Origin of the sequence: Shewanella scandinavica (assembly GCF_031932065.1) — a bacterium.
GTDB lineage: Bacteria > Pseudomonadota > Gammaproteobacteria > Enterobacterales > Shewanellaceae > Shewanella > Shewanella baltica.
This window is the reverse complement of the sequence record NZ_JAUOES010000008.1, coordinates 115344-219138: the sequence shown is the minus strand read 5'-3', so window position 1 is coordinate 219138 and position 103795 is coordinate 115344. Positions and strand designations below refer to the sequence as shown.

Annotated in this window: 108 protein-coding genes, 6 tRNA genes and 1 pseudogene (1 of these 115 running past the window's edge); 72 read left to right on the top strand and 43 right to left on the bottom strand. The window is 46.0% G+C overall.

Features of this window, described 5'->3' with window-relative positions:
• From Q4Q50_RS09565 to Q4Q50_RS09555, 3 genes are all read left to right on the top strand, one after another.
• On the top strand, positions 1-242 hold a 242-nt coding region (locus tag Q4Q50_RS09565; RefSeq protein ID WP_311899156.1), incomplete at its 5' end, for a hypothetical protein.
• A gap of 21 nt (positions 243-263) precedes the next feature.
• Positions 264-848 (top strand): hypothetical protein, encoded by a 585-nt coding sequence (locus Q4Q50_RS09560; protein WP_126491902.1) that lies wholly within the window; start codon positions 264-266, stop codon positions 846-848.
• A 315-nt stretch (positions 849-1163) separates the two neighbouring features.
• Positions 1164-1583, top strand: a complete 420-nt coding sequence (locus Q4Q50_RS09555; protein WP_311899155.1) for a Fic/DOC family protein — start codon at positions 1164-1166, stop codon at positions 1581-1583.
• A 3-nt stretch (positions 1584-1586) separates the two neighbouring features.
• Here the strand turns inward: Q4Q50_RS09555 and Q4Q50_RS09550 are convergent, their stop codons facing one another.
• Together Q4Q50_RS09550 and Q4Q50_RS09545 are read right to left on the bottom strand one after the other, a co-directional pair.
• Entirely contained in the window at positions 1587-1742 is a 156-nt protein-coding gene (locus Q4Q50_RS09550; protein ID WP_173913200.1) for a hypothetical protein, read from the bottom strand.
• 206 nt (positions 1743-1948) lie between these two features.
• Positions 1949-3559, bottom strand: coding sequence for an ABC-F family ATPase (locus tag Q4Q50_RS09545; protein ID WP_106650538.1), 1611 nt, complete (start codon positions 3557-3559; stop codon positions 1949-1951).
• 535 nt (positions 3560-4094) lie between these two features.
• Between Q4Q50_RS09545 and Q4Q50_RS09540 the strand changes: the two genes are divergently transcribed.
• The gene (locus Q4Q50_RS09540; protein ID WP_311899154.1) at positions 4095-4691 is read left to right on the top strand and encodes a VF530 family protein; all 597 of its coding nucleotides are present in this window, start codon (positions 4095-4097) and stop codon (positions 4689-4691) included.
• A gap of 289 nt (positions 4692-4980) precedes the next feature.
• Here the strand turns inward: Q4Q50_RS09540 and Q4Q50_RS09535 are convergent, their stop codons facing one another.
• Positions 4981-7053 (bottom strand): phytase, encoded by a 2073-nt coding sequence (locus tag Q4Q50_RS09535; protein WP_311899153.1) that lies wholly within the window; start codon positions 7051-7053, stop codon positions 4981-4983.
• Positions 7054-7204: 151 nt separating this feature from the next.
• Complete coding sequence (locus Q4Q50_RS09530; protein ID WP_311899152.1) at positions 7205-9958, bottom strand: TonB-dependent receptor; 2754 nt, start codon at positions 9956-9958, stop codon at positions 7205-7207.
• A gap of 606 nt (positions 9959-10564) precedes the next feature.
• On the opposite strand from Q4Q50_RS09530, the gene Q4Q50_RS09525 reads away from it, so the two are divergent.
• The 8 genes from Q4Q50_RS09525 to Q4Q50_RS09490 all read left to right on the top strand — a co-directional run bounded on the left by Q4Q50_RS09525 (position 10565) and on the right by Q4Q50_RS09490 (position 19591).
• Positions 10565-11527, top strand: a complete 963-nt coding sequence (locus Q4Q50_RS09525; RefSeq protein ID WP_311899151.1) for a GGDEF domain-containing protein — start codon at positions 10565-10567, stop codon at positions 11525-11527.
• On the top strand, positions 11528-12595 hold the full coding sequence (locus Q4Q50_RS09520) for an AraC family transcriptional regulator ligand-binding domain-containing protein (protein ID WP_311899150.1): 1068 nt from the start codon (positions 11528-11530) through the stop codon (positions 12593-12595).
• Between the two features lie 552 nt (positions 12596-13147).
• On the top strand, positions 13148-14116 hold the full coding sequence (locus Q4Q50_RS09515) for a helix-turn-helix transcriptional regulator (RefSeq protein WP_311899149.1): 969 nt from the start codon (positions 13148-13150) through the stop codon (positions 14114-14116).
• The gene (locus Q4Q50_RS09510; protein WP_063882944.1) at positions 14113-15321 is read left to right on the top strand and encodes an EAL domain-containing response regulator; all 1209 of its coding nucleotides are present in this window, start codon (positions 14113-14115) and stop codon (positions 15319-15321) included. Before Q4Q50_RS09515 ends, Q4Q50_RS09510 begins: the two co-directional genes overlap by 4 nt.
• Entirely contained in the window at positions 15311-15622 is a 312-nt protein-coding gene (locus Q4Q50_RS09505) for a hypothetical protein (protein WP_063882945.1), read from the top strand. The genes Q4Q50_RS09510 and Q4Q50_RS09505 overlap by 11 nt, the downstream gene beginning before the upstream one ends.
• Positions 15612-17531 (top strand): hybrid sensor histidine kinase/response regulator, encoded by a 1920-nt coding sequence (locus tag Q4Q50_RS09500; RefSeq protein ID WP_311899148.1) that lies wholly within the window; start codon positions 15612-15614, stop codon positions 17529-17531. Before Q4Q50_RS09505 ends, Q4Q50_RS09500 begins: the two co-directional genes overlap by 11 nt.
• Before the next feature lie 187 nt (positions 17532-17718).
• Positions 17719-18759, top strand: a complete 1041-nt coding sequence (locus Q4Q50_RS09495; RefSeq protein WP_311899147.1) for a sensor domain-containing diguanylate cyclase — start codon at positions 17719-17721, stop codon at positions 18757-18759.
• 43 nt (positions 18760-18802) lie between these two features.
• Positions 18803-19591 carry a CLCA_X family protein gene (locus Q4Q50_RS09490; RefSeq protein WP_311899146.1) on the top strand — a complete coding sequence of 263 codons (789 nt, stop codon included), beginning with the start codon at positions 18803-18805 and terminating at the stop codon, positions 19589-19591.
• Positions 19592-19671: 80 nt separating this feature from the next.
• On the opposite strand, the pseudogene Q4Q50_RS09485 reads toward Q4Q50_RS09490, so the two are convergent.
• From Q4Q50_RS09485 to Q4Q50_RS09470, 4 genes and pseudogenes are all read right to left on the bottom strand, one after another.
• A pseudogene (locus tag Q4Q50_RS09485) lies at positions 19672-20620 on the bottom strand (hypothetical protein).
• 220 nt (positions 20621-20840) lie between these two features.
• Positions 20841-20917: transfer RNA gene (locus tag Q4Q50_RS09480), tRNA-Val, on the bottom strand.
• 38 nt (positions 20918-20955) lie between these two features.
• Positions 20956-21032 (bottom strand) — tRNA-Val (locus Q4Q50_RS09475).
• 254 nt (positions 21033-21286) lie between these two features.
• On the bottom strand, positions 21287-22666 hold the full coding sequence (locus tag Q4Q50_RS09470) for an MATE family efflux transporter (protein WP_311899144.1): 1380 nt from the start codon (positions 22664-22666) through the stop codon (positions 21287-21289).
• Positions 22667-22699: 33 nt separating this feature from the next.
• On the opposite strand from Q4Q50_RS09470, the gene Q4Q50_RS09465 reads away from it, so the two are divergent.
• Positions 22700-23323, top strand: coding sequence for a riboflavin synthase subunit alpha (locus tag Q4Q50_RS09465; protein WP_311899143.1), 624 nt, complete (start codon positions 22700-22702; stop codon positions 23321-23323).
• A 34-nt stretch (positions 23324-23357) separates the two neighbouring features.
• Here the strand turns inward: Q4Q50_RS09465 and Q4Q50_RS09460 are convergent, their stop codons facing one another.
• Together Q4Q50_RS09460 and Q4Q50_RS09455 are read right to left on the bottom strand one after the other, a co-directional pair.
• Positions 23358-23558: a CPXCG motif-containing cysteine-rich protein gene (locus tag Q4Q50_RS09460; RefSeq protein WP_311899142.1), complete on the bottom strand. Its 201-nt coding sequence runs from the start codon at positions 23556-23558 to the stop codon at positions 23358-23360.
• A 314-nt stretch (positions 23559-23872) separates the two neighbouring features.
• On the bottom strand, positions 23873-24106 hold the full coding sequence (locus Q4Q50_RS09455; protein WP_311899141.1) for a hypothetical protein: 234 nt from the start codon (positions 24104-24106) through the stop codon (positions 23873-23875).
• Between the two features lie 291 nt (positions 24107-24397).
• On the opposite strand from Q4Q50_RS09455, the gene thrS reads away from it, so the two are divergent.
• The 4 genes from thrS to rplT all read left to right on the top strand — a co-directional run bounded on the left by thrS (position 24398) and on the right by rplT (position 27524).
• Positions 24398-26326, top strand: coding sequence for a threonine--tRNA ligase (thrS, locus tag Q4Q50_RS09450; RefSeq protein ID WP_011846833.1), 1929 nt, complete (start codon positions 24398-24400; stop codon positions 26324-26326).
• Positions 26327-26329: 3 nt separating this feature from the next.
• Positions 26330-26872, top strand: a complete 543-nt coding sequence (gene infC / locus Q4Q50_RS09445; protein ID WP_012089240.1) for a translation initiation factor IF-3 — start codon at positions 26330-26332, stop codon at positions 26870-26872.
• An 84-nt stretch (positions 26873-26956) separates the two neighbouring features.
• The gene (rpmI, locus tag Q4Q50_RS09440) at positions 26957-27151 is read left to right on the top strand and encodes a 50S ribosomal protein L35 (protein WP_106650517.1); all 195 of its coding nucleotides are present in this window, start codon (positions 26957-26959) and stop codon (positions 27149-27151) included.
• A 16-nt stretch (positions 27152-27167) separates the two neighbouring features.
• The gene (rplT, locus tag Q4Q50_RS09435; protein WP_006081652.1) at positions 27168-27524 is read left to right on the top strand and encodes a 50S ribosomal protein L20; all 357 of its coding nucleotides are present in this window, start codon (positions 27168-27170) and stop codon (positions 27522-27524) included.
• Between the two features lie 117 nt (positions 27525-27641).
• Here the strand turns inward: rplT and trxB are convergent, their stop codons facing one another.
• Both trxB and ald read right to left on the bottom strand, forming a co-directional pair.
• Positions 27642-28595, bottom strand: coding sequence for a thioredoxin-disulfide reductase (gene trxB / locus Q4Q50_RS09430; protein WP_106650516.1), 954 nt, complete (start codon positions 28593-28595; stop codon positions 27642-27644).
• Positions 28596-28937: 342 nt separating this feature from the next.
• Positions 28938-30053 carry an alanine dehydrogenase gene (gene ald / locus Q4Q50_RS09425; RefSeq protein ID WP_006087493.1) on the bottom strand — a complete coding sequence of 372 codons (1116 nt, stop codon included), beginning with the start codon at positions 30051-30053 and terminating at the stop codon, positions 28938-28940.
• A gap of 179 nt (positions 30054-30232) precedes the next feature.
• Between ald and lrp the strand changes: the two genes are divergently transcribed.
• The 7 genes from lrp to Q4Q50_RS09390 all read left to right on the top strand — a co-directional run bounded on the left by lrp (position 30233) and on the right by Q4Q50_RS09390 (position 37674).
• Positions 30233-30739, top strand: a complete 507-nt coding sequence (gene lrp / locus Q4Q50_RS09420) for a leucine-responsive transcriptional regulator Lrp (RefSeq protein ID WP_006081649.1) — start codon at positions 30233-30235, stop codon at positions 30737-30739.
• 344 nt (positions 30740-31083) lie between these two features.
• Entirely contained in the window at positions 31084-33837 is a 2754-nt protein-coding gene (locus Q4Q50_RS09415) for a DNA translocase FtsK (RefSeq protein WP_311899140.1), read from the top strand.
• Between the two features lie 56 nt (positions 33838-33893).
• On the top strand, positions 33894-34520 hold the full coding sequence (gene lolA, locus Q4Q50_RS09410; RefSeq protein WP_011846837.1) for an outer membrane lipoprotein periplasmic chaperone LolA: 627 nt from the start codon (positions 33894-33896) through the stop codon (positions 34518-34520).
• An 8-nt stretch (positions 34521-34528) separates the two neighbouring features.
• Positions 34529-35860 (top strand): replication-associated recombination protein A, encoded by a 1332-nt coding sequence (locus Q4Q50_RS09405; protein WP_107947538.1) that lies wholly within the window; start codon positions 34529-34531, stop codon positions 35858-35860.
• A complete protein-coding gene (crcB, locus tag Q4Q50_RS09400; protein ID WP_006081645.1) occupies positions 35853-36227 on the top strand; it encodes a fluoride efflux transporter CrcB in 375 nt (124 codons plus the stop codon). Before Q4Q50_RS09405 ends, crcB begins: the two co-directional genes overlap by 8 nt.
• Before the next feature lie 18 nt (positions 36228-36245).
• Positions 36246-37532 (top strand): serine--tRNA ligase, encoded by a 1287-nt coding sequence (gene serS / locus Q4Q50_RS09395; RefSeq protein WP_311899139.1) that lies wholly within the window; start codon positions 36246-36248, stop codon positions 37530-37532.
• A gap of 19 nt (positions 37533-37551) precedes the next feature.
• Complete coding sequence (locus tag Q4Q50_RS09390; RefSeq protein ID WP_006081643.1) at positions 37552-37674, top strand: hypothetical protein; 123 nt, start codon at positions 37552-37554, stop codon at positions 37672-37674.
• A 144-nt stretch (positions 37675-37818) separates the two neighbouring features.
• Here the strand turns inward: Q4Q50_RS09390 and Q4Q50_RS09385 are convergent, their stop codons facing one another.
• From Q4Q50_RS09385 to punR, 6 genes are all read right to left on the bottom strand, one after another.
• Complete coding sequence (locus Q4Q50_RS09385; RefSeq protein WP_311899138.1) at positions 37819-38157, bottom strand: TusE/DsrC/DsvC family sulfur relay protein; 339 nt, start codon at positions 38155-38157, stop codon at positions 37819-37821.
• Positions 38151-38432 (bottom strand): sulfurtransferase complex subunit TusB, encoded by a 282-nt coding sequence (gene tusB / locus Q4Q50_RS09380; protein ID WP_106650510.1) that lies wholly within the window; start codon positions 38430-38432, stop codon positions 38151-38153. The genes Q4Q50_RS09385 and tusB overlap by 7 nt, the downstream gene beginning before the upstream one ends.
• Positions 38432-38788, bottom strand: a complete 357-nt coding sequence (gene tusC, locus Q4Q50_RS09375; protein ID WP_311899137.1) for a sulfurtransferase complex subunit TusC — start codon at positions 38786-38788, stop codon at positions 38432-38434. Before tusC ends, tusB begins: the two co-directional genes overlap by 1 nt.
• Positions 38789-38802: 14 nt before the next feature.
• Complete coding sequence (gene tusD / locus Q4Q50_RS09370; protein ID WP_311899136.1) at positions 38803-39192, bottom strand: sulfurtransferase complex subunit TusD; 390 nt, start codon at positions 39190-39192, stop codon at positions 38803-38805.
• A gap of 69 nt (positions 39193-39261) precedes the next feature.
• Entirely contained in the window at positions 39262-39921 is a 660-nt protein-coding gene (locus Q4Q50_RS09365) for a Bax inhibitor-1/YccA family protein (protein ID WP_220592966.1), read from the bottom strand.
• A gap of 398 nt (positions 39922-40319) precedes the next feature.
• On the bottom strand, positions 40320-41222 hold the full coding sequence (gene punR / locus Q4Q50_RS09360; RefSeq protein WP_011846842.1) for a DNA-binding transcriptional activator PunR: 903 nt from the start codon (positions 41220-41222) through the stop codon (positions 40320-40322).
• A gap of 115 nt (positions 41223-41337) precedes the next feature.
• Between punR and punC the strand changes: the two genes are divergently transcribed.
• Together punC and Q4Q50_RS09350 are read left to right on the top strand one after the other, a co-directional pair.
• Positions 41338-42609: a purine nucleoside transporter PunC gene (gene punC / locus Q4Q50_RS09355; protein ID WP_063882977.1), complete on the top strand. Its 1272-nt coding sequence runs from the start codon at positions 41338-41340 to the stop codon at positions 42607-42609.
• An 80-nt stretch (positions 42610-42689) separates the two neighbouring features.
• A tRNA-Ser gene (locus tag Q4Q50_RS09350) sits at positions 42690-42780 on the top strand.
• Between the two features lie 197 nt (positions 42781-42977).
• Here the strand turns inward: Q4Q50_RS09350 and Q4Q50_RS09345 are convergent.
• The 3 genes from Q4Q50_RS09345 to Q4Q50_RS09335 all read right to left on the bottom strand — a co-directional run bounded on the left by Q4Q50_RS09345 (position 42978) and on the right by Q4Q50_RS09335 (position 45389).
• Complete coding sequence (locus Q4Q50_RS09345; protein ID WP_311899135.1) at positions 42978-43541, bottom strand: hypothetical protein; 564 nt, start codon at positions 43539-43541, stop codon at positions 42978-42980.
• A complete protein-coding gene (locus Q4Q50_RS09340; RefSeq protein ID WP_311899134.1) occupies positions 43538-44470 on the bottom strand; it encodes an MATE family efflux transporter in 933 nt (310 codons plus the stop codon). The genes Q4Q50_RS09345 and Q4Q50_RS09340 overlap by 4 nt, the downstream gene beginning before the upstream one ends.
• 631 nt (positions 44471-45101) lie before the next feature.
• A complete protein-coding gene (locus tag Q4Q50_RS09335; protein ID WP_259516397.1) occupies positions 45102-45389 on the bottom strand; it encodes a helix-turn-helix domain-containing protein in 288 nt (95 codons plus the stop codon).
• Positions 45390-45580: 191 nt separating this feature from the next.
• On the opposite strand from Q4Q50_RS09335, the gene Q4Q50_RS09330 reads away from it, so the two are divergent.
• The 21 genes from Q4Q50_RS09330 to Q4Q50_RS09230 all read left to right on the top strand — a co-directional run bounded on the left by Q4Q50_RS09330 (position 45581) and on the right by Q4Q50_RS09230 (position 56936).
• Positions 45581-45736, top strand: coding sequence for a hypothetical protein (locus tag Q4Q50_RS09330; protein ID WP_259564002.1), 156 nt, complete (start codon positions 45581-45583; stop codon positions 45734-45736).
• Entirely contained in the window at positions 45733-45951 is a 219-nt protein-coding gene (locus Q4Q50_RS09325) for a hypothetical protein (protein ID WP_259483911.1), read from the top strand. Before Q4Q50_RS09330 ends, Q4Q50_RS09325 begins: the two co-directional genes overlap by 4 nt.
• Before the next feature lie 217 nt (positions 45952-46168).
• Positions 46169-46402 carry a hypothetical protein gene (locus Q4Q50_RS09320; protein ID WP_198783435.1) on the top strand — a complete coding sequence of 78 codons (234 nt, stop codon included), beginning with the start codon at positions 46169-46171 and terminating at the stop codon, positions 46400-46402.
• A complete protein-coding gene (locus Q4Q50_RS09315; protein WP_311899133.1) occupies positions 46402-46581 on the top strand; it encodes a hypothetical protein in 180 nt (59 codons plus the stop codon). The genes Q4Q50_RS09320 and Q4Q50_RS09315 overlap by 1 nt, the downstream gene beginning before the upstream one ends.
• Positions 46571-48424 carry a rolling circle replication-associated protein gene (locus Q4Q50_RS09310; RefSeq protein WP_311899132.1) on the top strand — a complete coding sequence of 618 codons (1854 nt, stop codon included), beginning with the start codon at positions 46571-46573 and terminating at the stop codon, positions 48422-48424. The genes Q4Q50_RS09315 and Q4Q50_RS09310 overlap by 11 nt, the downstream gene beginning before the upstream one ends.
• Positions 48403-48615 (top strand): hypothetical protein, encoded by a 213-nt coding sequence (locus Q4Q50_RS09305; protein WP_311899131.1) that lies wholly within the window; start codon positions 48403-48405, stop codon positions 48613-48615. The genes Q4Q50_RS09310 and Q4Q50_RS09305 overlap by 22 nt, the downstream gene beginning before the upstream one ends.
• A 249-nt stretch (positions 48616-48864) precedes the next feature.
• Positions 48865-49065: a hypothetical protein gene (locus tag Q4Q50_RS09300; protein WP_311899130.1), complete on the top strand. Its 201-nt coding sequence runs from the start codon at positions 48865-48867 to the stop codon at positions 49063-49065.
• A gap of 19 nt (positions 49066-49084) precedes the next feature.
• Entirely contained in the window at positions 49085-49486 is a 402-nt protein-coding gene (locus Q4Q50_RS09295) for a hypothetical protein (RefSeq protein ID WP_259516393.1), read from the top strand.
• An 8-nt stretch (positions 49487-49494) separates the two neighbouring features.
• Positions 49495-50007 (top strand): hypothetical protein, encoded by a 513-nt coding sequence (locus tag Q4Q50_RS09290; RefSeq protein WP_311899129.1) that lies wholly within the window; start codon positions 49495-49497, stop codon positions 50005-50007.
• Positions 49988-50689: an ATP-binding protein gene (locus Q4Q50_RS09285; protein WP_259516414.1), complete on the top strand. Its 702-nt coding sequence runs from the start codon at positions 49988-49990 to the stop codon at positions 50687-50689. The genes Q4Q50_RS09290 and Q4Q50_RS09285 overlap by 20 nt, the downstream gene beginning before the upstream one ends.
• 238 nt (positions 50690-50927) lie before the next feature.
• A complete protein-coding gene (locus Q4Q50_RS09280) occupies positions 50928-51728 on the top strand; it encodes a major capsid protein P2 (RefSeq protein WP_311899128.1) in 801 nt (266 codons plus the stop codon).
• Positions 51729-51737: 9 nt separating this feature from the next.
• Positions 51738-52118 carry a hypothetical protein gene (locus tag Q4Q50_RS09275; protein WP_311899127.1) on the top strand — a complete coding sequence of 127 codons (381 nt, stop codon included), beginning with the start codon at positions 51738-51740 and terminating at the stop codon, positions 52116-52118.
• A 100-nt stretch (positions 52119-52218) separates the two neighbouring features.
• Positions 52219-52407, top strand: coding sequence for a hypothetical protein (locus Q4Q50_RS09270; protein ID WP_259516399.1), 189 nt, complete (start codon positions 52219-52221; stop codon positions 52405-52407).
• Complete coding sequence (locus Q4Q50_RS09265) at positions 52350-52745, top strand: hypothetical protein (protein WP_311899126.1); 396 nt, start codon at positions 52350-52352, stop codon at positions 52743-52745. The genes Q4Q50_RS09270 and Q4Q50_RS09265 overlap by 58 nt, the downstream gene beginning before the upstream one ends.
• The gene (locus Q4Q50_RS09260; RefSeq protein WP_311899125.1) at positions 52745-53788 is read left to right on the top strand and encodes a hypothetical protein; all 1044 of its coding nucleotides are present in this window, start codon (positions 52745-52747) and stop codon (positions 53786-53788) included. Before Q4Q50_RS09265 ends, Q4Q50_RS09260 begins: the two co-directional genes overlap by 1 nt.
• Positions 53788-55332 carry a WD40/YVTN/BNR-like repeat-containing protein gene (locus Q4Q50_RS09255; protein WP_311899124.1) on the top strand — a complete coding sequence of 515 codons (1545 nt, stop codon included), beginning with the start codon at positions 53788-53790 and terminating at the stop codon, positions 55330-55332. The genes Q4Q50_RS09260 and Q4Q50_RS09255 overlap by 1 nt, the downstream gene beginning before the upstream one ends.
• Positions 55332-56033, top strand: coding sequence for a hypothetical protein (locus tag Q4Q50_RS09250; RefSeq protein ID WP_311899123.1), 702 nt, complete (start codon positions 55332-55334; stop codon positions 56031-56033). The genes Q4Q50_RS09255 and Q4Q50_RS09250 overlap by 1 nt, the downstream gene beginning before the upstream one ends.
• Positions 55987-56382 carry a hypothetical protein gene (locus Q4Q50_RS09245; RefSeq protein WP_311899122.1) on the top strand — a complete coding sequence of 132 codons (396 nt, stop codon included), beginning with the start codon at positions 55987-55989 and terminating at the stop codon, positions 56380-56382. Before Q4Q50_RS09250 ends, Q4Q50_RS09245 begins: the two co-directional genes overlap by 47 nt.
• Positions 56383-56391: 9 nt before the next feature.
• A complete protein-coding gene (locus Q4Q50_RS09240; RefSeq protein WP_311899121.1) occupies positions 56392-56616 on the top strand; it encodes a hypothetical protein in 225 nt (74 codons plus the stop codon).
• Positions 56617-56619: 3 nt separating this feature from the next.
• Positions 56620-56787: a hypothetical protein gene (locus tag Q4Q50_RS09235; RefSeq protein WP_155730120.1), complete on the top strand. Its 168-nt coding sequence runs from the start codon at positions 56620-56622 to the stop codon at positions 56785-56787.
• Between the two features lie 2 nt (positions 56788-56789).
• Complete coding sequence (locus tag Q4Q50_RS09230; protein ID WP_311899120.1) at positions 56790-56936, top strand: hypothetical protein; 147 nt, start codon at positions 56790-56792, stop codon at positions 56934-56936.
• Positions 56937-56996: 60 nt separating this feature from the next.
• Here the strand turns inward: Q4Q50_RS09230 and Q4Q50_RS09225 are convergent, their stop codons facing one another.
• The 3 genes from Q4Q50_RS09225 to Q4Q50_RS09215 form a co-directional block, all read right to left on the bottom strand.
• Positions 56997-57527 carry a hypothetical protein gene (locus Q4Q50_RS09225; protein ID WP_259528686.1) on the bottom strand — a complete coding sequence of 177 codons (531 nt, stop codon included), beginning with the start codon at positions 57525-57527 and terminating at the stop codon, positions 56997-56999.
• A 470-nt stretch (positions 57528-57997) separates the two neighbouring features.
• On the bottom strand, positions 57998-59293 hold the full coding sequence (locus Q4Q50_RS09220) for a tyrosine-type recombinase/integrase (RefSeq protein ID WP_311899119.1): 1296 nt from the start codon (positions 59291-59293) through the stop codon (positions 57998-58000).
• A 61-nt stretch (positions 59294-59354) separates the two neighbouring features.
• Complete coding sequence (locus Q4Q50_RS09215; protein WP_106650466.1) at positions 59355-59573, bottom strand: hypothetical protein; 219 nt, start codon at positions 59571-59573, stop codon at positions 59355-59357.
• A gap of 179 nt (positions 59574-59752) precedes the next feature.
• Between Q4Q50_RS09215 and Q4Q50_RS09210 the strand changes: the two genes are divergently transcribed.
• Positions 59753-61324 carry a DUF3369 domain-containing protein gene (locus Q4Q50_RS09210; protein WP_311899118.1) on the top strand — a complete coding sequence of 524 codons (1572 nt, stop codon included), beginning with the start codon at positions 59753-59755 and terminating at the stop codon, positions 61322-61324.
• Positions 61325-61390: 66 nt separating this feature from the next.
• Here the strand turns inward: Q4Q50_RS09210 and Q4Q50_RS09205 are convergent, their stop codons facing one another.
• Positions 61391-61876, bottom strand: a complete 486-nt coding sequence (locus tag Q4Q50_RS09205; protein ID WP_311899117.1) for a hypothetical protein — start codon at positions 61874-61876, stop codon at positions 61391-61393.
• Between the two features lie 225 nt (positions 61877-62101).
• Between Q4Q50_RS09205 and ccoN the strand changes: the two genes are divergently transcribed.
• The 11 genes from ccoN to ttcA all read left to right on the top strand — a co-directional run bounded on the left by ccoN (position 62102) and on the right by ttcA (position 72364).
• Positions 62102-63538, top strand: coding sequence for a cytochrome-c oxidase, cbb3-type subunit I (ccoN, locus tag Q4Q50_RS09200; RefSeq protein ID WP_006081607.1), 1437 nt, complete (start codon positions 62102-62104; stop codon positions 63536-63538).
• Positions 63539-63551: 13 nt separating this feature from the next.
• Positions 63552-64178 carry a cytochrome-c oxidase, cbb3-type subunit II gene (gene ccoO / locus Q4Q50_RS09195; RefSeq protein ID WP_006087156.1) on the top strand — a complete coding sequence of 209 codons (627 nt, stop codon included), beginning with the start codon at positions 63552-63554 and terminating at the stop codon, positions 64176-64178.
• 11 nt (positions 64179-64189) lie between these two features.
• On the top strand, positions 64190-64366 hold the full coding sequence (locus Q4Q50_RS09190; protein ID WP_006081605.1) for a CcoQ/FixQ family Cbb3-type cytochrome c oxidase assembly chaperone: 177 nt from the start codon (positions 64190-64192) through the stop codon (positions 64364-64366).
• Positions 64366-65334, top strand: a complete 969-nt coding sequence (gene ccoP, locus Q4Q50_RS09185; RefSeq protein WP_006087157.1) for a cytochrome-c oxidase, cbb3-type subunit III — start codon at positions 64366-64368, stop codon at positions 65332-65334. Before Q4Q50_RS09190 ends, ccoP begins: the two co-directional genes overlap by 1 nt.
• A 110-nt stretch (positions 65335-65444) precedes the next feature.
• Positions 65445-65924: a FixH family protein gene (locus Q4Q50_RS09180; protein WP_311899116.1), complete on the top strand. Its 480-nt coding sequence runs from the start codon at positions 65445-65447 to the stop codon at positions 65922-65924.
• Positions 65925-65960: 36 nt separating this feature from the next.
• Positions 65961-68360: a heavy metal translocating P-type ATPase gene (locus tag Q4Q50_RS09175; protein ID WP_311899115.1), complete on the top strand. Its 2400-nt coding sequence runs from the start codon at positions 65961-65963 to the stop codon at positions 68358-68360.
• Positions 68361-68398: 38 nt separating this feature from the next.
• Positions 68399-68614, top strand: coding sequence for a cbb3-type cytochrome oxidase assembly protein CcoS (ccoS, locus tag Q4Q50_RS09170; protein WP_071939826.1), 216 nt, complete (start codon positions 68399-68401; stop codon positions 68612-68614).
• Positions 68615-68625: 11 nt separating this feature from the next.
• Positions 68626-69318 (top strand): sulfite exporter TauE/SafE family protein, encoded by a 693-nt coding sequence (locus tag Q4Q50_RS09165; RefSeq protein ID WP_311899158.1) that lies wholly within the window; start codon positions 68626-68628, stop codon positions 69316-69318.
• A 55-nt stretch (positions 69319-69373) separates the two neighbouring features.
• Positions 69374-70126, top strand: coding sequence for an electron transport transcriptional regulator EtrA (gene etrA, locus Q4Q50_RS09160; RefSeq protein WP_006081599.1), 753 nt, complete (start codon positions 69374-69376; stop codon positions 70124-70126).
• 258 nt (positions 70127-70384) lie between these two features.
• A complete protein-coding gene (gene uspE / locus Q4Q50_RS09155; protein WP_006081598.1) occupies positions 70385-71317 on the top strand; it encodes a universal stress protein UspE in 933 nt (310 codons plus the stop codon).
• Between the two features lie 78 nt (positions 71318-71395).
• Complete coding sequence (gene ttcA, locus Q4Q50_RS09150) at positions 71396-72364, top strand: tRNA 2-thiocytidine(32) synthetase TtcA (RefSeq protein WP_311899114.1); 969 nt, start codon at positions 71396-71398, stop codon at positions 72362-72364.
• A gap of 184 nt (positions 72365-72548) precedes the next feature.
• Here ttcA and Q4Q50_RS09145 read toward each other — a convergent pair whose 3' ends face one another.
• Together Q4Q50_RS09145 and Q4Q50_RS09140 are read right to left on the bottom strand one after the other, a co-directional pair.
• On the bottom strand, positions 72549-73172 hold the full coding sequence (locus Q4Q50_RS09145; RefSeq protein WP_311899113.1) for a DUF2987 domain-containing protein: 624 nt from the start codon (positions 73170-73172) through the stop codon (positions 72549-72551).
• Entirely contained in the window at positions 73165-73977 is an 813-nt protein-coding gene (locus Q4Q50_RS09140) for a glucosaminidase domain-containing protein (RefSeq protein ID WP_311899112.1), read from the bottom strand. The genes Q4Q50_RS09145 and Q4Q50_RS09140 overlap by 8 nt, the downstream gene beginning before the upstream one ends.
• Positions 73978-74317: 340 nt before the next feature.
• On the opposite strand from Q4Q50_RS09140, the gene Q4Q50_RS09135 reads away from it, so the two are divergent.
• Positions 74318-75256, top strand: a complete 939-nt coding sequence (locus Q4Q50_RS09135; protein WP_311899111.1) for a YvcK family protein — start codon at positions 74318-74320, stop codon at positions 75254-75256.
• A gap of 111 nt (positions 75257-75367) precedes the next feature.
• Here the strand turns inward: Q4Q50_RS09135 and Q4Q50_RS09130 are convergent, their stop codons facing one another.
• The 5 genes from Q4Q50_RS09130 to Q4Q50_RS09110 form a co-directional block, all read right to left on the bottom strand.
• The gene (locus tag Q4Q50_RS09130; RefSeq protein ID WP_311899110.1) at positions 75368-76561 is read right to left on the bottom strand and encodes an amino acid aminotransferase; all 1194 of its coding nucleotides are present in this window, start codon (positions 76559-76561) and stop codon (positions 75368-75370) included.
• Between the two features lie 417 nt (positions 76562-76978).
• Positions 76979-77065 (bottom strand) — tRNA-Leu (locus tag Q4Q50_RS09125).
• 49 nt (positions 77066-77114) lie between these two features.
• Positions 77115-77188, bottom strand: a tRNA-Cys gene (locus Q4Q50_RS09120).
• A gap of 23 nt (positions 77189-77211) precedes the next feature.
• Positions 77212-77287 (bottom strand) — tRNA-Gly (locus tag Q4Q50_RS09115).
• A gap of 383 nt (positions 77288-77670) precedes the next feature.
• Positions 77671-79104: a glyceraldehyde-3-phosphate dehydrogenase gene (locus tag Q4Q50_RS09110; protein ID WP_011839899.1), complete on the bottom strand. Its 1434-nt coding sequence runs from the start codon at positions 79102-79104 to the stop codon at positions 77671-77673.
• 203 nt (positions 79105-79307) lie between these two features.
• On the opposite strand from Q4Q50_RS09110, the gene Q4Q50_RS09105 reads away from it, so the two are divergent.
• A complete protein-coding gene (locus tag Q4Q50_RS09105; RefSeq protein ID WP_107947498.1) occupies positions 79308-80207 on the top strand; it encodes a DUF2989 domain-containing protein in 900 nt (299 codons plus the stop codon).
• A gap of 201 nt (positions 80208-80408) precedes the next feature.
• Positions 80409-81419 (top strand): type I glyceraldehyde-3-phosphate dehydrogenase, encoded by a 1011-nt coding sequence (gene gap / locus Q4Q50_RS09100; RefSeq protein ID WP_006081590.1) that lies wholly within the window; start codon positions 80409-80411, stop codon positions 81417-81419.
• Positions 81420-81566: 147 nt separating this feature from the next.
• Here gap and nadA read toward each other — a convergent pair whose 3' ends face one another.
• The 5 genes from nadA to astE form a co-directional block, all read right to left on the bottom strand.
• Complete coding sequence (gene nadA, locus Q4Q50_RS09095) at positions 81567-82649, bottom strand: quinolinate synthase NadA (protein ID WP_259509860.1); 1083 nt, start codon at positions 82647-82649, stop codon at positions 81567-81569.
• 132 nt (positions 82650-82781) lie between these two features.
• On the bottom strand, positions 82782-84404 hold the full coding sequence (locus Q4Q50_RS09090) for a dihydrolipoyllysine-residue acetyltransferase (protein WP_311899109.1): 1623 nt from the start codon (positions 84402-84404) through the stop codon (positions 82782-82784).
• Positions 84405-84413: 9 nt separating this feature from the next.
• Positions 84414-85391, bottom strand: coding sequence for an alpha-ketoacid dehydrogenase subunit beta (locus tag Q4Q50_RS09085; RefSeq protein WP_006081587.1), 978 nt, complete (start codon positions 85389-85391; stop codon positions 84414-84416).
• A gap of 3 nt (positions 85392-85394) precedes the next feature.
• Complete coding sequence (locus tag Q4Q50_RS09080) at positions 85395-86573, bottom strand: thiamine pyrophosphate-dependent dehydrogenase E1 component subunit alpha (RefSeq protein ID WP_006081586.1); 1179 nt, start codon at positions 86571-86573, stop codon at positions 85395-85397.
• A 162-nt stretch (positions 86574-86735) separates the two neighbouring features.
• Complete coding sequence (gene astE, locus Q4Q50_RS09075) at positions 86736-87770, bottom strand: succinylglutamate desuccinylase (RefSeq protein WP_311899108.1); 1035 nt, start codon at positions 87768-87770, stop codon at positions 86736-86738.
• A 342-nt stretch (positions 87771-88112) separates the two neighbouring features.
• Between astE and msrA the strand changes: the two genes are divergently transcribed.
• A complete protein-coding gene (gene msrA, locus Q4Q50_RS09070) occupies positions 88113-88592 on the top strand; it encodes a peptide-methionine (S)-S-oxide reductase MsrA (RefSeq protein ID WP_012587710.1) in 480 nt (159 codons plus the stop codon).
• 113 nt (positions 88593-88705) lie between these two features.
• On the opposite strand, the gene pgm is transcribed toward msrA, so the two are convergent.
• Positions 88706-90358: a phosphoglucomutase (alpha-D-glucose-1,6-bisphosphate-dependent) gene (gene pgm, locus Q4Q50_RS09065; RefSeq protein ID WP_311899107.1), complete on the bottom strand. Its 1653-nt coding sequence runs from the start codon at positions 90356-90358 to the stop codon at positions 88706-88708.
• Between the two features lie 73 nt (positions 90359-90431).
• Positions 90432-90974 (bottom strand): replication initiation negative regulator SeqA, encoded by a 543-nt coding sequence (gene seqA / locus Q4Q50_RS09060; protein WP_006087176.1) that lies wholly within the window; start codon positions 90972-90974, stop codon positions 90432-90434.
• A 297-nt stretch (positions 90975-91271) separates the two neighbouring features.
• Between seqA and Q4Q50_RS09055 the strand changes: the two genes are divergently transcribed.
• From Q4Q50_RS09055 to efp, 6 genes are all read left to right on the top strand, one after another.
• Positions 91272-92048: an alpha/beta fold hydrolase gene (locus Q4Q50_RS09055; RefSeq protein ID WP_311899106.1), complete on the top strand. Its 777-nt coding sequence runs from the start codon at positions 91272-91274 to the stop codon at positions 92046-92048.
• Positions 92049-92149: 101 nt separating this feature from the next.
• The gene (locus Q4Q50_RS09050) at positions 92150-92371 is read left to right on the top strand and encodes a DUF2788 domain-containing protein (protein WP_006081578.1); all 222 of its coding nucleotides are present in this window, start codon (positions 92150-92152) and stop codon (positions 92369-92371) included.
• A gap of 10 nt (positions 92372-92381) precedes the next feature.
• Positions 92382-92654 carry a LexA regulated protein gene (ybfE, locus tag Q4Q50_RS09045; protein WP_006081577.1) on the top strand — a complete coding sequence of 91 codons (273 nt, stop codon included), beginning with the start codon at positions 92382-92384 and terminating at the stop codon, positions 92652-92654.
• Between the two features lie 54 nt (positions 92655-92708).
• Positions 92709-93236 (top strand): flavodoxin FldA, encoded by a 528-nt coding sequence (gene fldA / locus Q4Q50_RS09040; protein WP_006081576.1) that lies wholly within the window; start codon positions 92709-92711, stop codon positions 93234-93236.
• A 112-nt stretch (positions 93237-93348) separates the two neighbouring features.
• Positions 93349-94530 carry an elongation factor P maturation arginine rhamnosyltransferase EarP gene (gene earP / locus Q4Q50_RS09035; protein ID WP_311899105.1) on the top strand — a complete coding sequence of 394 codons (1182 nt, stop codon included), beginning with the start codon at positions 93349-93351 and terminating at the stop codon, positions 94528-94530.
• A 45-nt stretch (positions 94531-94575) separates the two neighbouring features.
• Positions 94576-95136: an elongation factor P gene (gene efp / locus Q4Q50_RS09030; protein WP_006081573.1), complete on the top strand. Its 561-nt coding sequence runs from the start codon at positions 94576-94578 to the stop codon at positions 95134-95136.
• 157 nt (positions 95137-95293) lie between these two features.
• On the opposite strand, the gene Q4Q50_RS09025 is transcribed toward efp, so the two are convergent.
• Both Q4Q50_RS09025 and Q4Q50_RS09020 read right to left on the bottom strand, forming a co-directional pair.
• Positions 95294-96628 (bottom strand): glutamine synthetase family protein, encoded by a 1335-nt coding sequence (locus Q4Q50_RS09025; protein ID WP_311899104.1) that lies wholly within the window; start codon positions 96626-96628, stop codon positions 95294-95296.
• 311 nt (positions 96629-96939) lie between these two features.
• Entirely contained in the window at positions 96940-98322 is a 1383-nt protein-coding gene (locus Q4Q50_RS09020) for a Na+/H+ antiporter NhaC family protein (protein ID WP_006081571.1), read from the bottom strand.
• 774 nt (positions 98323-99096) lie between these two features.
• On the opposite strand from Q4Q50_RS09020, the gene Q4Q50_RS09015 reads away from it, so the two are divergent.
• The 3 genes from Q4Q50_RS09015 to Q4Q50_RS09005 all read left to right on the top strand — a co-directional run bounded on the left by Q4Q50_RS09015 (position 99097) and on the right by Q4Q50_RS09005 (position 102522).
• A complete protein-coding gene (locus Q4Q50_RS09015) occupies positions 99097-100311 on the top strand; it encodes a pyridoxal phosphate-dependent aminotransferase (protein WP_006087180.1) in 1215 nt (404 codons plus the stop codon).
• A gap of 248 nt (positions 100312-100559) precedes the next feature.
• Positions 100560-101147 carry a 5'-deoxynucleotidase gene (gene yfbR / locus Q4Q50_RS09010; RefSeq protein WP_311899103.1) on the top strand — a complete coding sequence of 196 codons (588 nt, stop codon included), beginning with the start codon at positions 100560-100562 and terminating at the stop codon, positions 101145-101147.
• A gap of 25 nt (positions 101148-101172) precedes the next feature.
• Complete coding sequence (locus Q4Q50_RS09005; protein ID WP_311899102.1) at positions 101173-102522, top strand: anti-phage deoxyguanosine triphosphatase; 1350 nt, start codon at positions 101173-101175, stop codon at positions 102520-102522.
• Between the two features lie 185 nt (positions 102523-102707).
• Here the strand turns inward: Q4Q50_RS09005 and Q4Q50_RS09000 are convergent, their stop codons facing one another.
• A complete protein-coding gene (locus tag Q4Q50_RS09000) occupies positions 102708-103349 on the bottom strand; it encodes a bifunctional 4-hydroxy-2-oxoglutarate aldolase/2-dehydro-3-deoxy-phosphogluconate aldolase (RefSeq protein WP_006081567.1) in 642 nt (213 codons plus the stop codon).
• A 20-nt stretch (positions 103350-103369) separates the two neighbouring features.
• Positions 103370-103795: the end of a phosphogluconate dehydratase gene (gene edd / locus Q4Q50_RS08995; protein WP_012587716.1), read on the bottom strand. Its footprint extends 1401 nt past the window's final position; only the last 426 of its 1827 coding nucleotides appear in the window; its start codon lies beyond the right edge, outside the window — the gene reads right to left on this strand; its stop codon occupies positions 103370-103372.

Here is a 103795-nt window from a genome sequence, read left to right as displayed (position 1 = left end):
ATATGCAGCAGATGAAGCAGTCCCGCGATGAAGTGATCGCATCTTATCTTTCATTTTCAAAAGCGGCTGCCAAGTGCAAAGCACTCACCTTAGTGTCGCAGGTGATAGATGGGGATACGGCCGTCCTTGAATATGCACAAAAAGATCTTTGTGGTAATGCATCGGAGGCGAATGAAAAACAAAGAATTAGTATGATAAATGAAGGTGGTTGGAAAATTGATGAGCTCCAAATTAGTCTCTAAATCACTTGGAATGTCGTATCAATGACAGGATTTTATGAGTTTTTTAGCCTGCCAAACGGAGTTGAGGTTACTTGTCCCCATTGTGCTGGCTGCGCCATTTTTACCTTTGCCCATGTTTTTCGTTTAGAGAAAAAAGATGTGCATTTATTTGAGGGTCGGCAGTTTGAGATCAAGCAGTTTAATCAAAGATTTGCCCATAAATGGCCTGGTGTGCTGTTTTTCCCTCCGCTATTGGATGCTTCTTGGCAGGAAAAATTGCCAGAAAAATACCAAGGTACTTCGACTTGGGAACATAGGGCGAACAGTGCTTTTACAGATGGTACAGATCTTGGTCTTATTTGTTGTTATCAGTGTATGGCAAAACAGAAACATCGACTTGAATGGCCCAATGACGCATTTTATTCCCTTGAGTTTAAAGGTCATTCACTTTGGGCATTTAATAAACAGATGATGCTTCAGATCCGTGATTACATTCAGGCTAAAGATCGCAATGCGGTATTCGAGTCAGAGCCGATAGTCATTCGACATTTGCCGACAATTTTTAAACTGGCTAAAAATCGCGAGATATTGGTTAAAAAAATTAATAAGCTAATTTATAGCCCATAGTTTCTACATACCAATTTCAAAGACTTGTGTGGTCAATCTCATCGAGTAGTTGTGTTAAGTTGTCTGTGACTCGGATATTTGCTTTTCTATTAGTTATTACAGTTAGCGGGTCTATTATCATGTCGAAATATCATATTGGCACTACCGAAGATGAATTCGAACCCGGTTCTGGCGGCCATATACTTCGTAACAAACTCGCGATAACCGATGAAGAGGATATGGCAGAGGTAGAGACACAGTTGTTATTAAAGCTTTATGAGTACGTGTTTCAATCTGGTGTTATTGAAAGCGAGCATCTATCGGTTGGTATGCTCTTTGAGTGGCATCGAAAATGGCTCGGTAATGTTTATTACTGGGCTGGTGAGCGGCGTACAGTCAGGTGGTTTCGAATTTACGGCAGCGGCTCAAATACTTAAGTGTCTCACTCAGTTTGAAAAGGAATATTTAAGCAAGTTCAATGGTTTAAATTCATTTTCTAGAGACGAAGTTGTGAGTTACTTGGCTGAAAGTCATGTGGAATTTATCCTAATTCACCCATTTAGAGAGGGAAATGGACGTTTGTCACGTTTGATACTCGATGTGATGGCAGTAAAGGCGGGTTATCTCCCACTTGATTATGGGATTTGGGAACAAAATAGAGATTTTTATTTTAAGTCAATTCAAGCAGGGTTGGGTGGGGATTATCAACATATGGCTCGTTTGGTAAACGATGTGCTCAGCGCTAAAAACGAATGAAGTTTAGGCTAAGGTCAAATGACTGAAACGGCTTTTTTTGGCCTTCAATTTTGCTTCAACTTCAGCCGTAGTTTTACCCGTCTCAATAGCGGTTGAACTGGCCACAGCGCGATAGAGTCGATTTTGAGTCACTTGTGTGTTTTTTGATTTAGTTTTCATAGGATCAACCTCAATTAAGTGCATGAATTATAGCACTCTAGATAACGAATAGACAGCTGTGTATCCAAGGCCCAAAGCAGCAATACTTCATGTTTTACCAATCATATCGCTCTTTAGATATCGATAAAAAGTCGTCAGTAGGTTCTCCAATGACGACTCTTTTAATCAAGCTGACATAGCCGATTAAGGTTTATCAAAGCACAACATTACGCGCTTTTTCTCGCTTCCATTTCAGCTTGGCTTGAAAGGTACTCATCGAAGGTACCTTGGAAGTTAATCACTTTTTTATCTTTAATATCAATGATACGTGTTGCGAGCGACGATACAAACTCACGGTCATGGCTGACGAATATCAAAGTGCCTTCAAAGTCTTTCAACGCATTATTAAGTGCTTCGATGGCTTCCATGTCCATGTGGTTTGTCGGTTCGTCCATGATCAGCACATTGATGTCTTGCATCATTAACTTGCCGAATAACAAGCGGTTTTTCTCTCCGCCTGAACAGTTACGCGCTTTCTTGTTAGCGTCGTCTTCGGTGAACAGCAAACGGCCTAACATGGCGCGTACCATAAGATCGTTATGCTTAGGTTGGCGCCACTGTGACATCCAATCCATTAACGTGTAGTCATTATCAAATTCGTCACTGCTGTCTTGTGGACAGTAGCCGATTGATGCGTTTTCTGACCACTTGATCACGCCTTTATTGTGTTCTAGATCATTGACTAAGCAGCGTAGGAAAGTGGTTTTACCCACGCCATTTTCGCCGATAATCGCTAATTTTGCACCGGCTTCGAGGATTAAGTCGCCGCCTTCGAATAGCAGCTCACCATCAAACCCGTGGGCCAAATCTTCGAGGATCAGTGCTTGGCGATGCATTTTCTTGCCAGCATCGAAACGAATAGAAGGGTGGATACGGCTAGAGGATTTGACTTCATCAAGCTTGATTTTGTCCATTTTCTTCGCGCGCGAGCTGGCTTGTTTTGCCTTAGATGCGTTGGCACCGAAGCGGTTAACGAAGTCTTGCAGCTCTTCGATTTCAGCACTTTTCTTGGCGTTACCTGACAATAATTGTTCGCGCAGTAATGCCGATTGTGCGAGGAAGTATTCGTAGTTACCTGGGTAAATGCGCAATTCGCCATAATCGATATCCGCCATGTGGGTACAGACGGCATTTAAGAAGTGCCTATCATGGGAAATAATGATCATGGTGCATTTACGTTTGTTCAACTCGGTTTCTAACCAGCTAATGGTATGGATATCCAAGTTGTTGGTTGGTTCGTCGAGCAGCAGAATATCTGGGTTGGCAAATAGCGCTTGGGCTAACAAGACCCGCAATTTCCAGCCCGGTGCCACTTGTTGCATTAGGCCGTAATGGAAAGATTCTTCAATACCCGCTTCGAGCAGGATTTCACCGGCGCGACTTTCAGCGCTGTAACCATCCATTTCGGCAAATTCACTTTCAAGATCGCCAACGCGCATGCCATCTTCTTCAGTCATATTCGGATTGGCGTAAATGGCATCGCGTTCCTGTTTGACTTTCCACAGGGCAACATCCCCCATGATCACCGCATCGATAACGCTGTATTGTTCAAACGCGAACTGATCTTGGCTTAGGGTACCGACTTTTAAGCCGGGCGTGATGGACACATTGCCAGAGGTTGGCGCTAACGCTCCGCTGAGGATCTTCATAAAGGTCGATTTGCCACAGCCATTCGCGCCGATCAAACCATAGCGGTGACCATTGCCAAATTTCGCTGAAATGTTTTCAAACAATGGCTCTGGGCCAAACTGCATCGTGATGTTCGCGGTAGAGATCAAAGGAGCTTTCCTAGGTATTTGCTAACGGGGATTGTGATAAACAAGCCTCAAAATGAAACATGCGCTTCACCCACTCTAAGCCAAAACATTAAAGTTGGGATAATAAGGTCGCGGAGTATACAGACTAAGGGCTAAAGATGCGAGCAAGTATGTGATGCGTAGCCATAAATCGAGCCGTTTCAGTTGCGTTTATTTGCGGATCGGTGAAGGCGTGAGTTTATAGCTGTTTGCATGATATCGCAGATATGCCGAGCTAAACTGCCAGCTTACGGTAATATTTCTTTGTACTAAAGCCAACGCCAAACCTTGCTAGCGCAAATAAAAGAAGGCGTTTAGCGTATTTACCGTTATTATTCCAGCAGTTTTGTCGAGCAGCAGATTTTACGGCTAAAATTTAATGGCTCAGTTTGAAGGCTTTAGGACTGTAAGACCTAAATGTCGCGAGTTTTGTAGCGAATTAAGTCACTCGTTTAACCACTCAATACCGTAAACTAATACCTTAAAATCAGCCAATTGGGCTGGATTTGGAATTCCCATGATAGAAGAGCAACAGAACAACCCATTACACGGCCTTAAACTCGAGACAATGATCACTGAGTTAGTCGATTTTTATGGTTGGAAAATTTTATACGCGGCATTAAAGCTAGGCTGCTTTAACACTAACCCGACCATTGAGGCCTGTATCATTTTCCTCAAAAAGACCGAATGGGCGCGGGAGAAAGTGGAAAACTTCTACTTATACCGATTCAAGCGTATGCCTAAAGCCGTCGGTGAGCAGTTTGATCTTAAGCCACGTGAACGTGGTTTTGCCTCGGGTATTGTCCCGCGTAAACCGATGGAGCTAACATTAGCCTCTATCGCTGAAATGCAAGCCAAAGCCAGCGCCGAGTACGAAGCGGGCAACCGTCGTCCAAATTCTGGCAAGCGCTTCGGTAATGACGTGGGTAAAGGCGCTGGCAAAAAACCTGCGGGTGGACGGGGAACTAGTTCTGGCTATGGTTCGTCCAATAGCAGCTCACAGCGTCGCAGCGAACCCAGACATGATTCAAGAAATGATTCAAGAATGACTGAGCGTTCAGGACCAAGCCCATCGACGGATGATAACGATCCTTGGGGTACTAAGCGCAGTTAATTCGATGTTAGTCGCCCTGGATGAAGTTATTGTTTTAACTGTGTGATAGACGATTTAGGCGGGTGAAAACGAAAGAGGGTAGCCGTAGTTCTCGGCTAACCTCTTTTTTTGATTAATAATTCAATTTATTGAATGCTAGTTAGCAAATTATCGGGGGTTATTATTTTGAATTTGCATATTCCCTGCATAAATAGTTAACCCCTTCAATTTTTGTTCGCGTTGCGCTAAGTGCAAATCGTTACCTGCATAACGCATTATCCGCAGTGGCATTTCAAGCAGTAAATTGGCCCTATTGCATGTCGAGTTGTTTGACTATGCTGCTCCAAGGTAACCATTTAAACGCTTGGTTGGCATCGGGTAAGTGGTTGTGACCATCCTGTACCACCAGCATTCCCTGTTGCCAAACACCATGGCCGACGGGCAAATGCGTGACAGCCAGCCCATCAGTTTCGGCGCTGCCGTCGATGCTGGTTTCGTGGCCATTCTCCATGCCGTTTAAGTTCACACCGATGCGAAAACGACCCACTTGGGTATAAGGCGCGCTTGCTTGATAAAGCAAATAACTGTTATTACCTTGGCTCGAGACCACCAGCAAATCTTGTTTTTTGCCTTTAATTGTGGCGCCTTGGTAAAGCGATATCCCTTCAACATCGGCGACTAAATCACCTTCGGCCTTGATGATCAATTTGCCCTCTGTACTGGCATCTGCTTTGGCATTAAAGCGCCAAATGCCTTTATCCTCTTCACCGATAAACAGCGCATGTTGCGCTTCATCGACCACACAACCTTCAACTTGGCTTGGGGTATGAATATCCCGCACTAGTGTGATACTGGGGCCATTTTGCTGCCAGTCGACACGATATTGGGCGATGCGGCCAGACTTTTCATTAGCGAACACGTATAAGGTTTGCTCGTCTTGATACAAACACATGCCGTAAATATCCGTCATGTTGGTCGCCTGATTCGGGTATTCAGTGATCTTGCCTGCTGCGTCGATTTCATAAAAGGCGAGACTGTCGTGTTCGCGTTGGGTTGCGACTGCGATATCGCGCTTTTTACCGCCCAATAGTACCTGTTGGCGCAAATCGACGTTGTTGATCCTGCCCGATGGCAACGCTTGAACTTGCTCGCCGCGCATATTAAAACTCAATAATCCCCAACGTTTGTTGGTGCCAAGCACAAGGCTTTTTTCGGGTTCAGTGGGATGTACCCAAATGGCGGGATCGTCCATGGTATCGCCCGGTCTATCGGATGGTGCGCTCTCAACCCAAGCGGGGATTTCTACTATCATTTCTAGTGTAGCTTGTTCATCGCCCACGTTTTGGGCGCTCGGCAACGATGTGGCGAGTAACTTTTGTGGAAAGAATTGTGGCAATGCTTGCTCAGTAAAAAGATAACGATCGTTTTTATCATCATAGATAGCAAACGTCGCACTTTTTGCTTGGGCTGATGTGCTCGCGTTTATGGCGAGGCTTAAGCGCTGGGCCTTGGTTACCGCTTTGGCTTCGGTCTTATCCGTGGTTTTTGAAGATGGCGCGCTAAAACTCAGTATTTCAGTGCCTTTGTCGTCCATCACCTTGCCGTTTTTATCACTGAGCAGCAATTGACCGTTCAACAAGTTTAAGCCGGTGATTTGATTATAGATCGCGGGGAAGATGAGCTTAGCACTGGTATCCGCGAAGGGGCTGGCATCAAACTGCCATACACCCGCTTCGGGCTCACTGACATAAAGCGTGTCGCCATTAATAGCGCAATCCGTGCTATTAACCGGAATCGATTGGCTGCGCATCAGCTTAGGTGAGAAATGCTCGGCATTACCCAGTAACCACTGCTCACTCTTGCCACTTTCACCGCCAAACCAAGCGTAGATATTGCCATCCTGAGTCCGGGGCTGAATACAAATCCAATTGATCTCGAAATTACCCATGGGCAGCAAGGGCAAGACATTAGTTGTCGGTTTGCCATTGATTTCTTTAAGCATGATGGGACGAACGCGATCGGCTTTGCGATCGAGCGTTAATGCATAAGGATCGCTAAAGGCGAGTAATTCAAAGTCACCTTTCACCAGTAAACTCGAAGCAGGCAAGGGCGCTTCTGCCACCGTGGTTTGCATTCCTTGTTGCATTTCTGTCACCAAAACGGTTTGTAACATCAGTCCTTGCTGTTCGCTGGTAAATAGCCAGTGAGACAGAGTGTTATCGCTTTGTTTGTCTTGATTAAAGATGAGTGGCTGTGCTTGGCTGCCCTTATGGCCCGCTATGGTTTGAACAGCGACGCTGATGGTGTTTGCCATGGCAGTCAAGGGCGTATGACTGGCGATAAGGCCGAGCAATACGGCGGATGATAGTAGAGTTTTTTTCATATTTTGATTCGCTAGTATTCTGTTTTATCAGATTTTTATTAAATTTATCATCGACACTTGTCAGCAAACTTCGCAGTACATTTCTCAGCCCATTTTTAGCCAAAAAAGTCTACTCACAAGCTTGTTAATAACCTAAGTGCCGATGAGCGCGTTAATAGTTAGTGTATTGCACGCCTAATTGGAAAGTGCGGCCATAGGCTTCGTACTGGGCGTTATAGTCGCTGTGACCTGCGTAGCTGTAATAGGGCTCATCGGTGAGATTCACGCCTTTAAAATACAGTGTAAGGCTGGTGGTAATATGCGCCTTTGCCACAAAATCCCATTGCAAGTGAGCGTCTTCATAGAGATCGAGGCGTTCATCATCAAGTTCAGATACTTCTTGCAAGTATTCCGATTTATAGGCAGCAGATAACCACACACTGGCGTAAGTGTTCTCATAACCTAAGGACAGGTTTGCGGTGATATCCGACTGACTTGGCATCGGAATATCGCGGCTGGTCTCTGTGCCGTCATCCAACCAACTGATGCTGGCGACGGAATCTGTATAGGTCAGGTTAGAATTGAGTACGAGTCCATTAAAGGGTTCGGGTAAAAAGCTAAATTCCTGCACATAACTGAGCTCAATCCCTGAAATGTGGGCACTGTTACCGTTAATATAAGTCACTGCGCTATGGGCATCGACATAATCACCCCGTCCAGCTAAGTCTGCTTTGTAGATAAAGTTATCAATGTCCTTGTAAAACAATCCCGCCGACACTAGGCCAATATTGCCAAAGTAGTGCTCAATGCTCAGATCTAAGTTCATTGATTCCAGCGACTTAAGATTTGGATTACCGAAGGTTAAATCGATATCGCCGTCATCTTCTTCACGCAAATAGCCTGGCGCTAATTGACCAAACGTCGGGCGCACTAAAGTGTTGGTCCACGCGCCGCGCAGCACGGAATTGTCAGAATAACGGTAGGTGAGATGCAAGCCAGGCAGCCAGTGGTCTTCGTCGCTAGTGTTATTAATATCGATAAACTCGCCGCTGACACCATCAAAACCGTGGCCTTGGGAGTCCCATTTGTTTTGCTCGAACCTTAGCCCTGTGAGTATCCGCAGTTTGCCGATATCTAGGTGACCCATAAGATATGCGGCGTTAACATCTTCAGTAATATCAAAGTCGTTGATGGTCGATTCGATTTCATCTCGGTTACTGTTGGCATCTAAGCTGTCCACTAAATCCCACACGGGTGAAGCGTTAATACCCGTGCCAAAGCGACCGAGACTGTAATCCACTTCATTACCTGAGTATTGGCTCAGTAACAGGGCATCATCGCTAACGCCTTGGTCGGCAAAGTCACTGTAAATCCACACTTCTTCACGATTAGTTTTATCACGGCGGCTGAGTTTTACCCCTGTTTTCACTTCGGCAGGATAGTCACCCAGACTCAGTTGGCGGCTGAGGTCGAATTGGGCGCTGTTAATGGTATCTTTGGCTTTCGATTCGGCTAACTCGATTTCGTCCAGCTCAAAATTGTCGGTTTGATAATAGCTTTCGGGCGCTATGATCTGCGGCTGCTGACTGTCGCTAAAACCTGTGTCATCGATTTTGGCAACAAAGTCCGCGCCGGCAATATCCCGTGGCTTGTCGGCGCTAGCCGTACTGTGACTTGCTTGATAATCGAGGGTCCAGCGCTCAAAACGGGTTTCACCGCCAAGGACATAGGAGGTGATGTTTTGGTTCTCGGAACGGGATTTCAGTGAGCGAGTCGTTTTGCCTTGGCTGAGTTCGCCTGCTTGTAGCGGCGATTTCCACTTCGTCTTGGCGCTATTGCGGGTTTCGGTGTCGTCAAACTCACTGTAAAGCGTGCGCAGGTATAAATCTGTATCATCGCTCGGGCGATAATCAAAGTTCACGCCTATGCCTAAACGCTCACGATTGATTTCGTAGTCACGTTGATCGACAGACTCAAGCGCTGCATTGCCGTAACCTGTGTCATCGGTGAAATCCCAGTTGCCGCCAGTTTCGACGTTATCCGAGCCAAAGTCGCGGTTATACCAACTAGCCCCTATGGCGATACCTAACTTTTCACCAATGACATCGCTGTAGCTGGCGGCAAGTTTGGGATTGGTATTGTCGGTCAGTGAATCTTGGCTGGCTTCAGCGCTCAGGTTAACGTAGGTATCTTCTCGATCGAACGCTGATAGACTTTTGACTTCAATCGCGCCACCCAACGCATCGGCATCCATATCTGGAGTTAAGGTTTTACTGACTTCAACCGATTGCAATAAATCTGATGGTACAACGTCGAGCGCCACGGCGCGGCGATCACTTTCAGGGGATGGCAGACGCGTGCCGTTCATCGACACTGAGTTATAATCCGGCGCCATTCCGCGTACCCGCACAAAACGGCCTTCGCCTTGGTCACGTTCAATAGAAAGCCCCGGCACGCGTTGCAGTGATTCGCTGATATTGCTGTCGGGGAAATTGCCCAGCACATCGGCGCTGACCACATTGAGCACGTTATCCGCACCACGTTGACGGTTCATGGATTTGCTCAAGGCGCCTTGCTGGCCGACCACCATAATGTGTTCAACATCTTTGCTGCTGAGGCTGACATCCTGCTGGGTCGTTTGCTTATCGGCAATCTGGACCTTGTGCTCCATAGGCGTAGCGCCGAGGTAGTTGACCACCAGAGTGTAATCGCCGTCATTAATGCCGACAAAGAAGTAGCGACCATCACGGCCAGCCTGTTGGCTCAGATTAAGCTCTTTGATAGTGACACTTGCGCCAGCTAAGGGCTGCTGGCTATTTTTGTCACGAACCTGACCTTCGAGTTTGCCCACGGCGAGGACATTGGCGCTAAATCCGGCGGCCACAATGGCAAGGGTGATAGCCGATAACGGCGTGCGAAATTGCATATTAACTTCCTATTAGTTTGTTGGTACGCGAGTGTTATCCGTGACGGCCAGTTACCCTCGGTCGCTACATCGCTACATCGCTACATCGCTACATCGCTACATCGCTACATCGCGACATGAGTTGCGACATGGCATCACGGATTTGAATCTGTGTTTTTAGTCACTGGAAACATTCAATAGCGGCAACGTTAGGGCAGGTTAATGTCAGATTTGTGACGGGATTTTGTAAACGGGGCAAACTTGCCCTCAAACGCCGCTTAATAGCCACTTTTTGCGAGAGCGTGAGCTAAAAAGACGCTTATCAGAGTGGGCTTAGCAGCAAGAAAATAGAAGAAGGGCTTGTGTATTAAAATGAGGCTTATGGATTTTAAAGCATTTAAAAACAATCGCTTGTGGATATTTATAGAGAGGAGCTAGGCAAAGGTGAGCAAGTGTTGCCATCTTTATGTCCGACAAATAGCCGTAAAATTCCGAAGTGGTTGAGCTAATTTGCCGCAATCACGCTAAACCGTACGTCACCTTTCTGTCATAAAACTGGGTTAGCTTGCGATGCCAATAGGGTGAATTCCCACTCCGTTCTGCATAACAAAATTAAAAGGTGAAACCTTGCATTATCCCGTGAAATCGCTGCGACTGGCCAGTGTGTATGGCTTGAGTCTGTTGATCATCTTTATCGTGCCGCTATTACTGTGGCAGAACACGCCTGCTAAAGCCATTCCTCAAGTCGATTGGCTCGATATTGCCTCCGAGGGTGCATTATTCGTGCTGAGCATGTGCTGGTTGATGGTGATTGTCTCGGCCCGCCCATCGGGACGCGTAACCAACTTACTGGTGGTCGGTCTGTCAAGTTATTGTTTAGGTTGTTATTTAGATTTACTCGATGAAGTTTTTATCGTTAAAACGCTGCCCGTGTATAACTGGTTTGAAAAGATGCCAACTCCGATTGGTTTACTCATTCTAACCTGCGGGCTTTGGCTGTGGCGTGACGAGCAAACCGTAGTAAATCGCCAGTTACAAACCCGCGAGCAATTTTATCGCCAGCATCATCTAACTGATGGCTTAACCTTACTGAACGATGCGAAAGCCTTTGAACACCATTTAGTGAAGCAACTACCGCAGCAGCAACCTTTTGGGCTGATCATGCTTGATATCGATTATTTTCATCAATATAACCAACTTCAAGGTGCAAAAGAGGGCGATAAACTGTTATCCGATGTCGCCCAGTGGTTAAGTACCCAGCTAAGAAGCCAAGATTTGGTCTGCCGTTATGCCGGTGATCGTTTTATCATTTTGCTCAATGGTGCAATCGCACCATTGGTCAGTACCATGGCGGAGCAGCTACAGTATGGCATTACAGCACTGGGCTGCGAGGTTTCAGTGGTATGGGCTTTGCCATCTCCCAAGATGGTTGTGGATAAACAGCAGAGTGAATCAGCAAAACGACCGCTTAAGGATGAAGCACAGACATTACTCAAATTTCTCAATGAAAAAATGTCACAGCAAAAATTAAACCGTCAGCCATTAAACCCGCAAACCACGACAGTCAGCGCGTTTAGTGAGCCGCGATAAATGAGAGCCCTGGCCACTTGGCAAGATAAGTGTATCGACAGCCAACTGCTGGTGGCGAGCCTTGTCGGCTTATTTAAGCAAAGGGGACTGGATTGCGACAAATTGCTGCGTGGTACGGGGATTTTCAGTGCAGATATCCGCAAACCTGGCCATAGCATTAGCCCGAAACAATTGCTCAGACTGGTGGATAATGGTTTATCACTGTGGCCAAGTGGCGACTTAAGTTTTTTACTCGGGCAATTATGGCTGCCATCCCAAAGCGGCGCGCTAACTGCGGGGATGTTATGCGCGCGGGATCTCAATGAACTTGGGTTATTTTGGTATCAATTTCATTGGCTCACTCAGCCTTGGTTACAGTGTTGGCGTTGGCAGGGGGATAAGGAATGGCATTTTTTACTGAGTCTCGATTTAGGCACGCAACAACATACACAATTCTTTATTGAGTTAAGTCTGTCGTCATTAGTCGCCAGTTGTAAGCAATTGATGGGGCAGGGTTGGCATGGCAGCATGAGCTTTCCCTACGAGACGCCACAGAATATCGCCCAATATTATAAGTACTTCGGCACAGACATTAGTTTCGATGCGCCGCTGTGTCGAGTCTCGATGGCAAAAGCCTTTATGCAGCAACCGCTGTTATATGCGCAGCAGATCGCCAGCAGCGTTGAATCACAAGCTACACGCCATGCTGTGACTCATGCTGTCATTTCGCGCCAAAGTCACTTTCAATCGCCGCGCTACACACTGTTTGCCAGTGAATATAGACTCGGACTGGCGGCGGGCATTCGTTTGTCGCTGATGCGGGATAACGTAAGTTTGCCAGAGATGGCAGAAAAACTATCGATGAGCCCAGCTACCTTAAAGCGCCGCTTGGCTGAAATGGATCTAAGCTTTGGCCAACTCGCCGATGAAACACGTTTAATCAAAGCCCTGTATTATTTAGCCACACCTTCGCAGGACGCTCACAGTATTGCCAATTCACTGTCCTTCAGCGACGCCAGTAATTTCAGGCGTTCTTTTAAACGCTGGACGGGCCAATTACCCATCTATTTTCGCAGCTGGCTGGCTTAAGTCATAAGCGAGTAACAAGATGTCCTGCCTGTATTTTCAAGCGTATTTTTTGTTTTTATTTATTCAAAGCGTGAATTTTTATGCCTTAAAAGTGAAGTTAGGTGAGAAATTTGTCGGCATTATATGTTCATAATTGAATACTTAACGCATAACCAATCAATTTCACCATTAATGGTTATTGCGCAAGGCTCATAAGCGTTATGCTGGCTGAACTGTGATTCCGCTGAGTGAGTGGCGAGTGATTATGGTAATGATTTTACCGGATGAATGACTAGACACTTTTTTATTGTCGCTATTTTGACTGTGCCATGGTCTCAGATAAACAATGCCATTTATACTCACTTTCCTATTGCAAAATCGTGGTGAACATTAAGCTGAAATGGAGCAACTGAGTGGTGAGTGACGAAAAAATCACTGGACTTTATTTCATCGAAGGACTTAAGCGCATTTGGATTACTTATACATATAGGCATCCAGAGCCAATAGATGACATCGACCATACGACATATATGGAGCTGCTAGATAAAGTAAAAAAAACAGATGGAACGCGATATGATTTGTACACCTATCTCCTATCAAAACAAAACCAGTGCACAGACATTCTCCAATTTCTTAAAACACACCCGCACTGAAAATAGCCTTTCCCAAGAAGATTTATGTGGTTTGCTTAGGCAGAAAAGCTGTCTGTTCGATACCTTAGACTCCATCACGATTAGCCGTTGGGAGCGAGGGGTTAACATCCCATCCCTTGCAAAACAGTCTGAAATTGTTGAAATATTTGGTTCTGAACTCTTTGATATTTATCGGGAGGATAAAAAGTTTATCAACGAAGGCTTAGCCTTGATTAACCTTTTTGAGTCCAACATAGAACGCAGTGATCATCCGTACTACCGCAACACGCCTTATCGAGTCGAATTTATCGAGAGCCACCATCATAACTTCATGGCTTTGCTGCAACTCAGTTTGGTTTATGAAAGTAATCCGCGTTTATCCTTTGTGAGCCGTAAGTTATCTCAACCTTTTTTCCACGGTCTTTCTCTAGTCGTTGCGTTTAGCTTAGGTGAGCAGATTGTCGGACATAGTCTTTTTTGTCGCACTCAGGGCAAAATTGCTCTCGAATTTATGAATGATGAGGTGGACTTATTCGAAGTGATTAATCATAACAGCCAAGCCTTACCAGACACCTTGATGGTGTTCTCCTCCTTTGGTGTGACTCCCTATATTGAAAACTACATGATGTCTGTTTATCTCAATGAATTGGCGACGAGTCGCTCACTCAAGTTTTTAAGTTTTAATATCTGTGATGAGTCATTAAAACGAAAGCTAACGCAATTTAAGTTACCCATTTTCAAAGTGAGAACGATAGAAGGTCGCTCGAAACCGATAAAAAACTATTCGTTTTTCTGCAGTCGCACAGAGGTGATGGCGAATCGCAATCTGCTCAAGCTTTCCGTCATACCTTCATCAAAATCCCAAACGATCGATCCCATTTTTTTCATGCAGTTAGAGACTACGATATGAATATTCTCATCATAGATGATCAGCGCTTTATTCGAGAAACCATGAAAGCCGATATCCATAAGTATTTAGCTGAGGATAATGTGCAGATTTTTGAAGCCTGTAACGGTAATCAAGGTATTGAACTGCTCATCGGCATCGAAGTGGTGCTTGATTTAATCATCATAGATCTCAAGATGGACCAAGGAGATGGGATCGCAGTGATCAATATGTTGGCCTCTGAGCCCCGTTTTGCCGCTATACCGATCGCGGTTATCAGCTCCTCGGATAAGCGGACTCTAGAGCTGGTGGACAATATCATCACAGGCCTCAGACTCAACTTACTGGGGGTATTTGCTAAGCCTATCAATGTGAATGATATTTTAACGCCTTTGTTAGACGTTTCTTCGGATAGACATCATTCACATCAACATCAGTTGGTCGTGCAAAACAGGGCGGCCAATATCAATGTGCGGCAATTGCTTAAAGATGAACAATTAATTCTGTGCTATCAACCTAAGATTAACCTCAGGACCAAGGAAATCATGGGTTTTGAAGTGCTATCGCGGCTTTGCGATCAATCCAATGGCTATATTTATCCCGACGTTTTTTTGCCACTGGTTAATCAACAGGGACTGAATAGCCTGTTCTCGCGGATGGTCATTTCCCAGGCATTACAATGTTGGTCGCGCCAACCTTTACTGACGGCGTTTGCGCTGTCCATTAACATTACCGCGGATGATTTGACTTGCGATGAACTGATTGAATACATCATCGAATGTGGCCATGAGCATAAACATATCCATTTGATTTTGGAGCTCACTGAATCGCAGGAGATCATCAATCAAGATAGAGTGCTTAACTCAATTGCACGGCTGATCATCAACAATATAGATATTTCCCTCGATGATTTCGGAAAAAGTTATTCCACTTATGATCGCCTCGATGCCATTCCCTTTAAAGAAATCAAAATTGATAAAAGTTTTGTCTCCGATATGGATATTAATCATCAACATTATCTCATTGTGGAGTCCACCATAGCACTTGCGCAGAAGATGCACGTAAAGGTGGTTGCCGAAGGCGTTGAGACAAGCGCAATAGAAGCGATTCTTTCTGAACTAGGTTGTGATGTTGCTCAAGGTTATTTATATAGCCCGCCAGTTGAAGGTCGTTATCTTATTGATTGGATTGCGCAATACAATAGGGAATGCCTAACCCATGGATACTAAGTCAATAATCAATAATGAGTTAACACTGGCCTTGTCGGTATTCTTTGAGCAATACAGCCAAGAACAGCAATTGCGGCTGCGCGTAACACTTATCGCAGAATTGCAGCGTATGCGACTTGAGCTAGAACAATGTGAGTCAAATAGCAGTATCGAGGGCTTAACACATCAATTCGTGGGGATTGTTCGCTACCTACAGCTTAGTCACACCTTGTCTAAGACTTATTCTTGTGAGCGAGAACAGCTTAAGCATCAGCTAAATGATTTACTCAATGCCGTAATGGATGACGATAATGAGCGTTAAATACAGTGCTTGCGTCCATATGTTCAGTGGCTTATGGGTCACAATATTAGTGCTGTGGCTTACAGTGTCTCACTCACTTTATGAGTTTGACACTATTTACGATAAAAAAGCGCAGGCGGTTTTTACTTCCTCTCGGGATATGTTTTTACAACATAAGATCATGTTGGATTCGCTTAAATCATTTTTCCACGCATCGAGCGAGGTGACGTCACAGGAGTTTGAGATTTTTGCCAAGGATTTACTTAAAATCAAATCTGCCGTCGCTTTTACGCTGACCCCCAGTCTTGAACTGGCCTATATCTCAGATAAAACGATGGCAACTGAGCTTCAACAGCTTGAGTTAGTCAAGGATCCTAAAGGGGAGCTTAAGGCGAGCCTTGCCAATTACACTTTGGCTGTGGTGGCCATTGATGAGCCAAATATGCCTTATCTCGTTTATGCCGTTTCTCATCAGCGGATACACGCGCGAATCGAACAAGAGCAGGGCGTTTGCATTACCTATCAATTTGAACAGTCATTTGAGCAGTCGTTACTGCAAAACTCATCCTGTAATCTTAAGTTAGCCAGCGGCCTATTTTCATTATTTAATTACTCTGATAGCCAAACCTTAGCGATCCCTGAATATCAAACCCGAGTGAGTTTACAGGTACAATATCAAGTGCCGCAAAAAGAAATTATCGAGCTTATCGTGATCATCCTACTGATTGCAGCCCTTGGCATAGTGTTGTCCTTCCTTTTGTACTTTAAGTCTAAAAATCAGCAGATTGTGGAGCAAATTAAGCTCGATAATCGCGCTAAATTAGCCGTGATTTCGAGTATTAATCATGAGATCCGCACCCCAATCAATGCCATTCTTGGCTATAGTCGCATGCTAAAAAAAAACCTCTCACAACCACAGGAACTGGATAAAATCGTCGATAAAATGGCTTGGTCTGCCAACTTACTCTATTCGGTTGCCGAAAATACCTTAAATTACAGTAAGGCAGAAGCTGGGCAGTTAAAACTGAATTTACATTCGGTGAACTTACACGAGTATGTGGGCAATATTCAGGACTATTATCGTGCATTTAGTGCAACCTCCGGCAAACGTTTACACATTGTAGTAAGTGAGTCTTTGCCGCAGTTTATTGAACTCGATGGGACTAAGTTATTCCAACTCATGACCAACATTATCAATAATGCGTTCAAATACAGTACGGGTAGCGAAGTGCATTGCTATATGGATTTACACCTTAAAGCGAATGCTAAAAATCAGCGCCCTGTGCTTAGGGTGCTGATCCGCGATTTTGGTGATGGTATGTCAAAGGAGGCGCAGCGCGCTTTAGTCGATCCTTTTATGCACGCCGCTAACTCACACATTGCTGCGACATCGGGTATGGGACTCGGCCTCTATACGTGCAATCGATTGCTTGAGCAAATTGGCGGTCGCTTTAGGCTACGCAGTCAAAAGGGCAAAGGCACCACAGTGTTACTGCATTTCCCCTGTCAGCTCAGCGCTGTGAAAGAACGATTAACACTTCAATATGATCAACAAAAGGTGCTGATCATAGATGACAATCTGTTTAATCTTGAAATTTGTCGCGCCATGCTGGAGCACTATCATTTTCAAACCTTCAGTACTGATAATACAGAGCAAGCACTGAAGATGTTGGTTAACCATTTGCCACACATTGTCATTGTGGATTACCGTTTACAAGGAATGAACGGTTTACAATTGGTCAGGCTGATGCAGCAAGTATTACAAAGCCTGGAGAGTAATAGCCCTATTGAACATCAGTGTCGTTTCTTTTTGCTCTCCGCGAATGACTGCGATGATATTCCCGAGTTAGCGTCATTTCCTGAGGTGCATTTCATGCAGAAACCTTTTAGTGCCGAAGTCTTTCTCAGCAAATTAGCGATAAAAGACTAAATCATCAACATATTGAATGTTATATTTAAATACGATTTACTGGCTTCATCTAATTGGTACTGAAATACTGCAAATATCTTTGCAGTTAATGTGTTATCCAAGGTATAAGCGCGGTGAACTGCTTAGAACACTGCTACGCTAAACATATCTAAGTTATTTTTTAAATGTGTCACTGCTAGGAAGGCCGATGGATAAGAAACCCCTTGAATTGGTTTACCCATTTTTAACGGAAGCTTTGCGGCTGAGCGAGAATGGTCTAGCAGTGTTAGACAAACATAATCATTTTATCTTTTATAATAATACCTTTGCGAAAATGTTTGGTTTTGTTGATCAAGACATGGTCGGCAAGCATTTTGACGACATGATGCGCTTTGCCTTTACCCATAAACAGGGACCGAAAATTGAGCATGAAACCATAGAGGAATGGCTCGAGCTTATTCATGCGCATCAACGTAAATCGGCTTTTAGACGTTTTGAAGTGGATCTGGTGGATGGCTGCTGGTTACAACTCTCTGAACAGGTTTATCACAATGGCGATATGGTGATTGTTTGCACGGATATCACCCAGTTAAAACAGGTCGAATTTGCCCTTAGGAATGCGCAGACTGAATTAAATCGCCTCGCGCTCACCGATGAGTTAACGGGGATTGCCAATCGGCGTCACTTTTTTCAGCAGTTAGAACATGAAATCAAACGCTTGAGTCGCTTACAGTTGCCATTATGCCTAGTGATGATGGACATCGATAATTTTAAACTGGTTAATGATCGCTACGGCCATCAAGTCGGTGACAAGATATTGCAACATTTTACCCAATTCATCAGCACTCGAACGCGTCCCTACGATATTTTTGGCCGCCTCGGCGGTGAAGAGTTTGCACTACTACTGCCAGAAACCACGGTTGATACAGCTCAAAAAATCGTAATGCGTATGATGTCATCCCTTGCCAATGAGGACATTTCTGCAATCGTGGCTGATTTTCAATATCAATTTTCAGCAGGGGTCAGCGCCTTAACCCCTGTGATTATTCGCCATAGAATTGATAACAGTACTGATATTGCAGATGTGGAGCAGGTTGCATTGCCCGTGGGAACCGGAAGTCAGTGTCGCTCTGATGCTGAAAAGCTGGTGGCCGAGGCGGATAAAGCGCTCTATCAAGCTAAAACCCTCGGGCGAAATCGCGTGGTGATATGGGATGAGGTGATGTTACCTCGCCACAAGCCCAGCTAAACAAAGCATTCGACATTCAGTGCATTAGTACTCAAGGGAAACTGTGTTAATCAATCAGCAATATACCCGCCATGGACCCGATTATCGATTTGGTGAGCAGGTGACATTTCTTGATGTTAAACAAACCTTTGGTTTTAGTCATGTGCGCGTTGGCCGCTGGGTTACGCGGGATGAATCGCGCCTTGCTGCGGATCTGGTGTTTGATTCGCTCGCCGATCTGGCCTTTATCTTAAAGTTGCCACCTTTGACGTTAGGGCTGCGCGAAACCGTGAGTCTGGCTTTTGGTCATGGCGGTCAAAAAGGCGTTCAGGCCCATTATGCGCCCGCGACTCGGGAATTGGCCTTGGCAAAAAATGCCGGTGCTGGCGCTTTAGCCCATGAGTTTTGGCATGCGTTTGACCACTATATTGCCGCCAAGTCCTTCAAATCTTTGTCTAAGCGGTTTCAATGCGCGAGCGATCTTTGGTTATCGGATCTGCACATCATAGAACATCCACTGAATGCACGATTATCGGAGATCTTCAAGGTGACGTTTTTGAGTGATAATGGCGATGAGCCCCATGATTATGTGCGCCGAGCGATTGCCTTAGACAAAAAACATGGCATGCAGTACTTCGCACGGCCAACTGAAATGATGGCGCGGGCATTTGAAGCCTGTATTGAATCCTATGATGCGATTTCGAATCCGTATTTAGTCTCTGGGACACGCTTTTCAGCAATGGCAAAGGAGGGCGCTTATCCCGATGAAGCCCACAGAAAAGTGATTTTTAACGCTTTGATCAATTACTTCGAGCCACTAGGAATGGCATTGAGTAAACGTCCGTTTGGCTGATTATAATCTTTAGAAAGTACGTCAAAATACGGTAAATGGCAGTGTGATGCGAGTACAAGCTTAGTTGGCAAGTCTAACTGTTAATGATTAGTGGAGGTGTGAGTCAGTCCTTGTCTAAGCCGAATGTGTTTGCCAGCAATAGGCCAAACTGTGGCGGATAGCATCGAGATATTGGGACGCTTGAGTATCCATTAAATACCAGTAGCTGGGTTTTGATTCTGGCATGTGATTAAAAAATAATGCTTCGGCATTGATGACTTGTTTTAAATCCGCATATTTCAGCCAAACGTCGATAGGCGTATGAGCCAGCGTAATCAACCAATCGAGTTGTATGTGTTTTGCGGAATGTGGCATATCTGCTGATGGGGTTGATTCTTGTAAACGCGCAAGTAAATCAAAAGGATTGCCCGTTTTCATCATCATTGAAGTTTGGGAACCACGCGCTTTATTGACTGCCGCTAAGTTTGCTAAACAAACTGCTGGCAAGGTGAACTCCGGCCAGTCAAGTGTGGGCGCGAGCGTCTGCGCAATCCGCCGTTCGCCTAACCAGTTATGCACCATACAAGGTAAGTGGTCTTCAGGCGGTAAATCATTGGGCCTTGCTAAACTCGGAAACAGCGACATCCGCTGCACTTGCACATGCTGAGATAACTGCTGCATCAGCATTATTGTGGTTAGGCCAGATGAAGGCCAACAGCCAAGTTTGGGCGTTAATTCAATCGCAACCTGTGTCAACGCTTGGGTAAGCAAATCACTTTGCGGGTGACCTTGTACCACAAAGGCATATTTTGACTCAGCAAAACCGCCGTTAGCGATATTCACTATCAGATTATTTTGAGTACTTTTCTCATGCCATTGCGTGCCGTTAAAGATAAATGTCGTACCTGCAGTCGCTGGCTGCCAATTGCCAGAAGCATTCCCAATAATGGTCACTTGCTTGAGGGCAAGTTGATGCGCCAACGTGTGAAGATCGACCCGCGAATATGGCATCTGTAAATGCTGGTGCATATGGGTATGAGACTTAGGCATAGGCTGAACATCTGTTTCACGGGTTTTAAATGGACTTCATTGTAATAGATATCTCCCTGAGCCCAAAGGCTTAATCCGCCAACACAAATCGGCATTAACAACATTTTTAAATTTAAAAAGAAATTTTAAAGATGAAGAGAGACAACTTGCTCAAGAACGGAGAATCATTAGTTTTTAGTAATTATATAGGAATTAGGACAAATGGAGATAAAGCAAGAAATGGTACACCCGAGTGGACTCGAACCACCGACCCCTACCATGTCAAGGTAGTGCTCTAACCAACTGAGCTACGGGTGCACTGTTTGAATTTCACTTTTTAGACTCTGTGAAGAGAGTGGTACACCCGAGTGGACTCGAACCACCGACCCCTACCATGTCAAGGTAGTGCTCTAACCAACTGAGCTACGGGTGCATCGTAAATATTAACTTGCTATTCAAAAGCGTTGCGCCTTGGAACGAGCGCTATATTAGGGGCATAGCGCAGGGCTGGCAAGCAAAAAAATCAAATTTGTCGTCAAATGGTGAATTGCTGTGCAACTTGTCCAGTGTTTCAACAAAGTTGTTGATATAACGGCAAGTTAGACTTACTGAGCACGTCAAACCACTAAGACATAAACAAAACGGCGAGCTTAATGCTCGCCGTTGCTTTAAATCTTGCCTATCCGATTAGTGATGCAAACTGTCGCCTTCAATCAGGCTTAAATGCACACCATGTTTTTGGATGTAACGCAGTCGAATGAAAAATAGCAGCGCCGCCGAGGTGAGACCTGCAATCAATCCGGTCCAAAAACCGTGTGCGCCCATGGCAGGAGCGATATGATCCGTATAAGCCAAGGTATAACCGAGTGACATCCCTATGCCCCAATAGGAAAACAGCGTGATATAAAAGGCACTGCGAGTATCTTTATAACCACGTAGGGCTCCGGCGGCAACCACTTGGACTGAATCTGATAATTGATACAGTGCCGCCATCAACATCAAGCTGCCGGCTAAAGCGACAACTTCAGGATCACCATTATAAAGCTCTGCAATCTGGAATCTAAATATGACGGTCAAGACTGCAGTTGATAATGCAAGGGACAGCGCCAGCCATAAACCCACTTTGGTAACCACTGCGGAAATATCGGCGCGATCACGGCCTAAGTAGTAACCAATTCGAATCGATACCGCGATACCAATAGATAAAGGCAGCATAAATACGATGGCAGAAAAGTTCAGTGCTATCTGGTGACTTGCCACCACAGTTGCGCCTAATGGGGCGAGTAACAGCGCGATAATGGCAAATAAACTCACTTCAAAAAACAGCGCCATTGCTATCGGCATGCCGAGTTTGGTCATTTTTTTCATCGTTTCAAAGTCAGGACGATGAAATTTACTGAAAGGAGCCAAGGCCGCGAATTTCTTATGCAGTTGCATATAAATCGTCATAGCAATCAGCATGGCCCAAAAAACCAAGGCGGTGGCAATACCGCAGCCAGCGCCACCCATCGGAGGTACGCCAAAGTGTCCGTAAATAAAGATGTAGTTGGCGGGGATGTTCACTGCTAAGCCGACAAAGCCAATGACCATAGTAGGTAACGTGTATGAAATCCCTTCACTACAGCCGCGCAGCACTTGATAAAGCACAAATGCGGGTGCGCCCCATAAAATACCGTCGAGATATCCAATGGTTAAGCGGTATAATTCTGGTTCTAAATCCATATGGCCAAGCACAAAGGGCGCTGATGCGAGGAAAATCATCACGCCAATGCCACCAATGATGGCAAGATAGGCACCTTGAAAGGCCAAAGGTTGGATGGCTTTTTGATTATTCGCCCCATTATAGTGGGCAAATAAAGGCGTAAAAGCCATCAGTAAACCTTGGACGAATAGAATAGCGGGCAACCAAAGGCTAGTGCCTACCGCAACAGCGGCCATATCAACCGCGCTAACACGGCCCGCCATAACGGTATCAATAAAGCCCATCATGGTCTGAGTGACCTGAGCTATTAGCACCGGCAGCGCCAATTGGATTAAACGTTTGGCTTGATAGCCTGAATTATTCATAAATACAGCCTTTAACGATTAAGCGAGCAGAAAATGTTTACAGGTATAGTTCAAGCCACCTGCGAGGTGGTTGCAGTACATAAGAAAGATGGCCTAAATACCCTTGAGGTAGCGTTCGAACCTGATTTGCATGAGGGACTTGCGATTGGTGCAAGTGTGGCAAATAACGGGGTATGTCTTACTGTGACTCAGGTTGTTGATGATAGGGTATTTTTCGACGTAGTGGAAGAGACCTTGCGACTGACGAATCTGGCTAATTTGTCTATAGGTCAAAGCGTTAATGTTGAGCGTTCGTTAACTTTTGGTAGTGAGATTGGTGGTCACATTCTCTCTGGCCATATTCATACCAAGGCTAAAGTCGTCGATATTAGCCATACAGAACAGCATTATGATCTGACACTGGGCATTGAGCCTAAATGGATGGATTACATTTTTTATAAAGGTTTTGTTGGCGTTAATGGCTGTAGTTTAACGGTTGGCGAGGTGAGTGACTCCGGTTTTAAGTTGCACTTAATTCCCGAAACCCTAAAGCTGACCAATTTAAGTCAGTGTAAAGTGGGTGATGAACTCAACATTGAGATCGATAGCCAAACACAAGTTATCGTCGACACAGTCGAGCGCGTGCTGGCCAGGCGTTTTAACGAACAAGCACGTTAGTTTCATGACATCGCAGCCTTTAGTGCAATCTCGTTTAATAAATTTGCTCGTCGTCTGAGTCGATATACAGCTCAACGGTACGTCTCAATTCGTCGATATGTAAGCGTAAGTGAATGGGATTACAACAAATTCGGCAATCATCGTAATAATCTTGATCTCCGCAGCTGGCATCAATACTGATATGTTGGTGGTGCCCGCAGTGGGGACAAGCAATCACTTTGTTCATGACTCTCATAATGCAACTCCTTATACCTAATAGAAGAAAGCCACAATAGAATAGAGCGAATCATTCAGTTCAATCAGCACAGCTAACACTTAGTCGCGTATCGCGCCTATTGTTTAGCGCCTTGATTTTGTTCAATCTTAAGAATTCATTATGTGCATCATCATTCGAGTGGTGTCTATTCGAGCGCCATCTATTTAAGGGCTTCCTATTTGAGTATACAACAGAGTGCTGTGCGCATACTTAGATGAAGTAGGCCTCAAAACGCAGCATGATAGACCTTATGGTTAAATGCTTTGCTTAGTGGATAAATAACCCTTTTAGATTTAGTCCTTAACCGTGACTAACCCTTCCATTTCGCTACTGTGTAACACGCCATCGCGGGCATTTTGGGTAATATCCAGCGTTAAACGCTGCATCTGTAGCTCAAGCTCACTTTTAATATCAACGAGTAATACTTGAGTATCGATCTGAGGTTCGTTTGTACTTATATGCTGCGGCTCAGGTAAAGCGGTGGCTGTGTTCGTGAGTGCTACAGCCAGTAGAATGCAGTTCAACATATCAACTCCCTTGTCATGTTTTCAGTGATGGCTAATAAACTGGCGCCAGAATAGGGGAGTTAGATGACCGCTAAGTTACCAAGACACTGCAAAATCATGAATTTGCTTTTTGCTTTCAATCCCAATTCTGGCCAATATGCTTGCGCCTTTTAGCTACAATCCCTTAGAATAAACGCCCTGCTACGCAAGGCGGCTAAGACTCCTGTACTGTCTTAACCTAGCGAGCATTTCTCTTACATTAACTAAAACCAAGTGGCCCTACGTGTGGGTCACCACTGGAAAGGACATTTCATGCCTGTAATTACACTTCCCGATGGTAGCAAACGCGAGTTTGCTCATGCTGTATCGACTCTCGATGTTGCCGCCGATATTGGCCCAGGTTTAGCGAAAGCTTGTATCGCTGGCCGTGTTAATGGCGAATTAAAAGATGCTTGCGATCTCATTGAAACCGATGCAGAGCTATCAATCATTACCGCCAAAGACGAAGAAGGTGTTGAAATTCTTCGCCATTCTTGCGCACATTTATTAGGTCACGCGATTAAGCAAATGTGGCCAGAAACCAAGATGGCGATTGGTCCAGTTATCGATAACGGCTTCTACTATGATATCGACCTTGAGCACAAGTTGACTCAAGATGACATCGACGCCTTAGAAAAGCGCATGCTTCAACTGGCAAAAACTAACTATGACGTTGTAAAACGTGTGGTTAGCTGGCAAGAAGCGCGCGATACATTCGCTGCGCGCGGCGAAGATTATAAGATTGCCATTCTGGATGAGAACATCAGCAAAGACGCGACGCCTGCGCTGTATCATCACGAAGAATACACAGACATGTGTCGTGGACCGCACGTGCCTAACATGCGTTTCTGCCAACATTTCAAATTAATGAGCATTGCTGGCGCTTACTGGCGTGGCAACTCAGAAAACAAGATGTTGCAACGTATCTATGGTACTGCTTGGGCTGACAAAAAAGCCTTGAGCACACACTTAACCCGTCTTGAAGAAGCGGCTAAGCGTGACCACCGTAAAATCGGTAAGCAGCTCGACTTGTATCACATGCAAGAAGAAGCACCGGGTATGGTGTTCTGGCATAACGACGGTTGGAGCATCTTCCTCGAATTAGAAAGATTCATTCGCCGTAAGTTAAACCAATACACTTACCAAGAAGTGAAAGGCCCATTAATGATGGACCGCGTGTTGTGGGAACGTTCTGGTCACTGGGATAAATACTCAGAAGCCATGTTCACGACCAGCAGTGAAAACCGCGAATATGCTATCAAGCCAATGAACTGCCCAGGCCACGTGCAGATCTTCAACCAAGGGTTGAAATCTTACCGCGACCTGCCATTACGTATGGCTGAGTTTGGTTGCTGTCACCGTAATGAACCTTCTGGTTCGTTACACGGATTAATGCGCGTACGTGGCTTTACCCAAGATGACGCCCATATTTTCTGTACTGACAGCCAAGTTCAAGAAGAAGTGAGTGCCTGTATCCAGATGGTTTACGATACATACGCCACCTTCGGCTTTGAAAATATCGTGGTAAAACTGTCAACTCGCCCAGAAAAACGTATCGGTGACGATGCGATGTGGGACAGAGCGGAAGAAGCGCTTAAGCAAGCTCTGCGTGACAATAATATTGAATTCACCATTTTGCCAGGTGAAGGCGCCTTCTACGGACCAAAAATCGAATTTACTTTACACGATTGTTTGGACCGTGCGTGGCAATGTGGTACTGTGCAGCTCGATTATGCGTTGCCAAGCCGTCTTGGTGCAACTTACGTTGCCGAAGATAATAGCCGTCAGACCCCAGTGATGATCCATCGTGCCATTTTAGGCTCTTTGGAACGATTCTTGGGTATCTTGATAGAAGAATATGCAGGACGTTTCCCAACTTGGTTAGCCCCAATGCAAGTTGTCGTGATGAATATCACCGATAAACAGGCTGATTATGTTGAAGAAGTCGTAAAATTCTTCAAAGAACAAGGTATTCGAGCGTCTTTTGACTTGAGGAATGAGAAAATAGGCTTTAAAATACGCGAGCACACCTTAAGGCGTGTCCCTTATTTGTTGGTCGTTGGCGATCAAGAAATGGAAAATAAGGAAGTAGCGGTGCGTACCCGTGATGGTATCGATTTAGGTAAGATGCGACTTGAAGATTTCGCCACTAAAATCCATCAACAGATTTCGCTCCGTAGTCTCAAATTGTTGGAGGAATAGGTCATAAAGATCAAAAAAACAGCAGGGCGTCAGCCGGCCCCTAATAGAATCAATGAAGAAATCACAGGCGTACCTGAAGTACGTTTAACAGGCATTGATGGTGAAGCTATTGGTGTGGTAAGCATCAGAGATGCTCAGAATTTGGCAGATGAAGCAGGTGTAGACCTGGTAGAAATCAGCCCAAATGCTGAACCTCCAGTATGTCGCATTATGGACTACGGTAAGTTCCTTTTTGATAAGGCTAAGTCAGCCAAGGAACAAAAGAAGAAGCAAAAGCAGGTTCAGGTCAAGGAAATTAAATTCCGTCCTGGAACTGACGAAAACGACTATCAGGTAAAACTACGCAACCTGATACGTTTTCTGGAAGACGGGGACAAAGCGAAGATTACGCTTCGTTTCCGAGGTCGCGAAATGGCACACCAAAACCTAGGTATGGATCTATTGAACCGTATCAAGGCTGATTTGGACGAGTATGCGGTTGTTGAATCTTTCCCGAAAATGGAAGGCCGACAAGCAATTATGGTGCTAGCGCCTAAAAAGAAATAAGTAGGGCAAAACTTAAAGTAGCGAAGGTCTATGGCCTTTGCTCGCCTTGCTTTTTATTAAACATCCCAATGCGGAGTTTTAGAAATGCCTAAAATGAAAACAGACAAGGGTGTAGCGAAGCGTTTTAAGAAAACCGCTAATGGTTTCAAGCGCAAGCAAGCACACTTACGTCACATTTTGACGAAAAAAAGCACTAAACGTAAACGTCATTTACGTGCTAAATGTTTAGTTGCAAAAGCTGACGTTCCAGCAATCGCGCGTCAATTACCTTACGCTTAATTTAGGAGATTAGAAAATGCCAAGAGTTAAGCGTGGTGTAACCGCTCGTGCTCGTCACAAGAAAGTTTTAAAACTAGCTAAAGGTTATTATGGCGCTCGTAGCCGTACTTACCGTGTTGCTGTTCAAGCAGTAACTAAAGCTGGTCAATATGCTTACCGTGACCGTCGTCAGAAAAAACGTCAATTCCGTCAACTTTGGATTGCACGTATTAATGCTGCTGCTCGTCAAAATGGTCTGTCTTACAGCCGTTTCATCAACGGTCTGAAAAAGGCGTCTATCGAAATCGATCGTAAGATTTTGGCTGACATCGCTGTATTCGATAAAGTTGTATTTGCAACTTTAGTTGAAAAAGCAAAAGAAGCGTTAAACTAAGAAATTAGTTTGTTGCTGTAGAGAAGGGACCATTTGGTCCCTTTTTTTATGTGTCATTTTTAGCTAAAAAAATAGCAGGCCAAGCCTGCTATTGGTTGAAAAAAGTTTAGAGTTTAATTACTTTTTAGCGTCTAAATAACGCTCTGCATCGAGTGCGGCCATACAGCCTGTGCCCGCAGAAGTAATCGCTTGACGATAATGTTGGTCCATCACATCACCACAAGCATAAACACCTTCGATACTGGTTTGTGTGGCGTTACCTTGCAAGCCGCTTTGTACTTTTAAATAACCGTGATTCATTTCTAACTGGCCTTCAAAAATTCCAGTATTAGGGCTATGGCCAATAGCGACGAACACACCTGCAACGGCTAAGTCAGTAATTGAGCCATCTTTAGTGCTCTTCATCTTAAGACCTGTCACACCCATAGCATCACCAACGACTTCATCCATAGTTTGGTCTAAATGAAGGATGATGTTGCCATTAGCGACTTTGTCCATCAGACGGTCGATTAAGATTTTTTCTGAGCGGAAAGTGTCACGACGGTGGATCAGATGCACTTCAGCGGCGATATTACTTAAGTACAATGCTTCTTCAACAGCTGTGTTACCGCCACCGATCACAGCGACTTTTTGATTACGATAGAAGAAACCATCACAGGTCGCACAGGCTGATACGCCGCGGCCCTTGAACGCTTCTTCTGACTCTAATCCTAAATAACGGGCTGAAGCGCCAGTTGCGATGATCAGCGCATCACAGGTGTACTCACCGTTATCGCCTTTCAAACGGAAAGGGCGCTCGGTTAAGGTCACTTCGTTGATGTGATCGAACAAGATTTCAGTATCGAACTTTTCTGCATGCTTTTGCATACGTTCCATTAACGCTGGACCGGTTAAGTCATCCGCGTCACCTGGCCAGTTTTCAACTTCAGTCGTAGTGGTCAATTGACCACCTTGCTGCATACCTGTGATCATCACAGGTTTTAAATTCGCACGCGCAGCATAAACAGCTGCGGTATATCCTGCTGGGCCTGAACCCAAAATCAATAAGTTACAATGTCTGATCTGGCTCATGTTTATCTCCGTGCCTTTAGCAAATTGCAAGGATTGTAGGGAATTTACCTGTGGGGGTAAAGTGTTGAAGGGTGATTCTTTTAGATTGCGCTAATCGAGTCAGTGCGCTTTGGTATTCAGAGTGTCAGTTTTACTTTACTGTGGCGAAATAAACACCTTGAGAGGGCATCACTAGCGAAAGCACGGGACAAGTTTGCATACGGGAGAGATTATCGATTCTCATGCTTGAGCTTTGGTTCTGGCCAATAAAAAATCGGCCTCAACAGAGTCGAGGCCGATTTGGATCATTAGCTAGGTAAAACAAACGCAATGTTCCACCGAAAGCTTAAGCTAATTCAACGCTTATGCCAGTAATGAAACTGGAGAGGTGAACGCTAAGTTCAGGGCGTGAGCCACTTCCTTACAGACTACTTTACCGTGCATCACGTTTAAGCCATTGAGTAAGTGCTTGTCTTGCAACAGCGCTTCTTTATAGCCTAAGTTAGCTAACTTAAGAATATACGGTAGCGTTGCATTGTTAAGGGCGAAAGTGGAAGTGCGAGCAACCGCACCTGGCATGTTCGCCACACAGTAATGCACAACATCGTCAACGATATAAGTCGGATCTTGGTGAGTGGTTGCGTGTGAAGTTTCAACACAGCCGCCCTGATCGATTGCTACGTCAACGATGGCACTGCCCGGCTTCATACGTGAAATCATGCTACGGGTAACCAATTTAGGTGCCGCAGCACCTGGGATCAGTACGCCACCGATCACAAGATCGGCTTCAATAACATGACGTTCAATCGCATCAGCAGTAGAGTAAATGGCTTTTACGGCAGAGCCGAATTGCACATTTAAGCGACGCAGTGCATCAATGCTACGGTCAAGTACAACCACATCTGCACCCATACCAACCGCCATTTGTGCAGCGTTAGTACCGACCATACCGCCGCCAATGATAACGACTTTAGCAGGTTCAACCCCTGGTACGCCGCCCAGTAACATACCGCGACCACCAGAAGATTTCTCTAATGCCATAGCGCCAGCTTGGATAGACATACGGCCAGCGACTTCTGACATTGGGGCAAGTAGGGGCAGGCCACCACGGTCATCAGTCACAGTTTCGTAAGCGATACATACGGCACCACTTTTAATTAAATCTTCAGTTTGCGGTAAATCTGGCGCAAGATGCAGATAAGTAAATAAAATCTGATCGTGACGCAACATAGCGCGTTCAACTGCTTGAGGCTCTTTTACTTTTACAATCATCTGCGCTTTAGCGAAAACTTCAGCAGCAGTCGCTAAAATTGTGGCGCCAGCATCAATATAATCTTGATCTGAAAAACCAATACCTGTGCCAGCATTTGTTTCTACAAAAACTTCGTGACCTTTGATCGCTAACTCGCGAACACTAGAAGGAACCATACCGACACGATATTCGTGGTTTTTAATTTCCTTGGGAACACCAATAATCATCTTTGAGCCTCAATTGCCTGAAAACCCACTTTTAATGGGCATAATTGTTATTTTATCGTGACCTGAACGTGATTAATTCAGGGATATCTAGTATAGTATCGGCGACGCAGTTTATGCTGCTGAACTTTCGGCATACGTAGAATAAAATGTTGTTTTAGTGATAAAGCAAGGTTAAATAAATGGCATATAATAAAAAGAGTCCTGTAAAAGACTTGGATCGCATCGATCGCAACATTCTTAATGAATTACAACTTGATGGCCGCATTTCTAATGTGGAATTATCAAAAAGAGTCGGACTTAGTCCAACTCCGTGTTTAGAAAGAGTGAAACGACTCGAAAAGCAAGGTTATATCAATGGCTATACTGCATTGGTCAATCCTCATTTCCTGGGTGCATCCCTACTGGTATTCGTGGAAATCACCTTAAGCCGTGATACTCCCGAAGTGTTTGATAAGTTTAACCGTGCAGTGCAGTTACTCGACGACATTCAAGAGTGTCATCTGGTTTCAGGCGATTTTGACTACTTACTGAAAACTCGTGTTTCAGATATGTCGGCTTATCGTCGCTTGTTAGGTGAAACCTTGTTGAAATTACCTTCTGTTTCCGACACGCGGACTTATGTCGTGATGGAAGAAGTTAAACACACCAGTCGCGTAGCGATAAATCATCTACTCTCAGATATCTAAATTACCCTGATTGTTTGGTTTTACAATAAGGGGCTTAGGCCCCTTATTTATTGGTCAAGTCAGCACAACTATCCCGTTTAACACCTACGACGATTAACCTTGTTATAGCCCTTAAGTTCGCCAACTTAGGGGCTTATTTTTGTGGCATTTTTAAGCAGAGTTGTTAACGGAAGTGTTTGTGTAATAACTCATTCCTCTCCAAAAGCACACTTAAACACCCCAATAGGTTAATTTTTGCCAATCATGGCCAATTCTGCACAGAAAAACAGGCTAATGTGCTCCACATTTAGTGGGATTCTGGTATCGTTAGGCCACCTGTTTTCACTTTTTATGGATTACGTCGTTTGTCTCAAGGAAATAGTGTACGCACGCTCACTGGCCTGCAACGTCTGCTGGAAGGCGGACTCATCATTTGTTGTGTCCTCGCCACTTATATTTTGCTCGCATTGACGAGTTTTAGTCCGTCTGATCCTGGTTGGAGTCAGTCGCATTTTCAAGGCGATATTAAAAACTGGACCGGAGCAGTAGGGGCTTGGATAGCCGATATTCTGTTATATTTCTTCGGCGTCACGGCTTACATCATGCCAATCATTGTTGCGTCGACCGGCTGGCTGCTGTTCAAACGCGCCCATCATTTGCTCGAAGTTGATTACTTTTCAGTGGCCCTGAGATTGATTGGATTTTTACTGATCATCCTTGGGTTTTCTGCGCTGGCGAGTATGAACGCCAACAATATCTACGAGTTTTCGGCAGGCGGGGTGGCGGGCGATGTGATCGGCCAAGCCATGCTGCCGTATTTTAATAAACTCGGCACCACCTTATTGCTGCTGTGCTTCTTAGGTTCTGGCTTTACCCTGTTGACGGGGATCAGCTGGCTGACCGTGGTCGAGAAAATCGGCTTAATCTCTATTTGGATTTATAAGAAACTTAAATTATTACCGCAAGCGATGAAACGTGAGCGTGAAACCGAAGATACCCGTGGTTTTATGTCTGTGGTCGACAAGTTTAAACAGCGCCGCGAATCACAATACGTGCTTGAAAAGCCGCCAGTCGTTGCCACGCCAAAGGTGCGTGAACGTCATATTGGCCGCAGAGCCGAAATAACTCCAACCCTGTCTACTGCCGCAGATGAAGGGTTTATTACCGAAAGCATCAATACTGAAGAAGCTGCGCCGCAAAAAAACAAGCTATCGGCACTCGCAAAAATTTTGAGTTTGAATGGCAGTAAAAGCAAAAATACACAAAGGGTTGAACCTCAAATCGATCATGATGATTTGGCCGCCCATGGCAATTTTGAAGCGCCGCCTTGGTTAACCGAAGCCCAAGATGCAAGACATGATGAACAAGAAAGCGCCGATTTCAATTCGCAGGCATTCGATCACGACGACAATGAGCCAGTTTTTAACAGCCAAAACTTTGCGGAAGATGATGATGAAAGCTTAGGCTTTACCGATGATGACGTCATTGATTTTGATACAAAAGCCTCAACGGGCGCTGTGAATCAAGCCCAGCGTAAGCAGCAAGATCAAAAAGCGAAAATTGTGGATGGCATAGTGGTGCTACCCGGGCAAGATGATAAACCCGCACCGAAAAAGCCCATGGACCCCTTACCAAGTATCAATTTGCTTGATGTGCCAGATCGTAAGAAAAACCCGATTAGCCCTGAAGAGTTAGATCAAGTCGCTCGTCTAGTTGAAGTGAAGTTGGCCGATTTCAACATTATCGCCAATGTGGTGGGTGTGTACCCAGGGCCTGTGATCACCCGCTTCGAATTGGAATTAGCGCCTGGCGTTAAAGCGTCAAAAATCTCTAATCTGTCAAAGGATTTAGCCCGTTCACTGCTAGCTGAAAGTGTGCGCGTGGTTGAAGTTATTCCGGGTAAGGCTTATGTCGGACTCGAATTGCCGAATAAATTCCGTGAAACCGTGTTTATGCGCGATGTGTTAGATTGCGCCGCCTTTACCGACAGTAAATCCAATTTAACTATGGTGTTAGGCCAAGATATCGCCGGCGATCCAGTCGTGGTCGACCTGGGAAAAATGCCGCATTTGTTAGTTGCGGGTACCACAGGTTCGGGTAAGTCAGTGGGCGTAAACGTGATGATCACCAGCTTACTGTATAAGTCGGGCCCAGAAGATGTGCGCTTTATCATGATCGATCCCAAAATGTTGGAATTGTCTGTCTATGAAGGTATTCCGCATTTGCTCTGTGAAGTCGTCACCGACATGAAAGAAGCCGCCAATGCACTGCGCTGGTGTGTGGGCGAGATGGAACGTCGCTACAAGCTAATGTCTATGATGGGTGTGCGTAATATTAAGGGCTATAACGCCAAAATTGCCGAGGCGAAAGCCAATGGCGAAGTGATTTTAGATCCTATGTGGAAGTCATCCGACAGTATGGAGCCTGAAGCGCCTGCGTTAGATAAGCTGCCATCGATTGTTGTCGTGGTCGATGAATTTGCCGACATGATGATGATTGTCGGTAAAAAAGTGGAAGAGTTGATTGCCCGTATCGCGCAAAAGGCCCGTGCAGCAGGCATACATTTGATTCTGGCAACCCAAAGACCGTCAGTGGATGTGATTACTGGCTTGATTAAAGCCAACATTCCGACACGTATGGCATTCCAAGTGTCATCGCGTATCGATTCGCGCACCATTTTAGATCAACAGGGTGCTGAAACCTTGCTCGGTATGGGGGATATGTTATTCCTGCCACCGGGTACTGCAGTTCCAAACCGTGTCCATGGTGCCTTTGTTGATGACCATGAAGTTCACCGCGTCGTTGCCGATTGGTGCGCCCGTGGTAAACCGCAATATATCGATGAAATTCTCAATGGTGCCAGCGATGGCGAGCAAGTCTTACTTCCGGGTGAAACTGCAGAAACCGATGAAGAATATGATCCACTCTACGATGAAGCCGTCGCCTTTGTGACCGAAACCCGTCGCGGCTCGATTTCAAGCGTACAGCGTAAATTTAAGATTGGTTATAACCGTGCAGCGCGCATTATCGAACAGATGGAAGCCCAAGGTATCGTTTCGGCTCAAGGCCACAACGGTAACCGTGAGGTCTTAGCGCCGCCGGCACCAAAACATTATTAAGCCGCGCTGAGGCGTGGCTTTGATACACCCAAGGGTTTTACAGGGTAAGGAATAAAATGAAAAAACGATTATGCGCTGTGTTGTTAGCTTCACCTTTGCTATTTAGCGCGGCCGTGTTTGCCGATGATGCGCAGCAGCTCAGAGACAAACTGATTGGTACTGCATCACTAAAAGCCGATTTCAAACAAACCGTCACTGACGTCAATAAAAAGGTCATTCAGACGGGTTCTGGTATTTTTGCCTTGGCGTATCCAAATCAGTTTTATTGGCATTTAACTCAGCCCGATGAATCGCAAATTGTCGCCGATGGTAAAGATTTATGGATCTACAATCCCTTCGCCGAAGAAGTGGTCATCATGGATTTTGCTGAAGCCATTAATGCTTCGCCTATAGCCTTGTTAGTCCACCGCGACGATGCCACTTGGTCACAGTATTCAGTCACTAAGCAACAAGACTGCTATGAGATCAAACCTAAGGCGATTGATTCGGGCATATTGTCTGTCAAGGTGTGTTTCAAAAATGCCCAGTTAGCCAATTTTAATGTTGCCGATGACAAAGGTAATTTGAGCCAATTTGATTTGAGCAATCAGCAAGCGATTACCGATAAAGACAAAGCGCTGTTCAGCTTTGTGCTGCCTGACAATGTCGATGTTGATGATCAACGTCGTAAAACAGCGCACTAGGCGTTAGCGTGAGCAGTTTATCCTTTAATTTCGCCCCCGACTTTCGTCCCTTGGCCGCACGTATGCGGCCAAGAACGATCGCCGAGTACATAGGTCAAGCCCATTTACTGGGTGAAGGCCAGCCGCTACGCAAAGCATTGGAAGCGGGACGCGCCCATTCCATGATGTTGTGGGGGCCGCCGGGCACAGGTAAAACGACCTTAGCCGAATTAATCGCACATTATTCAAATGCGCACGTTGAACGCATCTCTGCGGTCACCTCTGGCGTCAAAGATATTCGCGCGGCGATTGAGCAAGCGAAAGCCGTGGCTGAATCCCGTGGTCAACGCACGTTATTGTTTGTCGATGAAGTCCACCGATTCAATAAGAGCCAGCAGGATGCCTTTCTGCCATTTATTGAAGATGGCACTGTGATTTTTATCGGTGCGACCACTGAAAACCCGTCATTTGAAATCAACAATGCCTTGCTCTCGCGGGCACGGGTTTATCTTATCAAGCGCTTAAGCCATGATGAGATAGCCCACATAGTGACTCAAGCCTTAAGCGATACCGAGCGTGGCTTAGGCCAACGCCAATTTGTGATGCCAACCGATGTGCTCACCACATTGGCACAACTTTGTGATGGTGATGCCCGTAAAGCCTTAAATCTTATTGAGTTGATGAGTGATATGCTCATCGACGGTGGCACCTTTACCACTGATATGTTGATCCAAGTGGCGGGGCACCAAGTTGCCGGATTCGATAAAAATGGCGATCAGTTTTACGATTTAATCTCAGCCGTCCATAAATCAATTCGCGGTTCAGCACCCGATGCGGCGCTGTATTGGTTTTGTCGAATATTAGAAGGCGGCGGCGATCCGCTGTATGTCGCAAGGCGCTTACTGGCGATTGCCTCTGAAGATGTCGGCAATGCCGATCCTGCGGCGATGACCATCGCGCTTAATGCTTGGGATTGTTTTCACCGTGTTGGACCAGCCGAAGGTGAACGAGCAATAGCACAAGCCATTGTTTATCTTGCCAGCGCGCCTAAGAGTAACGCTGTCTATACCGCATTTAAGGCCGCCCGTGAGTTAGCTCGCGATACTGGGCAAGTCGAAGTGCCGCACCATTTACGCAATGCACCGACTCAGTTAATGAAAGACATTGGCATGGGAGCAGGGTATCGATATGCCCATGATGAAGCCAATGCCTATGCCAGTGGTGAAAATTATTTCCCCGAATCCCTGCAAACAGCGCAGTTTTATTTTCCGACTGAGCGAGGGTTCGAGAAGCGAATCAAAGATAAGTTGGCGCAATTAGCCCAGTTAGATCAAGCCAGCGAGCACAAAAGATATGAATAATCTCTTACTTGTGGCGCTAGGTGGTTCAATTGGGGCTGTTTTTCGCTATCTTATTTCAATATTCATGATCCAAGTATTTGGCAGCAGTTTTCCTTTTGGTACACTGTTGGTTAATGTCCTCGGTTCATTTTTAATGGGCGTAATTTACGCACTGGGGCAAATGAGTCATATCAGCCCAGAACTCAAAGCGCTGATCGGTATCGGCCTGTTGGGCGCTTTGACAACGTTTTCGACTTTCTCTAATGAAACCTTATTGCTGCTGCAAGAAGGGGATTGGCTGAAGGCGACTTTGAATGTGGTGTTGAATCTAAGTCTATGTTTATTCATGGTGTACTTAGGTCAGCAACTGGTTTTTTCTCGCATTTAACTATTAAGAATATATCACATGTTAGATCCTAAATTTTTGCGCAACGAATTAGAAGTTACCGCTGAGCGACTGGCCACCCGTGGCTTTATTTTAGACATAGCTCACCTCACTCAATTAGAAGAAAAGCGTAAGTCACTGCAAGTGGCTACCGAAGAATTACAAGCGTCGCGTAATGCCATCTCCAAATCCATTGGCCAAGCTAAAGCCCGTGGTGAAGATGTTGAAGCGATCATGGCGCAAGTGGGCGATTTAGGTTCACAGCTGGATGCCAGAAAGATTGAACTGGCGGCCGTGCTTGAAGAAGTCAATGCCATTGCCATGTCGATGCCCAACCTGCCAGACGAATCCGCGCCAATCGGTGCCGATGAAACGGAGAACGTTGAAGTTCGTCGCTGGGGCACGCCACGCACGTTTGATTTCCCAATTAAAGATCATATCGATTTAGGCGAAGGCCTAAACGGTTTAGATTTTAAAAATGCAGTGAAAATCACTGGCTCACGTTTTATCGTAATGAAAGGTCAAGTTGCCCGCTTAAACCGCGCCATTGGTCAGTTCATGCTGGACTTGCACACCACAGAGCACGGTTATACCGAAGCCTATGTGCCGTTACTGGTTAACGAAGCAAGTTTGCTGGGCACAGGTCAACTGCCTAAGTTTGGTGAAGACTTGTTCCACACTAAACCTGCCACCGAAGAAGGCCAAGGCTTAAGCTTGATCCCAACGGCCGAAGTGCCATTAACCAACTTAGTGCGCGATAGCATTGTTGATGAAGACGAGCTGCCGATTAAGTTAACGGCGCATACCGCGTGTTTCCGCAGCGAAGCGGGCTCATACGGCAAAGACACTCGCGGTCTGATCCGTCAGCATCAGTTCGATAAAGTTGAAATGGTGCAAATCGTTAAGCCGGAAGATTCAATGGCGGCGCTCGAAGCGCTAACAGGTCATGCTGAAACGGTATTGCAACGTTTAGGTCTGCCATACCGTACTGTGATTTTATGTACTGGTGATATGGGCTTTGGCTCAAGCAAAACCTACGACATCGAAGTCTGGTTACCGGCACAAAACACTTATCGTGAAATTTCTTCTTGCTCAAACATGAAGGATTTCCAAGCCCGTCGTATGCAAGCGCGCTACCGCGTGAAAGCTGATAATAAGCCCGCGTTACTGCATACTTTAAACGGTTCAGGTTTAGCTGTGGGTCGTACCTTAGTGGCTATTTTAGAAAACTATCAAAATGCCGATGGCAGTATCACAATCCCTGAAGTGCTGCGTCCCTACATGGGCGGCTTGACTCAAATAGGCTAATGGAACGCAAGATAATACTATGGATAAAGGCCAGCGCTATCTCCGTTGGCTTTCCTATACCGCTGTCATTGCAGTATTTTTTGCGGTGATGTTGGCGACCATAGGCAAAGCCGTCTGGGTTGTGTTAGAAAACGTCAAATAACCCTATTAACTTTGTTCAAGTAAAAAGAAAGGCATGTTTCCCAAGGGAACATGCCTTTTTGTTTGTGCCACATTGATGTTCAATGCTCACATTTGACGCTTACGTTCGATATCGAGTTAAGTGTGATGACTTAACCCAATACCATTAAATGCATTTAGCTGGCTTTGGCAGGCCTGCAATTTTTGTCGCTTGTTTTGCTGGGCCAATAGGGAACAAGGTATATAAGTATTTTGAATTGCCTTTGTCTGGACCTAAAGCTTGGCCAATAGCTTTGACTAATACGCGAATAGCAGGGCTCGTTTTGTATTCAAGATAAAAATCGCGAACAAAGTTAATCACTTCCCAATGGGCGGGCGTAAGCACGATTTGCTCTTCTGCCGCCAATAGTAAAGCCATATCTGGTTGCCAATAGTTGAGATCTTTTAAATAACCTTGATGGTCACGGGCGATTTCTGCGCCATTAAATTGCAATGGATTTACCACGTTATCACCTTGTCATGGAGTAATGATTGAGCCACAAATTCATTGTAATCGATAAGCGTCACGTTCTTTAAACGCTCAGATAGGCCGCGAGCGATGACATCGTCTTTTAAGACCATGAGCTTGAAGGGCGATAATGCCATTGCCCATTGACGCAGCAGTAACGCGTTCACGCCATCGCTCGATAGTAGAATCGCATCTTCCTTACAGGCGTAACGTAAGCAGAGTTTCAACGCACTATCTCGGCTGGGAGATGTTTGAATATGATGTAAAATCATCAGAATACTAAGACCTCATCAACCTGTTTTAAATGGGCAGCGATGGCTTCATCGTTGACCACAGTAACAGGAACTGACAGTAAACCATGGCTTAAGCCGTAGTCGGCTAAGGATTGCTTACAGATAAATACCGACTCGATATCATACAGCGGCAGTGCTTTAAAGGTGGAGATGTAATCTTTAGCGCCAATTAGCTCAGGTTGTTGATCTTTAATCAAATGCAGCACACCTTCATCGACAAACACTAAACTCACTTCTTGCTCAAAGCTGGCACTCAGCAGGGCGAGATCTAAACCTTCGCGGCCACGAACAGTACCGTGTGGCGAACAGCGAAATAGGATACACAATTTTTTCATAGTCACCCTGAAAGTTAAAAACTGATCAAACGATCGGCCGATTCAATGCCTGTGACAAGCTCGCCTAAACCGCCCATGATAAATGACTCACCCACATTCCAGTGGCTCAGGCCATTCTCGCTGGCATCTTGCTTACTCACAATCCCACGGCGCAGCGCTGCTGAAACGCAATTAACTAACTGGATCTGATGCGATTGCGCGAGCTGTTTCCAGTCACTGATCACATCGTTTTCATCGGAGGCGGGTAAGCTTAAATCTGTGGAGTTATACACGCCGTCTTGATAAAAAAACACACAGATAATCTGATGCCCAGCCAAAAGTGCCGCTTGGGCAAAGCGTAAGGCGTTAACACTCGCCGACGTGCCATAAGCGGGCCCGTTCACTTGGATAATAAATTTGCTCATTTAAAATAAAAATGGCCCTAAAAGTAGGGCCATTCTAACGCAAGTTAAGCTAAAAATCGCTAACTAGGATTAGTCATCGTTACCTATGCCCATAAGGTGCAATAGCGCGATGAAGAGGTTTAAGAAATCTAAGTATAATGAGATAGTTGCGCGAATGTAGTTCGTCTCGCCGCCGTTCACAATACGGCTAGTATCAAACAGGATAAAACCCGTCATCAATAATGCAATACCAGCGTTAATCGCCATAAAGGCCACGCTGTTACCCATAAAGATATTAATTACGGCAGCGGCAATCACCACAATCAAGCCGGCGAACAAGAATCCTCGTAGGAAAGAGAAATCTTTCTTAGTGGTCACGGCATAGGCTGATAACGCAACGAAAATCACTGACGTTAACCCCAGTGCTTGCATGATCAGCTGCGGGCCGTTTGCCATACCCGCGTAGTGATTCAGCATGTAGCCCAGTGACGCGCCTTCCATACCCGTAAAGGCAAACACCCAGAAGATACCCGCTGCAGATTCAGCTTTACGTAAAGTGACAAATAGCAAGACTAGGCCACCAATGGATAAGCCGATAGACATTAATGGACTGATATTTAATGCCATTGCCAAGCCAGCGCACAGGGCAGAGAAGGCCAATGTCATAGACAACAGCATATAAGTGTTTTTAAGAAGTTTGTTCACTTCCAGTGTTGACGCACTCGTCGAATATAAGGTTTCTTGGGTCATGTTGATCTCCGTTGACACATTTCCGAACTGATCGTTTTGATTTTTTACAGCACACTAAGTTCCCGTAAAATCCTAAAACGAACTTAACTGCATTCATGATACCGTACCTGAGATACGGGTGAAAGTCATAGAACCATGAATAACAAATTGTTAATCTTAAAAATTTTGCCTCGCCACACATATCAATCTTAAGTGCTAAGCGTTTGGCTAAGGTTGGTGCTATCCGTATATTTATCCAATAAGCACATGAATTCGGCGTTAAAACTGAATAGGCTTGATAAATACGCCCACTGAACTTACTGCCAATTCCAAGTTCAATACCGATTTCAAAGACAGTCCAATGCTAATTTCAATGCCAAGTATAAGGACGAGATCAACATATTGAGTTTAAACCAAGCTTAAGCCAGCCACTCTTTATGTAATTTTTCAGTATCGCCCAGATATTCCAGCACCCAAGCGAGCGCAGGTGACATCTTGTCGGCATTCCACGCGAGACAACAAGGGCTGGTCTGCTTAGGATTTTCCAGTTGTTTCTCAACCAGCGCACCCGCTTTAATAAACACACTTGCTAAGTGCACTGGCATATAACCAACGCCTAAACCTTCGCGGAAACAGTTAATGGCGCGGATCCAATCGGGGACAACAAGGCGACGTTGATTTTCGAGCAACCAAGTCATACGTTTTGGAATTTCCCGAGAGGTGTCTTCTAGGCAAATCGAGGGGAAAGGGCGCAGCTCATCGTCGCTTAGCGGACGGTCGATATTGGCCAATGGATGATTTTTGCTGACTAAAAAAGCCCACTCAATATCGCCCATGTCTTTATATTGGTACACGCCGCCGACCGGAATTGCGGTTGTTGCACCAATTGCAATGTCACTGCGGCCCGTGGCGAGCGCTTCCCAAACCCCGTTAAAGACCTCAATGCGAATAATCAATTCAATATCATGGAAATGACGGTAGAAGTCAGCAATCAATACACTGATCCTATCGGCACGGACGATATTATCCAGCGCGATAGACAAGGTCGGTTGCCAACCGTTTGCTACGCGCTGCGTGCCACGCTTCATCTCGTCCATCTGCGTAAGCAAGGTTCTGGCTTGCTTAACAAAATGTTCACCCGCAGGGGTTAAGGTTACGCTGCGATGATGACGTTCGAAAAGAATGACGCCGAGTTCTTCTTCTATTTGCTTGACCGCGTAGCTCACGGCAGAGGGCACTTTATGCAGCCGATTCGCCGCCGCGGTGAAACTTCCTACACGAGCCACAATATCTATGAGTTCTAGCGCTTGTTCTGAGAGCATAGCTGACGTCCGTTCCAATGAAAATAATTGATAGTACAAGTCAAAAATAAACGTTTCCAATAGATTTAACAAGTCATTAGACTGCACGCTTTAGTCAATCCGACCCGATTATTTTATGAAAACGTCTAGTAACACCTTTGTAAACATAAAGTTCTTTATGTTTCTATTCTATTTAGCCATGTTGAGCATGCTCGGCTTTATTGCCACTGACATGTATTTGCCTGCTTTCAAAGCAATTGAAGGCTCGCTTAACAGTACCCCGTCACAGGTGGCGATGTCGCTGACCTGTTTCCTGGCGGGTCTTGCCTTAGGTCAGCTACTTTATGGCCCCTTAGTCAATAAAATCGGCAAGCGTTGGGCACTGATTTTTGGCCTAGTGGTGTTTGCCATTGCCAGCGTGTTTATTGCCAACAGTGATTCTATCCTGATGCTCAATACCGCGCGCTTCTTCCAAGCGATTGGCGCCTGTAGTGCAGGGGTTATTTGGCAAGCGATTGTGGTTGAACAATATGATGCTGATAAAGCCCAAGGTATTTTCAGTAACATTATGCCACTGGTCGCATTATCGCCTGCATTAGCACCGATCCTTGGCGCTTACATTCTGAACGAATTAGGCTGGCGTGCAATCTTTATCTCTTTGTGTGTTATCGCTTTTCTACTGATATTGATGACCTTGTACTTTGTACCAGGCAAGCGTCAGCATACACACAGTGAACATGCTGCGGTATCTTATGGGCAAATTTTGAAAAACACCCGCTATTTAGGCAACGTCGTGATCTTCGGCGCCTGTTCCGGTGCTTTCTTTGCTTATCTAACCGTATGGCCGATTGTGATGGAAATGCACGGCTATCTGCCAACTGAAATCGGCCTTAGCTTTATCCCACAAACCATCATGTTTATTGTCGGTGGTTATGCGAGTAAGTTACTGATAAAACGCATTGGCGGGCATCAAACACTGAATATCTTGTTGTCGATTTTCGCAGCCTGCGTTATTTCGATCATCATGTTCACGCTGATTTTCCCAGCAAGCACGATTTTCCCACTGCTTATTTCGTTCTCTATTTTGGCCGCAGCTAATGGCGCCATTTACCCGATAGTCGTGAACAGCGCGTTACAGCAGTTTAGTCAGAATGCCGCTAAGGCCGCAGGATTACAGAATTTCTTGCAGATCAGCATTGCCTTTGGTGCATCTAGCTTAGTTGCTATGTGGGCAAGCCTAGGTGAAGTAGCGATCGGTTGGGGCATCCTATGTTGCGCTATCTTAGTTGTGGTCGGCTATGTGCTGAAGAGCCAACAAGGGTGGGGCGATTTTGCCAAACATTTCACTAAGCCAGATCCCGCACGTGTTGGCATAGTGGCCGATGTGAAGCAAAATCCAGCGGATTGAGTGTAATAGCAACAATCGGCGCATAATTGAGAGTTAGTGCTTTACAGTCAACACACTTACTTATATTATTCGCCTCGTTCGGAGGGGTGGCAGAGTGGTTTAATGCACCGGTCTTGAAAACCGGCGTGGGTTTATAGCCCACCTAGGGTTCAAATCCCTACTCCTCCGCCATATTTAGTCAAAAAGCCGCTAAGCAATTAGCGGCTTTTTGCATTTTAGCTATTCTAGCCTTGAGTTTCTGATTCGAAACGCAGTGCCTCCAGCATATGTCACCAACAAGGCCATCAGCACTGATGGCCTTGTTGGTTTTTGTCATTTAACTCTAGGTTTCCTCATTCAAGATGATGCACTGACAATCTCAGCGATCATTACACTTTGGGTAATTTGTGTTGGATCATGGCCAGCGCAAAGGCGTGCCAGTCTGCATTAGCATAGCTACTCACCAGATCCCGCAGGATTGTCGGTTCGCTGGCGTTATCCACCTGTTGCGAAGTTATCGACAAATTCAGCGCATTGCAGTAATCCTGCCGCTCCACCACAAAAAACTGCTTCTTGTAGGGGAGTAACAATGTGCTCTCAGCTTGCGTATTAAAATCACGCGCGGCTAAATAGCCAGTAAACCAATGATTAAGTAGCGTCTCGCATTGCTTAGTGTGGAATAAGTTTCCCCAATCATCCCCGAGTATGGCTTGACCCGACAGGACTCGCTGGCAATGATAAAAATCGATAAAGCCTAGCTCACGAGCAATCACTTGTTGGCAATGCTTTAACTGGAGATCTGAGTGTAAGATACCCAACTTCGCTATTAAGGTTGTGACTCTTTGCTTGGCTGACGGCTCACCCTGCTGACAAGCTTTGAACAGCTTCTTAGCGCGAATTTTAGTTTCATTTAATGCGATGGCGCTTGAGTCTTTCATTTTGGTTAACTTCAATTTGCATTACCTCCACGACTGACTCGATTTGCTTGCGGCACGTGAATGAAAGGCCAAATACTGATGATCAATAAACTCAAGAGACAAGCTAAGATGTCCGCGATTGGAAAGGCCATCCATAACTCAATCAAAGCGTTTGGCATGATCTTAATGTTTAATGCACCTGTGATAAATGAAATATCTGCGAAGGATAGTTGAGGTAACAGAACCAGCAGGGGCAGTAATAAACCATAGATTTTTATCCCAGATAATAGCAATGCAAGCTTAGGGCGGTTTGTGCCTTGATACATAGCAATCGCAATACCTGTGAACCCCGCCAAAGGTAAGGCGATAAACGTCACACTCGAAATCTTAACACAGGCGGCAATGAGTGAGTGATTATCGGTGAAAACACCAAATACCGAGGTAGGAAACCCCATAAATATGATTGTCACCACACTCAGATAACAGCAGGTCAAGACGATTCCCCATTTAGCACACGCTAACACCCGAGAAGATGCCATCGCCCCATAGTTATAGGCACTGATCGTTTGTGCTGCACTGGTGAGAGCCATGAGCGGCAGGGCGATAAAAATATTAAAGCGGCCGATCAAACCATAAGCGCTGATCATGTACGCGACCTCATTCGCCGCTGGCGTATTGGGCACTACATTGGCTAATTGACTGACTAAAATATGATTTACCAATGAGATCACGCAGGCAATCCCAAGATATGACAATAGTATTGGGCTACCCAAGCCAAGAATCGCTTTTATCTCAGTGAGGTTGAGCTTTATCTGCTCTATTCTAAAACAAATAGGCTGGGCAGCTTGCCTATGAAGCGCCTGCTTATTGGCAAAGCGGTTATTGGGGACAAAATAAACGACGGCGATAAATAGGCTCACACATTGGCCCGCCACCGTTGCCCACGCCGCACCACTTACGCCCATCTCCAAAACGGCAATGAAAATGGTTTCTTGAAATAATTTCTTAAAATGCTTCTTTAGAATGTTTGTTTAGCTGAGCGCTTGCGCTTAACTTTTAGGAGTAATGCGAATGATAAACTCATCATTACCCTGAAGTTTAATTTCCGTTTTAGCGGATAAAACCACCCAATCCAACCAGTATTGCCATAGGTCGGCCCAACATGGACTGGCTCATCACCAGCGCAAAACATTCCTTTGCTGAATAATTATCAAAAGAGTCTCGGCAGGTGATGTATTTATCAGTTAGTCGGCATAAATGGATTGAGTTACCCAGTGGCAAAAATAGCCTATTAAAGGGTCTTGTTTATTTTTTAGAGTATATAAATGAATAAAAACAAGAAGCCTGAAACACGAAGCCGTCACGTCGGAAAGCAAACATTTCATTGTTTCAGAGATAGACGCGCTAATGCCGATAACGACACATTATCGGCATCCTTATCCCTTCCATACAAAACTGCGCACAATGTATAGAGGGTTAAACACCTCTAAACATTGGGCTTTTATATTGCAGGCCGCACAGCGTAAGGGCTGGACGGCATTTTGAGGGCGGGTTGTTGCGTGGCCGATTTTGCCACTTGCTAAGTACAAAATAGTGTTATAGGTCTGCGCCTTCACAGTAGGCGAGCGCGTCTAAAATCTTCTGTAATGCGGCCTTTGCGGCTGGGTCTTTTTGCCTCCAAATCACTGAATGCAATAATAAAACGCCTAAGTGAATGTCGAGAGCGTCGGCAAATTTAATTAAAACGTTATCATCTGGAAAACTTCTGTTAGTCCTCCAATTTGATATTCCAGTCTGTGAAAAACCAAATCTTTTCATCACTTGATAGTCAGAAGTCAGGCCGTACACGGCTCTGATGAGGTCGAGTAAGTCAGATGGTTGCATTTTTCTGTGTCCTTTTGGTGTCCTACATCAAGTCTAGTGGTTGCACCATAGCTATGCAAAGCACGTTAAGTGTGAGTTGTAAACGTTAGCCTTGAGTTGTATCGTTTGTTCGTCCTTGTGTTGGGCGCTGGTTGCAGGATGTGACCAGTTAGCCCAAATCCCAAACAAGGCAACACACAGGAGCAGACAAGATGACCAGTTACAAGAAAGTCCCCAATTCAAATATTGAAGTCCCCGTATGGATGGACGCCACCGCGTTAACCAATAAATTCAGCCCAGCCAAGCGTCAACGCAACGCCATGTTAATCAGCCGCCTGAAAGCGAAGTTTTTCGGGGGTGCAAGATGAAAACCGTTGCCATTAAAGTTAAAACGCCACGCGGCGAGCGCTATTTTTGCAGAATCGGCAAGGGTTGGAGAATTCAAACCGCTTGGTCTTTAGCTGGTGCCTCACTGTTTTTGTTTGGCACTGATGAACTGAAAAAAGTTGCCCACACGCTGAGAGCAAAAAACAAACAGTTTGAAGTTGTTGAGATTGCGGAGTTTGTTGGGGGTGCAAGATGATTTTTTCATGTCCTGAATGTCAATACTCACAGGAAAATGAGCCATTCGAGCTTTGCCCTAATTGCGTAAAAAAAGAACTTGCTGAGCTTGCTGAGCTTAAGGCTGATTTGGTCGCAGCTCATGCGCATATTGATCACCTTCACTCGCTCGCATTTGGTTCATGCGCTCCGTTACCTTTTGGGATGATGGCAGCCATCACGAATTGGGAGGATGACCAATGTCTATAACTACTAGCCTAGGTCAGCAATTCCGCAAAGCCCGCGCTCAACACGGTTGTAGTGCGGGCACTATAGGCAACTTAATCAACGTCACACAGAGCGAATGGCTTGCCTTTGAACTTGGCATGAAAACCCGCCAGCCGTTGACGATGATCCAACTCAAAAAAGCCGCCGACTTTATCAAGTTGCAAATCAAACCCGCCACTATCGCCAAAGCGCTAAGGGGGCAGTGATGCAACTAACCGACTACGCTCAGAGCCTTGTTGATTACGTCAACACGCATACCCGTTATGGCGAAATCGGTAGCCATATGTTTCTTGATTCCTGTTTGGCACCAAACTGGCGGCAGATGCAAGCGCCGCCAGACGCGCCCACGGTAGGCACTTGGGACGGGGTTGAAGATGATGAATAACGCCGTCCTTAAACCTGTTTGGGGTGCGCGGGTGCCCATATCCACTGTTGAGATAATAGAGGATTTGCCGGCGCTCACCTTCGAGCCGCAAGACCTAACCGCCCCAAGGGGCGGTATTTTTGTATCTGAATTTGAGCAAGCCGCAGCCGATAAATTAAAGCTGGATTTAATGCGTCGCAATGCCAGCTTTTTTGCTGAAATGGCACTGAAAAACCCAAGCCCCGCAGGGCGGCCAACGGCCGAGAAAGCTAGGCTAGTCAAGGATTGCAAAAGTCCGACACGCCACACAGTAGCCACGACAAACGCCCGTAAGCAAGCCCGCATCGGCCGATATCTTGAACATTTACGCGCCAAGGATAGCGAGGCTCACGGCAGTGTTGCCGCCTCGCTTGGCGTGAATCTCGACGCCTCAGAGCGTTTTATTGTTCGCGACATTTACGAAAAAGCGCCCGATACCGTTGCCCATGTGCCTAAAGTCGGTCGGGTAAATCTGGAAACGGGCGAAATATTGCCGCCGATGGACAACAGCACTCGCCACGACAAAAGCGGGGTGGTGATCTGCAAAACGCCAGTCGTAAGAGTTTCCCACCGCGCATGGTCGAATGAATACCGCTTAAGAGTTCAAGCGGATATGCCGCCGAGCGACGCGCCGCCGCAACAGTCGGGCGATAGAGTCACCAGCGATTTAAGCAGTCGCGGTGCCAGGAATATTTTGGACGCTGGCGCTTATATGGCCGCTGTCAAAGGCGGGTTTACCACGTTCTTAACCCTGACTTTTAATAGCGAAGCCCGCGAGCGGATCATTAGCGGTGACTCGACAATCGGCGCGGAGTGTTCGCGCTTCTTTGATGCCGCCAGCAAAATGTATCAGCGCGGCTGGTCTGCAGATGGGGCAGTCCTAAAAACAGAAAACGGCTTTGATTGCATTGGCGCGACGGATTTTGTCGAGCCGATGGGCGATAAGCTGGATTATTTATGGGTGGCCGAAGCGCCAAAGAACAAACAGGGTGAAGTAAACCCGCATTGCCATGTGCTGTTACGCTGGCAGGTTGAGCCGTATTTGTTCCATGACTGGGCAAAGCGGATAGAAAATTTATGGGGGCAAGGGTTCGCCAACTTGCAGCGCATAAAAAGCGCCAATGCCGCAGGGGGCTATTTGCTCAAAGCCTTGGGCTATCTGACCAAAGGCGAAAAAGCCGACCAAGGCGAAATCAAGGGTAATCGCTATAACATTTCAAAAGGTGCCCGCGCTGAGCCGTGGGAAACCATTGCCAGCTATCACGCCGAACACATGGCCTCAATCATTGGCGAAATCAAATACAAGTTGGAAAACCGCGCCGCGCCAATCCGCAAAGAGATTGGCCGAGCCTATGGCGCACTCGAAAAGGCAATCCGCGACAAAGCCGTGATGCAAGCGCAAAAACGCGCCGATGCCCTTGCCAAAATCAATAAACGCATTGCTGAGCTTGAGCAAAAAATCAAAACCAGTAAAGCCGCACTCAAAGCGGGCGAAGTTCGCGCCCAAGATTACCAACTCACGTTTAAAGGTGCCGAATCACTCGCCAAGTTTTTCAATTGGGCGATCGGTGCCCGCCAGTGGCAAGGCTTAAGCCGTGAGAGTGAATTTATCGAAAACCGTATCTGTAAGCGCCTTTGGACAAAAGGCATCAACGCAGCCCGCGCCACTTATAGCGCTGTGCGCAATCGCATTGCAGAAAAAGAGCGCCTTTGGTCGGCATGGCTGGCCGAGAAGTTAGCGCCCGAGAGTGATCGAGAACTAGAAATCTTAACCCACCAACAAAACCTTAAGGAGTACCACCAATGGCAATATCAGATTTGTTAAAAGAACATGCAGAAATCAGAGATTTAATGGATAGCTCAGAAAAGAGCAAGTGGCCGCCTGAGAGTTTGGCATTCGCCAAAGTTGCAGCAAAAAAAAGCCACGAATTAGCGGGCAAGCTGTTAGACATAGCCGCCGAATTTGATGCCCGTTTAACTAAATTGGAGACGGCAATCAATGGGGTCTCACAGTAGAAGCCTTTGCTATTTCAGCGGGGAAAACAAAATAGAGTTTGAAAACTCTATTGCATGGGGGGGATCACTTGTTGCAATTGAAGGGGCTGTAAAGAGTGATTTTTATAGAGGGTTAACACGTGGGATTTTTCAAAGCCAAAGAGAAAAACCCAAGTTTGTGTCTCATTACCAGTACAAGTTTAAAGCAAAAAAACATAAGCAGCCTAAGCCGCGAATTCGAATTAAAGCTTATTAAAAGTGAGGTGAATGATGGGAAATCATGCAAATAAACGAGCAGCCGCAGCAAGGCACAATGCCCGCTATGAACAACGCGACGCAGTGCGGCCAAAATTAACCCAATCGCCTAGTCAAAAGGCGGTTAAAACATTTGAGCCAATCAGTGTAGAAGTAAAACCAAGGGGAAGGATTTTAGGGTTTATAGCTGCAATGGCAGGTTTGTTTAGCAAATAACTTATCGGGAGATAACGACATGGCAGGGGAAATATTAGGTCACATTGAGTGCGACGGTTGCGGCCAAGCCGCGAACATTAAAAAGGTCGGCAATTCCAAGGCGCTGTTATACCTGCATTGCCCAAATTGCGGGCTTGACCGTAGAAGCGGTGCAATGGTTCAAGCCAAATGGCAAGCGGCCATTGATTCGCCGCAATCCTTAGACGGGGCGCAGGATGACGCCGTAAAAGATGACGGTAAAGACTGGGCACCAAGCCGCACCACTCACACCAACAAAACCGCCGAAAATTCGGAATTTATTCCCGCATCTGAGCTGGACGATGCCGAAAATCCCGAACCGATTACGGGGCGCAATATTTTAACGGGCGTCGCGGTTTTCCTAGGCTTTTTGGGAATGGCGCTGAAATCAATTAGAAGGTAAAAAATCGCATGAAAACAAAACAAGCAGAAATCCAGCAATCCTTAGACACGGCGCAGGATGTAGCCACGCCAGAGGGCGGGAATACTCCCGAATGGAAACCCGAAATCAGCCCTGAATTGCTCGGCATGGATAACCAAGGCCAAGTCGAACAAGTGGACGATGACGGCACGATTAAATTGCCTAAAACACAGGTTGAACAAGCAGAAGCGCTAGCTACTGAAATTGGCGGTTTTTTGGCAATGACCCTGCAAGGTGTTACGGGGCGCGATTACAACCTGAATGAATCAAAAATCAAGGATGCCGCCAAAGGTATTGCCCCTTGTTTGGTTAAGTACGGCTTAACTGATATGGGGCTGATTATGAGTAAATGGGGCGTGGAGTTTCAGGCCGCTATCAGTGCGGGCGGGCTCGCGTTCGGCATTTGGTCGGCGCACCGCAAATACAAAGCTGAGGATGAAGCCGCCGAGCTTGAAGCCACGGCAAAGCGTGAAGGGGTGGCAAGTGGCAATCAATCCGAATAACTCACTAAAAGCCCGCCATATTAGCTATTGCGGTGCCAGCGGAGCGGGTAAAACCGTTGCCGTTAAATGCCTAGCGTTAGTCGGGGATTGCGCCGCCTTGTTTGATCCTTACGGTGATTACAAACTCAGCCGCCTTAAAAAACTGTCTGGCTTAGGTAATGGCCGCATTGTTCACCATTACCACACCCGCCGAGGTTTTCTAAAAGCCTTTACCGAAGCATGGGCAAGCGGCAAAAAATTTGCCGTGGCCTATCAGCCGCAAATTGCCGAGGACAAGCTAAGGGCTGAAGCGATTTGGTTTGCCCAAGTTGTTTGGGCAGCCGCCGACGGCAAGCGGGAATTACACGCCGTTTTCGAGGAGCTAGGCCGCTATGTTGAAAGTTCAGGGGCGGAGCGTTCCAAGATAGGCGAAATCGTGACAGGTGGCCGCAAGTTTGGACTGATCGGGCATTATGTATTTCAGCGCCCGAGTGAAGTACCAAAAACGATTTTGGGTAACTGTGCCGAATACGTTGTGGGCGCTCAGCAAGCCATGATTGACGTGCGCCGCTGGGTCGATGAGTTGGACTGTTCAATAGATGAAATCGCCAGTTTAGACAGGCTTAACACCGACAGGCATAAACACTTCTTGCACAAAAAAGGCGGCATTCGCAACTATAAATTGATTGAAATTCGCTTTTAATGCGGGAATTTTCGGGAATATTCCCGCAATCCGTTTGAAATAGCGACAAACAAAGGGCTAAGGTTTGCCCCGATACAGTCGAGAGACTGAATTTTTATTACCGCCGTGAGGCGCAACCGTCCCAAGGGGATCCAAATGTATAAAGAATTGCTCAAAATGGCGGCTGTGGCCGTCGCTGTGGTATACGCAGCAAACCGTGTTCCATCCGTCCGCCGTTTAATTGGTTAAGGGGTAGAACATGCGCACAACAGTTAAATTACCCTCGTTTTCTAATGTCGCCGCTGGCAACACTGCCACGCTTGAGCTTCCAATCGGCCGTACCTACGACAAAATTCACATTGCCTACACGGGTGTGACTTTGGCGCAGATGAAAAACATCCGTTTAGAAGTCAACGGCAAAGCGATCCTTGAATTCAAAGACGGTCAAGCCCTTGCCGACTACAACAAGTTTTATAAACGCAATACCGCAAACGGTATTTTAGATTTGCACTTTAAGCGCGACGAACTGAAAACATTGCTCGAAGCCCGCCTGTTCGGCCTCGGCACTATGTCGGGCGCTTCGGGTGTTATTTCTAACGTAACACTGCGTATTGAAATTGATGCCGCAGCCGCAGCGCCAACGCTTGAAGGTTGGGCAATCCAATCGGATAAAGCCGAGATTGGTTACATCACCAAGGTGAAAAACTTCCCCGTTGCGCTTAACACTGGCGTAACTGAAATTGACAAAATCCCGCGTCCAGCGTCGGCAAGTATCGCCGCAATCCATATCGTGACAGCCGCAGTGATCACTAAAGTTGAACTCGAAATGGATTCGTTAAAAGCATTCGAAGGCGGTAAAACGCTAATCGAAAAAATCCAAGTTGACCACGGCCGCAGCCCACAAGCGGGTCGTGTGACGCTCGATTTTGTGCTTGAAGGCGACATGCTCCAAGCCATTCCGTTGGCGGGTCTGCAAGATTTGCGTATTCGTGTTTATACCGATGACGCAGCGGCGGCGACCGTAGTCGTTGAATACTTCGACGGCCTAGCGGGCATCTAAGGGGGCTGTATGGCTTTTGATTACCTCACAGGCTCTTTAGAAGATTTTTTAAAATCACCCACGGCGGCCACTGCTACGCAAGTGCCGACCGTTGCGGCCAATCCGTCTACTACGGGTTGGTTCGACAAGGTGAACAGCGGCTTAGGTAATGCGCTTAGCTTATACGCTCAGTATGAGCAAGTCCGCGCCTTTAAAAACGCCAACGGCACAGGCCAAAAAGAGCTACTCGAAACGGTTCAAACGCCTGCGCCAAATACCATGTATACCTACGCCAGCCCAAGCGAACAGCTTAAGCAAAAAATGGCGCAGGGTTTACAAGTCGGTACGGGCACACTGTTCGCCGTTGTTGGCGGCGTGGCGTTGCTGTACTGGTTAAGCCGTAGAAAATAGGGGGCGCTATGAATAAAGCGTTTTTTATGCAAGTTGCTGGCGCGGTAGTCGCTGGCCTGATTATTAACTACATCACCAACAAAAAAGCCGAGGTGAAGTAATGCCTCCAAGCGGCGGTGGTCTATCAAATTCCAGTGCAGCAAGTTCGGGCACTGGTGATCAGCTTAATAACGCCGCCTTTCAGGGCGGTAATGTGAACTTTGGCGCGGGAAGCGGCAGCGGGGCGAATCTATGGCTAATTCTGGGCGCGGCGGCGATTGCTGCTTACTTGCTACTGAAAAAGAAATAGAAGCCCTCGCATGGGAAAAATTAGCGCCCGCCTTGGGTGATGACTTGCGCACCATTATTAGCGAAGTCCACCAAGGCAAGGCGCAATTAATCGCATGGGGAAATAACGAGTTCTTTACCGTGTTGCGTGGCGAAGTGGCCGCCAACGGTAAAGAGCTGGTTATTGTCGCGGCAGCGGGTAAAAACTCACTGCCACACCTCGACACAATTCACACACAAGCAAAGGCGCAGGGGTTCGCCAGCGTTCGACTACACACTCAGCGCCCCGAAGCCATGCTCCGAATGGGCAAGCGTTTTGGCTATCAAAAAGCCGAAACCATACTAAGGGCGGTCTTATAATGGGCTCAAGTTCTCGCAGCGCATCCAGCCAAACAACAAACAACACCTCGACGACGTTCGGTATTCAGGGCGCAAACAATGGCCTTGTGATTAATGGCAGTGGCAACACTATTACCGACGGCGGCGCATTTAAACTCATCGGCGATTTTGTCGATACATTACCCATTTTTTTCAGCCAAGGCGCGGGTATGGTCAGCGACGGATTTAACGCCGTGACTGACGTTGCAATGATGGGCGAGCGGCAAACAGAGCAAGCCTTTAACACTGCCACCAATCTTTATGGGCAATCCGTTGATTTGCAGCGCGACATGGTTCGCGAAAACGGCAATGTGTTCGACAGTGCCTTTGCATTAGGCAATGAGCTATTCCGAGGCGGAGCCGATTTACTCGCAAGCATCACTGGCAATCAAGACGCAGCCAATGCTCGCGCATTTAATGCGGTAAATGATGTTGCATTAATGGGGGTTGACGTTGCAAAAATTGGCGAGCGACAAAATCAAAACTTCTTAAATGCAGCGGTTGATCTCTTTGGTGAAACCAACAGCGCACAGCAAGACATGATTCGAGTAGGTGCCAACGCCTTAACAGAGTTTGGCGACTTGCAATCACGGGGCTTTGAAACCTACACCAACGCCACCCGCGATAATCTCAGTGATTCGCTTAAGTTTGCCGACGGCGCAGTTGCTATAAACGCCGCCGTGTCTCAAGCGTCAATGGATAATTCAAAAAGCCTTGCTACAACCGTTGCCGATGCGCTCGCCAAAGCTAACGACAACAACACGTTTTTAGCGGGAACCGCAATGAGCAACAGCGCAGGGCTTGCAGAGTCTTTGACTAAAACCGCGCTTGATGCGGGCAACCAAGCCAACAAGGATGCGACGGGGCAACTTCAACGGGGTTTCGACTCAATGATGGGTTTTGCAGAGCAATTTAGCCGCAGCGACGGCGCGGCCTTAGCCGAATCAAACAATAAAACCATGTTGTATATGCTAGGCGGCACCGCATTAATCGCGGGCGCGGTAATGTTAGCGGGGCGCAAATAATGATTATTAATCAAACCATTAAAAACGGTTTTTCTGTTGTTTCAAAAACAGGGCGATATTTCCAACTAATAAGCGCAGGCGGCATTGTAAAAGTCCGTTTAATGCTAAAAGGCTCAGTAGCGTTTGAGTCTGACATGTGGATTGGTATGAACCTTGATAAAAACGTTGAATTTGATTCAGTTGAAATCAAGGGAGATGATGGGCCTATTCAATTTTGGGCGGGGAACGTGTCAATGCAACTTTTGCAGTTTGGCAACGATGCCGCCAAAGCTGTAAGGACTAGCCGTCTATTTGTATCAGGAATTAAAAAAATTACTGGCAGCGACTTAACTCGCAAAGAAGTAAGAATAAGGGCGTCGGCACCAATATCAATCGGTGGTGCAAGTATGGATGGAGACGGATGGACAGCGCAAGCGGGTGAAGTACTAACCTTGCCTGTTGCGGGTGTGGTGTACGCAGAAGGCGAAAAGGTAAAGATTGCCATAGGAAATGGATTAGAAGCAGAAGCACAAAATAGTTACGCACTGAGCACAGTGGTTGGAACTATGACGAATACGTACTATGGGAAATTAATGGTTAGCCATGCCAACACCGCGCAACGTGTATTTGTATCGGGACAAACAGTGCTTTATAACGCAGATGGAGAGGCATGGGTTGAACATCCTGATTTTCCACAAAGCGCCAATATACCGTCTTATTACGTCAGGAATGCTGTACAACACCCTGACGGAACTATGTTTATCTTTGAACGCGACATTTCAGGAAGTAATGTAAAAATTTATCGCTCGAGTGATGGCGGCTTATCGTTTCAAGCACGTAAAAGCATCAGTGAAACAGAGCAAAAGCTATCAGCGGGCATTAGCGCTACGGCATACTCAAGCGCGAAATCAGAACCATTTATAGTTGGTGAGTACCTAACATGGTGCTGGTATAGTCATTATCTTGTTTACAATTATATTAAAAATACATGGTTTTGCGTGGCCGCAGAAAATCAAGCGATTGGCTCGGTATTTGTCGCACTATCAAAGGAGTCGTGGCTTAGAACGCAACTTGTAAATACAAATACCTACGCCCTGCAAAAAACTGATGACGCTGGAAAAACATGGCGCACTGTTTACAACTCTGAAGCAAGTTATAGCGAGGGGGGAGTATTAACCAGCTTGGAAGTGGCGTTCGATGGAAAAAATTTTTATATGAAGCGCCAAAGCGCAAATTATCCGATTGTATCAACGGACGGCGGCGAAACTTGGACAAAATATGCCGCTAATATTGATTCAAGTTATAGCAAGTTTATAAGCGGGGATAAGGCGGTTTGGCTGTTACAGCAAGGCGGGGTTATTTATTATCTAGATATTACAGATAAGGGATCAATTCAACACGGTATTGAAATTAGTTTGCCTAATAATACGAGCCAGACTGATTTTTGTATTGACCAATTTGGGCAAATTTATGTCCAAAGGGATAATTATAATTACAGTTGGCAAATGGCGGTTGAAGGCGATTTAACACCGATAGTCGTCGAAGTCATGGAGTTATTAAGCTAATGCGCCCGCTCATTGTTATTACAGCGGGCGCGGCAATGGCAGCGGCGGGGTATTGGTGGCTGAAAAATTCACAAAGGCCACTTGTCCCCGTTGCGATCAACTCCGCACCAAATCAAAACACCTCAATACCGGTTAACTCGGGCAGTTCGCCAAGTTACGCCGATTTAGGCTTTCTCGATATTTTCTCGACCGACAGCTTTGAGGACATCATTTTCAATCGGGTCAGCAATGCGCCCACGGTACAAACGCCGTACTTGTATCCAGAGCCGCAAACGCCCGCGCCACGCACAGAGGTAGGCAATAGCATGTTACCCCCAAAAGGTATTCGCAATAACAACCCGTTAAACGTCGAAAAGGGCGAAAACTGGCAAGGCATGACGGGCAATGATGGCCGTTTTGCTATCTTCCAAACGCCGTTTTATGGCATCCGAGCCGCCGCGCGTATTCTCAAAAATTACCGCGACAAATACGGCCTAAACACCGTAAACGGCATTATCAAACGATGGGCACCGCCAAGTGATAATAATCCCACACAACGATACGCTGATTTTGTGGCTAATAAAGCAGGGTTACAAGTTAACCAAGTTATTCCAGCCCAATATTACACGCGCGTAGTATCAGCAATGATCCACTTTGAAAACGGGTACAACCCTTATGACCAAAGCACAATTAATACCGCAGTTGCCGCAGGGTTTGAATAACGGCCTAATCGCCGTCGCGGTGATTTATGGCGTTTACATGCTCAGCAAAATGTACTCGGCGGGTGACAGGCTCGCAGAACAAGTCACCGCGCCAGTCGGCCAAGCGTGGTCTGACTTGGCAGCATGGACAAACGGCTATAAGCCCGTTGAGTTCAGCAACGCCGCATTTTACCTAAACAGCAAATACGTGGCCGACGATGGCCGCATCGATCCAACGTGGCGCAACATTATGCAGCGCAGCAACTCGGGCATAGCGGCGTTATTCGCCACCATAGCGCCGCAAGGCAAACTATTAAGTAAATACAATTACTTGATTAACGGCGAAGTCAGCGCCAAAACAGTAAGGTAAGGGGAGATCATGCAAACATTAACTAACTATTTAACCCAGTGGTCTACATGGCGCGGCCTTGTACTGATTGGTGCAGCGGTAGCGGGTATCCATCCCGACGCCGTTAACGCCGTCGTCAATGTCGGTGATGTAGTGGTGCAGGGCGTTGCCGCCTCAGCGGTTGCCGCTTCTGGCGCGTGGGAAGCGTTCCGCAATGAGCGCAAGCAAGACAAAACCAAAATATGGCGGGGATAATCTATGGCAGACCTAGAAAAAATTAAGATGGGCGGAGCGGGCGGCTCAGTGGCAATTATTATCTATTTCCTTGCCAGTATGAACAACGCCTTAGTGGATATGGGCAAAACCGTATCAAAAAATGACAGTCGGTTAAACGTGATTGAATACCGACTAGATAAGGACAAATAACCATGTTCAGCGGCTTACCAAGTGATTTTAGTGTCGCGGTCAGAACGCCCGACGCCGTAGTCGTAAAAATTGAACCAAGTCAGGAACTGGTCTTTATTTTTGCCGCCGTGGTGATCATTGCTGCAGCATGGGTAAAGCGTAAAATCTAACTCAAAAAAAAAAGCCCGCCAACCAAAGCCGATAACACCAAAATATCGGCTTTGTCGTTTCTACTTACTCCGTTTTAAGGTTCGCTTGGCCGAGGTCGCAAACTGCTTTTTGGGCGCCACAATCGGCGACTGCTTGAGCTTCGACAAGGTACTTATGATAACGTCCAGTTCTTCACGTATCGCGGCGGCTTCCTCGTCATTGCGTAGGCTATCAACTTGCTCGGATAGCTTTTGCTTCTCAACGCGGTCGAAGCGATTAAACTGCTTATCAAAAAACACCATAAGCAACTGGCCGCCCGTAAACGAGTGATCCTTATAAGGCGTCAATAGTTTGCCATCATGGCTAAAACTAAAACCTTTCCAGTCTTTGGTATCAGGAATTGAGCGGCTGGCAAAATAAGCCAGTCTATCGATCCACGGCGGGCAACTTGTTGACCACCAATAGCGCACAGTTCGCGGGCTCACGCCGCAATATTTCGCCGCTTCATCATAGTTTATTCCGTCGGTGCCATTGGTGAACATGGCTACAAACCATTTGCGGGTACTGGTTTTCATCGGGTTAAATTCCTTCTTATTAGATTTATTCGTCATAACAAAGCTCTCTAATAATGCAAATCAGTCATAAGCGCACAACTGCTTAAAACGTGACAAAAAAGGGCTTTGGAATGACTTAAAACGCTAACAACCCGAAATACTAACTTATCCCATTTGGCAATATCTGCAACTGCGTACAATGTATATTATGTTAAATATGGCTAATGTTTATTATATTTCACCCGTGTGTGTGTGTTCGTGACCACTCAGAATGAGATTTCGCGGCAGACTGAGATTTCCTCTTATACTCATATCTAGGATGCAATCTAACCTATTGATGCTTATGCACCATTCAATCAGAAGTATTCTATCGTAGATACGACTTAGGAGCTCTAATGTGTAGAAATCTCAACTCATGTGATATGGATACCGTTTTACTAAATCTCCATACCCTTGAATAACATGGTTATTATGTAGTGCCTGAGATTCTCAATCTGTGTGGCCATAAACAATGAGCCATGGCTTAGTTACTCTATGCCTTTTAAATGGTCGATTGGTTTATTGTATGCACTTTCATGGCGTTCGATTTGGCTTGTGTGCAAATACTGCGATGTGGTGTCGATACTTTCGTGTCCAGCGTCGGCTTGTACATGGGATAACGGTCTGCGGTTGATATTGATATCGTGCGTAATGCCTGTGTGGCGAATATTATGGGCCGTGAGTTTGCGCATCTGCGCGGCGTCTTGTGCAAAACCATCGGCCTCAATACTTTCTGCAGCCAGATTGATAATACTTTGAATTTCATCGCGGACTTGGCGAATACCGAGATTGGCATTGAGGATGCCGACATCTCGACCACGACCAGCAGCTTTGTGCCGCACAAACAGTGGATGGTTCTCGTTTGGCCTTGGATAATCCGTTAAGCCTAAAAACTGGCGGTATTTGACTAAGGCGTCGAGTAAAGCTTTTGAGATTGCCACGCTGCGCCTTTTACCGCCTTTGCTCAATGGAATATGAAAACTCCAAATACCCGTTTGTTGATTGTGCTTAAACTGATCCATCACCGGTGAATAACCTGCGCGTGCAGACACATCTGAGATACGTAAATAGCAACAATAGATCAATGAAATCAGAAATAAGCTTCTTTGATGTAATTCGGGCGATGTTTCTGCCAACGCTGTTACGGTCGCCATAATGTATGACCACTGTAATTCAGTGAATGCGAGACTGTTATCATCTTCATGATGTTGACGCTGATATTGCCGATTGGCCGCGAATCGACTGTGATTCAGCCAAATTTGTGCAGGATTACGCTCACAATATTCTTCACTTGTCAGGTACGAGTAAAACGAAGACAAAATGGCCATTTTCGTTTTTAACGCATTGTCACTTAACGCATAAGGCTGGATTTGCCCGAGTCGCTTTTTACCGACAAATGGCCGCCACTGTGGGTTTGGAACCCGTTCATCACGCATTTTATCGAGCTTGAATTGTGGCACATTAAAATAGCCAATTAGTGCTATGGGCGGCGCTTGGCAGTAATCCACGTAATGGCTCATATCTTTGCGTGTGACTTCTATGGGCGACATTGAAACCACATCAAAACACCAATGAAGAAATGTCGTGAGCTCGCTGCGATAGGCTTTATAGTTGTTTTCGTTATGCTTTTGCTCAAACAGCCAATCACTGGCGTGCTCAATCACTAAACCCGCATCGGCCACCTTTTTCATGCTAATTTGGGTGATATATTGGTTAACGATACTATTGCCAACTTGTATGAATTCAAATGAGTCAAATAATGGGATTACGGGAGGAAGTTGCATATTGCATCTGAATTATAAGGGTTTCTGATATGATAATACTTAAACGCAAATGCCGATAACGTTATTTATCGGCATCAACTAGGGTCAGATTTTGAGTACAACTGGACAATGTACATTTCTGGCATGTAATACGCTTTTGACAACAAATTAAGCATAACTGCCACACTTGCTGTTTAGACTGACTATCCAAGCACCTAAAATCTGCCGCACAGAGGTGCCCATCATGTATAAGCTGTGCCAGTTTATGCGTTGAAATCGACAAATTAATTTGGTGGCTCATGCCCTTACCCGCTAATCAGTGTGTGATATGAACAGAATACACAAATGATAACTGTTATCAATAACTCAATTTAAGGTTTGCCACTCACCTCGCTATTTAATGTAAGAATTTGCACTGCATTGAAATGTGTCTACTACACTGATTATGTGATCATTATTTTTATTTGAATGAGGTATCGAATGCTGATTGATCTTGCAAAGAAAAATCCGCTGTTTTCCGGTAAAAAGCTTACCGAGACAACTGCATCAGGTATCCCTTGGAAGGTATTAGTGGTCGATGATGAACCTGATGTTCATACCGTCACTAAGCTTGCCCTCTCCCGCTTTAAACTCGAAGGCCGCCCGCTTACTTTTATCAATGCCTACAGTGCCGAACAAGCAAAAGAGTTGATGAATCAGGAACATGATATCGCCATCGCCTTTATTGATGTTGTGATGGAGAGTGATCATGCGGGCTTAGAATTAGTAAAATGGATCCGCGAAGAACTGCAAAATAAAACCACTCGACTAATCCTGCGTACAGGCCAGCCAGGTCAAGCACCTGAAGAAGACGTTATCGTTAATTATGATATTAATGATTACAAAGCCAAAGCTGAACTCGATTCCCGTAAACTGATGACCAGCGTCTACTCTGCCCTACGTTCTTACCGCGATATTATGGAAATTGAACAAGCAAGGCGCACCCAAATAAATCACCGTAAAGGGCTAGAAAGGGTGCTAGAAGCTACATCTGGATTATTTGAGCTGCGCACCCTGCATAAATTTGCAGATGGTCTGCTAACTCAAGTCGCCACCCTACTCAATCTGGATTCTGAAACCTTATTGCTAACGTGTAATGCCATCGATGCCATAAGCGGTCATCTGGATCCTGTGAACATAGAAATCCTCGCAGGCACAGGCCAATTCTCAAATAAATCCCATATTACTCAATTACCAGAGCATATCGACCGCTTACTGCGCAGTGCGATCACGCAAAAACGCTGCCTGTATGAAGACAATTGCTTTATCGGTTACTTCCCCACAAAAAGCGGGTTAATCAATCTACTGTATATGGATGGTATCGATAAAATTGATGATCTTGACAAGAAACTTATTGATATTTTTGCTATCAACGTCGGCGTTGCATTTGAAAATTTACTGCTCAATCAAGAAGTCGAAGATACCCAGTCTGAACTCATTCTACGTTTAGGGGATGTGGTTGAAAGCCGCTCAAAAGAAGCCGCAAACCATGTGAAACGTATGGCAGAATATTGCTCTCAGTTGGCCTTACTCGCTGGTTTACCTGAATACGAAGCTGATTTACTACGCCGTGCTTCACCTATGCATGACATAGGTAAGATAGCGATCCCCGATGCGGTTCTGCTCAAACCTGGCAAGTTAGATGATGAAGAATGGAAAGTCATGCGTCAGCATCCTACGATTGGCCATCAGATTTTGGCAAATTCTGAGCGACCCATATTAAAGGCGGCATCAATTATTGCACTACAACACCATGAAAAATATGATGGTTCTGGCTATCCAGCCAATTTAAAACAAGACGAAATTCACATTTTCGCGCGCATTGTTGCCATCGCAGATGTATTTGATGCACTTTCCCATGCCCGCTGTTATAAAACGGCCTGGCCTTTAGAAGAAGTGTTAGCTGAAATGCGTAAAGGCGCTGCGAAACACTTTGATCCGCACTTATTACAGCTCTTTATTGATAATGTGGATATTTTTGTCAAAGTAAAAGACAACTGGAAAGACAATTAAGCTGCGCTAACCAGAGGTAATTGTCCGAATGCTTTGAAGGCAATGTGAGGAATTATCAAACCAGTCTTAGCCATTGTCATCAGCGAGAAAATCAAACACTGTCGCTTTGGTTTCGCCATTTGCTTCAAAACTTACAAAACCGCGCCAAACCATATAACCACTGCTGCAGGAGCCATATACCATCTGACCAATATAGGTCATTTCATCGGTTTGCTTCACATTTATAGGAATAACCCCCATAAACATATCTCTTCCTTCTAAACGAATTTGCACATTTTTGATAGGCGTTGAAGCTAACAGCCTTAATGTTAATGGCTTTTCGCTCGGGGCATTCGCTGGCGATAGGCTAATAGCAAGTTTGATATCGTCCACTTGTTTAACGCAATCCCCTGCCGAAAATTGACAGAGAGAAGGATCAGAGCTGCTTTTATGTGTGACTTGCTTAGCATCTTCAGTACAAGCTGTGAGATTGATGAGAATTAACGCGATGAATAAATAGAGATTAGGACGATTTAGCACAAAGATTAACCTTATGACGCAATATGTTAACATTCTATGGCGTAGGTTGATCTAGATCAACTTTCTACACCCCTTCTTTGGTATCTTTTTTGATATTGCTCAAGTATCATTGCGAAACCTCATATTTGAGCAAAAATATGCAGGGTAACGCATTGACATAGCTCAGCAACCTTAATAGGGAAGCTGAGTTTTATGTCATTTTATAACAGGTAAAGCTTGTCTTTACTAAAAGTAAAAGTAATAAGCAGTGGAAGCATTATGATGAACCATTCCCAGCCAACAGGCGCTGATTACAATTACGCCATTGTCCGCCAATTTGCCTTAACCACAGTTTTGTGGGGTATTGTTGGTATGTCAGTCGGCGTATTAATTGCGGCTCAGTTAATCTGGCCTCAGCTGAACTTTGACACACCTTGGTTAACGTATAGTCGCTTGCGACCATTACACACCAATGCGGTGATCTTCGCGTTCGGTACATCAGCCCTTTTTGCAACATCCTATTATGTCGTACAACGCACCTGTCAAACCCGACTATTTGCACCTAAGTTAGCCGCATTTACGTTTTGGGGATGGCAAGCCATCATTCTGTCAGCAGCTATCACTTTGCCAATGGGTTTCACCCAAGGTAAAGAATACGCTGAATTAGAATGGCCTATCGATATCGCAATTACTATCGTTTGGGTGTCCTACGCTATTGTGTTCTTCGGTACTATTATCAAACGAACGACTTCGCATATTTACGTGGCGAACTGGTTCTTTGGTGCCTTTATTATTACCGTTGCCGTGCTACACATAGTTAACTCTATGGCAGTACCAGTCAGTCTGTTCAAGTCATACTCTCTGTATAGCGGCGCTGTCGATGCTATGGTGCAGTGGTGGTATGGTCACAACGCTGTAGGTTTCTTATTAACCGCAGGCTTCTTGGGGATGATGTATTACTTCGTACCTAAGCAAGCGGGTCGTCCTGTGTACTCTTACCGTCTATCTATTGTCCATTTTTGGGCTTTGATCGCACTGTATATTTGGGCTGGTCCTCACCACTTACATTACACAGCTTTACCTGACTGGACTCAGTCTTTAGGTATGGTGATGTCACTGATCCTATTCGCACCTTCTTGGGGCGGTATGATTAACGGTATCATGACCTTGTCTGGTGCTTGGCATAAACTGCGTACTGACCCTGTATTGCGTTTCTTAGTCGTTTCTCTGTCTTTCTACGGTATGTCTACCTTCGAAGGCCCGATGATGGCAATTAAGACAGTTAACGCACTATCACATTATACAGACTGGACTATTGGTCACGTTCACTCCGGCGCGCTAGGCTGGGTTGCAATGGTGTCTATCGGTTCTCTGTATCACTTGATCCCTGTATTGTTCGGCCACGGCCGCATGTACAGCATCAAGTTAGTCAACGTCCATTTCTGGTTAGCGACTATTGGTACTGTGCTTTACATCGTCTCTATGTGGATTTCAGGTGTAATGCAAGGTCTAATGTGGCGCGCAGTGAATGCTGACGGTACTTTGACTTATAGCTTTGTTGAAAGTCTTGAAGCTTCATATCCTTTCTACTTTGTACGTTTCCTTGGCGGTTGTTTCTTCCTGACCGGTATGCTGATCATGGCATACAACGTGATCCGTACTGTGAAAGCCTCTAAAGATTCATTGCCAGCATTGGCTGAACCAACAGCGGCTTAAAGGAGCAAACTCGATGAAATTTAATCATGAGATAGTTGAAAAAAACATCGGTTTGTTAGCGATCTTTACCGTTATCGCTATCAGTTTCGGTAGTCTCGTTGAAATCACACCGTTGATTTTTCAAAAAGATACGACTGAGCCAGTGGAAGGTTTAAAGCCATACACTGCTCTGCAAATTGAAGGCCGTGACATCTATGTTCGTGAAGGTTGTTATAACTGTCACAGCCAGATGATCCGTCCTTTGCGTGCAGAAACTGAACGTTATGGTCACTACTCTGTCGCGGGTGAATCGGTTTGGGATCATCCATTCCAATGGGGTTCTAAGCGTACAGGTCCTGATCTTGCCCGTGTTGGCGGTCGTTACAGCGATAAATGGCATGAAGTTCACTTAATCGATCCTCGTGCTGTAGTACCTCAATCGAATATGCCAGGGTTCCCATGGTTAGCCGAAAACAAGTTAGACGGCGAACTGACGGGCGATAAGATGACTATCCTACGTAACATGCATAAAGGCGGTTACAAAGGTAATGATCTTTATACCGATGAAGAAATCGCAGGCGCACAGCAAGCTGTTGCAGGTAAGACAGAGCTGGAAGCCTTGATTGCATATCTTCAGTCTTTGGGTCACGCACTCAAATAAGGAGGCAATATATGGATTACGGCACATTACAAGGCATTTTAACCATCATTGTGATGCTGACCTTCGTCGGTATATTTGCTTGGGCATATAGCTCGCGTCGTCAAAAATCTTTTGATGAAGCAGCTAACCTTGTGTTTTCCGATGAGGAAGTCAGCAAGGTATCGAAGGACTCAGGAGAGAATAAGTGATGAGTAGCTTCTGGAGTGTTTGGATTAGCGTACTCTCGTTAATTGTGATCGCGGGATGTTTTCTATTACTGCGTGTGTGTTCTAAGAACACCACAGACGTAAAAGAAGGCGAATCCATGGGTCACAGTTTCGACGGTATTGAAGAACTCAATAACCCACTGCCAAAATGGTGGAGTTATATGTTCTATATCACTATCGTGTTTGGCTTGATCTATCTAGCCTTATTTCCTGGTTTAGGTAACTACAAAGGCCTTTTAGGCTGGACCAGTTCTAACCAAAGCATTGGTACTGAGCAAGGTATTAAAGCCGACTCTGCCGCAGCCATTGAGCTTGCCGCAAAAGAAGGCCGTTATGTTCAGTATGACCAAGAAGTAAAACACGCTGATGAAAAATATGGCCCAATCTTCGCGGCTTACTTGGCAACACCACTAGAAGAATTAGTGAAAAACCAAGAAGCATTGAAAGTGGGCGGCCGTTTGTTCCTACAAAACTGCGCACAGTGCCATGGCTCTGACGCACGTGGTAGCAAAGGCTTCCCTAATCTCACCGATGGTGACTGGTTATATGGTGGCGACTTGGCCACGATTAAAACCACTATCATGGGTGGTCGTCATGGCATGATGCCGCCAAAAGGTGGTTTGCCAATTGATGACAGCGAAATTGCGGGTTTAGCTGAATACGTTGTTAAATTGTCTGGTCGTGAGCACGATGAAACACTCGCCGCTCAAGGTCAAGGCTCATTCATGAAAGGTTGTTTCGCGTGTCATGGTATGGACGCTAAAGGCAACAAGTTCATGGGTGCTCCGAATTTAACTGACGATGTTTGGTTATATGGCGGTAGCCGCGGCGTGATCGAAGAAACGATCAAACACGGCCGTGCTGGTGTCATGCCAGCCTGGAAAGACGTTCTCGGTGAAGAGAAAGTTCACGTGATCGCAGCTTATGTTTATAGCTTGTCAAACAAGTAATTAGATGTGAGTAATGCTAAGGCCTCGAAGACTTCGAGGCCTTTTTTTTAAAGTGCTAAAACCGTCTTTTAACGGTAAAATGGCGCAAATTTTTTGAATGGGTATCTGACATGAGCGAACAACAAGCCTGGTATAAGCAGTTCTGGCCTTGGTTTTTAATTATTCTTCCTTTATGTGCCGTCGTCGCAAGTTTTACCACACTAAAAATTGCCCTTACGAACTCGGACTCTTTAGTCGCCGAGGATTACTACAAAGATGGCAAAGCCATTAATATGGACTTAAGTAAAGTAAAGTATGCCAAACAAATAGGCATGAATTTTTTACTCGAACAAACTAATAATGAAATTCTGCTGACGCAACAAGGTGGTCCCGCTTCTCAAGCTGCGCTGAGAGTCGAGTTCTACCATCCAACCATTGCCGACAGAGACATCAAGCTCACCGCTACAGCCGATGCCAGTAATGTGTATCGCATTACCGTGCCTGCCACACTGTTCGGCCCTTGGGAAGTGCGTCTTGAAAGTTACGATGGCAAATGGCGCATTCACCAACGCGTTGAATTAAAAGATCATGTCCAACTTTGGCTGAACTGATTGTGGTTGAATTGATTTAGTTAAATAAGAATTGCTATGACACATCCAAGTTGTTTTCACTGCCAAGAGCCCGTGCTGACGGGCCAGCAGTTTGTGACTCGCATTAATGATCGTGATGAACTCATGTGTTGCCCTGGTTGCCAGGCGGTTTCTCAGGCGATTGTGGATGCGGGATTACTCAGTTACTACAAGTTCCGCACTGAACCCGGCAGTAAGCAGAACGCCCTCGTCCCCGAAGCCTTAACGCAGTTTAGTGCCTATGATTTACCCGAAGTGCAGCAAGACTTTGTCCATTCTGAGGACAATATCGAGTCAGTGTCACTTTCTATCGATGGCATCACCTGCGCGGCCTGTGCTTGGTTAATTGAGCACAAAGTAAAACAACTAACGGGCGTGAGCCAAGTGCTCGTCAACTCGACCACCCAAAGGGCGATGATCAGTTGGGATAAACGCACGGTAAAACTCAGCGATATCCTTGGGCAAATTAGCCGCATCGGTTATCAAGCCGCGCCCTATCAAGTCGATGAACAAGAGCTCAATAACAAACTCAATAGCCGTAAGTTTTTATTGCGCTTAGGCTTAGCGGGTTTTGCGACCATGCAAGTGATGATGTTCGCCCTCGCCCTCTATACAGGCTATTTCACCGATTTAGATGTGCAATATCGGGATTATTTCCGTTGGGTTAGCATGATTTTTGCCACACCCGTGGTGCTTTACTCGGCGCAGCCCTTTTATTTCAGTGCGATTCGTACCTTACTCAGCGGCAAACTCAATATGGATGTGTCTGTGTCCATTGCGATTGGCGGCGCATACGTTGCCAGCTGTTTTGCCACAGTAAATGGCACCGGCGAAGTGTATTTTGAATCTGTGTCCATGTTTACCTTCTTCCTGTTACTCGGGCGCTACTTCGAGCAAAAGGCCAGGCAAAAGGCCTCGGTCAGCTCCAGTAATTTGCATAAGTTAGTGCCGCTCACGGCGCACCTAGTGAACGACAATGGTCAGGAAGAAATTCCCGCCAAAAAATTACGCCTCAATGATGTGATCCTCGTCAAACCGGGGGAAATGATTGCAGCCGATGGTGTGGTGATTGAAGGTCACACTAGCATCAATGAAGCTATGCTCACTGGCGAGCAAATGCCAATAGAAAAAACTGTTGCTAGCCAAGTTTACGCAGGCACAATCAACGTCGACCAACCCATCAAAGTTAGCGTCACAGCGCTAGGGCAAGACCAACTTGTGGCTGAGATTATTCGACTGCAAGAGCTTGCATCCAATACTAAACCTGCAATTGCGCTATTAGCCGATAAGTTATCGCGCTATTTCTCGGGCACTATCCTGACCATAGCGACAATCACCTATTTGGTTTGGCATCAAATTTCCCCAGAGGATGCCTTTTGGGTAACGCTATCGGTTTTGGTTGCTACCTGTCCTTGCGCCTTAGCACTGGCTACACCGACCGCTGTCACCTGCGCGACCGCTATTTTCACTCGCCTTGGGATTATTACTCGCAAAGCCGGTGTATTTGAAAAACTGCCACAGATCAAACATGTTGTCTTTGATAAAACCGGCACCCTCACCTGTGGTACCCTCTCTATCGGGCAAACGCAGTGCATGGCCGATTTAACCAAGACGCAAGCCTTAGCCATTGCCGCAGCGCTGGAAACCGGCTCTCGCCACCCGATTGCAGCGGCATTTACCGTGTTTGCAGATAATGCATTGGTTGCCGAAGAGGTTCACCATAAAGTCGGCTTTGGCGTTCGAGGTCGTATTGATGGCACTGATTACTTAATTGGCAATGCCGTATTTACCGGCGCGAGTATTGATACTCGTGACCCAGCCCAAAAGATTTGGTTAGCACGTTCATGCAATGAACAGCTTGAAGTACTGGCAAGCTTTGAAATTCAAGACAATATTCGCCAAGACAGCAAAGCCACGGTTGAAATGTTAAAGCAGCAAGGTTGCCGCATCAGTATTGCCAGCGGCGATAGCTCAGGACACGTGCATCAACTGGCAAAAGAGCTTGGGATTGACGATGTGCACAGCGGCTTAATGCCTGCAGATAAACTTGCCCTCGTGACCCGATTACAACAGCATACACGGGTTGCCATGTTTGGCGATGGCATCAACGATGCGCCTGTGCTTGCGGGCGCCGATTTGTCGGTGGCCATGGGCAGCGGCAGTGCTATCGCGAAAAACAGTGCCGATCTGATTTTACTTGGGGATCATCTGTCCCGCTTCACCCAAGCCGTCAGCGTTGCGAAACTGACAACACAGATTATCAGACAAAATTTAGCGTGGGCGCTGGGTTACAACGCCCTAATTTTGCCCTTAGCCGTCACTGGCCATGTGGCACCTTATATCGCCGCCATTGGCATGTCGGCGAGTTCTTTGATTGTGGTCGGTAATAGCCTGAGATTATTGCGGGTTAAAGTGTGATCACAATAAAAGTAAAACCAGAATAGTAAGAGGTCATTATGGAAATTATTTATGTGCTTATCCCCATTGCCATGATCTTTGTCGCCATCGCTGTAATGGTCTTTTTCTGGGCGGTGAAATCCGAACAATTTGACGATTTAGACCGCCAAAGTGTGTCGATATTATTCGACGAAGATACTGTTAAACCAAACAGCCATCCCGTGCCTGAGAAAGAGCAAGCCGAAGCTGCACAAGAAAAAGGCATGCCTCTGTGATTGAATTCGCAGTGATTGAGTACAATGTCACCGGCGCTTTTCTGGTAGGTATCATGGGCGCCGCACATTGCTTTGGCATGTGTGGCGGTTTAGTGGGCGCTTTCTCAGCCCAAATCCCCAATGGCAAAACAGGTAATCTGCTGGCGCATCAGCTCAAGTATCTACTGAGTTACAACCTTGGGCGTATTTTGAGTTACACCTTAGCGGGCGCTTTAGTGGGCGCTTCGGCGGCTGGTCTTGGTCACTTATTTGAACTGGATACGTATCTGATTGTGCTGCGTATCTTTGCCGGACTGATGATGATCGCAACTGGGCTGTATATCGCCAAAATTTGGGTTGGAATCGTGCAGATTGAGCGCGTTGGCCAATGGTTATGGCAATATTTAAAACCCATAGCGCAACGCCTTGTTCCTATTGAAAATCCGAGCCAAGCGGTTATGGCGGGATTCATTTGGGGCTGGCTGCCCTGCGGCCTCGTCTATAGCACCTTAACTTGGTCGGTTGCATCAGGCTCTGCCAGCCAAGGCGCCTTGATTATGTTGGCCTTTGGACTTGGCACCTTACCCGCCCTATTGAGTGCTGGCGTGGCAGCAAAACGACTCGCTGCTTGGGTTCAACAGAAAACCGTTAGACTATTGAGCGGCTTACTGTTAATTGCGTTTGGTGGTCAAACTTTATATATCGCACTCGCGCAGCTAAACTAGCCCAAGTGAGTGAATTGGTTTAACATGGCTGCAGTGGATAAACTTGAGAATCAACATGACAATTGAACAAAATAAGAATCGTCGTCCTGCCGCTAGCGGATGCACAATCCATTGTCACGATTGCAGTATGGGTACCCTTTGTATTCCTTTTACCCTCAATGCAAGTGAGCTAGATCAGCTCGATGATATTATCGAGCGTAAAAAGCCGATCCAAAAAGGCGAGCAAATTTTTAAATCGGGTGATGCGTTAAAATCCCTGTTTGCGATCCGCTCTGGCACCATCAAAAGTTACACTATTACCGAGCAAGGCGATGAGCAGATCACCGGCTTCCACTTAGCGGGTGATGTGATTGGTTTTGACGGTATCCACGCCCAGTTGCACCAGAGTTTTGCACAGGCACTCGAGACCTCCATGGTCTGTGAAATCCCCTTTAACATCCTCGATGAACTTTCAGGCACTATGCCTAAATTGCGTCAGCAGATCATGCGCCTGATGAGCAATGAGATCATGAGCGATCAAGAAATGATCCTGCTACTCAGCAAGAAAAATGCCGAAGAACGTCTGGCAGCCTTTATCAGTAATCTGGCTAATCGTTTTGGTAGCCGTGGCTTCTCGCCCAAAGAATTCCGCTTAACCATGACCCGCGGTGACATTGGTAATTATCTCGGTTTGACCGTAGAGACCATCAGTCGCTTACTTGGGCGTTTCCAAAAATCAGGCTTGATTGAAGTTAAGGGAAAGTACATCACTATCCTCGACTCGCAAGAGCTGAATCTGTTAGCGGGTAATTCGCGCATAGCGAGATAGTTCACCGCAAGAGTGTTTGCTGCAATAAAGTTAAGCGCAGCATGATAGTTAAGTGCAAGAGAGTTACGCGCTAGGTCCTTGTCATGAATGGCAAGAACAATTCAATTGAAAAACCGGGACTGGCTAGACATGTCAAACAGATTAAGGCATGATTTTTAAGCGAGTTTTAATCAATTTCGAATGAGTTTGATCTAGAACAATACAGCTAACTGCCAAAGGCTCATGATGATATTGAGCCTATGACTAAAGGAACCTCACATGAAGGATTATCAAAAAATACTGGTTGTGGTTGACCCTACCACAGAGAATCAAGTTGCCCTCGCACGAGCGGTGACCTTGGCCAGTAAATGCAACGCTCAAGTCACTGTGTTTCTTTCTATCTTCGACTTTTCCTATGAGATGACTTCGATTCTGTCGAATCAAGAGCGCGAAGCCATGCGTCAAGGCGTCATAGATCAACGTCTCGCTTGGATCCAAGACTTACTCGCCGCTTATACTCATCTGCAACTCAATATTGATACCCAAGTCATTTGGCATAACCGCCCCTTCGAAAGCATTATTAATCATGCAATTTCAGGGCAATACGATTTGATTGTTAAAGGCACCCATGCCCACGACAAACTCAAAGCGGTGATCTTCACCCCAACCGATTGGCATTTAATGCGTAAAGCCCCTGTGCCTGTGTTGATGGTGAAAGCCCATGACTGGCCAGCAGCGGGAAAAATCCTTTGCGCTGTGAATGTAGCAACCGAAGATACCGATCATCAAATGCTTAACGGTAAAATCATCGAGCATGCAAAAGATTTAGCGGATAAGTTCTCTGCCGAAGTGCATTTAGTCAATGGCTATCCCGGTACGCCGGTAAACCTAGCCATTGAATTACCAGACTTTGATGCCCAGTCCTACAACGAAACCATTCGCATGCAGCATGAGCAGCGCGTGAGTTACCTTGCTGGCGCTTATGATATCGATCCAAATCATTGCCATGTAAAAGAAGGTTTGCCTGAGGATGTGATCCCTGAGCTTGCTGAAAAACTCGATGCCGAATTAGTGATCTTAGGCACTGTCGGTCGCACCGGATTTTCAGCGGCACTGATTGGCAATACTGCAGAGCATGTTATCGATAGCATCAACTGCGATTTACTGGCCATCAAACCCGACGGTTACAAATCACCGTTAGAAGAAGCCTAAGCGATACGCGGCACTTTACCCCGCCAAAGATAGCTGGAATAATACGCGCCCTGAAACTGAGTTACTGGGCGCTTTTTTATGCTTGAAGCTATATCTGAAGTTACGGCAAATCCAATGTCTGAAGAATTATCAAAAAAACACACTACCCGTCTGAATAAATTACAGAAACGTCTGCGTCGTGAAGTGGGTAGCGCTATCGCCGATTACAATATGATTGAAAATGGCGATAAGATCATGTGCTGCCTTAGTGGCGGTAAAGACAGCTATGCAATGCTCGATATTTTGATGAATCTGCAGCAACGTGCACCCATTCAGTTTGAAATCATTGCGGTTAATTTAGATCAGAAGCAACCAGGCTTCCCGGAGCATGTATTGCCCGCCTATTTAGATAAGCTCAATGTGCCCTATCACATCCTCGAGAAAGACACTTACTCGATAGTGAAAGACAAGATCCCTGAAGGCAAAACCACCTGCTCCCTGTGTTCTCGCCTGCGACGCGGTACGCTCTATGGCTTTGCCCAGCGTATTGGCGCCACTAAAATCGCCCTTGGCCACCACAGGGACGATATTATTGAGACCTTGTTCTTGAATATGTTCTTTGGCGGCAAGATGAAAGCTATGCCTCCTAAGCTACTGTCAGATGACGGCGCTAACGTGGTCATTCGGCCACTTGCCTATTGCCGCGAGAAAGATCTCGAAGAATATGCCAACTTAAAAGAATTCCCAATCATCCCCTGTAACTTGTGTGGCTCGCAGGAAAACTTAAAGCGCGCCGCTGTCAAAGACATGTTGAATCAGTGGGATAAACAGTATCCTGGTCGTATTGAAACAATTTTCACCGCTATGCAAAACACCGCACCATCACAGGGTGTTGACCGTGAACAGTTCGACTTTATGTCATTAACGCGTGATCCAGATGCGCCTCTGCGTGGCGATGTTGCCGAAGCCAATCTGCCCGCATTCGATTTCCTAGATATCGCCAACAGCGGCCGTATTGATTTAGATGCAGCAAAACGCATTGATATTGTTAACACTTACGAAGTCTAATTAAGGCTGAAACTAGCGCCCTAATCAGTAAATAAGTTAAATCAGCAAACCAGCAAAACAAAAATGCCCACATGATGTGGGCATTTTTATGGCTACAAAATAAGTTAAGACTGCCTACACTATCTTTGAGCCCGCGCTTCTGAATCGACTATTTCAAGATGCCAATTCAAGATACTAAAGAGGATCACTTCACCCAAGGACTCAAGACTAATGGCTGGGCACTGAAGCTTAGCGTCGTGATGTTTTCAAGCTCATTCGCGGCTAATTTATAACTGCCCTTAACGGCTTGTTCACGGCCATTAAGGTGTACATACACTTCTTGCTCGGGTTGGAATTCAAAGTTAAGACCAGCAATAGGATCCCTAAAATAACGCATCGGGAAGCCTTGCATAGCACCAAGCAGCGTGTCCATTTCGGTCACGATTTGCTGTAAACGCGCTTTATCGTACTCAGCCAATGTCTGTTTTGCTCTGACTTGCATCGCGATAGCGCATCCATCAGCACTGCCAGCAAAATTGAGATTAACCAAGGCACGCTGATCTTTTAAATCATCATCTAAGGGAATAAATAACCGCTGAGCATAGGTATACGTCAATGACGTTGATGTTTTTTCACTGGAAATAGAACCGCTTTGGATCAAACAGTTTTTTTGTATTGGAACACTAAAAGCCACTTCTACAAGTTGGTAACTGCCCTTATTGACTTGTTTTAACCTATCATAAAAACCTTTATATTCAAGGGATACAGTTTCTGCAGCGGCGCTAGTTGCCAGTAAACAGAGGCCACTAAACAACAGTTTTTTATACATCGACATTCACCAAATATTTTTCATTATGACGTAACATATCAAGCAGCTCATCAATATAAGCTTCTTGTCTTTCAGAATAATTCACGAGTCCATAAATCAATTGATCCGCTGTCGGCTCTAGCTCCTGTGAGCGCAAATCGGCACGGATAGAACGAAATAGCGCATAGGCTGTATTGGAATTTAAATTGCGCATGTAGGACGAAACGGACTCGTCGACCGATGAAAATACTTTCACCTCATGGCTCTTACCAGATCCCCGTGAAGATGGCACTATGCCGCAGCCAGCAGTAAAACACCATTCACCAAAAAAGTTAAAGCCTTCACGGGCAAAACGTGAGCTGCCCCAACCGGATTCATTCGCGGCTTGGATCAGCACCATAGATTCAGGCACAATATCGACGCGCTTTAGTAAGCTTGCTAAGGATTTAGCATCGACGTTTCGTGCCGCATATTGGTATTTGTCGAATAGCGTATTGAGTTGCCCGAGTTGGGTCTCAGATAAACTCTTGCCATTCTCAACCAAAGCGAGCATTTCACTGACAAACTCACGTTCCATCGAGATGATGGCATTCTGCTGCTGCACAATCGGCCGCAGAAAATCAAAAAAGGCTTTCTTCTTTTCTGTGATATCGTTGATCGCAGAAAAGTCAGGAACTTGCGTAACAGGATCGACAGCGTCAACGAGTTGGGTCGCAATGCTAGATGAATCATTCGTGTTGGGAATGATCCAAACGCGCAATGCAAAAATCGCCACTATGACCATGGCTAATGCCAATGTAAACGATCCGATTCTACCCGTTTTCAATAGTTCACCTTAAGTATGACGCCCGTATTGGGCAAATAAAGGGCGGATTATAAGCTATTTGTCAGATTTAACGAAATGTGCCCGCCGTCACTGTCATTAATCACGCATCTGGCTCATTAACTCAGGTACAATATTGCGCCTAAGTCGCGATTCTGAATCCGTGTATACGTGCTTGCCGTATGACAGTCGATAATAGATGCAAGCTTTCGACTGAGCTTTTATACTAAGGTTCCTTAACGCAGTTAAATTGCACAGTAGCGCTTACGTCATTGCGCTTTGTACTTAATCAGTGATGACAGTAACATTCATATTTTCGGGTATTCAGGAAGGAAGAACCCAGATGCAGCATTTGATGTTAAATCAATTTGAACGTGTCGTCGCCATTGGCGGAGGCCATGGTTTAGGCCGAGTATTATCTTCGCTCGATTTTTTAGGCAGCCGTTTAACGGGAATTGTCGCGACCACAGATAACGGTGGCTCTACCGGTAGACTCAGAGCCGAGCAGGACTGTATTGCTTGGGGCGATTTACGCAACTGCTTATCCCATCTAGCCAATCGCCCTTCCGTCGGCTCACAACTATTCGAATACCGTTTCCAAGGTGAAACTGAACTCAGCGGCCATAATCTGGGTAATCTTATTTTACTGGCGCTTGATCAGCTGTGCGTTCGTCCATTAGAAGCAGTTAATCTCATCCGTAATTTACTCAAGATTGAAACCCAGCTGATCCCTATGTCTGAACAACCCACACACTTAGTGGCTCTGCAAGCCTGTGGTAGTAAAGTGTTTGGCGAGATCAATGTCGACAGTATGGATGAAGCACCTATCGCGCTCTGCCTTGAGCCACAGGTCGATGCCACCTTTGAAGCCTGTGAGGCTGTACGGCACGCAGATTTAATCATTTTAGGCCCTGGCAGCTTCTTAACCAGCATTATGCCGCCGCTGCTATTACCTAAGTTTGCAAAAAGCCTAGCCGCTACTAAAGCTCAAGTGATCTTTATCGATAACCTTGCAGAGGAAGCCTCACCCGCGGGTCGATTTAGTATTGAGCAACGTATCGCTTGGTGCCATCAAGTGATTGGCAAGCCCATCATTCACAAAGTGTTACGTCATGGCGAACAAACGTGTTTAGGACCACTCATTAACTATTTCCCGTTGAAGAATCGCCATAACCCGAATTTACATGATCAAGCGAACCTATTAGATGCATTAAGCGCCCTGCTGCGAATTAAATCTGAGCTCACGCTGCAATCGCAGGAGCCTCTCGCGCTTAGCTGCTAATCACTGAATAGCCCGCACATACTGAAAAACATAAAGGACAGCAAATGCTGTCCTTTATGGTTGAAGGCTAAAGAGAAATTCCTTTAGCCTCATTCTATAACCTAATAAGCCTTACAAGACTTGGGCGATGGCTTTACAGATCACTGGCATATTGGTCTTAGTCATGCCTGCAACGCTAATGCGTCCTGAACCAACGATATAAACCCCAAACTCGTCTTTCAAGCGCGCCACTTGGGCTTTGTTCAAACCAGAGAAACTGAACATACCATTTTGGCGAGAAATAAAGCTAAAGTCCTGAGTCACGCCTTCAGCTTTTAAGCTGTCAACGAACAGGGTACGCATTTCGGCGATACGCTCACGCATCTCTTTGACTTCCTGCACCCACATGGCTTTCAGGCCTGCGTCATTTAAGATAGTACTGACAATCAGCGCGCCATGTGCTGGCGGGTTAGAATAGTTTGCACGTATAGTGCGTTTCACTTGGCTAAAGGCACGCACGGCAGCATCAGCATCTTCAGCCACCACAGTTACGGCGCCGATACGTTCGTTGTACAAACCAAAGTTTTTAGAGAAAGAGTTAGCAACCAGCAGCTCAGGCACTTTTGATGCCACTAAACGCAGACCTGCGGCATCTTCTTCAATTCCAGCACCAAAACCTTGGTATGCAAAGTCAAACAATGGCACAAGTTTCTTATCGGCACACAATTGGGCTACGCGTTCCCATTGCGCCAAGGTTAAATCGATACCGGTTGGGTTATGACAGCAACCGTGTAGCAGCACGACATCGCCTGCATTCGCGTGAGACAAGTCCGTCATCATAGTATCAAAATCGATATCATGGGCTTCTGCTTTGTAATAACCGTATTCTTTAACGGCTAACCCCGCGGTTTCAAAAATGTTTTGATGGTTGGCCCACGTTGGATTGCTGACCCAAATAGTGTGCGAATCGGTATTACGCAGTAAAAACTCAGCAGCAATACGCAGTGCACCTGTACCGCCCGGGGCTTGCGCTGTGGCAGCACGGCCAGAAGTGATTAATGCACTGCCCTCACCGAATAACAATGTTTGTACAACATGGTTATACGCTTGCACGCCTTCAATGCCTAAATAGTTTTTGGTCTTCTCTTGCTCAAGTAAAATAGCCTCGGCTTTTTTCACTGAAGTCAGCACTGGAGTTTGTCCAGCCTCATCCTTATAAATACCGACACCCAGATTAACTTTATCCTGACGGGGATCAGCCTTAAAGGTATCAGTTAAACCAAGAATGGGATCTGCGGGTGCGAGTAATACTTGAGAGAAAATCATGACTACGTATCCTAATTATGCGCGTGTAGGGGAAATTTCGGCTTATTTATACCACTGTCTTTAAGGGGGGAATAGCTACTTAAGCGCCTTCTTAGGGAAATTCTTACGCTATTGTAGATTTACCAAAAAAAAGTGTCTTTTGTTATGCAATTATAAGCAGAAATATGAAATTACTTATATAAAGTTATTTATAACATCTAGATCACAAAACCTTGCAGTTTTATATTGTAGAAAAGAACCGCGCGCTGATGTCGCAATACTGAATGCCGGAAATGTGAGCTGAACCCATGGCCAATCCTAACCGGACCTAGCCTAAGAATGATCAGATATGACACGAGGTGAAGCATTATTAAATTCGGCTTTGAGAACCGATAAAAGCAAAAAAGCCCTGACATAAGTCAGGGCTTTTCTGTTTTTTGGTACCCGAGGCCAGACTTGAACTGGCACGCTGTTACCAGCGAGGGATTTTAAATCCCTTGTGTCTACCGATTCCACCACTCGGGCAAACTCTTTATATTAACGACGGGAATCGTGTCATTAATACGTTAATCTATGGAGGCGCGACCCGGAGTCGAACCGAGATCGACGGATTTGCAATCCGCAGCATAGCCATTCTGCCATCGCGCCCAAACTGCCAAATTTACTAAATTTGGAGCGACATATCGGGTTCGAACCGATGACCTATACCTTGGCAAGGTATCGCTCTACCAACTGAGCTAATGTCGCCTATCATTGCGCTTAATCATTAGAAGCCATGCTAGGCATGCTTTCCCCTGACTGCGGATTGGCATTCTACCGATTTAGACCTCAGAGTCAATCAACAATTTTTAAAAAATGATCTAAGCCGCACCGTTTGCCCAATAAAGCGCCACAAGTCCGCAAAGTTGATGTTTCCTTCATCAATTTAGGCTTTTTTGCCGATACTAACGCCGAGCGGCAGATGATTAAGTGAGGCAGAAAAGCTGTGGTTGAATGTGAGCATTGAGTCGAACCCAATTAAATTGCATAAGTATAGAAAAACAAAAGCGCCCTGCTGGGCGCTTTATGTGAAGATTATGCGCAGTTTTGAATACTCCGCATAACTTACGCTGGTGATTTACGCAGCTAACTTATGCTGGTAGAGATAGCGTCGTTAAACCTAACATAGTTTGCATTACGCCAACTACTTGGCAGCTGTAACCAAACTCGTTGTCATACCATACATAAAGAATGGCACGCTTGCCTTCTGCGATAGTCGCTTGTGAATCAATCACGCCCGCGTAGCGAGAACCCACTAAATCGCTCGATACAATCTCAGTAGAGTCGGTGTAATCGATTTGATTTTGTAGTGGTGATTGCAGCGCCGTATCTTTCAGGTACTCGTTCAGCTCATCTTTACTAGTTTCAGCATTCAAGTTCATGCTGATGATGGCCATAGAAACGTTCGGCGTTGGCACACGAATCGCGTTACCGGTTAACTTGCCCGCTAACACTGGCAGTGCTTTAGCAACGGCTTTCGCGGCGCCTGTTTCAGTGATCACCATGTTTAATGGTGCACTGCGGCCACGGCGGTCAGCGGTGTGATAGTTATCAATCAAGTTTTGATCGTTGGTATAAGAGTGAATCGTCTCAACGTGACCATTCTCAATACCATATTTATCATTCACGGCTTTCAGTACCGGCGTAATGGCGTTGGTCGTACAGCTTGCCGCAGAAACGATAATGTCTTCTGGGGTAATGTCGCCTTCATTCACACCGTAAACGATGTTCTTGATCGCGCCTTTTGCAGGAGCTGTCAACAACACTTTGCTCGCGCCTGGGCTCTTAAGGTGTAAACCAAGACCCGCTTCATCTTTCCAAATACCTGTGTTATCAACAACGAGTGCATCGCTGATATCGTATTTAGTGTAATCCACTTCATCAGGCGAGTTCGCGTAAATCACTTGGATATAGGTACCGTTGGCGATGATGGCATTGTTCTCTTCGTCAACTTCTACAGAGCCATTGAAAGGACCATGGACTGAGTCACGGCGCAATAAACTGGCACGTTTCTCTAAATCACCTTTCTTACCGCCACGTAGTACGATAGCGCGCAATCTTAACTTATTGCTGCGACCTGTGCGTTCAATCAACAGGCGTGCTAATAAGCGGCCGATACGGCCAAAACCATACAGCACGACATCACGCGGTGCGACATCATCAGCATGGTCGATGGCATCGGCCAACTCTTTTGCCATATAGTTTTCAATTTCGCTGACATCGGTGTGATCGCGCCAGTAATTGACTGCAAGCTTACCAATATCCACTTTACATTGTTTAACTGCGAGTTTGCTCAAAGCTTGAACGAAGGGGAAACTCTCGCGTAAACGTAATTTTTCACCGACATGACGACGAACTAAACGGTGCGCTTTAATGATTTCAATCGTAGAAGCATTGAGTAACGGCTTGCCGTAGACCACGACTTCAACGCCTTGGTTACGGTACAACTTGCCTAACAAAGGCTGCATCGCCTCTGCCATTTCAAAACGTTCTTGCCAACTTTGTAGGTGTTTATCAGCGCTCATTTACAGATCCTTTATCTCACTTTTCAATAAAATGTACTGAAAGGTTTGAGTAACATGACGAAAAGACCAATAATCTAATGCGGGTTTTAGGGAAAACCCTGTTTTGGTCGGCGCCATTGTAATGAAAGTCGCGCTTTGTTGCCAGTAAGATATTTTCTGTAAATCTGTAATTTTATTAGATAAATTATCGTTTGGAGAGTGTTTTGAGACAAAATCTAGTAATAATTACATCATTTACCTTAGGGATGAGCCTTTTTGGTCTTTTCGGTTGTGATAATGACCGAAATATCTCAGCAATTTGTAAAAATAATCCTGAAATTTGTGCCGATTTGCATAAGGATGGCTGGTGTTTGGCCGAAAAAACCAAACTTATCCAGAACCGCTACGAATTAAAATACAACGAAAACCCCACAGGCAAACAACTCTACCTGCAATTGACCTACCTTGAGGATTACAGCCGTTGTATTGAACTCGCCTCTGGCGTGCAGCATATCATCCACACCAATCGCACCGCTGATAGAGCCAGAGCTTTTAGATTAAGCACCCAGAATTTAAGCTTGCTCCAAGATCAAACCCGCGAGCGACAAGATCCTTTCATGTCCTATTACCAATGGACACGCTTTGGCGATACCGCAGCGCTAAATCGATTGTTAGAACATGAAAGCGCCGGCGAAGTGACTGACTCTTTCTTACTTGCCCAAGTTGCCACCTATTACAGCAATCGAAATGCCATCAAAGCGCAACAACTCTATCTTAAAGTCTTTGCAGACATCCAATACGATGATTTCGACGTTAACTGGTTACTTGGGCTCGCATCAGCCTATCGCCAGCAACAGGTATTCGATAAAGCCTATATGCTGACGAAGGCAAATTTACTACTTACGCAGCAGAAGTATTCAGAGGAAAAAATGCTAGCCTTGCTCGGTGGCAATAAAACGCTGGCGACTGAACTCGATTTAAAAGCCCAAGCCCTTATCGATGCGCTAAAAAACGGGACTTATTCTCAGAGTCCAGTAAGACAATGGCTTGATCCTCAAGCGGTTGACCAAGCGCCAACTACAACCGAGGCTGTGCCGCCTGCGCCTGTCGAAAAAACAGACTAAGCAATCGATGGCAAAATGTTTGCCATCTTGTAATTTTTTACCCAATTAACGCGTAAAAAATGGCGATTTCGCGACCGATGTAAAAAAAATACCTAATTTGTTAATCAAGACAGCGGTAAAATGCCGATTTAACTTGACGATAGCTGTCAGTTTGGTAATTTTACTACCAGTTGAATTTTATAATCACCAGAGGGATATGAGATGACTATCCGTGTAGCAATAAATGGCTATGGCCGTATCGGTAGAAACGTATTACGCGCCTTGTACGAAAGCGAAAAAGCTTATCCAATCAAGATTGTCGCTATTAATGATTTAGGCGACGCTTCAATCAACGCTCACCTGACAAAATACGATTCTGTTCACGGTCGTTTCAATGCCAAAGTTGACCATGATGCCGAAGCTATTTATGTGAATGGCGATAAGATCCTCACTTTCCAAGAACGTGATCCTGCAAAACTGCCATGGGCTGAGTTGCAAGTTGACGTGGTTTTCGAATGTACCGGTATCTTCACTTCTAAAGAAACTGTTCAACCACATTTAACTGCTGGCGCGAAGAAAGTGATTATTTCAGCTCCAGGTAAAAACGTCGATGCCACTGTTGTTTACGGTGTGAACAACAACGTGCTGACGTCAGACATGACAGTGATTTCAAATGCTTCTTGTACAACTAACTGTTTAGCGCCTTTTGCTAAGCCGTTAAATGACGAGATTGGTATTGAATCAGGCCTGATGACCACGATTCACGCTTATACCAACGATCAACGTTTATCTGACGTGTACCACACAGATTTACGTCGTGCCCGTGCAGCAGCACTGTCAATGATCCCAACTAAAACTGGCGCAGCTGCTGCTGTAGGTTTGGTTGTACCTGAATTACAAGGTAAATTCGACGGTTTAGCGGTTCGTGTACCTACAGTTAACGTATCACTCGTGGATTTATCTTTCATCGCTGCCCGTGATACGACAGTTGAAGAAGTGAATGCCATTATCGAACGTGCTGCTAGCGTTGCGCCATTGAGCGAAGTGTTAGCAGTAAACAAAGAGCCATTGGTGTCTATCGACTTTAACCACAATGCGTTCTCTTCAAACTTTGACGCCACCCAAACCCGTGTGAACGGCCGTTTAGTAAAAGTGATGTCTTGGTATGATAACGAGTGGGGATTCAGTAACCGTATGTTAGATAACGCGGTTGCACTGATGAACGCAAAGTAATCTAGTTACTAGATCCAGCGTTACTCAATCAAGCCTCGCATTTGCGGGGCTTTTTATTGCCTTAAATTCGATTAAACAATAGCCATAAAAAATCCCCACTCTATCGCGGGGATTTTTATAACACTGGAGAACAGCTGAAGAACGGGCTTAGGCATTACCCTTCACTTTCATATTCAGTGTCTTAGCAAAATCCAGCATGCGCGTCAGCGGGATCAGCGCTTTAACTCTTAAGTCTTCATCCACAAAAATCTCATGGGTGGTTTTATCGCAGTCGGCGAGTGATGCTTCAATCGCCTGTAGACCGTTCATCGCCATCCAAGGACAGTGGGCGCAGCTCTTACAGGTTGCACCGTTACCGCCGGTTGGCGCTTCGATTAAGATTTTACCTGGCGCCGCCTGCTGCATTTTATAGAAGATGCCGCGATCGGTTGCCACGATAAAGCGCTCATTCGGCATAGTTTGCGCGGCTTTGATCAGCTGACTGGTCGAGCCAACAGCATCGGCCATCGCCACCACACTGGCTGGTGACTCAGGATGTACAAGGATAGCCGCATCTGGATAAACGCTTTTCATATCGCGCAGCGCGTTCGATTTAAACTCGTCGTGAACGATACAATCGCCCTGCCACATCAACATTTCTGCGCCCGTCTGTTTAGCAATATAGCTGCCCAAATGACGGTCTGGTCCCCAAATGATCTTTTTACCTTCGCTGTCTAAGTGCTCAACGATTTCGAGGGCAATACTGGAGGTCACCACCCAGTCGGCGCGCGCTTTAACGGCAGCCGAAGTATTGGCGTAAACCACCACAGTATGATCTGGGTGCGCATCGCAAAAAGCACTGAACTTATCGATTGGACAACCTAAGTCCAATGAACAAGTGGCTTCTAATGTCGGCATTAAAATGGTTTTTTCTGGGCTTAAAATCTTGGCGGTTTCGCCCATAAACTTGACCCCAGCAACGATTAAGGTTTTTGCTGGGTGATCGCGGCCAAAGCGTGCCATTTCTAAAGAGTCTGAAACGCAGCCGCCGGTTTCTTCGGCAAGGGCTTGGATTTCAGGATCGGTATAATAGTGGGCAACCAGAACGGCATCTTTTTCAATGAGCAGTTGTTTGATACGCGCCTTATAATCGGCTTTTTGCGCATCGGACAAAGGAACTGGCTTAGGCGGAAACGGGTAATCAATGGTTTCTATTGTTGGAGCAAATGGGCTGGGGGCAAACTGACTCATAACACATCCATCAGGATAACTACGTCCGGGAATTATACGTAATTGGGATCAAAAGATTAACCCATTTGTGCAAAGCAAATAAAAAAGGACGCTTTTAGCGTCCTTTTAGTGTCAGTTATTCATGCCAGCGGCTTAGCGCATAGCTAATAACATCTCTTGCGGCTGCTCAAGATATTGTTTCCACAGATTACAGAAGCGAGCAATGGTGCCACCATCGATCACTCTGTGGTCGCCTGACCAGCTCACTTGCATGATTTGGCGAGCTTCGACTTCCCCTTTCGCGTTAAAGCGCGGTAGGGTTTGCAACTTACCTAAGGCCACAATTGCCACCTCAGGTTTGTTGATAATAGGCGTCGCCACTGTGCCACCTAAGGCGCCAATGTTAGAGATTGAAATCGTGCCGTCTTTCAGATCCGCTGGCGCCACGCGGCCACTGCGGGCTGCTTGGGTCAAACGGGTGATTTCTGCCGCCACTTCTAAAATGCTCTTATCCTGCACATCTTTGATGTTGGGCACCAAAAGACCGACTTTAGAATCCACCGCCATGCCGATATTGTGGCGCGCCTTGTAGGTCAACTCAGTGCAATCAGCATTCACTTGGCTATTCATCACAGGGAACTGACTTAACGCGAGTGACATCGACTTCATGAAGAAAGGCATCATGGTCAGCTTCACTTCATCGGATGAATACTTCACTTTCATGCTTTCACGCAGTGCGACTAAGTCTGTTAAATCAAACTCTTCGCAATAGGTAAAGTGCGGAATGCTCGACACCGACTCAACCATCATGCGTGCCATCACAGCTTTTACGCCGCGAATAGGCTCAACCGTGTCAGCGCGTTGAGTCACTGTAGATGTTTGGACTTGGGTTTGAGATGCTTGCGTCGCTTGAACTGGCGCCTCTTTTACCTGAGTCGCACTTGGAGCAGAAACATTGCTCGCGCCTTGTTGGAAGCGAGTGATGTCTTCCTTATACACACGGCCGTGCTTTCCTGTGCCAGGTACTTGGCTCAAATCGATATCTAACGACCGCGCCATACGACGAACCGCAGGGCTGGCTAAAGCTTTACCTTGGCGAGCAGGTTCTGCATTCACAGTCTGCGCTGTTGGTGCCGCATTGGCCACAGTATCAGTGTTTGTTGCTGCAGGTGCAGAAGCCGCCAGTTCAACTTCAATGGCAAATAAAGGCGCATGCACTTTAGCTAGCTGACCTTTGCGATAATGCAGTTTGGCAATTTTACCCGCTTTAATGGCAGGAATTTGCACCAGCGCTTTATCTGTCATCACGTCGGCAATCGGTTGATCTTCCTCAACCCAATCACCTTCACTCACTAACCATTCAACGAGTTCACATTCAACAATGCCTTCGCCGATATCCGGTAGTAAGAACTCTTCTATGCTGACGGATGAACTGGATGACGTATTGACAGTTGTTGCCGCCACAGACTCAGTCACTTTTGCAGTCGTCGCTGCAGGTTCAGCCGCAACAGATTCTTCACCTGCGATTTCAACGGCACCTTCAATTTGTACGGCATAGAGCGGCGCATGCACTTTCGCAATATCGCCCTTAGCATAATACAACTTAGTGACCACGCCCGCAAATGGCGCAGGGATTTGCACTAGTGCTTTGTCTGTCATGACATCGGCAATCGGCTGATCTTCAACGACTGTGTCGCCTTCTTTGACCAACCATTCAACCAATTCACACTCCACTACACCTTCGCCAATATCCGGCAAAATAAAATCTTTAATCATACCGGACTCCTAGAAGGTCACTGATGCTTTGATGGCTTCAAACGTTTTGAACGCATCAGGCATGTATTCTTTTTCATGAATGAGTGGGTACGGGGTATCTAAACCACAAACGCGGCTGATGGGCGACTCTAGATACAAGAAGCATTCTTGCTGGATTGTCGCGGCAATTTCACCGGCAAAACCACCAGTTAATGGCGCTTCATGGTTAACCAGCAAACGTCCGGTCTTTTTGACTGAATCGGCAACGGTATCAATATCCCAAGGTGACAAGGTGCGTAAATCAATAATTTCGCAGGAGATCCCTTCTTTAGCGGCCATATCGGCGGCTTTTTCAAGGATTTCCATTTGCGCGCCCCACGCCACTAAGGTGATGTCTTTACCTTCGCGAACCACTTCAGCCTTGCCCAGTTCAATTTCATAATCGCCCGCTGGTACTTCGCCAACGGATGCACGATATAAACGCTTAGGTTCAAAGAAGATCACTGGGTTTTTGTCACGAATTGACGCCAACAGCAGGCCTTTGGCTTGCTCTGGGTTACGTGGCACCACCACTTTTAATCCTGGCGTCTGGGTAAAATAAGCTTCGGGTGATTGCGAGTGATAATGGCCGCCAGCGATGCCGCCACCATAGGGCGTACGGAACACTAATCCACCGACATCGAATTCATTGCCGCTGCGGTAACGGAACTTGGCCGACTCGTTGACGATTTGATCGAACGCCGGAAAGATATAATCGGCGAATTGGATTTCAGCCACAGCAGTCATGCCATTTGAGGCTAAACCATTGGCAAAACCGGCAATACCTTGCTCTGTCAGCGGGGTATTAAAGCAGCGATCGCGACCGAATTTTTCTTGAAGACCGGAAGTGGCGCGAAATACCCCGCCAAAGTGACCCACATCTTCACCAAAAACCACCATGCGCTCATCGGCTTGCATGGCGATCGACAAGGCCTCATTGACGGCCTGTAACATATTCATTTCTGCCACGGCTTATAGTCTCCCTGCACTTTTTGGATAGGCTTGCGGATATTTTTTGATATGTTCTTTAAGATCGGCGAGTTGCTTTTTCAGCACTGGCGTCGGCTTGTCGTACACATCTTCAATAATTTCATCCAGCATAGGCACAGGAATTTTTTCAGCCACTTTTACCGCAGCCAATACTTCTTCACGGTATTTCTCATGTAGTTTCACATCATCCGCTTCAGCTAACCAACCTTTGTTGATAAGCCATAATTTGAAGCGTTTAACCGGATCGTGTTGCTGCCACTTGGCTTCTTCATCTTTCGAGCGATAACCAGATGGGTCGTCTGATGATGAATGCGCGCCGAGACGGTAAGTCATGGCTTCAATCAGCACAGGCGCATTATGCTCAATCGCATAGGCACGGGCTTGCTGCGTTGCCGCTAACACGGCCAACATGTCATTGCCGTCAACACGAATCGTGTGCATGCCATAACCCACACCGCGACTCGCAATACCGTTACCGGCAAACTGCTCTTCAGTTGGGGTTGAAATGGCGTAGCCATTGTTACGACAGAAGAAAATCACTGGACACTTCAATACTGCGGCCATGTTTAGACCGGCATGGAAGTCCCCTTCCGATGCTGCGCCTTCGCCAAAATAGCAAACCGCGACTTTGCGCTTACCTTGCATTTTTAAGCTGTAGCCCACACCCGTCGCCTGCGGGATTTGTGTCGCAAGGGGTGAAGAAATCGTTTGATAATGTAATGCCGCACTGCCGTAGTGAATGGGCATTTGGCGACCTTTACCAAGATCTTTCTCGTTACTGAACATCTGATTCATAAACTGTTCAGTGGTAAAGCCGCGATAACGCAACGCCGCATGCTCACGGTATTGCGCGAGGATAACGTCCTCTTGATCGAGCGCGGCCACACTGCCGACAATCGCCGCTTCTTCACCCGTACAGGTCATGTAGAAGCTGATGCGCCCTTGGCGCTGGGCACCTAACATACGTTCATCGAGTACCCGAGTGAACACGCAGGTATCGTAAATTTTAGTGGCTAAGGTTTCATCTATCACAGGCAAAACCGCGGTTTCATAAGTGGTGCCGTCGGCTTGTAGAATTCGAAGGATAGGAATGTGTAGCGATGCCTTATCCAAGAAGCCGACACGGTGCACTGTATCAGTGTTGAGTGTTGCTTTGCTCATATTGTGCTCTTGTTATCTCATTACGCACCAAAGCGTTTTGATGCGTCTGTTTATACGAATATGCCCGACGAACATTACGTTAACGTAAACTACCTATCAACCATTGGCATAGCTCAAACCACAAGTTATCCCTGCCACGCATGTATATATTGCTTTACAAGCCTAACGCACGTCCGCATTCACTGCAGGGATCAGGCAAATCACAGTGCGATTGCCAATAGGCACTTTGGCATTAGGGAACACGACAGACTCAAACTCGTGCTCCACTTTAATTTCTTGCCCACCTTCCAGCGCTAAAACAAAGCCCTTCGGGAAAGCTCTGAAGTTTTCGACATCAGTTGCGAAGGTAAATTCAAAATCATCGAAATGTTTATTGATGACGCGGCACACTTGGTACAAGTTAACCTTATCGGCATCAAATGCATCCAGCTCCAACGGCTTAGCGGTGATCAAGCGCATGAACATTTCATGGGTGGCGATAAAACGCGTCATGTCGTTCTGCCCCATGGGATAGACTTTGCCAAGTTCAATGGTAAAGGCATCGGCGTCGTAGCGTTCAGAGGAAAAATAGCTGAAGGTCGTGGTCGGTTCGTGGTGGAAAAGTACTGTATCGACGCCGCTTGCGGCTAAAAACATAATTTGCTCGCCGCTAAAGGCGCGCCCTGGACGATAGGGATAGATAGCGAACTTTTCATGCTTCGAGGCGCGCATCGCCGTGTGCAGATCATAATGAATGCGCTGACGACCATCGGCAACCGCGGTATAAAAACGGTCCACATAGGCTTCGAGTTTTTTGGCGCGCACTCGCTCAGGATTGACTAATCCCGGAGGATTGGAATGCTCACCACTAAACAGACGATTCATGTTCTCATCGATAATCCGCGTGCCGTTATTAATCGCTAATGGATTACCAATCAGGAATAAAGTGCGCTGTTTCGCGATGATCTTTTGCTGTAAAAGCTGCTTAATTAAGCCATTGCAGAGTTCAATGGGCGCGGTCTCGTTACCGTGAACACCGCAAGAAAGGACAACATCTTTTCCTTCATTCTGGGCGGGCTCAAAAACGATAACGCCAGTATCCCACACTTCAACTTGGGTATGGTCGCCTAAGCTAAATGAAAACTCGCCATCGAACTGTTCAGGATGGGCTAAGGTGAGCGCTAAAAAATCCTTTGAATCTAACAGAGCTTGTAACACAGAATTCTCCTTATAATGGTGTGTAACAGTAACGGCGCAATAGCATCAGTGCAGATAGCCATAACCACTCAAGCATTCATCTCAACGCGGTTAGGCTGACTCGCACCTTAAAAAGCGGCTTCAATACTAACACATGTTTTTAATGCTGTTCTCAGACATTTATCGCCATAGGACCCAGTTTTGAACGGAATAAGATCAACGCGGCGCTTTGCTACGGCGAGTGTAAATTTTCCATCACCTTATCGAAAAATCGTCCTGCATAAATATTCCTGCTAGAGGCTTGCTTTTGCGCGCGAGTTTTATCACAATTCTTAGCCATCTAGACTTCTATTGGATTTAATTATGGCGTTAGCAACCTTTGGTGCCGGCTGTTTCTGGGGCGTAGAGTATTTTTTTAGACAAGTGAATGGCGTATCGAACGCCACCTGCGGCTATATGGGCGGCAATAATAGCGCGACCACCTATGAAGAAGTCAAAAAAGGCAAAACGGGCCACGCCGAAGTGGTACAAGTGGAATTTGACCCTGCCTTGGTCAGTTATGAAGACTTGCTCGAGGTATTTTGGAAAAACCACAATCCAACCAGCCTGAACATGCAAGGTGGAGATATAGGCACTCAATACCGCAGCACGATTTTCTTCCATGACAGTGAACAAAAAGCCGCAGCAGAAGCCTCAAAATTAGCTTTTGCCCGATCAGGTCGTTGGGGATTACGCCATATCGTGACTGAAATAGTGCCATTGCAGCAGTTCCATGTGGCAGAGGAATATCACCAAAATTACATTGATAAGAATAATTTACCGAGTTGTCATATCGAGTACTAAATACAGTCAAATCAGCATGAGTTTAATACTCATAACTGACATTAGACACAAACAAAAACGCACTCAAAACTGAGTGCGTTTGTTTTTTGATACTTTATAAACCTACTGCTGCATTAAGCGTTCAGCGCCTTATCAATTAATGCCTGCGCATCTTTGATGATTTCAGCTAAATGCTGCTCACTGATAAAACTCTCGCCGTAGATCTTAAATAACGCTTCCGTGCCCGATGGACGCGCGGCAAACCAACCATTCGCCGTAGTCACTTTGATGCCACCAATGGCCGCATTATTGCCCGGCGCATGGGTTAACACGTTTTCGATTGTCTCACCCGCAAGCACAGTGGCATTTAAGGTTTCTGCATTTAATAACGCAAATTTGGCCTTGTTTTCAAGACTGATTGGGCTATCGATACGCTTATAAAAGCTTTGGCCAAATTGTTTTACTAGCTCTTGATGGCGTTGACCTGGAGTTTTACCTGTCACCGCAAGAATTTCTGCAGCAAGTAACCCTAGAATAAAGCCGTCTTTATCCGTGCACCACGTAGTGCCATCACGGCGTAAAAATGCAGCGCCAGCGCTCTCTTCACCGCCAAAGGCGATGGTGGCTTCGGCTAAACCATCGACAAACCACTTAAAGCCCACAGGCACTTCGAGTAATTTTTTGCCGTGGAAAGCACAGATTTTATCGATAAGCGCACTCGATACTAAGGTTTTACCTATGGCTAAGGTATCGCTCCAATCCGGTCTGTGCGTCAGTAAATAATCGATAGCGACCGCAAGGTAGTGATTAGGGTCCATCAAGCCGGTACCAGGGCAGACAATGCCATGACGGTCATAGTCAGGATCGTTACCAAGGCATAAATCAAAGGATTCTTTATGGGCGAGTAACCCAGCCATCGCATAGGGAGACGAGCAATCCATGCGGATTTTGCCATCTTTATCCAGCGGCATAAAGCTAAAGCTTGGGTCAACTTTATCATTGACTAAGGTGATATCGAGCCCATAACGCGCGGCAATCGGTGCCCAGTAGAAAATCCCTGAACCACCGAGCGGGTCAACGCCGATACGCAGCTTAGCGTTGGCAATCGCCTGCATGTCGATAACATTCTCTAAATCAGCTACATAGGGCGTGATCAAATCAATGGCGTTGACATAGCCTGATGCCAGCGCTTCGGCATACGCTAATTTTTGCACGCCAGCTAACGCTTGGCGCAAGTAATCGTTGGCACGCGACTCAATCCAAGCCGTGATATTACCTTCTGCCGGTCCGCCATGGGGTGGATTGTATTTGATCCCGCCATCTTGAGGCGGATTGTGGGAAGGCGTGATAATCAAACCATCGGACAGTGCCGCACCTGTGATATTTGCTTCGCGATTGGCGCAAATCACCCCATGGGACACCACAGGCGTTGGCGTGAAACCATCATTCTGCTGGATATGCACTGTGACTTTATTTGCCGCCAGCACTTCAATGGCAGATAAATAAGCGGCGTAGGATAACGCATGGGTGTCAATACCGAGGATCAACGGCCCATTGATATTCACCGATTGGCGATAATCCACCACAGCTTGGGTAATCGCCCAAATGTGTTGTTGGTTAAAACTGCCATTGAAGGCGCAGCCTCTGTGCCCAGAAGTGCCAAAGGTGACGCGTTGTTGTATGTCATCCATATTTGGCGTGATGCTGTAATAATGGCTCATCAGTTTTGGAATATTGACCAGATCCGTCTGATTAGCGATTTGTCCTGCCCTTTGATGTATTGCCACCTTTGGCTCTCCTGCACTCAATTACAATTAGAAAATGTAGATAAATATCGTAATAACTTAGCTCACCCGCGGATTAAACGCGCTCGGCTATGCCAGCTGCAACCGTTGCATCACAGCCAAATTGCACTAAGACTTCAGATAAAATAGTGCGTTTCTTGGCGGTATTGTTGTTGCTCGTCACCCAGAAACCACTGGTACCGATTTCTTTAGGATTCGCCGAGGCACTCGCTTCCAGTAATTGCTCTTTCGAACGGGCAAAATACAAACGATCGCGCCCTTGGATCTGCAGAATTTGCGAGAACTGCTCAGGGGCTAATTGATACAGACTTTCGAGCAAAAAGAGGAAACGCCCTACCGCGCCTTTTTGTTGCGATAACAGATGTTCATCGACTAAGCGACTAAAGTCATTCACAGCAGGTGCAGCTTGCACCGCCACAGCTTGAATCGGCTCAGCCTCTAAACTTGGTTGGCTTATCGCCAAAGGCTGAGGAGGTTCGACCGCATCGACGGAAAGGCCGAGTAATCGACGAAGAATGTCAGAGGCGCTCTCACCAATACGTTCTGTTTTGCTGGCAATATGACGATAGAGCTCTTCATCAACTTCGATATATTTCATAACCTTAATTATCCTTTGTTATTCGACAGGCTTAACCGAAAAAAGTGTATCACAGCGATCGGGGCAGATCATTGCGATCGGTTACCAGTGTATCCATGTCTATCAATCTGATAAAGCGCCATTATTCTAAAAATGCGTGAAATAGCACAGCAAACTAGCAGATAATCGACAATTGCCGAAAAAGCGCCCAAGTTCATCGCCGCATACACGCCAAAGTAGCAACTGACTTGTCAAGCTAACGGCATTAAGGGCACAATTCGCGCCACGTTAAGCTAAACATATCCAACAGGAATCACCATGAACTTTGTTTCTACAGGCCAAGGACCCGCTGTACTCTTGATCCACGGCTTGTTCGGCAACCTAGATAACCTCAAAGGCCTAGGGCAAGTATTAGAAAGCCAGTATCAGGTTATTCGTGTCGATGTGCCCAATCATGGTTTAAGTGAGCATTGGGATGAGATGGATTACCCTCGCCTCGCCACGTCCATGGTCGCATTACTCGACGAACTGGCTATTAAACGCGCCCATATTGTGGGTCACTCCATGGGCGGTAAAATCGCCATGGCGACGGCGTTAGCCTTTCCAGAGCGCATTATCAGTATGGTGGCAGCCGATATCGCCCCCGTCGCCTATGAGCCAAGACACGACACAGTGTTTACTGCATTAGAAAGTCTGCCCTTAGAAGGCCATACCGACAGGCGCTTTGCCCTAAACCACTTAATAGACAATGGTATTGACGAAGCGACGGCACAATTTTTACTCAAAAATCTACAACGCACTGATACTGGCTTTCGTTGGAAAATGAACTTAAGTGGCCTAAAGGCTTGTTATCCTAATATTATTGGCTGGCAAAATCAGACGCCAAATCCAGTACAAAGCTATGCTGGACCAAGTCTGTTTATTCGCGGCGGCGACTCAAATTATGTCACTAGCGAGCACAGAAGCGCTATCATGGCGCAATTCCCCGCGGCACAGGCAAAAACACTTGAAGGATGTGGTCATTGGTTGCATGCACAAAAACCCGTCATTTTTAACCGGATCGTGTCTGAATTTATTGACAAACATTCAATGTAAATCAGCAGCAAACTCGACCGAAAGCATATGGCAGCCGCCATCTTGTTGTGATATATTCGCGCCTCTTTTGGCCTTAGAACACTCTCAAGGACTAAGAAAGTATGTTATCTCAGTACATGGAACAAATTGAAACCATCGGCCTGAACCTGTTTTTTGCCTCGATATTTTTCTTTATCGGCATGGCCATCCACGATGTGCTTAAACAAGGTAACGTGCCAAAATTTGGTCGATTTATTGTTTGGTTAGTGTTATTTCTCGGCTGCGCCGGGTTTATTGTAAAAGGTATTATCCAGATCACTTGGGAAGGCTCAGGGATCGGTTAACAATAAGAACATGGCAAAAGAAGCGACAGACAGAACCACCATTGACCTTTTTGCCAATGAAAAGCGCCGGGGCCGACCACGTAGCAATCCTTTGTCCCGTAGCCAACAGCTTAAGGTCAACAAACGCAATCAAATCCAGCGCGATAAAGCCAACGGATTAAAGCGAATAGAGTTAAAGGTGTCACAAGATTTGTATGACGCCTTGAATGAGCAGGCATTGGCCAGTAACATCAGCCGTAGCCAGTTAATCGAATTAATTCTTCAGCAACAAGTTGAGTGCTGAACGAGTACCAGCAAGATTAACCTAATAAGTGAACTAGACATTAAAGGATAGACAATGGCAACTGTAGGTCTTTTTTTCGGTAGCGACACAGGTAACACCGAAGCTGTAGCCAAGATGATCCAGAAAAAACTGGGTAAAAAAATGGTTGAGGTGAAAGATATCGCCAAAAGTACCAAAGAACAGATTGCAGAGTATGACTTGCTGCTGTTCGGCATCCCGACCTGGTATTACGGTGAAGCGCAATGTGACTGGGATGATTTCTTCCCTGAATTAGAGCAAATTGATTTTACTGACAAACTTGTCGCTATTTTTGGTTGTGGTGATCAAGAAGACTACGCTGAGTACTTCCTTGATGCTATGGGCATGGTTGGCGATATTGTTCAGGCCCGTGGTGGCATCATCATCGGCCATTGGCCAACTGCAAGCTACAATTTTGAAGCCTCTAAAGGTCAAGTCGATGACGACCACTTTATTGGTTTAGGTATCGATGAAGATCGCCAGCCAGAGCTGACTGAAGAACGTGTTGATGCTTGGGTTAAGCAAATTTACGAAGAAATGTGTTTAGCTGAATTAGAAGATTAATTCTGTTAACCATTTGATTAAAGCGGCTTAACGCCGCTTTTTTTATGCATATATTTCTGACTTGTTGCAACTATCTACTTGTTGTAACTAAGAATAACGACATACCACACTCATGACCAACACACCCCGCTCCAATCATTGGGATATTTTTTGCACCGTCGTTGATAACTACGGCGATATTGGCGTCACTTGGCGTTTAGCCAAACAAATAGCCAATGAGTATCAGATCCCCGTTAATTTGTGGGTCGACGACCTCGCAAGCTTCTCCCATATTTTACCGACACTTGAACCACTAAAAGCCACTCAAACCTTCAATGGTGTGAATATTATTCATTGGAAAGAGCCTTTGCCTGTAGCGTTTGTCGCAGGATCTGTGCTCATCGAAGCCTTTGCCTGTGAACTCCTCGAACAGGTAAAAGCGCAGCTGGCTTATTTACATCAGAACGCCCCCAAATCTGTACCTGTTTGGCTGAATTTAGAGTATTTAAGCGCAGAGGATTGGGTTGAAGGCTGCCATGGTTTGCCATCGTTACAAGCCAATGGTTTGAAGAAGTATTTCTACTTTCCCGGTTTTAGCGCCAAAACGGGTGGACTCATTTGCGAGCAAAATTTGTTTGCAGAGCGTGATGCTTGGCAAGCTGATACTGCCAATAAATTGCAGCTTTTTACTGATCTAGGTCTTAAGGGGATTGAGGCTAAAGACACTGTTATTAGCGTTTTTAGCTATGAGACCGAGGCGCTACCCGCATTATGTGAGTTATGGCAGCAATCAGTAGAAAAAATCCATGCGCTGATCCCCAAGGGGCGTAGCTTAAACAGTCTGACACATTTACTGCCCTGTGAAATTGCCGCTCTAGTGCCGGGTCAACAGATAAATCATGGCAATTTAACCCTGCACATTTTACCTATGACAGACCAACAGGGGTTTGATCGCCTGCTCTGGAGCTGTGATTTTAATATCGTGCGCGGTGAAGATTCCTTTTTACGTGCCCAATGGGCCGCAAAACCCTTCATTTGGCACATTTATCCCCAAGAAGATGATTATCACCTCGTAAAATTAGAAGCTTTTCTCAAACTTTACTGCGATAATCTGCCACCTAAAATTGCTTGTTATTGGTCTGAATTGAATCTCGCGTTCAACCAAGCACAGCAATTAGCCGTGAGCCTTCACTGGCAAAACCTTAATCCTGTTAATTTGTCCTTGTTGCATCACCATGCTAAACAATGGCCAATTAATGCATTAAATGCTGCAGATCTCGCTACTCGACTAGTTCAGTTCGTTAAAAACAGCTAAGATACTGCGCGAAAACAGAAAAATCTAAATATAGGAAATAGTGTAATGAAAACTGCTCATGAAATCCGTCCTGGTAACGTGATCATGTTAGATGGCAGCCCATGGGTTGTGCAGAAAACTGAAACAACTCGTTCTGGCCGTAACGCTGCTATCGTTAAGTTAAAGTTGAAAAACTTACTGCTTAACTCTGGTACTGAAACGACTTTCAAAGGTGAAGATAAGTTAGAAGACATCATCCTAGATCGTCTTGATTGTACTTATTCTTACTTTGCTGATCCTATGTTTGTATTCATGGATGCAGAATATAACCAATACGACGTAGAAGCTGAAAACTTAGGTGATGCAGCGGCTTATATCGTTGACGGTATGGAAGAAACTTGCCAAGTGACTTTCTACGATGGCAAAGCTATCTCTGTTGAAATGCCAACCACTATCGTACGTGAAGTGATCTACACTGAGCCTTCAGCTCGTGGCGATACTTCAGGTAAAGTGATGAAGCCAGCAACTATCACTGGCGGCGGCACTGTTACTGTTGCTGACTTCGTGAAAGTTGGCGACAAGATTGAAATCGATACTCGTACTGGCGAATTCAAGAAGCGCGTTTAATCGCCCTTCTCGTTTCCAGCCGAAGAAAAGCCAGTGCTTGCACTGGCTTTTTTGTTGCTGTTTTTTAGTCGCGTGATTTGCGGGATGTATTTGTGGGATGTTGAGTCACTCAAGGAAATAAAGCGTTATCCAGCAACATCCCCTCAGCAATTAAGCGCTAGCATTGCGGCCCTAAGAAACGTCGCTCCCAAGCACCTATCTCACTCAAATAACTTTGAAACTCAATCTCCTTCACCGACACAAAACCCGTGACAAAATCATCCCCGAGTAAACGCCTTGCCGAATCACTTTGGCGCATTTGCGTTAATGCAGCCAGAAATGTCTGCGCTAAGTCATGGCTGCTCTCATAAGCGCTACCGGTTTCTGGCGCGCTTGGGGATAGTTTTTCTTCCATTCCCGCAAGTCCCGCAGCCAATGAGGCCGCAATCATCAAATACGGATTGGCATCGGCGCCCGCAATGCGATTCTCAACCCGTCGCGCCACTGGAGCACTCAATGGCACACGTAAGCCTGTGGTGCGGTTATCTACGCCCCAGCTTAAATTAATCGGCGCTTGGCTGCCGGAAATGTAACGTCGGAATGAATTGATATTGGGTGCGAATAACAACATTAAATCAGGTAGATACTTTTGTAATCCGCCGATGTAATGGTGAAAACGTTCAGTGTCACTACCATCTGCATGGCTGAAAATATTGTTGCCTTTATCATCCACGACACTTTGATGTAAATGCATAGAACTGCCGGGTTGGCCAGCTATGGGTTTCGCCATAAAAATCGCGTTCAAACCATGTTTAATGGCGATTTCTTTCGCCGCGTATTTAAACATAAAAGCTTGATCTGCTAAGGCCTGCGGATCGCCATGCACTAAGTTAATTTCATATTGCGATAGCCCCATCTCATGGATCCAAGTATCTCCTTTGATCCCAATCGCATCTATAGCGGCATTAAACTCATCCCAAAATGGCGCGAGTTCATTGAGCATATTCATGCTAAACGCAGATTGACCGTTTTCAGCTCGGCCACTTTTTGAAATGGGCGCCTGATACGGCGCACTCGGATCGGTATTGGCTTCAGTCAGATAAAACTCAATCTCAGGTGCGACCACGGGCGTTAACCCCAAGGCTTGGTAACGGGCCAACACATTTTTTAAAATGGATCGCGGCGCAAATGGACATAAATTGCCATCGAGCAACACACAGTCATGGATGGCAAATGCGCGCGGCACTGTGGTCCACGGGATCATTTTTAGGGTGCTGTAATCGGGGACGAGTAACAGATCAGGATCAGCATCGGGGAAAATAGGATCGTAGGAATACTCACCGGTAATCGCCTGCATCGAAATCGCTTGGGCAATACGTAACTCAGCACCCTGAGCAAAGCTTCGGGCTGGCATGAGCTTCCCCCTTGGATAGCCTGAGATATCAGGGAATAAACATTCGACATCACGTATTGTGCCGTGCTGGAAAAACGCAGTAAGAAGGGTTGAGTCCATTTGATTCATTTGCCACTAATGTTGAAAATAACACCATGAAGGATGCAAAGTATAATCAGGCTTTGATTTGAAAAGCTACATGGCGACGATGAAATATGTAAAATATAAATGACAATTCCGTAAAATATAATTTGACATCAGCTCAGCGTCTTCATTTAAGAGTGTAATCGTGTTTATCCTAGTCCAAGCCTAGCCACTCTCCACTCGCCTTTTACCAACTTTAACCGCCGAACCCAATGACGGCAGATATAAAAAAACCAGCCGCAGCTGGTTTCTTATTCTAACAGTGACTAATTCAATAGTGACTTAGTTTACGCAATCACTATAAAGCCGATAAACGCCAGTACAGCGGCGATCAGCGCATAAGGTAACTGAGTCACTGCATGGCTCACTAAGTTACAACCTGAGCCTTGTGCGGCCAATACGGTTGAATCTGAGTAGAAGCACGCTTGGCTACCAAATGATGATGCCGACAACAAGGCACCAATCACTAATGGGATATCCGCGCCCACCGATTGCGCTAATGGCATCACGATAGGAATGGTCACCGCAAAAATGCCCCAGCTCGAACCCGTCGCAAACGCGAGGATCGCCATGGATAAAAACACCACAGCAGGCAGCAATTTAGGCGTCATAAACGGGCTTAAGGATTCAATCACGTACTGCGGCAGTAATAACTGATCGCATACGTCCTTAAACACAAACGCCGCAATCACAGTGCTAATCGCCGGTAGCATGCTCTTAAAGCCATCAATCATCTGGTCCATCATCTCGGATAACGGCATCAAACGCTGCACAGCATAATAAGGGATAGTGATGACTAAAGTCGCCAGCAAGCCTTTCCACACGTCGATATCAAAGTACACGGTAAAGGCCACTAACAAACCAATCGGCACTAAAAAGTTGTGTAATTTGCCATGATTATCGGCGTGCTTAAATTCCTCTTCAATAGCTTTAACCGCATATTCATCCGAGGTTTGTACTTGGTCGAAATCCACTTGGGCTTCTGCTGGCTCGCCTTGGGCGGCGCGCAGCTGCGCAGTTTTCATCGGGCCAATGGCAGGCACTATGCCAAGTACCACAAGTAGCACCATAGCCACGGCTAACCAAGCGTAAAGCATGTAAGGAATCGCTTGCATATAAACAGCAATGCCCTGACCTTCGGCCGCAACACCGTTATCGACCAATAACCCACCAAAGAATACTGCCCAAGTCGATAATGGCACTAATACGCACACAGGCGCGGCAGTGGAATCCACGACATAAGCGAGCATCTCGCGGGACACTTTAAACTTATCCGTTACACGCTTCATGGTTTCACCCACGGTCAGCGCATTGAGATAATCATCGATGAAAATCACGATCCCAAGAATAAAGGTCATCAATAAGGACGATTTGGGTCCCTTAGCAAATCTCAGTGCATTACGACCAAACGCTAATGCGCCGCCAGTGCGGACCAAAAGCGCGATCAGCGCACCAAAACCACCACACACCAAAATCAACCAACCTATGGTTTCATCGGCCATGACCTTCAATGACACACTGGCAAAATTGTTTAAGACTTGACTGGGATCGAGTAACAGGAAACCGGTTACCGCACCTATGATCAGAGATAAAATGGGACGGCGTAACCAAATAGCTAACACCAATACCACCAAAGGTGGGATGAGACTTAACGCTGTCGGTTCAGACATGCACTTAGGTCCTCTAAATAAATCGCCTAAAAGGCAAATGGTTTTAGAATAACGTCTGAAATCAACATGATTCAGAACGTCAACACAGCTGCTTCATGATGACTAACCCTGAAGATAAAACCCGCTAATTGCTTGCTATCTGAGGTGCCTTGCCAAAAACATCGCGCAGAAAATAAAGCGCATCGAATATTGAGTCAACAATAAATTTAACTTGATAGAAAATAATTTTAACGGTCGCAGACAAAATCAACATAACACTTTAAATTTAAAGCATTTTAACTCACTCGCAACGAAACCGTTTATGATCCTCTCAGCTTAATAAGCATTCAATAAATATGCCTATTTATCACAAGGTCATATACAGCTTGCATAAGTTGATCTTATCGAGGAACTGTGATTAAAAATCAATCATTAAGCTTTTACTAAAATACACTTTTCCCCTGCTAAGATTTATAGGACAAACAAATAAAACGAAATAGCCGTCAACCACTGAAAATGCATTTCCATCAAGCGTGATTATTTTCTTCCTACATGCCAAAAACACGTAAAGCGGGTTTTATTTACCGTCAGCATTAGCTAAACACTCTTAAAACCATCCCAAAGTCAGAATATAAAACTTGTTCTTATTTCATTAATTGACTGTTAAAGCATATTTAACTAAGCAGTATTTATAAAAAAAGTCCCATTCTGTGCTATTCCCCCCTTTCATCTACAGTGAAATTTCGTTATGGTGCGCTAACTTAAGCCAAACTTTATGCATGTTCCGAGGTGTAAATGCGCCCTATCATCAAATCCAACAAGCTGGATAGCGTTTGCTATGACATCCGCGGCCCAGTGCACAAGGAAGCCAGACGTTTAGAAGACGAGGGTCATCGGATCCTCAAACTTAACATTGGTAATCCCGCCCCCTTCGGTTTCGAAGCGCCGGAGGAAATTGTGCGCGATGTGATCCTTAATCTACCCAGTGCTCAAGGCTACTGTGAGTCAAAAGGATTATTCTCTGCCCGTAAGGCCATAGTGCAGCATTATCAAGCCCAAGGGATTTTTGGTGTCGATATCGAAGATATCTATATAGGCAACGGCGTCTCTGAACTCATTATGATGGCGATGCAAGGTTTGCTTAACACCGATGATGAAATTTTAATCCCCTCACCTGACTATCCACTGTGGACGGCGGCGGCCAATCTCGCTGGCGGTAAAGCGGTGCATTATCGTTGCGATGAAGAAGCGGACTGGTTCCCCGATCTCAACGACATTAAAAGCAAGATTTCATCGCGTACTCGCGGTATTGTGCTGATCAACCCGAACAATCCTACGGGCGCGGTTTACAGCAAAGAATTACTGCTGCAAGTGGTTGAGCTTTGCCGTGAACACAGTTTGATTTTATTTGCCGATGAAATTTACGACAAAATTTTGTATGACGAAGCCAAGCATGTTCCTGCTGCTGGCCTGTCGGACGATATTTTAACTGTTACCTTCAATGGTCTATCAAAGGCTTATCGCGCAGCGGGCTTTCGTGTCGGTTGGATGATGTTGTCTGGCAATCTTAAGGCCGCGAAGAGCTATATCGAAGGTTTAGAGATGCTCTCTTCGATGCGCCTGTGTGCAAACGTGCCCAATCAACATGCGATTCAAACTGCACTCGGTGGCTATCAAAGTATTAACGAGCTGATTTTACCTAATGGCCGTTTGACCGTTCAACGGGATGCCTGCTACGAATTGCTTAACCAAATCCCGGGCGTGAGCGTTAAAAAACCTAAGGGCGCACTCTATGCTTTCCCTAAACTGGATATGAAGAAATTCAATCTACGGGATGATGAGCGCTTAGTACTGGATTTACTCAGAGAAAAGAAAATCCTGTTAGTGCACGGCACAGCCTTTAATTGGCCTGAGCCTGACCATCTTCGAGTGGTTTTCTTACCCTATAAAGAAGATCTGAAAAAAGCATTTACCGAGTTTGGCGCCTTCCTCGAAAACTATCGACAGTAGGTTTAGCCTCAGTTAACGGTTTGAGTCATAAAGCGATCCGAGTGGTCGCTTTATTTTTAGCGATTTGTACAAAACCTCCACGCTCATGCTCACGTGTCATCCAAGGCTGTGATAATCTAACACTTCATTAGCGTCAATACTGCTTATTCAACTCGTGTCACGTCTTCCATTGCAGCTTGTCGCCTTTCTATTCACTCATTAGCAGGTAAACCATAAGTTATATACTTGGTCACTTTTACAGGAAAACTATGAGTCACTTATTTGCCCATTTAGCTCGAATGAAACTTATCCAGCGCTGGCCTTTGATGTACAACGTTCGCACTGAAAATGTTCAAGAACACTCGCTGCAAGTTGCCATGGTGGCCCATGCACTGGTGATCATCAGCAATAAAAAGTTCGGCACGACGCTCTGTCCCCATCAAGCTACAAGTCTGGCGATTTTTCACGATGCCAGTGAAATCCTCACGGGTGACTTACCGACGCCAGTGAAATACTTCAACAAAGAAATCGAAGCCGAGTATAAAAAGATTGAGGCGATTGCTGAGCAGCGCATGCTGGATATGGTGCCTGAGGAATTTAAAGAAGATTATCGCAGTCTGTTCATCAGTGATTACGCCGATCCCATTTACAAGACCATAGTGAAATCCGCCGATACTCTGTGCGCTTACCTTAAATGTCTTGAAGAAAACCGCGCCGGCAACAGTGAATTCAATACCGCCCGTAAGCGTCTCGAAGACATGCTGGCGACAAATCCTGACCCAGCAGTACAGTATTTTATGAGCTGCTTTGTGCCCAGTTTCACCTTGAATTTAGACGAAATTAACAAGATGCTTTGATTTTCCACTCTCGCTAGGAATGCATATGACTTCAAGTGTTTGGCAAGAACGCCGTCATGGTGAAGATAAACAACGGCGTAACGATCACCGCAGCCCTTACCAAAGAGACAGGGCGCGTATTCTCCACTCGGCCGCCTTTCGCCGCCTGCAGGCCAAAACGCAAGTGCTCGGCGTTGGCATGAATGACTTCTATCGCACTCGATTAACCCACTCACTCGAAGTCTCGCAAATTGGCACTGGCATAGCAGCCCAGCTCAGACGCAAATATCCACAGCATAAGCAGCTGCTTTGCTCTATGAGCTTATTAGAGTCCTTATGTTTAGCCCACGATATTGGTCATCCTCCCTTCGGCCACGGCGGCGAAGTGGCATTGAATTACATGATGCGCGACCACGGCGGCTTTGAAGGCAATGGCCAAACTTTTCGAATTCTCTCTAAGCTTGAGCCCTACACATTAGATTTCGGGATGAACTTGTGTCGGCGTACCATGCTCGGGATTTTGAAATACCCCGCGCCGCACTCGAAGCTATTTGTCGCGGGCGAGCATAACGAAATCACCAACCATAGACAGCTCAAGCCGTCACAATGGCCGCCGGTTAAGGGCATTTTCGACGATGATAACGACATCTTCGCTTGGGTGCTTGAGCCGTTATCTGAGACAGACCGCAGTCGTTTTACCTCGACGCAGCAAGGATCACACCCCGCCCTGCACCACTATCCACATCTGCGCACTCAGTTCAAATCCTTCGATTGCTCGATTATGGAACTGGCAGATGACATCGCCTATGCGGTGCACGATCTCGAAGATGCGATTGTAATGGGCATAGTCACGGCATCCCAGTGGCATCAGGATGTGGCGCCAACACTCACAAACAGCGGCGATGCGTGGATACGACAAGAACTTGCCGATATTGGCAATAAGCTGTTCTCCCATGAGCATCACCTGCGTAAAGATGCTATAGGCACACTCGTTAATGGCTTTGTCACCGCTATTGTTATCTCGGAAGATAATGTATTCCAAGAACCATTATTGCGCTTTAATGCGACCTTAGAGCCCGAATTTGCCATTGCGCTCAATGTGCTCAAGCAACTGGTTTATAAATATGTGATCCGTAAACCTGAGATCCAAATGCTCGAATATAAAGGCCAGCAGATTGTGATGGGCTTATTCGAAGCCTTCGCTTCCGATCCTGAGCGTTTACTGCCACTGAACACCCAAGAGCGCTGGCGTGAAAGTGAGCAACAAGGCTTAAACAGTCACAGAGTGTTGGCGGACTATATTTCAGGGATGACAGATGAGTTCGCGGGGCGACTGTATCAACAGTTATTTAGCCCCAAAGCGGGTTCGAATGTGGAACTGAGCAAGGAAATGTAGCCAAGCAGACATTGCGCTGCCCGACATGCTATAAAGCCAGACCGTTTGTAAATGTGCGAATTTCTATAAAAGCTAAACTTTCTTTAGCGCCCGCTGTCACAGACATTCTTTATCAAAGGCGAAAGATGAAAGACAAAAAACCACCTTGCGGTGGTTTTTTATTTTGTCGCTATTTCAAACTCGACCTATAAAGCGCCGATGGCGTCTTTACAAAGTTGAGTGATACGATCCCAATCGCCGTGTTCCATTGCATCCGTTGGCGCAATCCAGCTGCCACCAATACAATCGACGTTCTTCAGCGCTAAATAATCTTTATAGCTGCTTGGCGTAATGCCACCTGTTGGGCAGAAGCGAATATCCGCAAGCGGACCCGAGAAGGCTTTCAGTGCATCCACACCACCCGAAGCTTCGGCTGGGAAAAATTTAAAGTGGGTGTAACCAAGCGCCATACCCGTCATCACTTCTGAAATGCTCGCAACGCCTGGGATCAATGGTACAGGACCATGCATACCGGCTTTGAGCAGTTCAACTGTCGCGCCTGGGGTGATAATAAATTGCGCACCAGCGGCAATCGCAAGATCTAGCTGAGCTTCGTTTAAGATAGTACCCGCGCCCACTAAGGCCTCTGGCACTTCTTTGGCGATTTTAGTGATAGCTTCGAGTGCGCAAGGCGTACGCAAAGTCACTTCTAACACGCTAATGCCGCCAGCAACCAGTGCTCGCGCTAATGGCACTGCATGTTCAATCTTGTTAATCACCATCACAGGAACAATAGGGCTGCGTTTAAAAATATCTTGTGGCTGTAGTGACCAGTTATTCTCAAGCATTGCGTTATTCTTCCTTTGTTTTAATAAAGTTCATCGATGGCATTAGTACAACGCGCACCAGTTTCTGGACTGCTTAGATTGGAACGTAGCGCACTAAATAACTCGCGGCCCATGCCATAACGTGAGCGATGTAAATCGACTATTCCGGCGGTTCTGGTGGCAAGTTCAGCTTCAGAGACGAGCAGGCTCAGTTCGCCTGTTAACGCATCGACACGGATCAAGTCGCCATCTTTGACTTTGGCAATTAAACCGCCATCTAAAGCTTCTGGCGTTAAGTGAATCGCCGCAGGGACTTTACCCGACGCGCCAGACATACGACCGTCGGTCAACAGCGCAACTTTAAAGCCTTTGTCCTGAAGCGTGCCCAATAATGGGGTTAACTTATGCAGTTCTGGCATACCGTTGGCTTTCGGGCCTTGGCCTTTAACCACCACAACACAATCTCT

Excerpts from the sequence above, each read along its gene's own strand:
- Q4Q50_RS09560 (WP_126491902.1), top strand. The coding sequence starts at position 264 with ATGACAGGATTTTATGAGTTTTTTAGCCTGCCAAACGGAGTTGAGGTT.
- Q4Q50_RS09550 (WP_173913200.1), bottom strand. The coding sequence starts at position 1,742 with ATGAAAACTAAATCAAAAAACACACAAGTGACTCAAAATCGACTCTAT.
- Q4Q50_RS09540 (WP_311899154.1), top strand. The coding sequence starts at position 4,095 with ATGATAGAAGAGCAACAGAACAACCCATTACACGGCCTTAAACTCGAG.
- Q4Q50_RS09535 (WP_311899153.1), bottom strand. The coding sequence starts at position 7,053 with ATGAAAAAAACTCTACTATCATCCGCCGTATTGCTCGGCCTTATCGCC.
- Q4Q50_RS09530 (WP_311899152.1), bottom strand. The coding sequence starts at position 9,958 with ATGCAATTTCGCACGCCGTTATCGGCTATCACCCTTGCCATTGTGGCC.
- Q4Q50_RS09520 (WP_311899150.1), top strand. The coding sequence starts at position 11,528 with ATGAGAGCCCTGGCCACTTGGCAAGATAAGTGTATCGACAGCCAACTG.
- Q4Q50_RS09515 (WP_311899149.1), top strand. The coding sequence starts at position 13,148 with ATGATTTGTACACCTATCTCCTATCAAAACAAAACCAGTGCACAGACA.
- Q4Q50_RS09510 (WP_063882944.1), top strand. The coding sequence starts at position 14,113 with ATGAATATTCTCATCATAGATGATCAGCGCTTTATTCGAGAAACCATG.
- Q4Q50_RS09505 (WP_063882945.1), top strand. The coding sequence starts at position 15,311 with ATGGATACTAAGTCAATAATCAATAATGAGTTAACACTGGCCTTGTCG.
- Q4Q50_RS09500 (WP_311899148.1), top strand. The coding sequence starts at position 15,612 with ATGAGCGTTAAATACAGTGCTTGCGTCCATATGTTCAGTGGCTTATGG.
- Q4Q50_RS09495 (WP_311899147.1), top strand. The coding sequence starts at position 17,719 with ATGGATAAGAAACCCCTTGAATTGGTTTACCCATTTTTAACGGAAGCT.
- Q4Q50_RS09470 (WP_311899144.1), bottom strand. The coding sequence starts at position 22,666 with ATGAATAATTCAGGCTATCAAGCCAAACGTTTAATCCAATTGGCGCTG.
- Q4Q50_RS09465 (WP_311899143.1), top strand. The coding sequence starts at position 22,700 with ATGTTTACAGGTATAGTTCAAGCCACCTGCGAGGTGGTTGCAGTACAT.
- Q4Q50_RS09460 (WP_311899142.1), bottom strand. The coding sequence starts at position 23,558 with ATGAGAGTCATGAACAAAGTGATTGCTTGTCCCCACTGCGGGCACCAC.
- Q4Q50_RS09455 (WP_311899141.1), bottom strand. The coding sequence starts at position 24,106 with ATGTTGAACTGCATTCTACTGGCTGTAGCACTCACGAACACAGCCACC.
- thrS (WP_011846833.1), top strand. The coding sequence starts at position 24,398 with ATGCCTGTAATTACACTTCCCGATGGTAGCAAACGCGAGTTTGCTCAT.
- rpmI (WP_106650517.1), top strand. The coding sequence starts at position 26,957 with ATGCCTAAAATGAAAACAGACAAGGGTGTAGCGAAGCGTTTTAAGAAA.
- rplT (WP_006081652.1), top strand. The coding sequence starts at position 27,168 with ATGCCAAGAGTTAAGCGTGGTGTAACCGCTCGTGCTCGTCACAAGAAA.
- trxB (WP_106650516.1), bottom strand. The coding sequence starts at position 28,595 with ATGAGCCAGATCAGACATTGTAACTTATTGATTTTGGGTTCAGGCCCA.
- ald (WP_006087493.1), bottom strand. The coding sequence starts at position 30,053 with ATGATTATTGGTGTTCCCAAGGAAATTAAAAACCACGAATATCGTGTC.
- lrp (WP_006081649.1), top strand. The coding sequence starts at position 30,233 with ATGGCATATAATAAAAAGAGTCCTGTAAAAGACTTGGATCGCATCGAT.
- lolA (WP_011846837.1), top strand. The coding sequence starts at position 33,894 with ATGAAAAAACGATTATGCGCTGTGTTGTTAGCTTCACCTTTGCTATTT.
- crcB (WP_006081645.1), top strand. The coding sequence starts at position 35,853 with ATGAATAATCTCTTACTTGTGGCGCTAGGTGGTTCAATTGGGGCTGTT.
- serS (WP_311899139.1), top strand. The coding sequence starts at position 36,246 with ATGTTAGATCCTAAATTTTTGCGCAACGAATTAGAAGTTACCGCTGAG.
- Q4Q50_RS09390 (WP_006081643.1), top strand. The coding sequence starts at position 37,552 with ATGGATAAAGGCCAGCGCTATCTCCGTTGGCTTTCCTATACCGCTGTC.
- tusB (WP_106650510.1), bottom strand. The coding sequence starts at position 38,432 with ATGATTTTACATCATATTCAAACATCTCCCAGCCGAGATAGTGCGTTG.
- tusC (WP_311899137.1), bottom strand. The coding sequence starts at position 38,788 with ATGAAAAAATTGTGTATCCTATTTCGCTGTTCGCCACACGGTACTGTT.
- tusD (WP_311899136.1), bottom strand. The coding sequence starts at position 39,192 with ATGAGCAAATTTATTATCCAAGTGAACGGGCCCGCTTATGGCACGTCG.
- Q4Q50_RS09365 (WP_220592966.1), bottom strand. The coding sequence starts at position 39,921 with ATGACCCAAGAAACCTTATATTCGACGAGTGCGTCAACACTGGAAGTG.
- punR (WP_011846842.1), bottom strand. The coding sequence starts at position 41,222 with ATGCTCTCAGAACAAGCGCTAGAACTCATAGATATTGTGGCTCGTGTA.
- punC (WP_063882977.1), top strand. The coding sequence starts at position 41,338 with ATGAAAACGTCTAGTAACACCTTTGTAAACATAAAGTTCTTTATGTTT.
- Q4Q50_RS09340 (WP_311899134.1), bottom strand. The coding sequence starts at position 44,470 with ATGGGCGTAAGTGGTGCGGCGTGGGCAACGGTGGCGGGCCAATGTGTG.
- Q4Q50_RS09335 (WP_259516397.1), bottom strand. The coding sequence starts at position 45,389 with ATGCAACCATCTGACTTACTCGACCTCATCAGAGCCGTGTACGGCCTG.
- Q4Q50_RS09330 (WP_259564002.1), top strand. The coding sequence starts at position 45,581 with ATGACCAGTTACAAGAAAGTCCCCAATTCAAATATTGAAGTCCCCGTA.
- Q4Q50_RS09325 (WP_259483911.1), top strand. The coding sequence starts at position 45,733 with ATGAAAACCGTTGCCATTAAAGTTAAAACGCCACGCGGCGAGCGCTAT.
- Q4Q50_RS09320 (WP_198783435.1), top strand. The coding sequence starts at position 46,169 with ATGTCTATAACTACTAGCCTAGGTCAGCAATTCCGCAAAGCCCGCGCT.
- Q4Q50_RS09315 (WP_311899133.1), top strand. The coding sequence starts at position 46,402 with ATGCAACTAACCGACTACGCTCAGAGCCTTGTTGATTACGTCAACACG.
- Q4Q50_RS09310 (WP_311899132.1), top strand. The coding sequence starts at position 46,571 with ATGATGAATAACGCCGTCCTTAAACCTGTTTGGGGTGCGCGGGTGCCC.
- Q4Q50_RS09305 (WP_311899131.1), top strand. The coding sequence starts at position 48,403 with ATGGCAATATCAGATTTGTTAAAAGAACATGCAGAAATCAGAGATTTA.
- Q4Q50_RS09300 (WP_311899130.1), top strand. The coding sequence starts at position 48,865 with ATGGGAAATCATGCAAATAAACGAGCAGCCGCAGCAAGGCACAATGCC.
- Q4Q50_RS09295 (WP_259516393.1), top strand. The coding sequence starts at position 49,085 with ATGGCAGGGGAAATATTAGGTCACATTGAGTGCGACGGTTGCGGCCAA.
- Q4Q50_RS09290 (WP_311899129.1), top strand. The coding sequence starts at position 49,495 with ATGAAAACAAAACAAGCAGAAATCCAGCAATCCTTAGACACGGCGCAG.
- Q4Q50_RS09280 (WP_311899128.1), top strand. The coding sequence starts at position 50,928 with ATGCGCACAACAGTTAAATTACCCTCGTTTTCTAATGTCGCCGCTGGC.
- Q4Q50_RS09275 (WP_311899127.1), top strand. The coding sequence starts at position 51,738 with ATGGCTTTTGATTACCTCACAGGCTCTTTAGAAGATTTTTTAAAATCA.
- Q4Q50_RS09270 (WP_259516399.1), top strand. The coding sequence starts at position 52,219 with ATGCCTCCAAGCGGCGGTGGTCTATCAAATTCCAGTGCAGCAAGTTCG.
- Q4Q50_RS09265 (WP_311899126.1), top strand. The coding sequence starts at position 52,350 with ATGGCTAATTCTGGGCGCGGCGGCGATTGCTGCTTACTTGCTACTGAA.
- Q4Q50_RS09260 (WP_311899125.1), top strand. The coding sequence starts at position 52,745 with ATGGGCTCAAGTTCTCGCAGCGCATCCAGCCAAACAACAAACAACACC.
- Q4Q50_RS09255 (WP_311899124.1), top strand. The coding sequence starts at position 53,788 with ATGATTATTAATCAAACCATTAAAAACGGTTTTTCTGTTGTTTCAAAA.
- Q4Q50_RS09250 (WP_311899123.1), top strand. The coding sequence starts at position 55,332 with ATGCGCCCGCTCATTGTTATTACAGCGGGCGCGGCAATGGCAGCGGCG.
- Q4Q50_RS09245 (WP_311899122.1), top strand. The coding sequence starts at position 55,987 with ATGACCAAAGCACAATTAATACCGCAGTTGCCGCAGGGTTTGAATAAC.
- Q4Q50_RS09240 (WP_311899121.1), top strand. The coding sequence starts at position 56,392 with ATGCAAACATTAACTAACTATTTAACCCAGTGGTCTACATGGCGCGGC.
- Q4Q50_RS09235 (WP_155730120.1), top strand. The coding sequence starts at position 56,620 with ATGGCAGACCTAGAAAAAATTAAGATGGGCGGAGCGGGCGGCTCAGTG.
- Q4Q50_RS09230 (WP_311899120.1), top strand. The coding sequence starts at position 56,790 with ATGTTCAGCGGCTTACCAAGTGATTTTAGTGTCGCGGTCAGAACGCCC.
- Q4Q50_RS09225 (WP_259528686.1), bottom strand. The coding sequence starts at position 57,527 with ATGACGAATAAATCTAATAAGAAGGAATTTAACCCGATGAAAACCAGT.
- Q4Q50_RS09220 (WP_311899119.1), bottom strand. The coding sequence starts at position 59,293 with ATGCAACTTCCTCCCGTAATCCCATTATTTGACTCATTTGAATTCATA.
- Q4Q50_RS09215 (WP_106650466.1), bottom strand. The coding sequence starts at position 59,573 with ATGAGCCACCAAATTAATTTGTCGATTTCAACGCATAAACTGGCACAG.
- Q4Q50_RS09210 (WP_311899118.1), top strand. The coding sequence starts at position 59,753 with ATGCTGATTGATCTTGCAAAGAAAAATCCGCTGTTTTCCGGTAAAAAG.
- Q4Q50_RS09205 (WP_311899117.1), bottom strand. The coding sequence starts at position 61,876 with ATGTTAACATATTGCGTCATAAGGTTAATCTTTGTGCTAAATCGTCCT.
- ccoN (WP_006081607.1), top strand. The coding sequence starts at position 62,102 with ATGATGAACCATTCCCAGCCAACAGGCGCTGATTACAATTACGCCATT.
- ccoO (WP_006087156.1), top strand. The coding sequence starts at position 63,552 with ATGAAATTTAATCATGAGATAGTTGAAAAAAACATCGGTTTGTTAGCG.
- Q4Q50_RS09190 (WP_006081605.1), top strand. The coding sequence starts at position 64,190 with ATGGATTACGGCACATTACAAGGCATTTTAACCATCATTGTGATGCTG.
- ccoP (WP_006087157.1), top strand. The coding sequence starts at position 64,366 with ATGAGTAGCTTCTGGAGTGTTTGGATTAGCGTACTCTCGTTAATTGTG.
- Q4Q50_RS09180 (WP_311899116.1), top strand. The coding sequence starts at position 65,445 with ATGAGCGAACAACAAGCCTGGTATAAGCAGTTCTGGCCTTGGTTTTTA.
- Q4Q50_RS09175 (WP_311899115.1), top strand. The coding sequence starts at position 65,961 with ATGACACATCCAAGTTGTTTTCACTGCCAAGAGCCCGTGCTGACGGGC.
- ccoS (WP_071939826.1), top strand. The coding sequence starts at position 68,399 with ATGGAAATTATTTATGTGCTTATCCCCATTGCCATGATCTTTGTCGCC.
- etrA (WP_006081599.1), top strand. The coding sequence starts at position 69,374 with ATGACAATTGAACAAAATAAGAATCGTCGTCCTGCCGCTAGCGGATGC.
- uspE (WP_006081598.1), top strand. The coding sequence starts at position 70,385 with ATGAAGGATTATCAAAAAATACTGGTTGTGGTTGACCCTACCACAGAG.
- ttcA (WP_311899114.1), top strand. The coding sequence starts at position 71,396 with ATGCTTGAAGCTATATCTGAAGTTACGGCAAATCCAATGTCTGAAGAA.
- Q4Q50_RS09145 (WP_311899113.1), bottom strand. The coding sequence starts at position 73,172 with ATGTATAAAAAACTGTTGTTTAGTGGCCTCTGTTTACTGGCAACTAGC.
- Q4Q50_RS09135 (WP_311899111.1), top strand. The coding sequence starts at position 74,318 with ATGCAGCATTTGATGTTAAATCAATTTGAACGTGTCGTCGCCATTGGC.
- Q4Q50_RS09130 (WP_311899110.1), bottom strand. The coding sequence starts at position 76,561 with ATGATTTTCTCTCAAGTATTACTCGCACCCGCAGATCCCATTCTTGGT.
- Q4Q50_RS09110 (WP_011839899.1), bottom strand. The coding sequence starts at position 79,104 with ATGAGCGCTGATAAACACCTACAAAGTTGGCAAGAACGTTTTGAAATG.
- gap (WP_006081590.1), top strand. The coding sequence starts at position 80,409 with ATGACTATCCGTGTAGCAATAAATGGCTATGGCCGTATCGGTAGAAAC.
- nadA (WP_259509860.1), bottom strand. The coding sequence starts at position 82,649 with ATGAGTCAGTTTGCCCCCAGCCCATTTGCTCCAACAATAGAAACCATT.
- Q4Q50_RS09090 (WP_311899109.1), bottom strand. The coding sequence starts at position 84,404 with ATGATTAAAGATTTTATTTTGCCGGATATTGGCGAAGGTGTAGTGGAG.
- Q4Q50_RS09080 (WP_006081586.1), bottom strand. The coding sequence starts at position 86,573 with ATGAGCAAAGCAACACTCAACACTGATACAGTGCACCGTGTCGGCTTC.
- msrA (WP_012587710.1), top strand. The coding sequence starts at position 88,113 with ATGGCGTTAGCAACCTTTGGTGCCGGCTGTTTCTGGGGCGTAGAGTAT.
- seqA (WP_006087176.1), bottom strand. The coding sequence starts at position 90,974 with ATGAAATATATCGAAGTTGATGAAGAGCTCTATCGTCATATTGCCAGC.
- Q4Q50_RS09055 (WP_311899106.1), top strand. The coding sequence starts at position 91,272 with ATGAACTTTGTTTCTACAGGCCAAGGACCCGCTGTACTCTTGATCCAC.
- Q4Q50_RS09050 (WP_006081578.1), top strand. The coding sequence starts at position 92,150 with ATGTTATCTCAGTACATGGAACAAATTGAAACCATCGGCCTGAACCTG.
- ybfE (WP_006081577.1), top strand. The coding sequence starts at position 92,382 with ATGGCAAAAGAAGCGACAGACAGAACCACCATTGACCTTTTTGCCAAT.
- fldA (WP_006081576.1), top strand. The coding sequence starts at position 92,709 with ATGGCAACTGTAGGTCTTTTTTTCGGTAGCGACACAGGTAACACCGAA.
- earP (WP_311899105.1), top strand. The coding sequence starts at position 93,349 with ATGACCAACACACCCCGCTCCAATCATTGGGATATTTTTTGCACCGTC.
- efp (WP_006081573.1), top strand. The coding sequence starts at position 94,576 with ATGAAAACTGCTCATGAAATCCGTCCTGGTAACGTGATCATGTTAGAT.
- Q4Q50_RS09025 (WP_311899104.1), bottom strand. The coding sequence starts at position 96,628 with ATGGACTCAACCCTTCTTACTGCGTTTTTCCAGCACGGCACAATACGT.
- Q4Q50_RS09020 (WP_006081571.1), bottom strand. The coding sequence starts at position 98,322 with ATGTCTGAACCGACAGCGTTAAGTCTCATCCCACCTTTGGTGGTATTG.
- Q4Q50_RS09015 (WP_006087180.1), top strand. The coding sequence starts at position 99,097 with ATGCGCCCTATCATCAAATCCAACAAGCTGGATAGCGTTTGCTATGAC.
- yfbR (WP_311899103.1), top strand. The coding sequence starts at position 100,560 with ATGAGTCACTTATTTGCCCATTTAGCTCGAATGAAACTTATCCAGCGC.
- Q4Q50_RS09005 (WP_311899102.1), top strand. The coding sequence starts at position 101,173 with ATGACTTCAAGTGTTTGGCAAGAACGCCGTCATGGTGAAGATAAACAA.
- Q4Q50_RS09000 (WP_006081567.1), bottom strand. The coding sequence starts at position 103,349 with ATGCTTGAGAATAACTGGTCACTACAGCCACAAGATATTTTTAAACGC.